Source organism: Streptomyces sp. NPDC046712, from assembly GCF_040645695.1.
Lineage (GTDB): Bacteria > Actinomycetota > Actinomycetes > Streptomycetales > Streptomycetaceae > Streptomyces.
The window spans coordinates 56,124-167,470 of record NZ_JBEYYW010000018.1 but is presented as its reverse complement, the minus strand read 5'-3'; the positions used below and the strand labels follow the sequence as shown (position 1 = coordinate 167,470).

Annotated in this window: 102 protein-coding genes, 7 pseudogenes and 1 riboswitch (2 of these 110 cut by a window edge); of the genes and pseudogenes, 49 read left to right on the top strand and 60 right to left on the bottom strand. The window is 71.2% G+C overall.

The features are described 5' to 3' along the window. Positions 1-804 carry the 3' portion of an 8-amino-7-oxononanoate synthase gene (locus tag ABZ939_RS23705; RefSeq protein ID WP_361858531.1) on the top strand. It extends 363 nt beyond the left edge of the window, so only the last 804 of its 1,167 coding nucleotides appear in the window; its start codon lies off the left edge, out of view; its stop codon occupies positions 802-804. A 158-nt stretch (positions 805-962) separates the two neighbouring features. Then, positions 963-1,391, top strand: a complete 429-nt coding sequence (locus ABZ939_RS23700; RefSeq protein ID WP_361858529.1) for an ATP-binding protein — start codon at positions 963-965, stop codon at positions 1,389-1,391. 2 nt (positions 1,392-1,393) lie between these two features. On the opposite strand, the gene ABZ939_RS23695 is transcribed toward ABZ939_RS23700, so the two are convergent. Then, on the bottom strand, positions 1,394-2,302 hold the full coding sequence (locus ABZ939_RS23695; RefSeq protein ID WP_361858526.1) for a LysR family transcriptional regulator: 909 nt from the start codon (positions 2,300-2,302) through the stop codon (positions 1,394-1,396). Positions 2,303-2,374: 72 nt separating this feature from the next. Here ABZ939_RS23695 and ABZ939_RS23690 point away from each other — a divergent pair, with 72 nt between their 5' ends. Beyond that, positions 2,375-3,004, top strand: coding sequence for a LysE family translocator (locus ABZ939_RS23690; protein ID WP_361858523.1), 630 nt, complete (start codon positions 2,375-2,377; stop codon positions 3,002-3,004). Between the two features lie 72 nt (positions 3,005-3,076). Here the strand turns inward: ABZ939_RS23690 and ABZ939_RS23685 are convergent, their stop codons facing one another. The 3 genes from ABZ939_RS23685 to ABZ939_RS23675 all read right to left on the bottom strand — a co-directional run bounded on the left by ABZ939_RS23685 (position 3,077) and on the right by ABZ939_RS23675 (position 5,002). Further along, complete coding sequence (locus tag ABZ939_RS23685; RefSeq protein ID WP_361858520.1) at positions 3,077-3,550, bottom strand: C40 family peptidase; 474 nt, start codon at positions 3,548-3,550, stop codon at positions 3,077-3,079. Positions 3,551-3,553: 3 nt separating this feature from the next. Then, positions 3,554-3,751: riboswitch (cyclic di-AMP (ydaO/yuaA leader) on the bottom strand. 314 nt (positions 3,752-4,065) lie between these two features. Beyond that, a complete protein-coding gene (locus tag ABZ939_RS23680; RefSeq protein ID WP_361858517.1) occupies positions 4,066-4,371 on the bottom strand; it encodes a hypothetical protein in 306 nt (101 codons plus the stop codon). A 7-nt stretch (positions 4,372-4,378) separates the two neighbouring features. Further along, complete coding sequence (locus tag ABZ939_RS23675) at positions 4,379-5,002, bottom strand: ATP-dependent Clp protease proteolytic subunit (RefSeq protein ID WP_361858514.1); 624 nt, start codon at positions 5,000-5,002, stop codon at positions 4,379-4,381. Positions 5,003-5,060: 58 nt separating this feature from the next. Here ABZ939_RS23675 and ABZ939_RS23670 point away from each other — a divergent pair, with 58 nt between their 5' ends. The 9 genes and pseudogenes from ABZ939_RS23670 to ABZ939_RS23630 all read left to right on the top strand — a co-directional run bounded on the left by ABZ939_RS23670 (position 5,061) and on the right by ABZ939_RS23630 (position 12,159). After that, on the top strand, positions 5,061-5,345 hold the full coding sequence (locus ABZ939_RS23670; RefSeq protein ID WP_361858511.1) for a type II toxin-antitoxin system Phd/YefM family antitoxin: 285 nt from the start codon (positions 5,061-5,063) through the stop codon (positions 5,343-5,345). Positions 5,346-5,484: 139 nt separating this feature from the next. Next, a pseudogene (locus tag ABZ939_RS23665) lies at positions 5,485-5,739 on the top strand (TetR/AcrR family transcriptional regulator); the annotation flags it as partial. Between the two features lie 137 nt (positions 5,740-5,876). Beyond that, the gene (locus tag ABZ939_RS23660; RefSeq protein WP_361858508.1) at positions 5,877-6,179 is read left to right on the top strand and encodes an urease subunit gamma; all 303 of its coding nucleotides are present in this window, start codon (positions 5,877-5,879) and stop codon (positions 6,177-6,179) included. A 16-nt stretch (positions 6,180-6,195) separates the two neighbouring features. Continuing rightward, the gene (locus ABZ939_RS23655) at positions 6,196-6,540 is read left to right on the top strand and encodes an urease subunit beta (protein ID WP_361858505.1); all 345 of its coding nucleotides are present in this window, start codon (positions 6,196-6,198) and stop codon (positions 6,538-6,540) included. After that, complete coding sequence (locus tag ABZ939_RS23650) at positions 6,533-8,254, top strand: urease subunit alpha (protein WP_361858502.1); 1,722 nt, start codon at positions 6,533-6,535, stop codon at positions 8,252-8,254. The genes ABZ939_RS23655 and ABZ939_RS23650 overlap by 8 nt, the downstream gene beginning before the upstream one ends. 10 nt (positions 8,255-8,264) lie before the next feature. After that, positions 8,265-8,930 (top strand): urease accessory UreF family protein, encoded by a 666-nt coding sequence (locus tag ABZ939_RS23645; protein ID WP_361858499.1) that lies wholly within the window; start codon positions 8,265-8,267, stop codon positions 8,928-8,930. A gap of 41 nt (positions 8,931-8,971) precedes the next feature. Next, positions 8,972-9,661 (top strand): urease accessory protein UreG, encoded by a 690-nt coding sequence (ureG, locus tag ABZ939_RS23640; RefSeq protein WP_361858497.1) that lies wholly within the window; start codon positions 8,972-8,974, stop codon positions 9,659-9,661. Further along, the gene (locus tag ABZ939_RS23635; protein WP_361858578.1) at positions 9,658-10,422 is read left to right on the top strand and encodes an urease accessory protein UreD; all 765 of its coding nucleotides are present in this window, start codon (positions 9,658-9,660) and stop codon (positions 10,420-10,422) included. Before ureG ends, ABZ939_RS23635 begins: the two co-directional genes overlap by 4 nt. A gap of 159 nt (positions 10,423-10,581) precedes the next feature. Next, positions 10,582-12,159: an alpha/beta hydrolase gene (locus tag ABZ939_RS23630; protein ID WP_361858494.1), complete on the top strand. Its 1,578-nt coding sequence runs from the start codon at positions 10,582-10,584 to the stop codon at positions 12,157-12,159. Positions 12,160-12,208: 49 nt separating this feature from the next. Here ABZ939_RS23630 and ABZ939_RS23625 read toward each other — a convergent pair. Together ABZ939_RS23625 and ABZ939_RS23620 are read right to left on the bottom strand one after the other, a co-directional pair. Continuing rightward, a pseudogene (locus ABZ939_RS23625) lies at positions 12,209-12,421 on the bottom strand (NAD(P)-dependent oxidoreductase); the annotation flags it as partial. A 125-nt stretch (positions 12,422-12,546) separates the two neighbouring features. Next, a complete protein-coding gene (locus tag ABZ939_RS23620) occupies positions 12,547-13,278 on the bottom strand; it encodes a lysophospholipid acyltransferase family protein (protein WP_361858491.1) in 732 nt (243 codons plus the stop codon). Between the two features lie 84 nt (positions 13,279-13,362). On the opposite strand from ABZ939_RS23620, the gene ABZ939_RS23615 reads away from it, so the two are divergent. Both ABZ939_RS23615 and ABZ939_RS23610 read left to right on the top strand, forming a co-directional pair. Then, positions 13,363-14,376, top strand: a complete 1,014-nt coding sequence (locus tag ABZ939_RS23615; protein ID WP_361858488.1) for a DUF3048 domain-containing protein — start codon at positions 13,363-13,365, stop codon at positions 14,374-14,376. 91 nt (positions 14,377-14,467) lie between these two features. Next, positions 14,468-14,818: a PRC-barrel domain containing protein gene (locus ABZ939_RS23610; RefSeq protein WP_361858485.1), complete on the top strand. Its 351-nt coding sequence runs from the start codon at positions 14,468-14,470 to the stop codon at positions 14,816-14,818. Between the two features lie 67 nt (positions 14,819-14,885). On the opposite strand, the gene ABZ939_RS23605 is transcribed toward ABZ939_RS23610, so the two are convergent. From ABZ939_RS23605 to ABZ939_RS23585, 5 genes are all read right to left on the bottom strand, one after another. Further along, positions 14,886-15,095: a hypothetical protein gene (locus ABZ939_RS23605; protein WP_361858587.1), complete on the bottom strand. Its 210-nt coding sequence runs from the start codon at positions 15,093-15,095 to the stop codon at positions 14,886-14,888. A gap of 104 nt (positions 15,096-15,199) precedes the next feature. After that, complete coding sequence (locus ABZ939_RS23600) at positions 15,200-16,150, bottom strand: cytochrome c oxidase assembly protein (protein WP_361858483.1); 951 nt, start codon at positions 16,148-16,150, stop codon at positions 15,200-15,202. 104 nt (positions 16,151-16,254) lie between these two features. After that, positions 16,255-17,280, bottom strand: a complete 1,026-nt coding sequence (locus ABZ939_RS23595; RefSeq protein ID WP_361858480.1) for a 6-phosphofructokinase — start codon at positions 17,278-17,280, stop codon at positions 16,255-16,257. 188 nt (positions 17,281-17,468) lie between these two features. Next, complete coding sequence (locus ABZ939_RS23590) at positions 17,469-18,197, bottom strand: glutamine amidotransferase (protein ID WP_361858478.1); 729 nt, start codon at positions 18,195-18,197, stop codon at positions 17,469-17,471. A 20-nt stretch (positions 18,198-18,217) separates the two neighbouring features. After that, complete coding sequence (locus tag ABZ939_RS23585; protein WP_361858475.1) at positions 18,218-19,465, bottom strand: MurT ligase domain-containing protein; 1,248 nt, start codon at positions 19,463-19,465, stop codon at positions 18,218-18,220. 126 nt (positions 19,466-19,591) lie between these two features. Between ABZ939_RS23585 and def the strand changes: the two genes are divergently transcribed. Next, positions 19,592-20,152 (top strand): peptide deformylase, encoded by a 561-nt coding sequence (gene def / locus ABZ939_RS23580; RefSeq protein ID WP_361858472.1) that lies wholly within the window; start codon positions 19,592-19,594, stop codon positions 20,150-20,152. A 34-nt stretch (positions 20,153-20,186) separates the two neighbouring features. On the opposite strand, the gene ABZ939_RS23575 is transcribed toward def, so the two are convergent. Next, the gene (locus ABZ939_RS23575) at positions 20,187-20,834 is read right to left on the bottom strand and encodes a TetR family transcriptional regulator (protein WP_361858469.1); all 648 of its coding nucleotides are present in this window, start codon (positions 20,832-20,834) and stop codon (positions 20,187-20,189) included. Between the two features lie 163 nt (positions 20,835-20,997). On the opposite strand from ABZ939_RS23575, the gene ABZ939_RS23570 reads away from it, so the two are divergent. Next, on the top strand, positions 20,998-22,224 hold the full coding sequence (locus ABZ939_RS23570; protein WP_361858466.1) for an acyl-CoA dehydrogenase family protein: 1,227 nt from the start codon (positions 20,998-21,000) through the stop codon (positions 22,222-22,224). 21 nt (positions 22,225-22,245) lie between these two features. Here the strand turns inward: ABZ939_RS23570 and ABZ939_RS23565 are convergent, their stop codons facing one another. Beyond that, positions 22,246-22,626, bottom strand: coding sequence for a DUF4232 domain-containing protein (locus tag ABZ939_RS23565; RefSeq protein ID WP_361858462.1), 381 nt, complete (start codon positions 22,624-22,626; stop codon positions 22,246-22,248). On the opposite strand from ABZ939_RS23565, the gene ABZ939_RS23560 reads away from it, so the two are divergent. Continuing rightward, positions 22,616-22,894, top strand: coding sequence for a hypothetical protein (locus ABZ939_RS23560; protein WP_361858459.1), 279 nt, complete (start codon positions 22,616-22,618; stop codon positions 22,892-22,894). The two genes, ABZ939_RS23565 and ABZ939_RS23560, sit on opposite strands and share 11 nt — an antisense overlap. Positions 22,895-23,003: 109 nt before the next feature. On the opposite strand, the gene ABZ939_RS23555 is transcribed toward ABZ939_RS23560, so the two are convergent. Then, on the bottom strand, positions 23,004-23,471 hold the full coding sequence (locus ABZ939_RS23555) for a VOC family protein (protein ID WP_361858456.1): 468 nt from the start codon (positions 23,469-23,471) through the stop codon (positions 23,004-23,006). 136 nt (positions 23,472-23,607) lie between these two features. On the opposite strand from ABZ939_RS23555, the gene ABZ939_RS23550 reads away from it, so the two are divergent. Next, a complete protein-coding gene (locus tag ABZ939_RS23550) occupies positions 23,608-24,981 on the top strand; it encodes a cytochrome P450 (protein ID WP_361858453.1) in 1,374 nt (457 codons plus the stop codon). A 34-nt stretch (positions 24,982-25,015) separates the two neighbouring features. Here ABZ939_RS23550 and ABZ939_RS23545 read toward each other — a convergent pair whose 3' ends face one another. Then, complete coding sequence (locus ABZ939_RS23545) at positions 25,016-25,783, bottom strand: putative protein N(5)-glutamine methyltransferase (RefSeq protein WP_361858450.1); 768 nt, start codon at positions 25,781-25,783, stop codon at positions 25,016-25,018. Further along, positions 25,776-26,258, bottom strand: a complete 483-nt coding sequence (locus ABZ939_RS23540; protein WP_361858447.1) for a glutathione peroxidase — start codon at positions 26,256-26,258, stop codon at positions 25,776-25,778. The genes ABZ939_RS23545 and ABZ939_RS23540 overlap by 8 nt, the downstream gene beginning before the upstream one ends. 37 nt (positions 26,259-26,295) lie before the next feature. On the opposite strand from ABZ939_RS23540, the gene ABZ939_RS23535 reads away from it, so the two are divergent. Beyond that, entirely contained in the window at positions 26,296-26,508 is a 213-nt protein-coding gene (locus ABZ939_RS23535; RefSeq protein WP_361858444.1) for a DUF6011 domain-containing protein, read from the top strand. On the opposite strand, the gene ABZ939_RS23530 is transcribed toward ABZ939_RS23535, so the two are convergent. Both ABZ939_RS23530 and ABZ939_RS23525 read right to left on the bottom strand, forming a co-directional pair. After that, entirely contained in the window at positions 26,505-27,368 is an 864-nt protein-coding gene (locus tag ABZ939_RS23530; protein ID WP_361858441.1) for an acyl-CoA thioesterase II, read from the bottom strand. The genes ABZ939_RS23535 and ABZ939_RS23530 overlap by 4 nt on opposite strands. Positions 27,369-27,381: 13 nt before the next feature. After that, the gene (locus ABZ939_RS23525; RefSeq protein ID WP_361858438.1) at positions 27,382-29,955 is read right to left on the bottom strand and encodes a DUF3516 domain-containing protein; all 2,574 of its coding nucleotides are present in this window, start codon (positions 29,953-29,955) and stop codon (positions 27,382-27,384) included. A gap of 71 nt (positions 29,956-30,026) precedes the next feature. Between ABZ939_RS23525 and ABZ939_RS23520 the strand changes: the two genes are divergently transcribed. Next, positions 30,027-30,818, top strand: coding sequence for a metal-dependent hydrolase (locus tag ABZ939_RS23520; protein WP_361858435.1), 792 nt, complete (start codon positions 30,027-30,029; stop codon positions 30,816-30,818). A 144-nt stretch (positions 30,819-30,962) separates the two neighbouring features. Here ABZ939_RS23520 and ABZ939_RS23515 read toward each other — a convergent pair whose 3' ends face one another. Both ABZ939_RS23515 and ABZ939_RS23510 read right to left on the bottom strand, forming a co-directional pair. Then, on the bottom strand, positions 30,963-32,744 hold the full coding sequence (locus ABZ939_RS23515; RefSeq protein ID WP_361858432.1) for an ABC transporter ATP-binding protein: 1,782 nt from the start codon (positions 32,742-32,744) through the stop codon (positions 30,963-30,965). Further along, positions 32,741-34,567: an ABC transporter ATP-binding protein gene (locus ABZ939_RS23510; protein WP_361858429.1), complete on the bottom strand. Its 1,827-nt coding sequence runs from the start codon at positions 34,565-34,567 to the stop codon at positions 32,741-32,743. Before ABZ939_RS23510 ends, ABZ939_RS23515 begins: the two co-directional genes overlap by 4 nt. A gap of 167 nt (positions 34,568-34,734) precedes the next feature. Here ABZ939_RS23510 and ABZ939_RS23505 point away from each other — a divergent pair, with 167 nt between their 5' ends. Continuing rightward, positions 34,735-36,339: a peptide-N4-asparagine amidase gene (locus tag ABZ939_RS23505; RefSeq protein WP_361858426.1), complete on the top strand. Its 1,605-nt coding sequence runs from the start codon at positions 34,735-34,737 to the stop codon at positions 36,337-36,339. Between the two features lie 50 nt (positions 36,340-36,389). Here the strand turns inward: ABZ939_RS23505 and ABZ939_RS23500 are convergent, their stop codons facing one another. The 3 genes from ABZ939_RS23500 to ABZ939_RS23490 all read right to left on the bottom strand — a co-directional run bounded on the left by ABZ939_RS23500 (position 36,390) and on the right by ABZ939_RS23490 (position 41,471). Continuing rightward, positions 36,390-37,823, bottom strand: a complete 1,434-nt coding sequence (locus ABZ939_RS23500; RefSeq protein WP_361858423.1) for a Gfo/Idh/MocA family oxidoreductase — start codon at positions 37,821-37,823, stop codon at positions 36,390-36,392. Positions 37,824-38,066: 243 nt separating this feature from the next. After that, a complete protein-coding gene (locus tag ABZ939_RS23495) occupies positions 38,067-40,991 on the bottom strand; it encodes an FAD-binding and (Fe-S)-binding domain-containing protein (RefSeq protein ID WP_361858420.1) in 2,925 nt (974 codons plus the stop codon). Between the two features lie 36 nt (positions 40,992-41,027). Further along, complete coding sequence (locus ABZ939_RS23490; RefSeq protein ID WP_361858417.1) at positions 41,028-41,471, bottom strand: MarR family transcriptional regulator; 444 nt, start codon at positions 41,469-41,471, stop codon at positions 41,028-41,030. 95 nt (positions 41,472-41,566) lie between these two features. On the opposite strand from ABZ939_RS23490, the gene ABZ939_RS23485 reads away from it, so the two are divergent. Both ABZ939_RS23485 and mltG read left to right on the top strand, forming a co-directional pair. After that, positions 41,567-43,402, top strand: a complete 1,836-nt coding sequence (locus ABZ939_RS23485; protein WP_361858414.1) for an ABC transporter ATP-binding protein — start codon at positions 41,567-41,569, stop codon at positions 43,400-43,402. Between the two features lie 307 nt (positions 43,403-43,709). Beyond that, the gene (gene mltG, locus ABZ939_RS23480; protein WP_361858411.1) at positions 43,710-44,576 is read left to right on the top strand and encodes an endolytic transglycosylase MltG; all 867 of its coding nucleotides are present in this window, start codon (positions 43,710-43,712) and stop codon (positions 44,574-44,576) included. A 139-nt stretch (positions 44,577-44,715) separates the two neighbouring features. On the opposite strand, the gene ABZ939_RS23475 is transcribed toward mltG, so the two are convergent. The 5 genes from ABZ939_RS23475 to ABZ939_RS23455 all read right to left on the bottom strand — a co-directional run bounded on the left by ABZ939_RS23475 (position 44,716) and on the right by ABZ939_RS23455 (position 49,721). Then, positions 44,716-45,825 carry an NAD(P)-binding domain-containing protein gene (locus ABZ939_RS23475; RefSeq protein ID WP_361858408.1) on the bottom strand — a complete coding sequence of 370 codons (1,110 nt, stop codon included), beginning with the start codon at positions 45,823-45,825 and terminating at the stop codon, positions 44,716-44,718. A gap of 70 nt (positions 45,826-45,895) precedes the next feature. Then, the gene (locus ABZ939_RS23470) at positions 45,896-47,110 is read right to left on the bottom strand and encodes an LLM class flavin-dependent oxidoreductase (RefSeq protein WP_361858405.1); all 1,215 of its coding nucleotides are present in this window, start codon (positions 47,108-47,110) and stop codon (positions 45,896-45,898) included. Then, entirely contained in the window at positions 47,110-48,132 is a 1,023-nt protein-coding gene (locus tag ABZ939_RS23465) for an ABC transporter substrate-binding protein (RefSeq protein WP_361858402.1), read from the bottom strand. The genes ABZ939_RS23470 and ABZ939_RS23465 overlap by 1 nt, the downstream gene beginning before the upstream one ends. An 18-nt stretch (positions 48,133-48,150) precedes the next feature. Continuing rightward, complete coding sequence (locus tag ABZ939_RS23460; protein ID WP_361858399.1) at positions 48,151-48,885, bottom strand: ABC transporter ATP-binding protein; 735 nt, start codon at positions 48,883-48,885, stop codon at positions 48,151-48,153. Further along, positions 48,858-49,721, bottom strand: coding sequence for an ABC transporter permease (locus tag ABZ939_RS23455; protein ID WP_361858396.1), 864 nt, complete (start codon positions 49,719-49,721; stop codon positions 48,858-48,860). Before ABZ939_RS23455 ends, ABZ939_RS23460 begins: the two co-directional genes overlap by 28 nt. A gap of 281 nt (positions 49,722-50,002) precedes the next feature. Here ABZ939_RS23455 and ABZ939_RS23450 point away from each other — a divergent pair, with 281 nt between their 5' ends. Further along, positions 50,003-50,419 (top strand): YjbQ family protein, encoded by a 417-nt coding sequence (locus ABZ939_RS23450; RefSeq protein ID WP_361858393.1) that lies wholly within the window; start codon positions 50,003-50,005, stop codon positions 50,417-50,419. Between the two features lie 42 nt (positions 50,420-50,461). On the opposite strand, the gene ABZ939_RS23445 is transcribed toward ABZ939_RS23450, so the two are convergent. The 3 genes from ABZ939_RS23445 to ABZ939_RS23435 all read right to left on the bottom strand — a co-directional run bounded on the left by ABZ939_RS23445 (position 50,462) and on the right by ABZ939_RS23435 (position 52,544). After that, the gene (locus tag ABZ939_RS23445) at positions 50,462-50,854 is read right to left on the bottom strand and encodes a hypothetical protein (RefSeq protein ID WP_361858391.1); all 393 of its coding nucleotides are present in this window, start codon (positions 50,852-50,854) and stop codon (positions 50,462-50,464) included. Positions 50,855-51,015: 161 nt separating this feature from the next. Then, the gene (locus ABZ939_RS23440) at positions 51,016-51,909 is read right to left on the bottom strand and encodes a PaaX family transcriptional regulator C-terminal domain-containing protein (RefSeq protein ID WP_361858389.1); all 894 of its coding nucleotides are present in this window, start codon (positions 51,907-51,909) and stop codon (positions 51,016-51,018) included. Continuing rightward, positions 51,906-52,544 carry a GNAT family N-acetyltransferase gene (locus ABZ939_RS23435; protein WP_361858575.1) on the bottom strand — a complete coding sequence of 213 codons (639 nt, stop codon included), beginning with the start codon at positions 52,542-52,544 and terminating at the stop codon, positions 51,906-51,908. Before ABZ939_RS23435 ends, ABZ939_RS23440 begins: the two co-directional genes overlap by 4 nt. Before the next feature lie 187 nt (positions 52,545-52,731). Between ABZ939_RS23435 and ABZ939_RS23430 the strand changes: the two genes are divergently transcribed. From ABZ939_RS23430 to ABZ939_RS23415, 4 genes are all read left to right on the top strand, one after another. Further along, positions 52,732-53,724, top strand: a complete 993-nt coding sequence (locus ABZ939_RS23430; protein ID WP_361858387.1) for a CocE/NonD family hydrolase — start codon at positions 52,732-52,734, stop codon at positions 53,722-53,724. Positions 53,725-54,175: 451 nt separating this feature from the next. Further along, positions 54,176-54,637, top strand: a complete 462-nt coding sequence (locus ABZ939_RS23425; protein WP_361858384.1) for a DUF6325 family protein — start codon at positions 54,176-54,178, stop codon at positions 54,635-54,637. 56 nt (positions 54,638-54,693) lie between these two features. Further along, positions 54,694-54,987 carry an SHOCT domain-containing protein gene (locus ABZ939_RS23420; RefSeq protein WP_361858381.1) on the top strand — a complete coding sequence of 98 codons (294 nt, stop codon included), beginning with the start codon at positions 54,694-54,696 and terminating at the stop codon, positions 54,985-54,987. Positions 54,988-55,176: 189 nt separating this feature from the next. After that, entirely contained in the window at positions 55,177-55,515 is a 339-nt protein-coding gene (locus ABZ939_RS23415) for a hypothetical protein (protein ID WP_361858572.1), read from the top strand. Positions 55,516-55,567: 52 nt separating this feature from the next. On the opposite strand, the gene ABZ939_RS23410 is transcribed toward ABZ939_RS23415, so the two are convergent. Both ABZ939_RS23410 and ABZ939_RS23405 read right to left on the bottom strand, forming a co-directional pair. Next, a complete protein-coding gene (locus ABZ939_RS23410; RefSeq protein WP_361858378.1) occupies positions 55,568-56,854 on the bottom strand; it encodes a chloride channel protein in 1,287 nt (428 codons plus the stop codon). 258 nt (positions 56,855-57,112) lie between these two features. After that, positions 57,113-57,769, bottom strand: a complete 657-nt coding sequence (locus ABZ939_RS23405) for a GAP family protein (protein ID WP_361858375.1) — start codon at positions 57,767-57,769, stop codon at positions 57,113-57,115. A gap of 229 nt (positions 57,770-57,998) precedes the next feature. Between ABZ939_RS23405 and ABZ939_RS23400 the strand changes: the two genes are divergently transcribed. Then, positions 57,999-58,937, top strand: a complete 939-nt coding sequence (locus ABZ939_RS23400; protein WP_361858372.1) for a YhjD/YihY/BrkB family envelope integrity protein — start codon at positions 57,999-58,001, stop codon at positions 58,935-58,937. Between the two features lie 131 nt (positions 58,938-59,068). On the opposite strand, the gene ABZ939_RS23395 is transcribed toward ABZ939_RS23400, so the two are convergent. Then, a complete protein-coding gene (locus tag ABZ939_RS23395; RefSeq protein ID WP_361858369.1) occupies positions 59,069-62,113 on the bottom strand; it encodes a hypothetical protein in 3,045 nt (1,014 codons plus the stop codon). Positions 62,114-62,128: 15 nt separating this feature from the next. Next, positions 62,129-64,099, bottom strand: coding sequence for a M28 family peptidase (locus ABZ939_RS23390; RefSeq protein ID WP_361858366.1), 1,971 nt, complete (start codon positions 64,097-64,099; stop codon positions 62,129-62,131). Between the two features lie 375 nt (positions 64,100-64,474). Here ABZ939_RS23390 and ABZ939_RS23385 point away from each other — a divergent pair, with 375 nt between their 5' ends. From ABZ939_RS23385 to frdD, 6 genes are all read left to right on the top strand, one after another. After that, entirely contained in the window at positions 64,475-65,032 is a 558-nt protein-coding gene (locus ABZ939_RS23385; RefSeq protein WP_361858363.1) for a histidine phosphatase family protein, read from the top strand. 174 nt (positions 65,033-65,206) lie between these two features. After that, complete coding sequence (locus ABZ939_RS23380; protein ID WP_361858361.1) at positions 65,207-65,440, top strand: hypothetical protein; 234 nt, start codon at positions 65,207-65,209, stop codon at positions 65,438-65,440. A gap of 56 nt (positions 65,441-65,496) precedes the next feature. Then, the gene (gene frdA, locus ABZ939_RS23375) at positions 65,497-67,260 is read left to right on the top strand and encodes a fumarate reductase (quinol) flavoprotein subunit (protein ID WP_361858358.1); all 1,764 of its coding nucleotides are present in this window, start codon (positions 65,497-65,499) and stop codon (positions 67,258-67,260) included. Then, entirely contained in the window at positions 67,257-68,000 is a 744-nt protein-coding gene (gene sdhB, locus ABZ939_RS23370; RefSeq protein ID WP_361858355.1) for a succinate dehydrogenase iron-sulfur subunit, read from the top strand. The genes frdA and sdhB overlap by 4 nt, the downstream gene beginning before the upstream one ends. After that, entirely contained in the window at positions 67,997-68,398 is a 402-nt protein-coding gene (locus ABZ939_RS23365; protein ID WP_361858352.1) for a hypothetical protein, read from the top strand. The genes sdhB and ABZ939_RS23365 overlap by 4 nt, the downstream gene beginning before the upstream one ends. A gap of 4 nt (positions 68,399-68,402) precedes the next feature. Continuing rightward, a complete protein-coding gene (frdD, locus tag ABZ939_RS23360) occupies positions 68,403-68,753 on the top strand; it encodes a fumarate reductase subunit FrdD (RefSeq protein ID WP_361858350.1) in 351 nt (116 codons plus the stop codon). A gap of 61 nt (positions 68,754-68,814) precedes the next feature. Here frdD and ABZ939_RS23355 read toward each other — a convergent pair whose 3' ends face one another. Further along, a complete protein-coding gene (locus ABZ939_RS23355; protein WP_361858347.1) occupies positions 68,815-69,201 on the bottom strand; it encodes a VOC family protein in 387 nt (128 codons plus the stop codon). Positions 69,202-69,446: 245 nt separating this feature from the next. On the opposite strand from ABZ939_RS23355, the gene polX reads away from it, so the two are divergent. The 4 genes from polX to ABZ939_RS23335 all read left to right on the top strand — a co-directional run bounded on the left by polX (position 69,447) and on the right by ABZ939_RS23335 (position 75,193). Next, positions 69,447-71,189 (top strand): DNA polymerase/3'-5' exonuclease PolX, encoded by a 1,743-nt coding sequence (gene polX, locus ABZ939_RS23350; RefSeq protein ID WP_361858344.1) that lies wholly within the window; start codon positions 69,447-69,449, stop codon positions 71,187-71,189. 303 nt (positions 71,190-71,492) lie between these two features. Then, on the top strand, positions 71,493-73,391 hold the full coding sequence (locus ABZ939_RS23345; RefSeq protein WP_361858341.1) for an FHA domain-containing protein: 1,899 nt from the start codon (positions 71,493-71,495) through the stop codon (positions 73,389-73,391). A 126-nt stretch (positions 73,392-73,517) separates the two neighbouring features. After that, on the top strand, positions 73,518-74,405 hold the full coding sequence (locus ABZ939_RS23340) for a hypothetical protein (protein ID WP_361858339.1): 888 nt from the start codon (positions 73,518-73,520) through the stop codon (positions 74,403-74,405). A 59-nt stretch (positions 74,406-74,464) separates the two neighbouring features. Further along, positions 74,465-75,193: a hypothetical protein gene (locus ABZ939_RS23335; protein ID WP_361858337.1), complete on the top strand. Its 729-nt coding sequence runs from the start codon at positions 74,465-74,467 to the stop codon at positions 75,191-75,193. A gap of 58 nt (positions 75,194-75,251) precedes the next feature. Here ABZ939_RS23335 and ABZ939_RS23330 read toward each other — a convergent pair whose 3' ends face one another. From ABZ939_RS23330 to ABZ939_RS23320, 3 genes are all read right to left on the bottom strand, one after another. Continuing rightward, positions 75,252-76,814, bottom strand: a complete 1,563-nt coding sequence (locus ABZ939_RS23330; protein WP_361858334.1) for a mucoidy inhibitor MuiA family protein — start codon at positions 76,812-76,814, stop codon at positions 75,252-75,254. A 6-nt stretch (positions 76,815-76,820) separates the two neighbouring features. Continuing rightward, complete coding sequence (locus ABZ939_RS23325; RefSeq protein WP_361858331.1) at positions 76,821-78,914, bottom strand: DUF4139 domain-containing protein; 2,094 nt, start codon at positions 78,912-78,914, stop codon at positions 76,821-76,823. Positions 78,915-79,003: 89 nt separating this feature from the next. Then, positions 79,004-80,203 (bottom strand): cysteine desulfurase-like protein, encoded by a 1,200-nt coding sequence (locus ABZ939_RS23320; protein WP_361858328.1) that lies wholly within the window; start codon positions 80,201-80,203, stop codon positions 79,004-79,006. Between the two features lie 109 nt (positions 80,204-80,312). On the opposite strand from ABZ939_RS23320, the gene ABZ939_RS23315 reads away from it, so the two are divergent. Beyond that, positions 80,313-81,239 carry a LysR family transcriptional regulator gene (locus ABZ939_RS23315; protein ID WP_361858325.1) on the top strand — a complete coding sequence of 309 codons (927 nt, stop codon included), beginning with the start codon at positions 80,313-80,315 and terminating at the stop codon, positions 81,237-81,239. Here ABZ939_RS23315 and ABZ939_RS23310 read toward each other — a convergent pair. After that, complete coding sequence (locus ABZ939_RS23310; RefSeq protein ID WP_361858569.1) at positions 81,230-82,369, bottom strand: PLP-dependent aminotransferase family protein; 1,140 nt, start codon at positions 82,367-82,369, stop codon at positions 81,230-81,232. The genes ABZ939_RS23315 and ABZ939_RS23310 overlap by 10 nt on opposite strands. Positions 82,370-82,499: 130 nt before the next feature. On the opposite strand from ABZ939_RS23310, the gene ABZ939_RS23305 reads away from it, so the two are divergent. Next, a complete protein-coding gene (locus tag ABZ939_RS23305; RefSeq protein WP_361858584.1) occupies positions 82,500-82,637 on the top strand; it encodes a hypothetical protein in 138 nt (45 codons plus the stop codon). Between the two features lie 53 nt (positions 82,638-82,690). Here ABZ939_RS23305 and ABZ939_RS23300 read toward each other — a convergent pair. After that, a pseudogene (locus ABZ939_RS23300) lies at positions 82,691-82,759 on the bottom strand (hypothetical protein); the annotation flags it as partial. Between the two features lie 230 nt (positions 82,760-82,989). On the opposite strand from ABZ939_RS23300, the gene ABZ939_RS23295 reads away from it, so the two are divergent. Further along, positions 82,990-84,156: a monodechloroaminopyrrolnitrin synthase PrnB family protein gene (locus ABZ939_RS23295; protein ID WP_361858322.1), complete on the top strand. Its 1,167-nt coding sequence runs from the start codon at positions 82,990-82,992 to the stop codon at positions 84,154-84,156. Positions 84,157-84,183: 27 nt separating this feature from the next. Here ABZ939_RS23295 and ABZ939_RS23290 read toward each other — a convergent pair whose 3' ends face one another. The 5 genes and pseudogenes from ABZ939_RS23290 to ABZ939_RS23270 all read right to left on the bottom strand — a co-directional run bounded on the left by ABZ939_RS23290 (position 84,184) and on the right by ABZ939_RS23270 (position 88,660). Continuing rightward, positions 84,184-84,825, bottom strand: coding sequence for an LUD domain-containing protein (locus ABZ939_RS23290; protein ID WP_361858319.1), 642 nt, complete (start codon positions 84,823-84,825; stop codon positions 84,184-84,186). Further along, positions 84,822-86,225: pseudogene (locus tag ABZ939_RS23285) on the bottom strand (LutB/LldF family L-lactate oxidation iron-sulfur protein). Before ABZ939_RS23285 ends, ABZ939_RS23290 begins: the two are co-directional and overlap by 4 nt. 68 nt (positions 86,226-86,293) lie before the next feature. After that, complete coding sequence (locus tag ABZ939_RS23280) at positions 86,294-87,049, bottom strand: (Fe-S)-binding protein (protein ID WP_361858316.1); 756 nt, start codon at positions 87,047-87,049, stop codon at positions 86,294-86,296. Then, positions 87,049-88,310 (bottom strand): annotated as a pseudogene (locus tag ABZ939_RS23275) (rhamnulokinase family protein). The gene ABZ939_RS23280 and the pseudogene ABZ939_RS23275 overlap by 1 nt, the downstream one beginning before the upstream one ends. Before the next feature lie 143 nt (positions 88,311-88,453). Then, on the bottom strand, positions 88,454-88,660 hold the full coding sequence (locus tag ABZ939_RS23270) for a hypothetical protein (RefSeq protein ID WP_361858581.1): 207 nt from the start codon (positions 88,658-88,660) through the stop codon (positions 88,454-88,456). Here ABZ939_RS23270 and ABZ939_RS23265 point away from each other — a divergent pair. Next, positions 88,602-88,934, top strand: a pseudogene (locus tag ABZ939_RS23265) (substrate-binding domain-containing protein); the annotation flags it as partial. The gene ABZ939_RS23270 and the pseudogene ABZ939_RS23265 sit on opposite strands and share 59 nt — an antisense overlap. Before the next feature lie 67 nt (positions 88,935-89,001). Here the strand turns inward: ABZ939_RS23265 and ABZ939_RS23260 are convergent. Together ABZ939_RS23260 and ABZ939_RS23255 are read right to left on the bottom strand one after the other, a co-directional pair. Continuing rightward, the gene (locus ABZ939_RS23260) at positions 89,002-89,394 is read right to left on the bottom strand and encodes a nuclear transport factor 2 family protein (protein WP_361858313.1); all 393 of its coding nucleotides are present in this window, start codon (positions 89,392-89,394) and stop codon (positions 89,002-89,004) included. Positions 89,395-89,740: 346 nt separating this feature from the next. Beyond that, complete coding sequence (locus tag ABZ939_RS23255) at positions 89,741-90,559, bottom strand: SDR family oxidoreductase (protein ID WP_361858310.1); 819 nt, start codon at positions 90,557-90,559, stop codon at positions 89,741-89,743. A gap of 240 nt (positions 90,560-90,799) precedes the next feature. Between ABZ939_RS23255 and ABZ939_RS23250 the strand changes: the two genes are divergently transcribed. Next, on the top strand, positions 90,800-91,726 hold the full coding sequence (locus ABZ939_RS23250; RefSeq protein ID WP_361858306.1) for a MurR/RpiR family transcriptional regulator: 927 nt from the start codon (positions 90,800-90,802) through the stop codon (positions 91,724-91,726). A gap of 280 nt (positions 91,727-92,006) precedes the next feature. Here ABZ939_RS23250 and ABZ939_RS23245 read toward each other — a convergent pair whose 3' ends face one another. From ABZ939_RS23245 to ABZ939_RS23220, 6 genes are all read right to left on the bottom strand, one after another. After that, positions 92,007-93,578 carry a pectate lyase gene (locus ABZ939_RS23245; protein ID WP_361858303.1) on the bottom strand — a complete coding sequence of 524 codons (1,572 nt, stop codon included), beginning with the start codon at positions 93,576-93,578 and terminating at the stop codon, positions 92,007-92,009. A 288-nt stretch (positions 93,579-93,866) separates the two neighbouring features. After that, complete coding sequence (locus ABZ939_RS23240; RefSeq protein ID WP_361858566.1) at positions 93,867-94,658, bottom strand: ATP-binding cassette domain-containing protein; 792 nt, start codon at positions 94,656-94,658, stop codon at positions 93,867-93,869. Positions 94,659-94,714: 56 nt separating this feature from the next. Next, positions 94,715-95,704 carry an ABC transporter ATP-binding protein gene (locus ABZ939_RS23235; RefSeq protein ID WP_361858300.1) on the bottom strand — a complete coding sequence of 330 codons (990 nt, stop codon included), beginning with the start codon at positions 95,702-95,704 and terminating at the stop codon, positions 94,715-94,717. Then, the gene (locus ABZ939_RS23230) at positions 95,701-96,579 is read right to left on the bottom strand and encodes an ABC transporter permease (protein ID WP_361858297.1); all 879 of its coding nucleotides are present in this window, start codon (positions 96,577-96,579) and stop codon (positions 95,701-95,703) included. Before ABZ939_RS23230 ends, ABZ939_RS23235 begins: the two co-directional genes overlap by 4 nt. Continuing rightward, positions 96,576-97,529, bottom strand: coding sequence for an ABC transporter permease (locus ABZ939_RS23225; RefSeq protein WP_361858294.1), 954 nt, complete (start codon positions 97,527-97,529; stop codon positions 96,576-96,578). Before ABZ939_RS23225 ends, ABZ939_RS23230 begins: the two co-directional genes overlap by 4 nt. After that, complete coding sequence (locus tag ABZ939_RS23220) at positions 97,526-99,160, bottom strand: ABC transporter substrate-binding protein (RefSeq protein WP_361858291.1); 1,635 nt, start codon at positions 99,158-99,160, stop codon at positions 97,526-97,528. The genes ABZ939_RS23225 and ABZ939_RS23220 overlap by 4 nt, the downstream gene beginning before the upstream one ends. Positions 99,161-99,290: 130 nt before the next feature. Here ABZ939_RS23220 and ABZ939_RS23215 point away from each other — a divergent pair, with 130 nt between their 5' ends. After that, positions 99,291-100,376, top strand: coding sequence for a LacI family DNA-binding transcriptional regulator (locus ABZ939_RS23215; RefSeq protein ID WP_361858288.1), 1,086 nt, complete (start codon positions 99,291-99,293; stop codon positions 100,374-100,376). A gap of 2 nt (positions 100,377-100,378) precedes the next feature. Here the strand turns inward: ABZ939_RS23215 and ABZ939_RS23210 are convergent, their stop codons facing one another. Further along, positions 100,379-102,013, bottom strand: a complete 1,635-nt coding sequence (locus ABZ939_RS23210; protein ID WP_361858285.1) for an amidohydrolase — start codon at positions 102,011-102,013, stop codon at positions 100,379-100,381. Positions 102,014-102,110: 97 nt separating this feature from the next. On the opposite strand from ABZ939_RS23210, the gene ABZ939_RS23205 reads away from it, so the two are divergent. Beyond that, positions 102,111-102,818 (top strand): helix-turn-helix domain-containing protein, encoded by a 708-nt coding sequence (locus ABZ939_RS23205; RefSeq protein ID WP_361858282.1) that lies wholly within the window; start codon positions 102,111-102,113, stop codon positions 102,816-102,818. A gap of 217 nt (positions 102,819-103,035) precedes the next feature. Next, on the top strand, positions 103,036-103,821 hold the full coding sequence (locus ABZ939_RS23200; protein ID WP_361858279.1) for a class E sortase: 786 nt from the start codon (positions 103,036-103,038) through the stop codon (positions 103,819-103,821). Between the two features lie 87 nt (positions 103,822-103,908). Here the strand turns inward: ABZ939_RS23200 and ABZ939_RS23195 are convergent, their stop codons facing one another. After that, positions 103,909-106,080, bottom strand: a complete 2,172-nt coding sequence (locus ABZ939_RS23195) for a hypothetical protein (protein WP_361858276.1) — start codon at positions 106,078-106,080, stop codon at positions 103,909-103,911. A gap of 86 nt (positions 106,081-106,166) precedes the next feature. Beyond that, a pseudogene (locus ABZ939_RS23190) lies at positions 106,167-107,002 on the bottom strand (LysR family transcriptional regulator). A gap of 68 nt (positions 107,003-107,070) precedes the next feature. Between ABZ939_RS23190 and ABZ939_RS23185 the strand changes: the two are divergent. After that, a complete protein-coding gene (locus tag ABZ939_RS23185; RefSeq protein ID WP_361858273.1) occupies positions 107,071-107,976 on the top strand; it encodes an EamA family transporter in 906 nt (301 codons plus the stop codon). A gap of 18 nt (positions 107,977-107,994) precedes the next feature. On the opposite strand, the gene ABZ939_RS23180 is transcribed toward ABZ939_RS23185, so the two are convergent. Further along, the gene (locus tag ABZ939_RS23180; protein ID WP_361858270.1) at positions 107,995-108,618 is read right to left on the bottom strand and encodes a dihydrofolate reductase family protein; all 624 of its coding nucleotides are present in this window, start codon (positions 108,616-108,618) and stop codon (positions 107,995-107,997) included. Positions 108,619-108,853: 235 nt separating this feature from the next. Here ABZ939_RS23180 and ABZ939_RS23175 point away from each other — a divergent pair, with 235 nt between their 5' ends. Further along, positions 108,854-110,299, top strand: a complete 1,446-nt coding sequence (locus ABZ939_RS23175) for a glyceraldehyde-3-phosphate dehydrogenase (RefSeq protein WP_361858267.1) — start codon at positions 108,854-108,856, stop codon at positions 110,297-110,299. Between the two features lie 122 nt (positions 110,300-110,421). On the opposite strand, the gene ABZ939_RS23170 is transcribed toward ABZ939_RS23175, so the two are convergent. After that, the gene (locus tag ABZ939_RS23170) at positions 110,422-111,114 is read right to left on the bottom strand and encodes a response regulator transcription factor (protein WP_361858264.1); all 693 of its coding nucleotides are present in this window, start codon (positions 111,112-111,114) and stop codon (positions 110,422-110,424) included. Next, positions 111,111-111,347, bottom strand: the 3' end of a protein-coding gene (locus ABZ939_RS23165; protein WP_361858261.1) for a histidine kinase. Its footprint extends 819 nt past the window's final position; only the last 237 of its 1,056 coding nucleotides appear in the window; the start codon falls outside the window, past its right edge; the stop codon is at positions 111,111-111,113. The genes ABZ939_RS23170 and ABZ939_RS23165 overlap by 4 nt, the downstream gene beginning before the upstream one ends.

Genomic DNA, 111,347 nt, shown 5'->3' with positions numbered 1-111,347 from the left:
GACTCGCTGATCGTCTCGGACGCCGGCAACCACGCCTCGATCGTCGACGGCTGCCGGCTCTCGCGCGCCGAGACGGCAGTGGTGCCGCACAGCGACCCCGAGGCGGTACGCAAGACCCTGCGGGCCCACGAGGGCCGCCGGGCCCTCGTCGTCTCCGACTCCGTCTTCTCCGTGGACGGCGACAAGGCGCCGCTGACCGAGCTCGCCGGGGCCTGCCGGGCCCATGGTGCCGCGCTCGTCGTGGACGACGCCCACGGCCTGGGCGTACTCGGCGACGGCGGCCGGGGCGCCCTGCACGCCGCGGGTCTCGCGGGCGAGGAGGACGTCGTCGCCACCCTCACCCTCTCCAAGTCGCTGGGCAGCCAGGGCGGCGCCGTCCTCGGGCCCGCCCGGGTCGTCGAGCACCTGGTCAACGCGGCCCGGACGTTCATCTTCGACACCGGACTCGCCCCGGCCGCCGCGGGCGCCGCCCTCGCGAGCCTGCGGATGATCCACGGTGAGCCCGGCCTCGCCGAGCGCGCGCGTACCGTCGCCACCACGCTGCACCGGATGCTCACCGAGGCCGGACTGACCGCCGTACGCCCGGACGCGGCCGTCGTCTCGGTGCGCGCCCCTTCGCCCGAGGCCGCGCTGCGGTGGGCGGCCGACTGCCGCGAACAGGGCCTCGCGGTGGGCTGCTTCCGGCCCCCGTCCGTCCCGGACGGCATCTCTCGACTGCGGCTGACGGCCCGCGCGGATCTGACGCAGGCGCAGATCGACCGGGCGGTGGAGACGATCGTGCGCACTGCACCATCGGCCCCCTGATCGCGACCCAAATGCGGTCTCTGATAGCAGAGTTCACCGCTTCGGGCGACACATATGCACATATCTTGGTGGATGGCCGCACAGGGCGGCACGATCGGTGGCACTCTGACGCGAAGCGCAATCCGGGCCGGGCCCGGTGGGAAAGGGACAGCGTCGCCATGGCAGACCACCAGGAAGCAACCGTCACTCTGCCGAGCGATCCCGCCTCGGTGTCCGCCGCCCGGAGATATGTCGCCGACGTCCTGACCGGCTGGGGGCTCGCGGAGGCCGGCGACACCGCCGACACGGTCCGGCTGATCGTCTCGGAACTGGCCACCAACGCCGTCCAGCACACCTTCGGGCAGTCGCCCACCTTCACGGTCGACGTCCGCCTGGAGCGCGAGGAGCAGCTGCACATCGGGGTCACCGACAGCCACCCCCGCTGGCCCAAGCGGCTGCCGGCGGCGGTCCAGCAGGACAACGGCCGGGGGATGGTCATCATCCGCTTCCTGACGGCGGAGGCGGGCGGCCGGCTCTCGGTCACCCCGACCGACGAGGGCGGCAAGACGGTCTGGATCAACCTCCCCTGGACGTCCTCCCCGAACTAGGGTCACGCGCCCCGGGCGAACCCGCCGCGCAGCAGCGCCCGCAGCGACCGCGCCGCCGGACCCGACTCCTCGCCGCGGTGCGCCACCGAGATCGTCCGGCGGAACGACGTCGGATCCAACGTCCGTACGCCCAGTGGGGACGACGCCATCGCCGCGACCATCTCCGGCACCACCGCCACCCCGAGTCCCGCGCTGACCAGCGCGCACACCAGCGCGTAGCCCGGCGTCCGGCAGACGACCGACGGAGTCGCGCCGACCCGGGCGAGAGCACCCTCCACACCCCGCCTCGGCGGATGGTCCGGCGCGCTGCTGATCAACGGCTGACCGGCGAGCTCCGCGATCGGCAGCCGGCCCGAGCTCTCCGCCAGGACATGACCCGGGGCCGTGACCAGGACCAACTCCTCGACCAGCAGGGGCTCCAGCAGGACCCCCGGCGGCAGCGGGGCGGGCTCGGCGGGCTCGTAGGTGTGGGTGAGCGCCAGATCGACCTCACCCTCCGCCACCGCGACCACCCCGCCCGGCGGCTCGTACTCGGCGACCGTCAGCTCCACGTCCGGATGGGCCCGCCGGAACGCACTCAGGACCGGCGGCAGCAGATGGATGCCCACGGTGGTGAAGGTGCCCACCCGGAGCTGCCCGCCGGAGAGCCCGCTGAGCTGCGCGAGCTCATGACGCGCCCGCTCCATCTCGTCCAGGACCCGGCGCGCACGGGTGACGAGCAGTTCACCCGCGGGCGTCAGCCGCGCGCCCCGGTGATGGCGGACGAGCAGAGCGGCGCCCGCCTCCCGCTCCAATTTGGCGAGCTGCTGCGAGAGCGCGGGCGGGGTGTATCCGAGCCGGGCGGCGGCCCGAGTGATCGAGCCGTCCTCGGCGACCGCCACCAGAGCCGCGAGCCGCACCAGATCCTGCATAAAGCATTCCTTTGGGCAGACCCACGAGATTGCCAGTACACACTAAAGGCTCGCGGCGGGCACGCTGGGGTCATGGACGGACAGCTGATCGCCTTCATCGGGGTCGCGGCGGGCATGGTGGCCATGCCGGGCGCGGACTTCACCGTCGTCGTACGCAGTGCTCTGGCCTCCCGGCGGGCCGGGGTGGCCTCCGCCGTCGGTGTGGCGGGCGGGCTCCTGGTGCACACCGCCCTCGCGGTGGCGGGGCTCGCGGCGGTACTGATCGCCGTACCCGTGCTCTACCGGGTGCTGCAGATCGCCGGCGGCGCGTACGTGCTCTTCCTCGGCGTGCAGGCGCTGCGCGGCGCGCTGCGGGCGACGGGGGAGCCGTCGGCCGACACCGCCGGTGAGGCGAACCTGTCCCGCGCGTTGCGTCAGGGGTTCCTGGCCAATGTGCTCAACCCGAAGGCACCGGTGCTGTTCCTGACTCTGCTGCCGCAGTTCGTGCCGGACGGCGTCGCGGTCGTACCGCGCACGCTGCTCCTCGCGTCGATCGTGGTGCTGCTGGCCCTGCTGTGGTTCCCCCTGGTGGCGGTCCTGGTGGACCGGCTCGGCCACTGGCTGCGGCGTCCGCGGACGGCCAGGACCGTACAGGGGGTGACGGGCGGCGCGCTCGCCGCCCTGGGGCTGACCCTGCTGTCGGCTCCCCTCGCGGGGAACTGAGGCCGGTGTCGAGGGTGCGGCGGCGCCACCGCACCCCCCCGTGACGGCACTCGTCAGCGGGTCAGGCCGTCGTCACACCCGGCCGTAGTAGACCCTCGACGACCAGATCTTGTCGAGCTTCACCCAGGAACCCTGCTTGGGCGAGTGCCAGATCTTGTTGTTCCCGGCGTAGATGCCCACGTGGTAGACCCTTCCACCCGAGTGGAAGAAGACCAGGTCCCCCTGCTTCCGGCTGGACGCGGAGATGTGCCGGGTCTTGTTGTACTGCTGCTGCGCGGTACGGGGCAGCGACTTGCCCGCCTTCTTGTACGAGTAGAGCGTGAGCCCCGAGCAGTCGAACCGGGTCGGTCCGGTCGCTCCGTACTTGTAGGGCGATCCCTTCTTCGAGGCCGCGATGCTCAGCGCCTTGCCGGCGTGCGAGGTCGCGGCCTGGGCCTCCGAGGTGGCGCCGGGTGCCAGCATCGTGCCGCCGACGGCGGCGAGGGTGAGAGCCGAGACGGCTCCGGCCCGGGACAGCAGGGACGGGACATGAATCTGCGCAGTCATGCGCAACCCTTCGTCAGCCGCCTGTGAAGGATGACCTGTCGGGTTCGGACTGGCGAAGTTGCCCGGCCGCGGCTGCGGCTTCACCCCGAGGAACGGCCCCACTGCTCGGTCGTCCCGTACTGCCTGGGTCCTCCACTCCTGCCGATCCACTCCTGTCGACCAGACATCCGGGACAGCGGCAGGACTCGGCGTCCGCCCGGACCGCCCCGCCGCGGTGGCGGGGGCTTGTCGTCGTGAGGGATCTTGACTCACATCCGGGGCGAAATCCGAGTTGAAACGACGTTATGTGAGGCTGCTCACGACTGATCCATTCGGGTGGACAGACATGTTTCGTGATCTTCTGAGGTTTGGCCGACGAGCCTTGTACCAGGGGAGAAACGCCCGATTCCGCCAGATGCGTACACCTGCTGCGCAACCCACCCCGCACATATGTCGATTCGTCGACTACGCCGAACGAGGGAGGATTTCTATGGCCGCGATGCCCCGAGTGGACCTCGACACGACACGCGGATATGTCAACTCGCTCGTGTCCCAGGCACGGTGACCCGCTCCGCGCGGCGCTCTCCGTCCAACACCCGCAGCGCGCGGGCCAATGTCTCCGTGTGCACCTCGGTCTCGCCGCGTACATGCATGACCGTCAGGGCATCGCGGAGGGCGGTCGCCCGCCCCACCAGGGCCTGTGCCGCTCGCAGCGCCCCATAAGTATGCAAGGTTCTGGATGGATTGATTCGTCCAAGAAGGTCGACGACTTCGAGATAGGCGTCGACGAACTCACCCTCGGCGCGCGTCAGGGCGGGCAGCGGCGGCAGCTCGGGAACCATCTCCGGCTCACCTCGCTCCGGCGCCGCCGGACGCCCCACGGTTCTGGATCACGTGATCCACCAGGCCGTACGCCGTGGCGGCCGACGCGTCGAGAATCGTGACGCGGTCGATGTCGGCGTCGATCCGCTCACGGCTCCGGCCGGTGTGGGTGACCAGCATCCCGGCCATCATCGCGCGCAGCCGGAGCAATTCCCGTGCCTGGATGTCGAGATCGCTGGGCTGCCCCTGCAACGGCTCGTCCATCGTGGGCTGCTGGAGCACGACCCGGGCGCCGGGCAGCGCGAGCCGCTTCCCGGGCGCGCCGGCCGCGAGCAGCACGGCGGCCGTGGAGACCGCCTGGCCGAGGCAGGTGGTCTCCACGGCGCAGGTGACGACCTGCATCGTGTCGTAGATCGCGGACATGGCGCTGAGCGAACCGCCGGGGGAGTTGATGTAGAGCGAGATGTCCCGGTCCGGGTCGGCGTACTCCAGATGCAGCAGCTGGGCGATGACGTCGTTGGCCGAGGTCTCGTCGATCGGCGTGCCGAGGAAGACGATCCGCTCCTCCAGGAGCTTGGAGTACGGATCGAGGGTTCGGCTCCCGAAGCTGGTGCGCTCGGTGAACTCGGGAAGGACGTAGCGGGCATCCATGGACTGCCTCCGGCTTCTCGAAAAATGTACAGGACGTACATTCCGTAAGATGAGGAGCATGGCCTATGAGATTCCGGTGACGCAAGCACGCGCAGAGCTCGCCGACCTGATCAACCGCGTGGTGTACGGCAATGAGCGGGTCGTGGTGACCCGGCACGGCAAGCCGCTCGTGGCGCTGGTCTCCGCCGCTGACCTGGAGAAACTCGAAGCGGTTCAGGAAACCGTCGAGGATCCGGTGGTCAGCTCCGTCTCCTCCGTGCGCACCCTGGCGTCCGCTCCGGGTGAACAGGGCCGCTTCGGCATCGCGGCCCGCCATCGCGACCCGGGTGCCCCTGGCGCATGAGAGAGCCGCGTGCCCCCGTCCGCTACAGCGGGGGCACTCGGCCGTACGTGCAGGGCGTCAGCCCACGGGCGCCGTTCGGGGCCCCGCGGGGTGACGACCACCGCGCCGTATACGACCCGGTCCACGATCGCCGTACGAGCGGAACGATCAGCTCTTCCAGACCCTCTCCGCGGGCTACGACGGCATGCGCGAGGCCTGGGGCAAGCTCGTCGAGGCCTATCGCGCGAGCGGGCTCATGGCGGCGGACGTCCCCGCCGACCGGGTCGCGCGCACGCTCATCGCCACCGCGCAGGGCTTCATCGCCCAGCAGGCGCTCCTCGGTGACGTGACCGTCGACATCCTGGAGGACGGCCTGCGCGGGCTCATGTCCATGGAGACACAAAGCCAGAGTTAACGCGCCGGAAAAACTTCCGCCCTAACGTGCAATGTCTGGCCCAGCAGCCGTCGCCGCAGCTCAACAGTGTGTTGAAGATCGGTAAGGTCCGCTGCTGCCCGGGAGAACCGCCCGGTGGACGACTGTGAGGTGGAAGCGTGCAACTGACCCCGCACGAGCAGGAACGCCTGCTCATTCATGTCGCGGCGGACGTGGCCGACAAGCGCAGAGCACGCGGAGTGAAGCTCAACCACCCCGAAGCCGTCGCCCTGATCACCTCCCACATCCTGGAGGGTGCCCGGGACGGCCGCACGGTCGCCGAACTCATGGCTTCCGGGCGCAAGGTGCTCAGCCGCGAGGACGTCATGGCCGGTATCCCGGAGATGATCCACGACGTCCAGGTCGAGGCGACCTTCCCCGACGGCACCAAGCTCGTCACCGTCCACGACCCGATCGTGTGACGGGGGAACGCCACCGATGATTCCCGGAGAAGTCCTTTTCGGTGAAGGTCCCGTCGCCCTCAACGAGGGACGGCCCGTCACGCGTATCACCGTGCTCAATGCCGCCGACCGGCCCGTCCAGGTCGGCTCCCACTACCACTTCGCCGAGGCCAACCCCGGCCTCGACTTCGACCGTGCCGCCGCGCGCGGCCGGCGCCTCCACATCGCGGCCGGCACCGCAGTGCGCTTCGAGCCCGGCATCCCCGTCGAGGTCGAACTGGTCCCGCTGGCGGGTCGTCGGGTCGTCCCCGGCCTGCGCGGCGAGACCGCGGGACCGCTCGACACGCACCACGCCGACGCCGAGGGAGCCGACCGTGCCTGAGCTGCACCGCGCCGTCTACGCCGACCTGTTCGGCCCCACCACCGGCGACCGCATCCGGCTCGCCGACACCGACCTGCTCGTCGAGATCGAGGAGGACCGCTCCGGCGGACCCGGCCGAGCGGGCGACGAGGCCGTCTTCGGTGGCGGCAAGGTCATCCGCGAATCGATGGGCCAGGCCCGTACGACCCGGGCCGAAGGCGCACCCGACACCGTCATCACCGGCGCCGTCGTCATCGACCACTGGGGTGTGGTCAAGGCCGACATCGGCATCCGCGACGGCCGGATCACCGGCATCGGCAAGGCCGGGAACCCCGACACGATGGACGGCGTCCACCCGGACCTGGTCATCGGGCCCGAGACCGAAGTGATCGTGGGCAACGGCCGGATCGTCACCGCGGGCGGCATCGACACCCATATCCACTTCATCTCGCCGACCATCATCGACGAGGCCCTCGCCTCCGGCATCACCACCCTCGTCGGTGGCGGCACCGGCCCGGCCGAGGGCACCAAGGCCACCACCATCACGCCCGGCCCCTGGCACCTCGCCCGGATGTTCGCGGCGCTGGAGAACTCCCCGGTCAACATCGGACTGCTCGGCAAGGGCAACACGATGTCGCGCGACGCCATGTACTCCCAACTGCGGGGCGGCGCACTCGGGTTCAAGATCCACGAGGACTGGGGGGCGACCCCCGCCGTCATCGACGCCTGCCTGAACGTCTGCGACGAGACCGGCGCCCAACTCGCCATCCACACCGACACCCTGAACGAGGCGGGATTCGTCGGCGACACCCTCGCCGCCATCGCCGGACGCACCATCCACGCGTACCACACCGAAGGCGCGGGCGGCGGGCACGCGCCGGACATCATCACCGTCGTGTCCGAGCCGCACGTCCTGCCCAGCTCCACCAACCCGACCCGGCCGCACACCGTCAACACCATCGAGGAACACCTCGACATGCTGATGGTCTGCCACCACCTGAACCCGGCGGTGCCCGAGGACCTGGCCTTCGCCGAATCCCGGATCCGGCCCTCGACCATCGCCGCCGAGGACCATCTGCACGACCTCGGCGCCATCTCGATCATCTCCTCCGACTCGCAGGCGATGGGCCGGATCGGCGAAGTGATCATGCGGACCTGGCAGACCGCCCACGTGATGAAGAAGCACCGCGGCGCCCTCCCCGGGGACGGCCGTGCCGACAACCGTCGCGCCCGTCGCTATGTCGCCAAATACACGATCAACCCGGCGGTGGCTCAGGGACTCGACCACGAGATCGGCTCGGTCGAGACCGGCAAGCTCGCCGACCTCGTCCTGTGGGAACCCGCGTTCTTCGGGGTGAAGCCCCTGGTCGTCCTCAAGGGCGGCCAGATCGCCTACGCCCAGATGGGCGACGCCAACGCCTCCATCCCCACACCCCAGCCCATCCTCCCCCGCCCGATGTTCGGGGCGCTCGGCAAGGCCCCCGCGGTCAACTCCCTCAACTTCGTCTCCCAGGCGGCGATCGAGGACGATCTCCCCGAACGCCTCGGCCTGGACAAGAAGTTCGTCGCCATCAAGAACACCCGCCGGATCACCAAGGCGGACATGCGGGAGAACGACGCCCTGCCCCGGGTCGAGGTCGACGCCGACACCTTCACGGTGACGATCGACGGCGAACCGGTCGAGCCGGCGCCCGCCGCCGAACTGCCCATGGCCCAGCGCTACTTCCTCTTCTGATGGGCCTGACATGAGCAGTCGCGCCGCCCTCCTCGTGCTCGCCGACGGGCGCTTCCCCGCCGGCGGGCACGCCCACTCCGGCGGCGCCGAGGCCGCCGTCAAGGCCGGCCGCATCACGGACGCGGCGAGCCTCGCCACGTTCTGCCGCGGCCGGCTGCACACCAGCGGTCTCACCGCGGCGGCCCTCGCCGCCGCGGCCGCGCTCGGCCTCGACCCGTACGCCCTCGACGCCGCCGCCGACGCCCGCACCCCCTCACCGGCCCTGCGCACCACCGCCCGCAAGCTCGGCCGGCAGATGATGCGGGCGGCCCGGGCCACCTGGCCCAGCCCCGAACTCGACGCGCTGGCCGCCGCGTTCCCGCGCGGCGCCCACCAGCCCGTCGTCCTCGGTATCGCCGCCCGGGCCGCCGGGCTCGACCCCGAGGACGCCGCGCACTGCGTCGCGTACGAGACGGTCAGCGGTCCGGCCACCGCGGCCGTACGCCTCCTCGGCCTGGACCCCTTCCAGGCCACCGCCGTCCTCGCCCGCCTCGCCCCCGCCATGGACCGGGTCGCCGAGGAAGCCGCAGCCGCCGCCCGGCAAGGCGTCGACGCCCTGCCCGCCGCCTCCGCGCCCCTCCTCGACATCACCGCAGAACAGCACGCGGCCTGGCCCGTCCGCCTCTTCGCCTCGTGAGCGCCCCGGGCATTCGCCCGGAACATCCCCCCAGGAGAGCCATGCACCTCGACCACTCCCACGACCACACCGGCGCCGTCTCCGCCGACGCCCACCGCCCCGACGGAACCCGGCGCGCGCTGCGGATCGGACTCGGCGGACCCGTCGGCTCCGGCAAGACCGCCACCGTCGCCGCGCTCTGCCGGGCCTTGCGTGACCAGCTCTCGATCGCCGTCGTCACCAACGACATCTACACCCGCGAGGACGCCGAGTTCCTGCTCCGCAACGCCGTCCTGCCCCCCGAGCGGATCCAGGCCGTCGAGACCGGCGCCTGCCCGCACACCGCGATCCGCGACGACATCTCCGCCAACCTCGAAGCCGTCGAGGAGCTGGAGGACACCGTGGGCCCGCTCGACCTCATCCTGGTCGAGTCCGGCGGCGACAACCTGACCGCCACCTTCTCCAAGGGCCTGGTCGACGCCCAGATCTTCGTCATCGACGTCGCCGGCGGCGACGACATCCCCCGCAAGGGCGGCCCCGGTGTCACCACCGCCGACCTGCTCGTCGTCAACAAGACCGACCTCGCCCCCTACGTCGGCTCCGACCTGGACCGCATGGCCAGGGACGCGAAGGAGCAGCGAGGCGACCTGCCCGTCGCCTTCACCTCGCTCACCGGCCGACACGGTGTCGCCCCCGTGGCCGACTGGGTCCGCGAGCGGCTCGCCGCGTGGAACGCGACCGCCACCGCATGAGCCTGCGCGCCACCGCACGGATCGCCGCCGACGCCGACGGCGGACTGCCGCTCCTGGAGAGCGACGGCCCCCTCGCGCTCCGCCGCACCCGCACCACCGGCCCGTACACCCGTGTCACCGTCGTCGGCGCGATGAGCGCCCCGCTCGGCGGTGACCGGCTCGCCATCGAGACGGAGGTACGGGACGGGGCGCGGCTCCTGGTCGACTCGGCCGCCGCGACGGTGGCGCTCCCCGGCCGCGCCGCCGAGCCCGCCGCGTACGACATCGGGCTCACCGTCGGCGACGGCGCCGTGCTGCGCTGGCTCCCCGAACAGCTCGTCTCCGCGCGCGGCTCCGACCTGCGGATGCGGACCACCGTCGAACTCGCCCCCACCGCACGGCTCGTGCTCCGCGAGGAACAGATCCTCGGCCGCCACGGCGAGGAGACCGGCACGCTCGTCACCCGCCTCACCGTCCGCCGCGCCGGACGGCCCCTGCTCGACCAGGAGCTGGCGTACGGACCCGGCGCCCCCGGCGGGTGGAACGGCGGCGCGGTCCTCGCCGGCCACCGCGCGATCGGCCAACTCCTCGTCGTCGACCCCGAGTTCGAGGAGAAGCCGATGGCGCCCCGGACGCTCGCCGGAAACGCCGTGCTCGCCCCGCTCGCCGGCCCCGGTGCCCTCGTCACCGTCGTCGCCGCCGACGCCCTCCAGCTGCGCCGCACCCTCGACGAAGCGTTGAGCATCCTCGACGACGCGCTGAGCATCCCCGCGCCGTCCTGAGTTCACCGCTCAGCGGTACACCGGTCTCCGGTTATTGGTTCGGCAAAGAAACACCTGTACGCCCTTTTGCCATGAGCCTGTCGAACGAAAGGATCCCCCGGACAGACCGACATCACGGCGCGGCCACGGGGGCGGCGCCGACAGAGGGGGAGGGACCACGTGAGACGCACAGCAGTGCTCGGCTCGGCCGGCACTCTGATAGCGGGCACGCTCATGGCGGGTGCGCTGGCGGCGCCGACCGCCACCGCCGACAGCCGCCACCGTCCGGACGCGGAGGCGCGCGGCGTCGCCCTGGCGGCCGAGCGGGCGGCGAAGCAGGGCATCGACTGGAAGGACTGCCCGGCCGACTGGGGCCTCGAGAAGCCCATCACCTGCGGCTGGGTCACCGTCCCGGTCGACTACAGCAAGCCCGACGGCAAGCAGATCAAGATAGCCGTCGACCGCATCGGCGCCACCGGCACGCCCGCCGAGCGTCAGGGCGCGCTGCTCTACAACCCCGGCGGCCCCGGCGGTTCCGGCCTGCGCTTCCCGCGCCGGGTCACCACCCAGAACAAGATCTGGGCGAACACCGCCAAGGCGTACGACTTCGTGGGCTTCGACCCGCGCGGCGTCGGCCACTCGGCGCCCATCTCCTGCGTCGACCCGACCGAGTTCGTCAAGGGCCCCAAGCTCGACCCGGTCCCCGACAGCGAGGCCGACAAGCGCGCGCAGCGCAAGCTCGCCGCCGAGTACGCCGCGGGGTGCGCGGAGAAGAGCGGCGACATCCTGCCGTACATCAACACCCTCAACACCGCGCGCGACCTCGACGTCATCAGGGCCGCGCTCGGCGAGAAGAAGCTCAACTTCGTCGGTGTCTCCTACGGCACCTACCTCGGCGCCGTCTACGGCACGCTCTTCCCGACGCACGTCCGCCGCATGGTGCTCGACAGCGTCGTGAACCCGTCGACGCGCAAGATCTGGTACGAGGTCAACCTCGACCAGGACATCGCCTTCGAGGGCCGGCTCAAGGACTGGATGACCTGGGTCGCCCAGCACGACGCCACCTTCCACCTCGGCGACACCTACGCCGAGGTCCGGCAGCAGTGGGAGACCCTGCGCGCCGCCGCCAAGAAGAACCCCCTCGGCGGCAAGGTCGGCCCGGCCGAACTCATCGGCTTCTTCCAGAACGCGCCCTACTACGACTCCATGTGGGTGCCGGTCGCCGAGGCATGGAGCGCGTACGCCGCCGGTGACCCGCAGCCGCTGATCGACTCGGCGGCGGCCGACCTCACCGACACGGCCGGCAACGCCGCGTCCGAGAACGGCAACGCGGTCTACACCGCCGTCGAGTGCGCCGACGCCCCCTGGCCGACCAGCTGGAGGAAGTGGGACCGCGACAACAGCCGGCTCCACGAGCAGTACCCGTTCATGACCTGGTCCAACGCCTGGATGAACCTGCCCTGCGCCACCTGGTCCACCCCGCGTCAGCGCCCGACCGAGGTGCGGACCGGCAAGGGTCTGGCGCCGGTGCTCATCACCCAGGCCGAGCGCGACGCGGCCACCCCGTACGCCGGAGCGGTCGAGCTGCACAAGCGGTTCAAGGGCTCGCGCCTGATCACGGAGAAGGACGCCGGCTCGCACGGCATCACCAACCTCACCAACCCGTGCCTGAACACGCGGGTGGAGGCCTACCTGCTGTCGGGCAAGCTCGACAGCAAGGACGTGACGTGCACGCCGCACGCCACGCCCCAGCCGTAGGCACCGGATGAGGGGGGAGGGGCGGGCCGCCCGGCGGCCCGCCCCTCCCTCATGTACGGGAGGCGAGCCAGGCGTCCTCGGCCGCGTAGTCGAAGAAGTCCACCTGGTACTTCGCCAGACCCGGGAAAGCCTCCCGCCACTCCCGGCCCGCCAGCCGCCCGCTCAGCCACTTCACCGTCGGCGCCAGCGAATCCGCGTACGACACCACCGGCCGGTACCCCAACTCCCGCTCCGCCGCCGTCATCCCGTAGACGATCGGATGGCCAGGCAGCCCGCCCCACCTGTCCTGTCGCTCCGAGTACGAGTGCGTTTCCCTTGGCCATGCGCGCGACGCTACGGCGAGGCGGATCGCCGTCCCAGGTTCTTTCGCCGAGCGCGGATCCGCCGTCAGCGTCCGCGGCGCGGGAACTTTCGCGGAGCCCTGGCGTTCTGCGCCTTCGCCTGCTCCTCCGCGGCCTTCACCTTGGCCGCGTAGTCGTCGACGTACTCCTGTCCGGACAGCGCGAGGATCTCGTACATGATCTCGTCCGTCACCGCGCGGACCGCGGCCTTCTCGCCCTCCATGCCGGCGTATCGCGAGAAGTCCAGGGGTGCCCCGAACCGGATGGTGACCCGCCTGACCTTCGGCACGACCTGACCGGGCGGCTGGATCTCGAAGGTCCCCACCATCGCGCAGGGGATCACCGGCACCCCGGCCGTGATCGCCATGACCGCGACGCCGACCTTGCCCTTGTAGAGCCGCCCGTCGTGCGAGCGGGTGCCCTCCGGATAGATCCCGAGCAGTTCGCCCTTCGACAGCACCCCGAGCCCCTCGCGGATCGCCGTCTGCCCGGCCTCCTTGCCGGAACGGTCGACCGGGATCTGCCCGGCGCTGCGGAAGAACGCCGCGGTCAGCCGGCCCTTGAGCCCGGGTCCGGTGAAGTACTCCTGCTTGGCGAGGAAGGTGATCCGCCGCTTGAGTACGACGGGCATCAAGAAGTGGTCGGAGAACGACAGATGATTGCCGGCGACGATCGCCGCGCCCTCCTCCGGGATGTTTTCGAGACCCTCGATGCGAGGCCGGAAGAGCAGCCTCAGCAACGGCCCGAGCAGAACGTACTTCAGCAGGTGGTAGAACACCGGCGGCCCCCGTTTCGTAGAGCGACGCTTATTTGTAACCACTTGCGCGACCGTGGTCCACACTGGAGACGGAGAGTGGACCTGATGGCTGCCGCACGCCCACGAATACCGCCCGGCGCAGCCGTCACCGCGCTGCTGTGCGCGGTGATGACCGCCGGGTTGTACGGATGTGCCGACTCCGGCACCCCCGAGCCGACCCCGACACCCGCGCCCACCACGCCGACCACCCCCCTCCCCGACCAGGCGAAGCGGTCGCCCTTCACGGGGCTGCCGGCCGGACCCGCCCCCGTGCTCGCCGTCAAGATCGACAACGTGCCTCCGGCGCGCCCGCACACCGGCCTCGACGCGGCCGACCTGGTCTACGTCGAGCAGGTGGAGGGCGGCCAGACCCGGCTGCTCGCCGTCTACTCCTCCGACCTTCCCGACCGGATCGGACCCGTGCGCAGCGCCCGCGAGTCCGACATCGAGCTGCTGCGCCAGTTCGGCCGGCCGGCGCTCGCGTACTCCGGCTCGCACTCGGGCCTGAAACCGCTGCTGAAGGCAGCGCCGCTGTACGCGGTGCCCCCGGAGGACGCCCCCGGCGCCTATCTGCGCGAACGCGCCCGGCCCGCTCCGCACAATCTGTACCTGCTGCCCGAGCGCGCGCTCGCCGCCGCACCGAAGGCCGACGACGCCAAGGACATCGGCTTCCGCTTCGGAGCGGCCCCCGCGGGCGGCACGGCGGTCAACGAACGCACCGTACGCTTCCCGGCCGCCCGCTACACGTTCACCTGGAACGCCGCCGAGAAGAGCTGGCGGGTCGCGATGGACGGCCGGGCGGCCGTGACCACCGACCGCGGCCCGGTGAAGGCCACCACCGTCGTGGTGCAGTACGTGACGATCAGGCCCTCGAAGTTCTCCGACTTCCTCGGCAGCGTCTCCCCGTACACCGAGACGGTCGGCAGCGGAAACGCCCTCGTCCTGCGCGACGGCAAGGCCCACGACGCCCGCTGGAGCCGCCCGGCCGCCGAGGACGGCACCGCCTTCACCACCCCGGCCGGCGCGCCCCTGAACTTCGCACCGGGCCACACCTGGATCGTCCTCGCCCCGCGCGGATAGCCCCCGCGCGGCCGGCCGCGGCGGACGGCTCCCGCGGATAGCCCCCGCGCCGGCGGGTACCCGCCGGGTACGACCAGGGAGGAGGCCCGCCATGGGCGCGGACATCTGGGGCTACCCGGAGACCTCGGGCCATGTGCCCGGAGCCCGGCTCATCGGATACGGCGTCGAGGCCACCGACGGTTCGATCGGCAAGATCGACAAGCACACCGAGGACGTCGGCCGGTCCTATCTCGTCGTGGACACCGGACCGTGGATCCTCGGCAAGCGCGTGCTGCTGCCCGCCGGTCTGGTCTCCCGTATCGACCCCGAGAACGAGACCGTCCATGTCTCCTGCACGAAGGACGAGGTCAAGGACTCACCGAACTTCGACAGCGGGCAGTACGAGGAGGACGGCGAACTGATCAAGCTGATCGAGTACTACTACAGCAACCGGCACATGTGAGCCCACGGACAGGCCCTGGTGCTCAGGGGTGAAGGGCCGAGAACTCAGTGGTCGAGGGCCCGGCCTGTCAGGGTTGAGGGCCAGGCCTGCTCGGTCCGCGCCTGCGGGCGCGTGCGGGGGCGCTGCTGTCCGCAGCCGCCATGCCGATGGTGACCACGCCGAGCACCACCCAGCCGAACCAGAGCCAGCCGCTGCTGCCGAGCGCCACCGTGTACGCCGTCGTCAGCACCAGGGCAGCGACGGTGATCGCGCACATCGCCTTCGTGGGACCGGACATCTGTCCGCCTCCTCCCGACGGGGCCGTCACGCTCATCGTGACCCCTGAGGCGGGCGCAGCGCTACTCCCGCGTCACTTCCGCCTCCCGCCCGGTGTCGCGAGGGCTACTGCCCGCGGGTCTGGAGCGAGGCGAGATACGCGTTGTACGCCTCCAGCTCCTTGTCCCCGTCGCGGTCGGCGGCCCGGTCCTTGCGGACGGCCTGCCGCTGCTCGGAGTGGTACCACTGGTACACCAGCGCGATCAGGACGAGCACCGACGGGATCTCGCTGAACGCCCAGGCGATGCCGCCCGCCGCGTTCTGGTCGGTGAGCGCGTCGATCCCCAGCGAGGCCGGCGGATTCTCGTACGCCTTGATCATCGGCTCGGTCGCCATCATCAGCGCGATGCCGAAGAAGGCGTGGAACGGCATGCCCGCGAAGAGCTCCAGCATCCGCATCACATAGCCGGGGCGGTGCGGTCCCGGGTCGACGCCCATGATCGGCCAGAAGAAGACCAGGCCGACGGCGAGGAAGTGCACCATCATCGCGATGTGCCCGACCTTCGACCCCATCAGGGTGTCGAAGAGCGGGGTGAAGTAGAAGCCGTACAGGCTCGCGATGAAGAGCGGGATCGTGAAGGCGGGATGCGTGATGATCCGCATGTAGCGGCTGTGCAGCAGGGCGAGCAGCCACTCGCGCGGCCCCTTGCTGCCCCGGGCCGCGACCGGCAGAGCGCGCAGCGCCAGCGTCACCGGCGCGCCGAGCAGGAGCAGGATCGGCGAGAGCATCGAGATGACCATGTGCTGCACCATGTGCACGCTGAACATGACCATGCCGTAGTCGTTGAGCTTGGTGCACATCATCAGCGCGACGGTCAGCACGCCCGTGGTGAAGAAGACCGTCCGGCTGACCGGCCAGGCGTCACCGCGCCCGCGCAGCCGCGCCACGCCCCATCCGTACAGCGCGAGCCCCACGACGCAGCCGATGAGGAAGAACAGGTCCGGCGAGAACTCCAGCCCCCGTCCCAGCGTGAACGGCGGCAGATCCATGGTCATGCCGTGCCCGCTGTGATCCATCTGTGTACTCCTGGAGCCCGATTCGCGCTTGTTGTCCGCACCAGACTAGAACCGCCCCCGTTCGCGGATGCGACCGGGGGCGGTTCATGGCGTCGGTGCGGCGGTCAGAGCACGCACTCGGCCTCGGCGTACCGCTCGGCCGGAACCGTCTTGAGGGTCTCCACCGCCTGGGCCAGCGGGACCATCGTGATCTCCGTGCCGCGCAGCGCGGTCAGCATCCCGAACTCGCCGCGGTGCGCCGCCTCCACCGCGTGCCAGCCGAAGCGGGTGGCGAGGACACGGTCGTACGCGGTCGGCGTGCCGCCGCGCTGGACGTGACCGAGTATCACCGGGCGGGCCTCCTTGCCGAGGCGTCGCTCCAGCTCCACCGACAGCTGGTTGGCGACCCCGGTGAAGCGCTCGTGGCCGTACTGGTCCTTGGCGCCGACCTCGAAGCTCATCGAGCCCTCGCGCGGCTTGGCGCCCTCGGCGACCACCACGATCGCGAAGCGCTTGCCGGCCTCGAAGCGCTCGCCGACCCGCGCGGTCAGCTCGTCGATGTCGAAGGGACGCTCGGGCACGACGATCGCGTGCGCGCCGGCGGCCATGCCGGAGTGAAGGGCGATCCAGCCGGTGTGCCGACCCATGACCTCGACGATGAGCACGCGCTGGTGGGACTCGGCGGTGGTCTTCAGCCGGTCCAGGGCCTCGGTCGCCACGCCGACGGCGGTGTCGAAGCCGAAGGTGACGTCGGTCGAGGAGATGTCGTTGTCGATGGTCTTCGGCACGCCGACGATCGGCAGCCCGGCCTGCGAGAGCAGGTTGGCGGCCTTCAGGGTGCCCTCGCCGCCGATCGGGATGATCGCGTCGAGGCCGAGCTCGGCGACATGGCCCTTGGCGCGCTCGACGCCGTCGACCAGGTGCGCGGGCTGGACCCGGGAGGAGCCGAGGATGGTGCCGCCACGGGCCAGGATGCCGCCCACCGCGTCGAGGTCGAGCTTGCGGTAGTCGGCCTCGAGGAGGCCCTTCCAGCCGTCGTGGAAGCCGATGACCTCGTCACCGTGGTCGACGACGGCGCGGTGCACGACGGAACGGATGACGGCGTTCAGACCGGGGCAGTCGCCGCCGGAGGTGAGCACACCAATGCGCATAGCCCAAATACCTTTGCAACGTGGGCCGACTCCCGGACCACGTCGTCCGGTTGGATCCCCGCCACCCTATCGGTGCTGGGAGGCGGGGCCGAACCCGATGTCCGCAGAGTGGACACCGTATTGACTTACGAATCCAATGCGCGCACGCCTGCTCAGACGTGCACGCCCTCGGGCTCCGTGGGACTCCGTCAGGCGGGCTGCGTCGCGGCGGCGATGCGCTCGGCGCGCAGCGCCTCGTACCACCGGTCGTCGGTCGGCGGCAGCGCGTTCACGTCGAGGGCCAGCTTGAGGAGCAGGTCCGCGATCTGCGGGTTGCGGGCCATGACCGGGCCGTGCATGTACGTGCCGAAGACGGTGTCGTTGTACGCGCCCTCGGTGCCGTCGCCGGTGCCGTTGCCCTTGCCCAGGACCGTGCGGGCGAACGGGCGGGCCGTCGGGCCGAGATGGGTGATGCCCTGGTGGTTCTCGAACCCGGTGAGCTGGGGGAGACCGAGGCGCGGGTCGATGTCCGCGAGGACGTCGCCGACGCACCGCTCGCCCTCGCCGCGGGTGGAGATCACATCGATCAGACCGAGGCCGGGCTCGCGCTCGCCGAGGTCGTTGATGAACTCGTGGCCCAGGATCTGGTAGCCGGCGCAGACCGAGAAGATGATCGCGCCGTTCGAGGCGGCGCGGGACAGCCCGCCGTCGCGGCGCAGCCGCTCGGCCGCGAGCCGCTGCGGCCGGTCCTCGCCGCCGCCGATCAGGTAGATGTCGCCGGAGGTCGGCACCGGCTGGTCGCTGCGGACGTCGACGCGCTGGACGTCCAGACCGCGCTGGCGGGCGCGGCGCTCGACGACGAGGGCGTTGCCCTGGTCGCCGTAGGTGCTGAGCAGGTCCGGGTAGACCCAGACCAGGCGCAGGCTGCTCTCACTCATGCTGCAAAGTCCTCTACGGGTCAGTTGCCGACGCGGCGGCGGACGTCCTGGAAGGCGGTGTAGTTGGCGATCAGCTCGATCTGTCCGGGCGGGGCCAGCTGGACCGCCTCGTCGATCGTCTCGCACACGCGGAAGTCCACGCCCGCGACCTCGAGCCGGACCGCCAGGTCCAGCTTGCGGTCGCCGATCACCATGATCGGGTGGCCGGCGAGCCGCCCGTAGTCCACGTCCCACAGCCAGGAGGTGTCCGTGCCGTCGGCGCCGCGCGCGTTGACGGAGAGGATCACCGGGGCCGGCGGCTGATCGATGAGGGAAAACGTTTCGAGCCAGCCCGCCGGGTTCTTGGCGAGCAGCAGTCGCAGCTCGCGGCCCTGGAAGGAGACCACGTCATAGCGGCCGGCCACGGCCTGCACCTGGTACATGCGCTCCAGGGCGACCTGCGGCGGGACACCGAAGACGGCGGCGACGGCGGCGGAGGTCGCGGCGTTGGCCTTGTTGGCGCGGCCGGGCAGCTGGAGGTGGATCGGCCAGGCCGAACCGTGCGGGTCGAGCACGTGGTCGCCGTTGAGTGCCCAACTCGGCGCCGGGCGGCGGAAACCGCACTCGCCGCAGAACCAGTCGTCGCCCGGACGCTGCATCACACCACCGCACGCGGGGCAGGACCAGGCGTCGTCCTTCCATTCCTGGCCGGCGGCGACCCACACCACGTTGGGGGAGGAGGAGGCGGCCCACACGATCAGCGGGTCGTCTGCGTTGGCGATGACCACGGCCTTCGACCCGTTCAGACCCTCGCGCCACTTCTCGGCGAGCATCCGGGTCTCGGCGGCGCGGTCCAGCTGGTCGCGGGAGAGGTTGAGCAGCGCGATCGCCTTGGGCGTGGTGTCCCGGGCGACTCCGGCGAGGTACTTCTCGTCGACCTCGATCACGCCGTACTTGGCGTCCGAGCCGCCGGCGAGGGCCGAGGTGATGCCCGCGGGCATGTTGGCGCCCAGCGCGTTGGAGACGACGGGGCCGCTGGCCCGCAGGGCCTCTGCGATCAGCCGCGTCGTGGTGGTCTTGCCGTTGGTCGCGGACACCAGGACGACGTCCAGATGCTGCGCGAGCCGACCCAGCAGGTCCGGGTCGAGCTTCAGCGCCACCTTGCCGCCGATCACCGATCCGCTGCCGCGTCCCGCCGCGCGCGACACCGCCGCCGCGGCCTTGCCCGCCGTCACGGCCAGTTTGGCGCGCGGCGACAGCGGCTCTGGATTACCGGGGTGTCCTGACATCGTTCTTGTTCCTCCTTGCGTCGGTCCGGGCTCAGCCTATCGAGATCCGGCCAGGGACCCGAACCGCGGCACCACCGGGACCCTTGCCGAAACTCCGAGGTCACAGCGGACCGTACCCTTACGCCCATGCGAAACCGGCCGATCCCCGGCAGTTCCGGCCACGTCCGAGCCATGACCTTGCTCGGCGACCCGGTGCTGCACGCCCCCTGTGAACCCGTCAGCGACTTCGGCCCGGAGCTCGCCCGGCTGATCGAGGACATGTTCGCCACGATGTACGCCGCGAACGGCGTGGGCCTCGCGGCGAACCAGGTGGGGGTGGGTCTGCGGGTCTTCGTCTACGACTGTCCGGACGACGAGGACGTGCGCCACCTCGGGCACCTGGTGAACCCCCGCCTGGTGGAGGTGGACGGGGACGTGATCCGGGGCGCCGAGGGCTGCCTGTCCCTGCCGGGCCTGGAAGCGCCGACGCCCCGCTTCGACCGCGCGGTGGTCGAGGGCGTCCTCCTGGACGGCACCCCGGCCCGCGTGGAGGGGACGGGCTTCTTCGCCCGCTGCCTCCAGCACGAGACGGACCACTTGAAGGGCGGCGTCTACGCGGACCATGTGACGGGGTGGCGCAAGTCACGCCTGATGCGGGCGATCAGGAAGGAGCCGTGGGGGACGGGCGCGGACGCGCTGCGCCGCTGACCGCCTCGCCCTCGTTCGCGCCGCGGGCCCGGTGTCAGAACCCCGGAGCCCCGGCGCGGTCCTCCGCCTCGGCCAGCCGCCCCCACAGCAGATCCGCCAGCGCCCGAACCAACTCGCTCCGCGAGCAGGGGCGCTCGCCGAGCCACCAGTCGCCCGCCGCGTGCATCATGCCCACGATGCCGTGGCCCCAGATCCGTGCCTGCGCCTCGCCCCCGGGGCCGAGGTCGATGCGCTCGGCGATGACCTGGCCGAGCTCCTCGCCCATCCGCCGCAGCACCGGCGCCGAGTGGCGGCCCACGTCGAAGCTCTGCTCGGCCTGGTGCGACTCCTCCGCCGGGTGCATCAGGAAGCGGTAGACCTGCGGCAGCGCCTCGATCGAGGCGAGATACGTGTCGAGCGTCGATTCGACCCGCCGGCGCCGGTCGGCCGGCGCGTCGAGTGCCGCCCGCAGCGCGCCGAGAAGCGCGTCGGTGTGCCGGGTCGCGAGGGCCCGGTACAGCCCGCCCTTGTCGCCGAAGTGGCGGTAGAGGATCGGCTTGGTGATCCCCGCCTCCGCGGCGATCGCGTTCATCGAGGCCTGGGGCCCGTCCCGGAGCACCACGCGGTCCGCCGCCTCCAACAGTTCGCGGCGCCGCTGATCGGCCGGCGACTGCTGGTCGGTGGTCCGGTGTGTGGTCTCCATAGCGTGTCTCCCCGCCCGTGCGAATTCCGTGAGGCTGTCGCAACGTAACACCAGTCCGGCACTCGGTGCCGCGCGGTCCTCGGCGCTCCATCGCTGGTTGACAGCGGCTACCAGCGAGTAACAGACTGCTGTTACCGCAAGTAACGCACGCTGGGAGGGAACGATGGCCGAGTTCACGCTCGAACTCAACGACGACCAGAAGCAGGTCCGTGACTGGCTGCACGGCTTCGCCGAGGACGTGATGCGCCCCGCCGCCGCCGAGTGGGACGAGCGTGAGGAGACTCCCTGGCCGATCATCCAGGAAGCCGCCAAGATCGGCATCTACTCCCTCGATTTCTACGCCCAGCAGTTCTTCGACCCGACCGGCCTCGGCATCCCCATGGCGATGGAGGAGCTGTTCTGGGGCGACGCGGGCATCGCCCTCTCCATCGTAGGCACCGGCCTCGCCGCCGTCGGCGTCCTCGCCAACGGTACCGAGGAGCAGATCGGCACCTGGATCCCGCAGATGTACGGCGACGTGAACGACGTCAAGGTCGCCGCCTTCTGCTCCTCCGAGCCCGACGCCGGCTCCGACGTCGCCTCGATGCGCACCCGGGCCGTCTACGACGAGGCCAAGGACGAGTGGATCCTCAACGGCACCAAGACCTGGGCGACCAACGGCGGCATCGCCAACGTCCATGTCGTCGTCGCGGTCGTCGACCCCGAGATCGGCTCCAAGGGCCACGCCTCCTTCATCGTGCCGCCGAACACCCCCGGTCTCTCCCAGGGGCAGAAGTTCCAGAAGCACGGCATCCGCGCCTCGCACACCGCCGAGGTCGTCCTGGAGAACGTGCGTGTCCCCGGCCACTGCCTCCTCGGCGGCAAGGAGAAGCTCGACGAGCGCCTCGCCCGGGCGCGCGAGAAGGCCAGGAGCGGCGGGGACCGGGTGAAGAACGCCGCGATGGCCACCTTCGAGGCCTCCCGCCCCGCCGTCGGCGCCATGGCGGTCGGTACCGCCCGCGCCGCGTACGAGGTCGCCCTCGACTACGCGAAGACCCGCGAGCAGTTCGGCCGCCCGATCATCGACAACCAGGGCATCGCCTTCCAGCTCGCCGACATGCGCACCCAGATCGACGCCGCCCGGCTCCTCGTCTGGCGCGCCTCCTGGATGGCGACCACCGGCAAGCCGTTCACCTCGGCCGAGGGCTCGATGTCCAAGCTGTACGCGAGCGAGGTCGCCAAGAAGGTCACCGGCCAGGCCATCCAGATCCTCGGCGGCAACGGCTTCACCCGGGAGTACCCGGTGGAGCGCATGCACCGCGACGCGGCGATCTACACCATCTTCGAGGGCACGAGCGAGATCCAGCGCCTGGTCATCGCCCGCACCCTCTCGGGGATGCCGATCCGCTAGCGCCCGTCCGGCGGACACCCCCTAGAGACTGAGGGCGTCCTCGGCGTTGGACACCCATGCGGTGACCGAGTTGCGGGACGACACGTACAAGCCGGGGGTCGACGCCCTCAGCGGCACCTGCTCCAGGTCGGACGCGGTGTTCATGGTCATCGCGATCGAGTCGACGGTCCGGCCCGAGCCGTCGTTCGTGCCGCCCATGAGCCCCGCGTACGCCGACTCACCCGGCGCCAGCCTGATGTCGGTGCCGGGGTGCGTCTCCGTACGCTCCGTCGCCGCGCCGTCCAGGTCGCCGAAGGTCACGATCGGGTAGTCCAGCACCTTGCACGGCTTGCCGCTCTTGTTGGTGATCTTCAGCAGATAGCTGCTCGTGGTCCGCTCCGCGAGGGTCGCTGTGAACCGCACGTCGAACGTGCTGCACGGGAAGACCGCGAAGTCGGGATCGGCCGAGCCCTCGCCGGGGGTGCCCGACGGACCGGACGGCTTCGACGGGGCCGCCGACTTCGACGGGGCCGGCTTCGAGGGCGACGTGGCCGACGGCGTGGCCGACGGGGTGACCGGCTTCGACGGAGCCGCCGGGGGCGGGACCTCCTCGGGCCCACAGGCCGTCAGAGCCAGTGCCGAGACGGCGGCGAGGACGACGGCGGCTCTGCGGACGCCGTGGCGGACGTGATAGGTCATCGGTTCCCCCGAGTGAGAAGCGCGCGTGCGCGGACAGGGCACCAGCGTCTCGCCGTACCTTCACGATTCGGTGACCGGGCTTTCCCGAATCCACCACGAATTCACACCACGCAGAACTCGTTCCCCTCCGGGTCCTGGAGCACCACCGCGTAGTAGTCCATCCCGTCCGGCTCGTCCATCGTGTACAGGATCGACGCGCCCAGCGCCGTCAGCCGTGCGACCTCGCCGTCCACCCGCTCGCGCCGCAGCGCCAGCGGCACCTCCCGGCCGCCGCCGATCTTCAGATCCAGATGGACCCGGTTCTTGACCGTCTTCGGCTCCGGGACCTGCTGGAACCAGACCCGCGGCCCGATCCCCCTCGGGTCCACGATGGACTCGGGCAGCTCCCCGACCCCCTCGGGCAGCTCCTCCTCCGGGACGCCGATCGACGCCCAGTACGCCCGCCAGGTCGCATGGCCCTCCGGTGGCGGCTGCGGTACGTACCGCAAGGCCTCCGCCCAGAAGCGGACGAGCCGCTGGGGGTCGGCACAGTCGATGGTGAGCTGCAGGGTCATCTCGAGAGGCTCCATGGCACGAGCCTCCCAGGCGCCACCGACAATCGAGCCAACACGCCGGATTCGGCGCGGTGTTCGCCCATGGCTACCGGTGGGTCACTCGGTGGGAGACAATCGGCGGGCCGGTGACGATCAAGGGGGCAACGCACACATGGCAACGACCAACGCGATTCCGGGCCCGGCGGGGCTGCCGCTGCTCGGCTCGATGTTCGACCTCAAGAACGACTCGCTCGGCACCTTCCTGAACGCCCAGCGCGCACACGGCGACGTCGTCCGGATCACCGCCGGACCGCCCGGAGTGCGCGCGACCGTGTACGGGGTCTTCTCCGCCGAAGGGGCCCAGCAGGTCCTCGCCACGGAGTCCGCCAACTTCCGCAAGGACAACGCCTTCTACCAGGAGGTGCGCGAGTCCTTCGGCAACGGTCTGCTGACCAGCCAGGACGAGGACTACCTGCGCCAGCGCAGGCTCGTCCAGCCGCTCTTCACCCGCCGCCGCGTCGACAGCTACGCCGAGGCCATCGCCGCCGAGGTGGCGACCGTCACCGCGGAGTGGCGCACCGCGGAGGACTCCACCGTCGACGTCATCGACGAGATGACCCGACTCGCCCTGCGCGCCGTCGCCCGCATCCTCTTCGGCACGGACGTCGACGCGGCCGTCGAGATCGTCGAGCGCGCCTTCCCGGTCATGGGCGACTACGTCCTGCGCCGCGGCTTCTCGCCCCTCAACATCCCCCGCGACTGGCCCACCCCCGGCAACCGCCGAGCCGCCGCCGCGCACGAGGAGCTCTACGCCGTCTGCGACCGGATCATCGCCCAGCGGCAGGCGGCAGGACCGAACGCCGGAGACGGCGGCGGACAGGACCTGCTGTCCCTGCTCGCCGAGGCCGAGAGCGCCGAGGACGGCAGCTTCGACGCCTCCGAACTGCGCGAACAGGTCCTCGTCTTCCTGCTCGCCGGACACGAGACGACGGCCACCTCCCTCGGCTTCGCCCTGCACCTGCTCGCCCTCCACCCGGAGCAGCGCAAGCGGGCCCACGAGGAGGTCGACCGCGTCCTGGCCGGCCGTACCCCCGGCGCGGCCGACTTCGACTCCCTGCCCTACGTCACCCAGGTGCTGAAGGAGGCCATGCGGCTCTTCCCGGCCGCACCCGCCATCGGCCGCCGCGCGGTCGCCGCCACCGAGATCGGCGGCCACACCATCCCCGCCGGCGCCGATGTGATCGTCGCCCCCTGGGTCACCCACCGGCACCCCGCGTACTGGGAGGACCCCGAGCGCTTCGACCCCGAGCGCTTCACTCCCGAGGCCGAGGCGAGCCGCCCCCGCTACGCCTGGTTCCCCTTCGGCGGCGGTCCGCGCGCCTGCATCGGGCAGCACTTCTCGATGCTGGAGTCCGTGATCGCGCTGGCGATGATCCTTCAGGAGTACGACCTGGAGGCGATCGACACGGAGGTGCCGGTCGACGCCGCGATCACCCTCCAGGCGGCCGGCCGGGCGCGCTGCCGGGTCCGGCCCCGCACCGCCTAGTCCGGCGCGGGGCCGGCGACCGGCCCCGCGCACGTCATGGACGGGTCGAGACGACGACCGTCGCGTACAGCTCGTCCGAGGTGACCAACCGCGGCGTCAGGCCGCACCGGGAGACCGTCTCGACGGCCCGGGCGGCCTGCCGCTCGCTCGTCTCGACCAGCAGATGCCCGCCCGGCGCCAGCCAGTCGGCAGCCTCGGCCGCCACCCTGCGCAGCACGTCGAGGCCGTCCGAGCCGCCGTCGAGCGCGACCAGCGGTTCGTGCTCGCGCGCCTCGGGGGGCAGCAGGCCGACCTCCTCGGTCGGTACGTACGGCACATTGGCGACCAGTACCTCGATCCGGCCGCGCAGTGCGTCCGGCAGCGCGGCGAACAGGTCGCCCTCGAAGACGCGGCCGCCGCGCGGCTCGATGTTGCGCCGCGCGCAGCGCACGGCGGCGGGCTCGATGTCCGAGGCGTACACCTCGGCGCCCTCCACGGCGGACAGCAGCACCGCCCCCGCCGCGCCGGAGCCGCAGCACAGATCGACGCAGACGGCCCCGGGCCCCGCCAGGCTCACGGCCTGCTCGACGAGGAACTCCGTCCGCCGCCGGGGCACGAACACCCCGCTGTCGACCTCGATCCGCAGGCCCGCGAAGGCGGCCCACCCCACCACGTGCTCCAGAGGGAGCCCGGCGGCCCGCCGCTCGACCATCGCGTCGAGCTCGGCGGGACCGGCCGCGGCGGCGAGGAGCATCTCCGCCTCCTCCTCGGCGAAGACACAGCCGGCCGCGCGCAGCCGGGTGACGACCGTCGTGTCAGACAAGCTGCGCCTCGATGGCCGCGACGACCTCCGGGGCCTCGGGCTCGGTACGCGGACGGAAGCGGGTGACCTGCCCGTCCTTGCCGATCAGGAACTTCTCGAAGTTCCACTGGACGTCCCCGGACTCGCCCTCGGCGTCCGCGACCTTCGTCAGCTCCGCGTAGAGCGGGTGACGGGCCTCGCCGTTCACATCCGTCTTCTCCAGGAGCGGGAACGTCACGCCGTACGTCGCCGAGCAGAAGGTCTGGATCTCCTCCGCGTCGCCCGGCTCCTGGCCCAGGAACTGGTTGCAGGGCACGCCGAGCACGGTGAAGCCCTTCTCCCCGTACTCCTTCTGCAGCCGCTCGAGGCCCGCGTACTGCGGCGTCAGACCGCACTTCGAGGCGACGTTGACGACCAGGACGGCCTGGTCGCGGTAGTCGGCCAGCGAGATCGGGTCGCCGGACAGCGTGCGCAGGGGGATGTCGTACAAACTCATGGAGAGCTCCTCGTCGAGACTAGGGTGTGATCACAACATGAGTGATGAACCACTGGCAATCGACATCGATTCCGCCCCGGAGGCCACGCGGCGGCGCGTGCGGTGCCGGCTGTGCGGCCGGCTCCTGACCGGCGTGGAGTCCCGCCGCACCGGCCTCGGCCCCTCCTGCGACGCCAAGCTCCACCCGCCGGGCCCGGACATCCGCACCCGCCGCCACGAGGTCGACCAGGACACCCTCCCGGGAACCTAGAGCTTCCGGAACAGGCCCTCCTGCACGACGGAGACCAAGAGCCGTCCCTCGCGGTCGTAGATCCGGCCGCGGGCCAGGCCGCGGCCGCCCGTCGCGATCGGCGACTCCTGGTCGTACAGGAACCACTCGTCCGCCCGGAAGGGACGGTGGAACCACATCGCGTGGTCCAGCGAGGCCATGTCGAAGCCCCGCGGCCCCCACAGCGGCTCCACCGGGATCCGTACCGCGTCCAGCAGCGTCATGTCGGACGCGTACGTCAGCGCGCAGGTGTGCACCAGCGGGTCGTCCCCGAGCGGGCCCACCGCCCGCATCCACACCGCGCTGCGCGGGTCCGCGCCCTTGACCTCGTCCTTCGTCCAGCGCAGCCGGTCCACGTAGCGGATGTCGAACGGCTGGCGCCGGGCCATCCGTTCCAGGGCCTCCGGCAGCACGCCCAGATGGTCGCGGATCTCGTCCGCGAGCCTCGGCAGGGTCTCCGGGTCCGTCATGTGCCGCGGCGGAAGCTGGTGCTCGAACCCGGACTCCTCCGGCAGGTGGAAGGAGGCGGTCAGATTGAAGATCGTGCGCCCCTGCTGGATCGCTGTGACCCGGCGGGTGGTGAACGAACGCCCGTCCCGCACCCGCTCCACCTGGTACACGATCGGCACCCCGGGCCGTCCCGGCCGCAGGAAGTAGGAGTGCAGCGAGTGCACCGGTCGGCCGCCCTCCGTGGTGCGACCCGCCGCCACCAGCGCCTGGCCGGCGACCTGCCCGCCGAAGACCCGTTGCAGCGACTCCTGCGGGCTCTGGCCACGGAAGATGTTGACCTCGATCTGCTCCAGATCGAGCAGGTCGACGAGCCTCTCGGCGGGATTGGTCACCTCTGCGCTCCTTCTACAGCTGTCCGACGGACGTCACGCGGACGACCGCCCGGCCCTCCTCGTCGGAGGCCGCGAGATCCACCTCCGCGCTGATGCCCCAGTCATGGTCGCCGTTCGGGTCGGCGAAGGTCTGCCGGACGCGCCACAGGCCGTGCGCCGCGTCCTCCTCGATCGACAGGAGCTTCGGCCCGCGGGCGTCCGGCCCCGTCCCGAGGTCCTCGTACTCGTCCCAGTACGCGTCCATCGCCTCGCCCCAGGCGTCCGCGTCCCAGCCGGACTCGGCGTCCATCTCGCCGAGCGCGTCCACGTTGTCGAGGGCCGCCAGCTCCACCCGGCGGAACATCGCGTTGCGCACCAGGACCCGGAAGGCGCGCGCGTTCGCGGTGACCGGCTTGACCTGGTCGGCCTTCTCCTGCGCCTCCTCGGCCGTCTCGACCTCGGGGTTCGCCAGCTGCTCCCACTCGTCGAGCAGCGAGGAGTCCACCTGGCGCACCATCTCGCCCAGCCAGGCGATCAGGTCCTCCAGGTCCTCGGTCTTCAGATCGTCCGGGATCGTGTGGTCCAGCGCCTTGTACGCGCTCGCCAGATAACGCAGCACGATGCCCTCGGTCCGCGCCAGCTCGTACCAGGACGTGAACTCGGTGAAGGACAGTGCCCGTTCGTACATGTCGCGGATGACGGACTTCGGCGAGACCGGGTGGTCGCCCACCCACGGGTGGGACTTCCGGTACACGTCGTACGCGTGCCAGAGCAGCTCTCCCAGCGGCTTCGGGTACGAGATCTCCTGGAGCCGCTCCATGCGCTCCTCGTACTCGACGCCGTCCGCCTTCATCTGGCCGACCGCCTCGCCGCGCGCCTTGTTCTGCATGGCGGCCAGGATCTGGCGTGGGTCGTCCAGGGTCGACTCGACGACCGAGACCATGTCCAGGGCGTAGGACGGGGACTCCGGGTCGAGGAGGTCGAACGCGGCGAGCGCGAACGTCGACAGCGGCTGGTTGAGCGCGAAGTCCTGCTGGAGGTCGACGGTGAGCCGGATCGTGCGGCCCTCGGCGTCCGGCTTGTCGAGCTGCTCCACCACACCGCCGTCGAGCAGCGAACGGTAGATCGCGATGGCCCGGCGGATGTGCCGCAACTGTGCCTTGCGCGGCTCGTGGTTGTCCTCGAGCAGCTTGCGCATCGCCTCGAACGCGTTGCCCGGGCGGGCGATCACCGAGAGCAGCATGATGTTGGTGACCTTGAAGCGGGAGGTCAGCGGCTCCGGCTCGGCGGCGATCAGCTTCTCGAAGGTGGTGTCGCTCCAGGCGACGAAGCCCTCCGGAGCCTTCTTGCGCACCACCTTGCGGCGCTTCTTCGGGTCGTCGCCGGCCTTGGCGAGCGCCTTCTCGTTCTCGATGACGTGCTCGGGTGCCTGCGCGACCACGAAACCGGCGGTGTCGAAGCCCGCCCGGCCGGCCCGGCCCGCGATCTGGTGGAACTCCCGCGCCCGCAGCGTGCGCACCCGGTTGCCGTCGTACTTCGTCAGCGCCGTGAACAGCACCGTACGGATGGGGACGTTGACGCCCACGCCGAGCGTGTCCGTCCCGCAGATCACCTTCAGCAGACCGGCCTGCGCCAGCTTCTCCACGAGCCGCCGGTACTTCGGCAGCATGCCCGCGTGGTGCACGCCGATGCCGTGGCGGACGTAACGCGAGAGGTTCTGGCCGAACTTGGTGGTGAAGCGGAAGTTGCCGATCAGCTCGGCGATCTGGTCCTTCTCCTCCCGCGAGCACATGTTGATGCTCATCAGCGACTGCGCCCGCTCGACGGCCTGCGCCTGGGTGAAGTGGACGATGTAGACCGGGGCCTGCTTGGTCTCCAGGAGCTCCGTCAGCGTGTCCGTGATGGGCGTGAGCCGGTACTCGTACGAGAGGGGCACCGGCCGCGTCGCCGAGCGGACCACCGAGGTCGGCCGGCCCGTGCGCCGGGTGAGGTCCTTCTCGAACATCGACACGTCGCCGAGCGTCGCCGACATGAGCACGAACTGCGCCTGGGGGAGTTCCAGGAGCGGGATCTGCCAGGCCCAGCCCCGGTCCTGCTCCGCGTAGAAGTGGAACTCGTCCATCACGACCTGGCCGATGTCGGCGTACTTGCCGTCCCGCAGCGCGATCGAGGCCAGCACCTCCGCCGTACAGCAGATGACGGGCGCGTCGGCGTTCACGGACGCGTCGCCGGTCAGCATGCCGACGTTCTCGGTGCCGAAGATCTTGCACAGGTCGAAGAACTTCTCCGACACCAGCGCCTTGATCGGCGCGGTGTAGAAGGTCACCTGGTCATTCGCGAGGGCCGTGAAGTGCGCGGCCGCCGCGACCAGCGACTTTCCCGAGCCGGTGGGTGTCGACAAGATCACGTTCGCGCCGGAGACCACCTCGATCAGCGCCTCCTCCTGGGCCGGGTAGAGCGTGATGCCCCGGCCCTCCGCCCATGAGGAGAAAGCCTCGAAGAGGGCGTCGGGGTCGGCGTTCGGCGGGAGCTGATCGATAAGGGTCACGCCCCCATCTTGCCTGGATTCCGCCCGGAGGAGGGAACCGGCCGTCGGCACGAAGATCACGGACGATACGCTGCCTTGTCGATCGGTCGTCAACTGGACGCCGGCGGGGGACGAATGGGGCGGGAACGATCATGATGGGACCGGCGCACTCGCTGTCCGGAGCGGCGGCCTGGCTGGGCGTCGGAGCGGCGGCGGCAGCCGCGGGCCACCCGATGCCGTGGCCGGTGGTCGTGGTCGGAGCCCTCATCTGCGCGGGCGCCGCGCTCGCCCCGGACCTGGATCACAAGTCCGCGACCATCTCGCGCGCCTTCGGCCCGGTCTCCCGCGGCCTGTGTGAGATCGTCGACAAGCTCTCGTACGCCGTCTACAAGGCCACCCGCTCCACCGCCGACCCCCGACGGTCGGGCGGCCACCGCACGCTCACCCACACCTGGCTCTGGGCGGTACTCATCGGCGTCGGAGCCTCCGTCCTCGCCATCACCGGCGGCCGCTGGGCGGTTCTCGGCATCCTCTTCGTCCACCTCGTGCTCGCGGTGGAAGGCCTGCTGTGGCGGGCCGCCCGGATGTCCAGCGACATCCTGGTCTGGCTGCTCGGCGCCACCAGCGCCTGGATCCTCGCGGGCGTCCTCGACCAGCCCGGCAACGGCGCGGACTGGCTCTTCACCGCCCCCGGGCAGGAATACCTCTGGCTGGGCCTGCCCATCGTCCTCGGCGCCCTCGTCCACGACATCGGCGACGCCCTGACCGTCTCCGGCTGCCCGATCCTGTGGCCCATCCCGGTGGGGCGCAAGCGGTGGTACCCGGTCGGACCGCCGAAGGGGATGCGCTTCCGCGCCGGCAGCTGGGTCGAGCTGAAGGTCCTCATGCCGGCCTTCATGCTCCTCGGCGGCGTGGGCGGCGCCTCGGCGCTCGGCTACCTGTAGCCGCCGGCCGCCACGGACGACGAAGGGCCGCCCCCACCAGGGGGCGGCCCTTCTCGCGTACGTCGGCCGCGGCACGACCGCGTACGCCGGCGCCGCGACCTCATATGTCCGCCGAGCACGTCGGCCGAGCCGCGACCTCCTGCGTCAGCCGTGCCAGGACCGCCAGAGCGCCGCGTACGCTCCGTCCGCCGCCACCAGCTCGTCGTGGCTGCCCAGCTCGCTGATCCGGCCGTCCTCGACCACCGCGATCACATCCGCGTCGTGCGCGGTGTGCAGTCGGTGGGCGATCGCGACGACCGTACGGCCGTCCAGGACCCGGGCCAGCGAGCGCTCCAGATGGCGCGCCGCCCGCGGGTCCAGGAGCGAGGTCGCCTCGTCGAGGACCAGCGTGTGCGGATCGGCGAGGACCAGCCGGGCCAGCGCGATCTGCTGGGCCTGCGCCGGGGTGAGCGTGAATCCGCCGGAGCCCACCTCGGTGTCCAGGCCCTCGTCCAGCGCCCTCGCCCAGCCGTCCGCGTCGACCGCGCCGAGGGCCGCCCACAGCTCCCCGTCCTCGGCGCCCGTGCGGGCGAGGCGGAGGTTGTCGCGGAGCGAGCCGACGAAGACGTGGTGCTCCTGGTTGACCAGGGCCACGTGCTCGCGGACCCGCTCGGCCGGCATCTTCGCCAGCTCGGCGGCGCCGAGCGTGACCGACCCGGTCCGCGGGGCGTAGATGCCCGCGAGGAGCCGGCCCAGCGTCGACTTGCCCGCGCCGGACGGGCCGACCAGCGCGAGCCGGGTGCCCGGGGCGACGTCCATCGACACCCGGTGCAGCACGTCGACACCCTCCCGGTAGCCGAACCGCACCTCGTCCGCGCGGACCGTCCGGCCCTCGGGCCGTACCTCCCCGTCACCGGCGTCCGGCTCGATGTCCCGGACCCCGACCAGCCGGGCCAGCGACACCTGGGCGACCTGCAGCTCGTCGTACCAGCGCAGGATGATCCCGATCGGCTCCACCAGCATCTGGGCGAGCAGCGCGCCCGTGGTCAGCTGCCCGACGTCGAGCCAGCCCTGCAGCACGAAGACACCGCCGAGCATCAGCACGCCCGCAAGCACGGTGGTGTGCGTGAGGTTCACGACCGGGAAGAGCACCGAGCGCAGACCCAATGTGTACCGTTCCCACGCGGTCCACTCCCGGATGCGCCGGTCGGAGAGGGCGACGCGGCGCGCGCCGAGGCGGTGCGCCTCGACCGTGCGGCCCGCGTCGACCGTCTCGGCGAGCGCCGAGGCGACCGCCGCGTACCCGGCGGCCTCCGAGCGGTAGGCCGACGGCGCCCGCTTGAAGTACCAGCGGCAGCCCACGATCAGCAGCGGCGCGGCCACCACGAGCGCCAGGGCCAGGGGCGGCGCGGTCACCGTGAGGCCCCCGATCAGCAGACCGGCCCAGACCACCCCGATCGCCAGCTGGGGCACGGCTTCCCGCATGGCGTTGGCCAGCCGGTCGATGTCGGTGGTGATCCGGGACAGCAGGTCGCCGGTCCCTGCCCGTTCCAGTACGCCCGGCGGCAGCCCGACCGACCGCACGAGGAAGTCCTCGCGCAGATCGGCCAGCATCTCCTCACCGAGCATCGCGCCGCGCAGCCGCACCATCCGCACGAAGAGGGTCTGGATCACCAGTGCCAGCGCGAACAGGCCGATGGTGCGCTCCAGTTGGAGCTCGCGCGCTCCCTCGGAGAGACGCTCGACGAGCGAGCCGAGGAGGTACGGACCGGCCATCGAGGCGGTCACGGCGACCGCGTTGACACCGACGAGCAGCGCGAACGCCCTGCGATGGCGGCTGAGGAGCTCGCGTACGTAGGCGCGTACGGTCGCGACCGTGCCGACGGGCAGGGTCGTCGCCGACTGCGGGGCCGCCGGGTCGTACGCCGGTGGCGCCAGGCCGATCATGCCGACTCTCCTTCCAGCTCTGCTTCCAACTTCTCTTCCAGCTCTTCGTCCGGCTGTTTCGCCGACTGCTCCCGCATCGCCTGTTCCTCGTCGGTCTCCCGGGTGACGACGGCCCGGTAGCGCGGCTCGGTGCGCAACAGCTCGCGGTGCGTGCCGACGGCCACCACCTCGTCGTCGTGGATCAGCACCACCCGGTCGGCCCGGTCGAGCAGCAGCGGCGAGGACGCAAGCACCACCGTCGTGCGGCCCTCGCGCAGCTCCCGTACCCCGGCCGCGACCCGCGCCTCGGTGTGCGAGTCGACCGCCGAGGTCGGCTCGTCGAGCACCAGCACCTGCGGGTCGGTGACCAGGGAACGGGCCAGCGCCAGACGCTGCCGCTGCCCGCCCGACAGGGACCGGCCCCGCTCGGTGATCCGGGTCCGCATCGGATCGCCTCCGGTGTCCACGGAGGCCTGGGCCAGCGCGTCCAGGACGTCCCCGCACCGGGCGGCCGCCAGGGCGGCCTCGGCGCTCACGGCACCGGAGGACGGCACGTCGAGCAGCTCGCGCAGTGTGCCGGAGAGCAGCACCGGATCCTTGTCCTGGACCAGGACGGCGGCGCGGGCCGCGGCCAGCTCCAGCTCGTCGAGCGGAACGCCGCCGAGCAGCACGGAGGTGTGCCCCTCGGTCGGCTCCGCCGGATGGCCGCCGAGCCGGTCCGCGAGCCGCCCGGCCGCGTCCGGGTCGCCACAGACCACCGCGGTGAAGTGGCCCGCGGGAGCCAGCAGCCCGGTCGCCGGGTCGTACAGGTCGCCGCTCGCCGCGCGGTCCTCGCCGGAGACCGTGTCCGTGCGGGACAGCGCGAGGACACGGGCCGCGCGCTTGGCGGACGGCCGGGAGAAGGAGTACGCCATGGCGATCTCCTCGAAGTGGCGCAGCGGGTGCAGCATCAGCGCCACCGCGCCGTAGGCGGTGACCAGTTCACCGACCGCGATACGGCCGTCGAGCGCGAGCCGCGCGCCGTAGGCGAGCACGCCCACCAGGAGCAGTCCGGGGAGCAGGACCTGGACGGCCGCGATGAGCGCCCACATCCGCGCACTGTGCACGGCGGCGCGGCGGACCTCCTGGGAGGCCGCGCGATAGCGGCCGAGGAACAGCTCCTCGCCGCCGATACCGCGCAGGACCCGGAGCCCGGCGACGGTGTCCGAGGCGAGCTCGGTGGCCTTGCCGGCCTTCTCGCGCTGGATGTCGGCCCGGCGGGTGGCCCGGGGGAGCAGGGGCAGCACGGCCAGGGCGAGCACCGGCATGCCGACCGCGACCACCAGACCGAGAGTCGGCTGGTAGACCACCAGACCGACGCAGACCAGGACCATCGTCAGCGCGGCCGCCGCGAAGCGCGACAGCGCCTCGACGAACCAGCCGATCTTCTCGACGTCTCCGGTGGAGACGGCCACGACCTCGCCCGCGGCGACCCGCCGGGTGAGGACCGCGCCCAGCTCCGCGGTCTTTCGCGACAGCAGCTGCTGGACGCGGGCGGCAGCGGTGATCCAGTTGGTGACGGCGGTGCGGTGCAACATCATGTCGCCGACCGCGATGGCCGCTCCGAGCAGGGCGAGCAGCCCGCCCGCGAGGGCCAGCCGGCCGCCTGAGCGGTCGACGACGGCCTGCACGGCCAGGCCGACGGCGACCGAGAGACCGGCGATGCCGAGCTGCAGGAGCAGGCCCCACAGCAGCGACTTCACCTGCCCGCCGAGTTGGTTGCGGCCGAGCCAGACGAGGAACCGAGTGCCCGAGCGGACATCGGGGACCCCTGGATCGGCGTACGGTAGATCGCGAATCTGCATGGCTTCCCAGGGTCTTCCGGTGCTTCGTCAGATGGCTCAAACCGTGCAAGGTTCGCGTTCCGCACCCCCCGGCGGCAATCGATTTATTCGCATCGGGGAACAGAACGCGCCAAGGTCCACCGAGGCCCTCTGGACGCCTCGAAGGCCCCGCGCTTCACTCCCGTCCCATGAGACATCACAAGGTCATGAGCATGATCGGCGGCCTCGTCCTGGCCGCCGGAGCGCTGCTCACCGCCCACCCCGCGGCCGCGCAGGCTCCGTACGAGACACCCCCTCCCGAGTTCACCAGCGACTGGCACGACCCGGTCACCGCCGCGCCGCCCGTCGCCAGGCCGGACACGCCCTCCTGCGAAGTGACGCTCGCCGAGGCCCAGTTCCGCGACTTCACGCCGTACAGGGGGAGTTACGCGCCTCCGAAGGAGTGCGGGACCCGCTGGAACAAGGTCGTGCTCCGCCTCGAAGGGAACGTGAAGGGGCGTCAGTACGACCGGCTCGGGTACCTCACGGTGGGCGGTGTGGAGATCTTCCGCACCTCCACACCGCAGCCCTCGCCGGACGGCATCGCCTGGTCGGTGGAGAAGGACGTCACCCGCTACCGCGACACCCTCAGCCGGCCGCAACCGGTCGAGATGCTCATCGGCAATGTCGTGAACGAGACGTACACCGGCGTCTTCGACGTCCGGGTCACGCTCACCTTCTACACGGCCCGGGGGCAGGTGAAGCCGGCCGCCGACACCCCCGACCGGGTGCTGCCGCTCGACTCCACGAGCCTGACCACCCCGCGCAACACGGAACGCGTCCTCGCCGAGGTGTACGCGACGGGCTCCGGCGGAGGCTGCGAGGAGTACTGGTACCTGACCGTGCCCGACGCCGCCCCGTACTCCTGCAAGGCGACCGACGGGCCGTACCGCGAGGTGCAGGTCTCCGTCGACGGCCGCCTCGCGGGCATCGCCGCGCCGTTCCCGACCGTCTGGACCGGTGGGTGGTCCAACCCGTTCCTCTGGTACGTCACCCCCGGCCCGCGCGCCTTCGACATCCGGCCGATCGTCTACGACCTGACCCCCTTCGCGGGCATCCTCAACGACGGCCGTGCGCACCGGGTCGAGGTGTCGGTCGTGGGCGTCCCCGCAGGGCAGACCGGCTGGAGCACGCCCACCAACATCCTGCTCTGGCAGGACGAGGGCCGCGCCGTGGTCACCGGAGCCCTGGACCGTCACGAGGAGACCGCCCCGCGCAGCTCCTCGGTGTACACGGCGGGTGCGGAGCACCGGCTGGACACAGATGGCGGACACGCGCTCACCGTCGCCGGCCATCTGAACACCTCGCACGGCCGCGTCGACACCACGGTCACCCGGACTCTCGGGCACACCTCCGTGCACCGCTGGGCCGAGAGTGAGAACCCGGACGCGCTCACCGCGCGGTGGACCGACGACGAGACCGTGACGGCCGGGCGCACGAGCACCCGCACCCATCGCACGTACACCATGGACGGCGAGACCACCGTCGGAGCGGGCGACCGTCTGCGGACCGTGCTGTCGCTCGGCGACCGCGCCGACTCCGTCGTCGTACGCGACGGAGAGCGGGCGGCCTTCTCGTACCTCGACGACACCTACCGCGGCGACGCCACCTACACCACCGGTGTGCCCCGCGATCAGCGGCACGCGGTCGGGACGACGTCACAGCGCTACCGGCTGTACGGCTCGGAGGGCTGCTACGACCGCACTCTGAGGACGGCGCAGGGCACGGTCACGGAGGACCGCCTGCGCTGCTGAGCGGATGCGGGGCCCGGCAGGTACGAGCCGGGCCCCGCATCCGCCGTCCCCTAGGCCGGCTTCACCGAGTCCACGCCGGACCGGGCCTTCTTCCACTCCCCGCGGGTGAAGTCCGGGATCGCCAGCGGTGCGCCCTTGGCCTTGATCGAGGCGTGGCTGAGCGGCACGGGCGCCGTCCAGGTCGCCGCGTCGTAGACGTCGAAGTCGGGCACCAGGCCGAGCTGCATGCACTGCATCAGCCGGTAGATCATGATGTAGTCCATGCCGCCGTGCCCGCCCGGCGGATTGGCGTGTTCCTTCCAGAGCCAGTGGTCGAACTCCGTGGCGTACGCAGCGAAGTCGCCCCACTGGTGACCCTTGTGGTCCGGCTCCACATAGATCCGGGCCGGGTAGTCCTCGAACACCCCGCGTGTGCCGCCGAGGCTGTTGATCCGGCTGTACGGGTGCGGTGTCGAGACATCGTGCTCCAGCCGGATCACGCGGCCCTTCGCCGTCTGCACCAGGCTGATCGTACGGTCGCTCCCGATGTACGACTCCTTCCAGCTCGGGTCGCCCGACGGCATGTTCGCGGCCCGGTACTCGGCGAGACCGAGCGCCGGCGTCCCGAAGCTGCTGATGCTCACCGCCCGGTCGCCGCGGTTGACGTCCATGTAGTTGGCGACCGGGCCGAAACCGTGGTTCGGGTAGAGATCGCCCCGCAGCCGGGTGTGCCAGAGCCGGCGCCAGGGGCCCTCGTAGTACGTGGGCGAGAACATCAGCTCGCGCAGATCGTGGTTGTACGCCCCGGCGCCGTGCAGCAGATCCCCGAACTTCCCCGCATGCGCCATCCGCAGGACCCGCATCTCGTTGCGGCCGTAACAGCAGTTCTCGAGCTGCATGCAGTGGCGTCGGGTCTGCTCGGAGAGGTCGACCAGCTCCCACAGATCCTCGAGCGTCATGGCGACCGGACACTCCACGCCGACGTGCTTGCCGTTCAGCATCGCCGACCGCGCCATCGCGAAGTGGAGTTCCCAGGGCGTCGCCACATAGACGAAGTCCAGGTCGGAGCGCTTGCAGAGGTTCTCGTAGTCGTCCTCGCCGTGGGTGTACACGGCGGGGGAGGGCTGTCCGGCGGCGACCACCTTGGCGGCGGCGCGTTCCGTCTGCTCCTTGACCGGGTCGCAGAGCGCGACCACCCGCACCCAGGGGAGGGCGAGGAACAGGTCGATCATGCTGCCGCCCCGGTTGCCGAGGCCGACGATTCCGACACGGACGGTGGAGCGACCCTCGAAGGGGACACCGGCCATGGTGGCGCCCCTGCGGGGGCGCGTCCCGGCGGTCTCGGTGGCAGCGGCGGCCGCGACGGCCTCCCCGGACACGGCGGTCTGGGCGGCTTCGGCGGGCCCGGCGCCCAGGGCGCCGAGGCCGATGCCCGCTCCCGCGACCCCGGCCGTGGTCCGCAGGACGGAGCGACGGCTCGGCGGCTGCGGTGCGTTGTCGTTCATGGAACCTCCAGTAGCTGTGGGCACGGCTGGCTCATGAATCCCGCTCAGGACCCTGGCCGTTGAGACTGGTGGTGCGCAAGGGCGCGGATTGGACTCTTGCGACGGGTGGTTGGACTCTTCGCTTCCGGTTCCGCCTCGGGACCGGCGGCGCGCGGGACAGGGCCGCAGGCGCACGGGGACGGGCCACAAGTGCACGGGGACGGGCCACAAGCGCACCGAAGGGAACCGGCACCACGCGGGGCGTCACGGACGCGTCGCGTGCTCCAGGGCCAGCAGCACATGCCGATAGCTCCGGCCGGTCGCCCGGTCCATGCCGATCTCGCACATCCGGTTCGCCGACAGATGCACGTCGAAGGGGCGCCCCGTCACCTCGGCCGCCTCACGCGCGGTGGCCGACGCCGTCAGCTCCGGATGGAGCATTCCCCGGTCGCCCGCGAAGGCGCAGCAGCCCGCGTCCTCGGGGACCACGACCTCCTCGGCGCACGCCCGGGCCAGCGTCGTGAGCTGCTCCTCGTCCCCCAGATGCCGCATCGAGCACGTCGGATGCACCACCGCCGAGCCCACCGCGCGCCGCACGTCGAGCCGCGGCAGCAGCTCGTCGGCCGCCCACACCAAGGAGTCCAGGACGGTCAGCTCGGCGTGCAACTCACGGTTGTCGGCCGTGAGATACGGCACCACCTCGTGGGCGATCCCCAGCGTGCAGGAAGAGGCGTCGACGACGAGCGGCAGACGCCCGCCCGCCGTCCAGCCCCAGGCCGCCTCCACGATCCGGTTGGCCATCACCTCGTTGCCGCGCTCGTACCCCTTGGAGTGCCAGATCGTCGCGCAGCACGTCCCGGCCACGTCGTCCGGAATCCACACCGGCTTGCCCGCCCGTGCGGAGAGGGCGACCACCGCCTCGGGCAGCGACGGGCCGCGCAGGCCCTCGGGCCCGCCGAAGATGCGGTTCACGCAGGCCGGGTAGTAGACGGCGACGGCCGCCGGGCGGTGGGTGCGGGGGAGGCGGCGGGCCGCCGCGCCCGGGATCTCCGGCAGCCACTCCGGTACGCGATCGGGCCGCACCACCTTGCGTGCCAGGCTCGTGACCGATTCCAGGAGCCGGTCCCCGATCCGGTCCGCCGCGGCGACCGCGAGCCGGGCCGAGGCCTCCACGGCGCGGAAGTTCCTGGCCGCGAGCGCCGCGGCGGCCTCCTCGCGCGGCGTGTGCCGCTGATGGCGGAAGCCCCTCATCAACGCCCCCGTGTCGATACCGACGGGGCAGGCCAGCTTGCAGGTGGAGTCGCCGGCGCAGGTGTCCACGGCGTCGTAGCCGTACGCCGCCAACAGACCCGCCTCCACCGGGGAGCCGTCGCTCTGCCGCATCATCTCCCGGCGCAGCGCGATGCGTTGACGTGGAGTGGTCGTCAGGTCGCTGCTGGGGCAGGTCGGTTCGCAGAAGCCGCACTCGATGCACGGATCGGCGACCGCCTCCACCGTCGGAATCGTCTTGAGGCCGCGGAGATGGGCCTGCGGGTCCCGGTCGAGGACGATCCGCGGCGCGAGCACCCCTTCGGGATCGATGAGCTCCTTGGTCCGCCACATCAGCTCGGTCGCCCGCGGCCCCCACTCCAGCTCCAGGAAGGGCGCGATGTTGCGCCCGGTGGCGTGCTCGGCCTTGAGCGAGCCGTCGAACCGCTCCACGGTCACCTTGCAGAACTCGTCCATGAACGCGGCGTACCGCTCCACGTCGGCGGGGTCGGCGGCGTCGAACGCGAGCAGGAAGTGCAGGTTGCCGTGGGCCGCGTGACCGGCCACGGCCGCTTCGAAGCCGTGCCGGGACTGCAGCTCCAGGAGGTCCGCACAGGCCTCGGCGAGCCGGGCCGGCGGTACGGCGAAGTCCTCGGTGATCAGCGTCGTACCCGAGGGGCGCGAGCCGCCCACCGCGGTCACGAACGCCCTGCGGGCCTTCCAGTACCCGGCGATCGTCCCCGGATCGCGGGTGAAGGCATTGCTCACCGAGGCGACCGGCGCGATCAGCTCCAGTTCGTCGAGTACGGCGGCGGCCGCCCGCTCGTACGCCTCCTGCGCCGCCGTGTCCGGCGCGCGGAACTCCACGAGGAGCGCCGCCGTCCCCTTCGGCAGCTCCGCCCAGTCCGCCGGCACCCCGGCGACCTTGACCGAGGCGCGCAACGTGTTGCCGTCCATCAGCTCGACCGCGATCGCCCCGGCGTCGTTGAAGCGCGGCACCGCGGCGGCCGCGGCCGGCAGCGAGGGGAAGAACAGCAGCGCGCTGGAGACCAGCCGGTCCAGGGGCAGGGTGTCGAAGACGACCTCGGAGATGAAGCCGAACGTGCCCTCCGAGCCGACCATGAGTCCCCGCAGGATCTGCACGGGCGTGGCACCGTCCAGGAAGGCGTCCAGGCGATAGCCGTTGGTGTTCTTGATGGCGTACTTGGCGCGGATACGGGCCACCAGCTCCGCGTCGCCCTCGATCTCGGCCTTGAGTGCCATCAGCCCTTCGCACAGGCGCGGTTCGGCGCGCGCGAGCTCCTCGTCGGCGGCCGGGTCGCCGGTGTCGACGACGGTGCCGCTCGGCAGGACGACGGTGAGGGAGGCGACGGTCCGGTACGCGTTCCGGGTCGTCCCCGCGGTCATGCCGGAGGCGTTGTTGGCGACCACCCCGCCGATCGTGCAGGCGACGGCGCTCGCCGGGTCGGGCCCGAGGACCCGGCCGTGCCGGGCGAGGGCGGCGTTGGCCCGGACGACCGTGGTGCCGGGGTGGATCCGGGCGCGGGCACCGTCGTCGAGCACCTCGACGCCCACCCAGTGCCGGCGCACGTCGACCAGGATGTCCTCCCCCTGCGCCTGCCCGTTGAGACTGGTCCCGGCCGCCCGGAACACCACCCCGCGGCCCTTCCCGCGCGCGTAGGAGAGGACGGTGGAGACGTCGTCGATGTCCTCCGCCACCACCACGACCTGTGGGACGAACCGGTAGGGGCTGGCGTCGGAGGCGTACCGCACCAGGTCGGAGATCTTCGAGAGGACCTTCTCCGGACCGAGGAGCGCGGTCAGCTCCTCCCGCAGATGACGTGGCGTGCCGCGGGACTGGAGGTCGGGGACCCGGTCGGGGGCGGGAATCCGCTTGGTACCCGGACGCAGGGCCCGCGGGTTCGGCTCCAGCAGTGGCATGTCACGGCTCCCTCGGCGCTCCTGGCGCCCCCTCGGTCAGCAGCGACGCTCCGGCACGTGGTCGACCAGAGCGGACAGCAGACCTTCGAGCACCTCGCGCTGATCGACGGTCAATGGAGCAAGGATGTCCTCTGCGGCCGCCCGACGGGCGCTTCGCAACGCGCGCAGCGTGGCGCGTCCCGAGTCGGTGAGCTCGATCCGGACCACCCGGCGGTTCGTCGGATCGGCGACGCGGCGCACCCGGCCCGCGGCCTCCAGACCGTCCACGAGGCTGGTCACGGCCCGGGGGACGACCTCCAGCCGCTCGGCGAGATCCGCCATGCGGGGCGGACCGTCGTAGTGCGCGACGGTGCGCAGCAGCCGGGACTGCGCGGGGGTGATGCCGACCGGCTCCAGGTACTGCTTCTGGCTGCGCTGCAGGCGCCGGGTGAGGCGCAGGAGCTGCTCGGCGAGGAGGCCGTCGGCATCGGGGGAGTTCATGGGGAGACAATATCAGGACCTGGTTCATTGTGAGTATAGGTAACAATGAGCTATGCTCTGATCGATTTGGCTGTTCTCACCCCTCGTAGGAGCCCATGCGTCCCCATGAAGAGTCCGACTGGACACCTCCACCGCGCGATCCCGCGCAGCCGAAGGAGCCCGCGCAGATGCGGCGCATCCTGCGGCTCTTCCGTCCCTACCGCGGCCGTCTCGCCGTCGTCGGCGTGCTCGTCGGCGCGTCGTCCCTGGTGTCGGTGGCCTCGCCGTTCCTGCTCAAGGAGATCCTCGACACCGCCATTCCGCAGGGCCGCACCGGGCTGCTCAGCCTGCTCGCCCTCGGCATGATCGTCACGGCCGTGATGACGAGCGTCTTCGGCGTGCTCCAGACCCTCATCTCCACCACGGTCGGCCAGCGGGTGATGCACGACCTGCGCACCGCGGTCTACGCCCAGCTGCAGCGGATGCCGCTCGCATTCTTCACGCGCACGCGCACGGGCGAGGTCCAGTCCCGGATCGCCAACGACATCGGCGGGATGCAGGCGACGGTCACCTCGACCGCCACCTCCCTCGTCTCCAACCTCACCGCGGTCGTCGCCACCGTCGTCGCCATGCTCGCCCTCGACTGGCGGCTCACCCTCGTCTCGCTGGTCCTCCTCCCGGTCTTCGTCTGGATCAGCCGCCGTGTCGGCCGCGAGCGCAAGAAGATCACCACGCAGCGCCAGAAGCAGATGGCTGCCATGGCCGCGACTGTCACCGAATCCCTCTCCGTCAGCGGCATCCTGCTCGGCCGGACCATGGGCCGGGCCGATTCGCTCACCACCTCCTTCGCCCAGGAGTCCGAGCGCCTCGTCGACCTCGAAGTGCGCTCCTCCATGGCCGGACGGTGGCGGATGTCCACCATCGGCATCGTCATGGCGGCCATGCCCGCGCTGATCTACTGGGCCGCGGGTCTCGCCCTCCAGGCGGGCGGTCCCGCGATATCGCTCGGCACCCTGGTCGCCTTCGTCTCGCTCCAGCAGGGCCTGTTCCGGCCCGCCGTGAGCCTGCTCTCCACGGGCGTCCAGATCCAGACGTCCCTCGCCCTCTTCCAGCGGATCTTCGAGTACCTCGACCTCCCCGTCGACATCACCGAGTCCGCGGACCCCGTCCGGCTGGAGAAGATCAGCGGCGAGGTGGCGTTCGAGAACGTCGACTTCCACTACGACCGCGAGGCACCCGGCCGGGCGACGCTCGACTCCATCGACCTGACGGTCCCGGCCGGCGGCAGCCTCGCCGTCGTCGGGCCCACCGGCTCCGGCAAGTCCACGCTCAGCTATCTGGTGCCTCGGCTCTACGACGTGACCGCCGGACGGGTGCTGCTCGACGGCGTCGACGTCCGCGACCTGGACTTCGACACCCTCGCCCGGGCCGTCGGCGTCGTCTCCCAGGAGACGTACCTCTTCCACGCCTCCGTCGGCGACAACCTGCGCTTCGCCAAGCCCGACGCCACGGACGAGGAGATCGAGGCCGCGGCCCGCGCCGCCCAGATCCACGACCACATCGCCTCGCTCCCCGAGGGCTACGACACCCTCGTCGGCGAGCGCGGCTACCGCTTCTCCGGCGGCGAGAAGCAGCGCCTCGCGATCGCCCGCACCATCCTGCGCGACCCGCCCGTCCTCATCCTCGACGAGGCGACCAGCGCACTGGACACCCGTACGGAGCACGCCGTGCAGCAGGCCATCGACGCGCTCTCCGCCGGCCGCACCACCATCACCATCGCCCACCGGCTCTCCACCGTGAGGGATGCCGACCAGATCGTGGTCCTCGAAGCCGGCCGGATCGCCGAACGCGGCACGCACGAGGAGCTCCTCGCACGGGACGGCCGGTACGCGGCCCTGGTGCGCCGCGACGAACACACGAACGCGGGAGCGGTTGTTCCCCAGAACGTGTGATCGTTCCGGTATTCGTTGCCCAGCCCCCTTGTGACGGCTGATGATTACGGTGCGCAAGCGACGGGCTGCAGACCGCGACCGCGCACTGTCCCACAGATGCACCCTGCACAAGGAGAAAGCACCACCATGAACGTGATCACCAACCTGCTCGCCGGCGTCTTCCACTTCCTGGGCTGGCTCGTCTGACCCAGGTCCGTCCGGTACGCGCAGTGCACGGCGCCGTCGGTCCCCCGTCCCAGGGGGCCGGCGGCGCCGCCGCATGTGCGGGCTCCGCGGTTTCGCGGTCGGGCCGGGTTAGCGTGCGGCCATGACGCACCGGTCCTGGCAGCCCGAACGCCGTCGCCGCCGCACCCGGCTCACCCGCCGGGGAAAACTCGCGCTGGCCCTCGGCGTGGCCCTCGCCGTGGCGGCGGCGATCACCATCCCGCTGCTGCTGCTCGACGAGGACAAGCCCAAACCCGTCCCCGAGAAGCTGAAGACCCTGGTCATCCCGGAGGGCTGGCGGGCCGGCCAGGTGTACGCGGCCGTCGACCGCTCCCTCGGCCTCCCCGAAGGCACCACCCGCACAGCCGCGACCGCCCCGGCCACCGCCCTGAAACTGCCCACGGCCGCAGGGGGCAACCCCGAGGGCTACCTCTTCCCGGCGACGTACCCCGTGCCGCCCTCGAGCACCCCCCAGAGCCTGCTGCGCTACATGGTGGACACCGCGGGAAAGCGCTTCGACGCCGATCGCATCGGCGCGGGCGCCCAGCGCCACGGCCTGAGCGTGCACCAGACGGTGATCATCGCCAGCATCGTGCAGGCCGAGGCCGACACCGCCGAGGACATGGGCAAGGTCGCCCGGGTCGTCCACAACCGCCTCGCCCGGGGCATGGCCCTCCAGATGGACTCGACGCTCAACTACGCGCTCAACCGTTCCACCGTGGACACCACCCACGAGGACACCAGGATCGACAGCCCGTACAACACCTACGAACGCACGGGGCTGCCGCCCACCCCGATCGGGAACCCGGGCGAGCAGGCGATGACGGCGTCGATCGAACCGGCGAAGGGCGACTGGCTGTACTTCGTGACCGTACGGCCGGGGGACACCCGCTTCACCGCCGACTACGCCGAACACCAGGCGAACGTGGCCGAGTTCAACGCGAACCGGCGCGAGGCGCGAGCGGAGTGAGGTGAGCGTCCAGCCGGCCGGACGCTGAGGGAGGGCTGAGGACGCCGACCAGCTCGGGCGGCCTCCCGGGCTCTGGCCGCCTCCCGACCCGGGCCGCCTGCCGGCTCACGACGTCGGCCGGCTCAGGACGCACGCCGGCTCAGCTGCTCGCCACCGGCTCCGGCTCCCGCGTCGTTTCCGGCTCCCGTTCCAGAAGGCGGCGGATGTCGGTGACGGCCGCGCGCCCGGCCCGGTTGGCGCCGATCGTGGAGGCCGAAGGGCCGTACCCGACCAGATGGACGCGTTCGTCGCGTACGGCGCGCGTCCCCTCCACCTGGATGCCGCCGCCCGGCTCGCGAAGCCTGAGCGGGGCCAGGTGGTCGATCGCGGCACGGAAGCCGGTCGCCCAGAGGATCACGTCCGCGTCCACGGTCCGGCCGTCGGCCCAGGCCACCCCGGTCGGGGTGATGCGGTCGAACATGGGGTTGCGGTCGAGGACGCCCCGCTCCCGCGCGCTCCTGATCGCGTCGCTGAGCGGGAGACCGGTGACGGAGACGACACTCTGCGGCGGCAGTCCCCGCCGTACGCGCTCCTCGACCATGGCGACGGCCGCCCGGCCCTCCATCTCGCCGAACGGGCCCTCGCGGTAGACGGGCTCGCGCCTGGTCACCCAGGTCGTCTCCGCCGCGACCTCGGCGATCTCCATCAGATGCTGGGTTCCGGAGGCACCACCGCCGACCACGATCACCCGCTGACCCGCGAACTCCTCGGGGCCGGGGTAGTTCGCGGTGTGCAGCTGGCGGCCGCGGAACGTCTCCTGGCCCTGGTAGCGGGGCCAGAACGGACGGTCCCACGTACCGGTCGCGTTGATCAGCGCCCGGGTCGCGTACGTCCCCTCCGAGGTCTCGACGAGCAGTCGCCCACCCTCGCCTTCACGGACGGCGCTCACCTCCACAGGCCGGTGGACGCGCAGGTCGAAGCGCTGCTCGTACGCGGTGAAGTACGCGCCGATCACCTCGGAGGAGGGCCGGTGGTCGTCGGCGCCGGTCAGCTCCATCCCGGGCAGGGCGTGCATCCCGTGGACCTTGCCGTAGGTCAGGGAGGGCCAGCGGAACTGCCAGGCGCCGCCGGGGCGCGGGGCGTGGTCGAGGACGACGAAGTCCCGGTCCGGCTCCAGGCCGGTACGGCGCAGGTGGTAGGCGGCGGAGAGCCCCGCCTGGCCGGCACCGATGACGACGACGTCCACATCTCGTACCCCGAAATCGTTCACGATTCCACTAACCAGGGTGGGGTCCGAGATCTTCCCGGCCCCCACCTCACACCCTCACACGGGTCGGCGGCTACCGTCCGCCGCCCGCGACCAGGAGCGGGGCCCCGCCGGGCGCGGAGGCCGGACGTCCGTTCGCCGCCGGCACGCCGAGCAGCGGCGAGGCGGGAATCCTCGGCAGCAGCCCGCGCGCCGCGAGCTCCGGTGTGACTCCTTCCCCGAACCAGTACGCCTCCTCCAGATGCGGGTACCCGGACAGCACGAAGTGCTCCACGCCCAGATCGTGGTACTCCTCGATCCGGTCGGCGACCGCCGCGTGGCTGCCCACCAGCGCGGTGCCGGCCCCGCCCCGTACGAGCCCCACGCCCGCCCACAGGTTCGGCGCGATCTCCAGCTTGTCGCGCTCCAGCGAACCGCCGCCGTGCAGCGCCAGCATCCGCTGCTGACCGACCGACTCGCTCCTGCCGAGCGTGGCCTGGGCCGCGGCGATCGTCGCCGGATCCAGATCGGCGAGCAGCCGGTCCGCGGCGGCCCATGCCTCGCGCGAGGAGTCCCGCGAGATCGTGTGCAGCCGGATGCCGAACCGCACCTCACGCCCGCGCTCCTCGGCGAGCCGCCGGATCCAGTCGATCTTCTCCTTGACCTGCCACGGCGGCTCGCCCCACGTCAGATACACATCCGCGTGCTCGGCCGCGACCGGCCCGGCCGCCGCCGACGAACCGCCGAAGAAGATCTCCGGCAGCGGGTCCGGCGGCAGCGCGGTGAGCCCGCCCTCCACCTGGTAGTGCGTGCCGTCGAAGTCGTACGGCTGCCCGCTCCACACGCCCCGGACCACCTTCAGGAACTCGGCCGTCCGCTCGTAGCGCCGGTCGTGGTCCAGATGGTCGCCGAAGCGGCGCTGCTCCACCGAATCGCCGCCGGTCACCACGTTGAGCAGCAACCGCCCACGGGTGATCCGCTGGTACGTGGCCGCCATCTGCGCCGCGAGGACGGGCGAGATCACCCCGGGGCGGAACGCCACGAGGAACTTCAGCCGCTCGGTGTGCTGGGCGAGCGCCACCGTCGTCAGCCAGGCGTCCTCGCACCAGGTGCCGGTGGGCGTCAGCACGGCCTCGAAGCCCAACTGCTCGGCCGCCTTGGCGATCTGTGTCAGGTACTCGATGTCGGGAGCGCGTACCCCCGTCACGGTCCCGGACCGGGTGATGCCGCCGTCGGTGTAGGCGTGCCGGTCGACGAGCGTGCGGCCGTCACCGCCGGTCGGCAGGAACCAGTGCAGATGGACGGTCATCAGGAGGAGCCCTTTCCGTAGCTGCGCGCCGGGGTGGTGGACGGCGGCAGGTTCTTGTTGAACCGGGTGTCGACGTAGTCGGCGAAGCTGAACGTCCGCGGGATCAGCTTCAGTTCGGCGAAGGTGTCGGCGATCCGCTGCTCGGACGCGATCGCCTCCTTGTCGATCGCGACCGGGACCCGTGTGCCGTTGCTGCGCTTCACCGCGGCGAGCGCGACCTCGTACGGCAGTCCGGTCTCCTTCGCCCAGACCTTCGCCCAGGCGTCGGGGTGCTTGTAGACCCAGTCCTGCGCGCGGCGCAGCCGCTCGATGTAGTCGCCGATCGCCGCCGCCTTCTCCTTGTCGGCGAGCGCGGTGGGCGCGGCGACCTGGAAACCGAGACCGTTGACCACGCCCCGGCCGTCGGTGAGCACACGGGCCTTTCCGCCGGCGAGGACCTGCGAGGTGTACGGATCCCAGACCGCCCAGGCGTCGACCTTCCCGCTGGTGAACGCGGCCAGCGCGTCGGCGGGCTGGAGCAGGCTGACCTTGATGTCGGCGAGCGAGAGTCCGGCGCGCTTCAGCGAGGCGATCAACTGGAAGTGGGCGGAGCTTCCCTGGGCGACGGCGACGGTCCGGCCCTTCAGGTCCTCGGGCTTGCGCAGCGGGGAGTCCTTGGCGACGAGGATCGCCTCGCCGGCCGGGTCGCCGTGCGTCGCCGCGACCACGGTGATCTTCGAGTCGGCGCCGGCGGCGAAGACGGGCGGTGTGTTGCCGACGGCACCGATGTCGACGGCCTTGGCATTCACGGCCTCGAGGAGCGGTGGGCCCGACGTGAAGGTCGACCACTTGATGCGGTACGACAGGTCGTCGAGCTCACCCGCGGCGCGCAGGACGGCCTCCGCGCCGCCCTTCTGGTCGCCGACGTTCAGAACGAGCGAGCCCTTGCCGTCGGCCTCGTCGGCCACGGAGGTCGAGGAGCAGGCGGAGGCGAGCAACGCCAGGGGAAGCAGGAGGACGGCGGGCAGGAGAGAACGCTTCATGGGGTCGGGGTCTCCGTGTCAGGCGGCGTGGTGGACGGCGGGAAGGCCTTCTTCGACGCCGAGTTCGGCGAGAAGGCGGGAGCGCAGCGCGGCGAAGCCGGGGTCACCGGGGGAGCGGGGACGGTCGAGATCGACGGCGGTGTCGTACGCGATGACTCCGTCGCGCATCACCAGCGCCCGGTCGGCGAGCAGCAGTGCCTCGTCGACGTCGTGCGTGACGAGCAGCACCGCGCAGCCGCGTCGCTGCCACAACTCGGCGACCAGGCGTTGCGCCTTGATCCGGGTGAGTGCGTCGAGCGCCCCGAACGGTTCGTCGAGCAGCAGAAGGTCGGGTTCCCGTACGAGTGCACGGGCGAGCGACGCCCGCTGGGCCTCGCCTCCGGAGAGCGTCTTGGGCCACGCCCCGGACCGGTGACCGAGTCCGACCTCCTCCAGCGCGCGCTCGGCGACGGCCCGTTCGGGCCTGCCCGGCAGCCCGAGGAGGACATTGCGCCACACCCGCTTCCAGGGCACGAGACGGGGTGCCTGGAAGGCGACGGCCCGGCGCCTGGGGACGAGGACGGTACCGGAGATGTCCCGGTCGAGCCCGGCCAGGACCCGCAGTAGGGTCGACTTGCCGCAACCGCTGTGCCCGAGGAGCGCGGTGAACTCCCCGGCTCGGAGGGTCAGATCGAGGTGATCGATGACCGGGCGCCCGTCGAAGGAACGGGACAGGCCCTGGATGGTCACTGCCCGGTGAAGGTCGGTCGCCATTGCAGCAGCAGCCTTTCGAGAGTGCGGACGACGGCGTCGGCGAGCAGGCCGAGGAAGGCATAGACGACGAGGCAGACGACGATGACGTCGGTACGGAAGAACTCCCGCGCCTGGTTCATGAGGAAGCCGATGCCGGCGTCGGCGTTGATGGACTCGCCGAAGACGAGCGCGAGCCAGGCGGTCGCGAGCGAGTACCGCAGTCCGGTCATCGCGCCCGGCAGGGCCCCGGGCAGCACCACATGCCGCACGAGCCCCCAGCGGCCGAGCCCCAACGACTCGCCCGCCTCCACGAGTTGTGCGTCGACGCCACGGATCCCGGCGTACACGTTCAGGTACAGATGGAAGGCGACACCCAGCGCGATCAGCGCCACCTTCGGCGCCTCGCCGATCCCCAGCCAGATGATGAACAACGGAATGAGTCCCACCCAGGGAACGGTCCGCAGCATCTGCACGGTCGCGTCGACGAGATCCTCGCCGAGCCGCGAGAGCCCGGACACCAGCGCGAGCGACACGCCGATCGCACCGCCCAACAACAGGCCGACGGCGACGCGTTGGAGCGACACCCCCATGGCGTTCGGCAGCGTGCCGTCGGCGACGAGCTCCCCGCCCGCGCGGGCGATCGTCCCGGGCGAGGCGAGCACGTCGGCGGGCAGCACACCGGCGGAACTGAGTACCTGCCAGACGACGAGCAGAAGCACCGGCCCGACGGCCCGGCGCAGCCAGCGGGGCACGGAGGGCCGCCGGGAACCGACTCCGGAGGCTGGAGTAATCTCCTCAAGCTCTGAAACAGGGGATATGTCCGGCAAGGATTCGGGCGGGGCGTGGTCGACCGTCATGAAGGGGCTCCGGGAGAGGGGAGAAGGTACGCCTCAGCGACCGTGGGCGCGCCGAGGGCACGCGAACACGGGTGTCAGCGCATGAAGATCAGGGTGTGAGAGGGCGTCAGCAGCCGCGAGGACACGCGGCGGAGGCCACCCGCAGCAGGTCGATGTGACCGCGCGTGGTGAGCAGGGCTGTACGCAACATGGCGTGAACGTAGCGACTCGTTCCGGTGCCGGTCAACGGTGTCTCGGAGCGTGGACGCGCAATCCCGCGGTACGAACGGCAGGATGCCCCCATGGCATTCACCACCACGGTCCTCACCCTCACCACCGGCACCACCGAGACGGTCACCGACCTGACCTCGGCCTGCACCGACTTCCTCGGCCGAGCGGCCCAGGGCGGTGACGGCCTCCTCAACCTCTTCGTCCCCCATGCCACGGCGGGTCTGGCGATCCTGGAGACGGGCGCGGGCAGCGACACCGACCTCCTGTCCGCCCTCCACCACCTCCTCCCGGCCGACGACCGCTGGCAACACCGCCACGGCTCCCCGGGCCACGGCCGCGACCACGTTCTCCCAGCCCTGGTCCCGCCGCACGCGACGGTGCCGGTGATCGGGGGTCGACTGGAACTGGGCACCTGGCAGTCGATCTGCCTGGTGGACACGAACAGGGACAACCCGGAGCGTCAGGTGCGGCTGTCGTTCCTCGGGTAGCGGTCAGATGTGCGGGCGGGTGCCGCGTCTGGGGCGGCTCCTTCAGACGCGCGCTCGTCGCCGAGCGGCCTGGTCGCTCGCGAGGAGCGCCTCCTTGATGAGGCGGACACCCCGGGCCAGGCGGCTCAGCTGCTCCAGTTCGACGGCGTACAGCCTGATCGTGTTCTCGATCGTGGGGTCGGACACGCCCAGTGTGGGCAGCTCCGCACGGCAGGTCTGCATCGCCACCCGCACCGCACGGATCTCGTGCTCGACCTGCAGCTGGGCGTGCCGGGCCAGGAGAACGGGATGGCGCGTGAGGGTGGTGTAGCCGCCGTACCGGGCCGGCAGGAGGTCCCGCAGCCAGCGGACAGCTGTGCTTTCCCAATCGCGGTGGCCGGGGGCCGTGACCGAGTACGGCCAGTCGGTGCTGACCGGAGGACGGTGATGGGACATCGTTGTCGCCTTAGGGAGGAGCCTGTGCGGAGGGGTGCGGCCGGCTCCAGGTAGTAAATATATATACCGTCGAGTATGCAAGAGCATGAAAAAATTCATGTGACTCGGGGTGCGGACCGGGGTCCGATGTCCTGCCGCCGGGTCCACAGGAATGGCTTCAGTCAGGTGTCCAGCGCGTCGGCGTACAGCGCGAACAGGCGCAGTCCGGGGGTGCCGGCGGTCGTCCGGGTCTCGCGGAGGCGTCTCCAACAGTCGGCTGTCAGGCGGCGGGCGTGGCTGCCCGGCCAAGGGGCGGGCAGGAGTTCGGGCGGCAGCAGGGGGTCGGGGGTCATCGCCGCGGTGAAGTGGGCGGCGAGTTCGATGGCTGTGGTGAGCTGCTCGGCGTCCGACGGCTTGGGTCCTCGGGTGAGCCGAGTGAGGAGGGATTCGGCGAAGGCCGCGAGCCGTTGGTGTCGGGCGGCGATCTCGTCCAGTGGCCACAGAGCGGCCGCCAGGGCTTGGGGGTCGGTGGTGTTTCCGATCCGCAGGTCGGTGGTGGTGAGGCAGGTGAGGGTGTCGAGGACGCCAAGGTGGTGGGCCTGGGTTTCGACGAGTTCTGTGACGGAGTTGGCGGTGACGTACAGGCCGCTCTGGATGGGTGCGGCGCCGAGGTGGAGGAGGTTCTCGCGCAGGGTGTCGCGGGCGGCGCGACGGGATTCGGGGATGGCGAAGCCGAACAGGTGCCATGTGCCGTCCCACGGGGCGAGTCCAGCGTCCTGCCGGTAGGCGTGGCGGACGTAGGCGGCGTCTGGTGCCAGGGCTCCGGTGACATCCGCGACGGCGCGGAGGGTGGCTTTGCGTCCGCGGCCTTCCTGGGTGAATCGGCCCTCGTCGGCGAGGCGTTTGACGCACAGCCGTACCTGCTGGTCGGACATGCCCAGGAGGCCGGCGACGGTGTAGAGCTCGCTTGCGTCGACGGTGCCGTCCTCGCGGACGAGGGCGTGCACGAGTAGCCGGGTGGGGATTTCCGGCACGTCGGTCCCGCCGTCGGCGTGGTCGGTGGCGCTGCTGTTCATCGTGCCTCCTTGGCGCCCTGCGCGTCTGCTTCGGTGACCTGGCGGTGCATGGTCGTGACGGCGCCGAAGCCCATCAAGCCGCGCAGGTAGGGGGTCTGCTCGGTGCGGACGGCGGTGAAGCCGTGCCGTTCGTACAGTGCCTTGGCGCGGGGGTTGACGTCGATGACGTCCAGCCGGATCCGCCGGCAGCCGTGGTCGGCGGCGAGCGCCGCGATTTCCCGCAGGAGGAGGCTGCCGATGCCGGTTCCGCGGTGCGCCGCCTCCACGGCGATGCCGTCCATGAGCAGTTCACCCTCGCCGGGTGCCCGCTCGAACAGGGCGAGGACCGCCAGCCGTGGCAGGCCGCGGAACAGGCCGTAGGTCGACAGCACGTCCTTCACGCCGCCGCCGGTGAGCGCGCGGCCACCGAGCCGGTAGCCGGCCACGCCGACCACCCGGCCCCCTGTGAGCGCGGTGACACCCCGGTCGTGTTGCAAGTGGGCCGCGATGAACGCACGCCCCACGTCGGGTGGGTTGAGCGCCGGGGCGAGCTTGCGGCCGAATGCCTCCCAGTACAGCGCCGCCACCTGCTCCTCGCTGCCGTGGGGCACACCCCGTCGCACGGCTGGTCCCCCGCTTCCCGCCGTGTGGGCCATTCCCGCTGTCGTTTCCACGCCGCCCCTTCCGTCTGTCGAATCACCTTGCACGATCGAGTGTAATACGCTCACTCTCGATACGAGCGTTTTTGCCGCGATCGATTTGGGGGCCACAGGTATGTTCGCGAAGGGTCGTGCACCGGGGCGGCGCAGATGGCGGTGGGCGGTGGGGGCACTGGCCGGAGTGATGCTGGTGACTGCCGGACTCGCTTGGGTGGTGGTGTGGCAGAACACCTACGCGCTGCGCGAGGAGAAGGTGTCGCTGCGGCACGACGGAAAGCTGCTCGAGGGGGTGCTGGCCCGGCCCGAGGTGGGTGGCGGGCCGTTCGGCCTGGTCGTCTTCGTCCACGGCGACGGGCCGGTCGACGCGACGCACGAAACGTTCTACCGGCCGCTGTGGGAGTCCTTCGCCCGGGCCGGGTATGCCTCGTTGTCGTTGAGCAAGCCCGGGGTCGGCGGCTCCGAGGGCGACTGGCTGGAGCAGAGCATGGCGGACCGGGCGGAGGAAACCCTGGCCGCAGTGGCCTGGGCCCGTGGCCGCCCGGACATCGACGGCCGTCGCATCGGCCTGTGGGGAGCGAGCCAGGCGGGCTGGGTCCTGCCCAAGGTCGCCGCAGAGGACCGGCATCTGCAGTTCGTCGTCGCCGTCTCCCCGGCCGTCAACTGGCTGCAGCAGGGGCGCTACAACCTTCTCGCCGAACTGCGCCGGGACGGCGCCGGCGCCGAGGAGCGGGACGCGGCGCTGCGCAGGCGGGAGACCACCCTGGGCCTGCTGGAACGCGGGGCGTCCTTTGCCGAATACCGCGCCGCGGTCGGCGACGTGGGCGGTATGACGGCGGCGCGGTGGTCGTTCATCGCCAGGAACTACCGGTCGGATGCGACCGCGGACCTGCGCGCCATGCGCGGTACGCCGGTCCTGCTGGTGCTGGCCGGCCATGACGTCAACGTCGACGTCGCCGACACGGAAGCCGTCTACCGCAGGACCCTTCCGGCGGCGTCCCTGACGGTGGTGCACTATCCCGACGCCGCCCATTCCCTGGTGGACCACGAGGTGGAGAGCTCGCGGTGGCGCCTGACGCTGACCGCGGTCCTCGCACCGAGGAAGCTGTACACCGCCGGGTTCCTGGCCGATCAAGCACGGATGCTTCAGCAACTGGGTTCCGGAAAGGGGGCGGCATGACCAGTGCCATCGGAGCCACTATCAGTGGTGGCAGCCAAGTTGGCCGTCCCAGGAAGCTCAGCCGCACTGACGCTCCGGGTTGTTCTTGTTCGTGTCCACCAACCTCCGCTGAAACAACCCCGAGCGTATGGCGAGGGACAGGATCCGGCCCCGCCGGTCCGGGGACGGTTCTCCAGTTGCAGGTGGTCTCGGGGACGCGGGCGGTTGGCGCAGGCGCAAGCCGCGCCATGCGGCTGATCGAGGGTCTCGGGTACGACGGACGAGGGCGGCGACGCCCCCCCGGAACACTTTGAGGTCCTGAGCGGATCCCCTTTCTCGTGAACGTGCGAAGCGCTCGGGTGAATGCTGCAATGGAGGCAATGCTGCGTCCGGGCGTTCGGTCACGTCCGTCGAGAAGCGACGCAGGTGGGGGGGTGTGGTCAGGTTCCTCCCAGCTGTGCGTGGAGCAGACATGAGCGAAGATTTCGAGGACATGGGGCCGATCGACTATCTGGTCATCGAGTTCCCCGGCAACCGGATGACGGGCGAGGGCTTTCCTCTGCTCCTCGACCTGGTCGACAGAGGCATCGTCCGCATTCTCGATCTTCTGTTCGTTCGGAAGGACGCCGACGGCAGCGTCGTCGCTCTGGAACTGAGGGATCTGGATGCTGACGGCGACGTCGACCTGTCCGTGTTCGAGGGGTCCTCGTCCGGACTGCTCGGTCAGGACGACCTCGACGAGGCGGGGATGGCACTCGAGCCGGGCAATTCGGCCGGGATCCTGATCTACGAGAACCTCTGGGCCGCTCCCCTCGCGCGTGCCCTGCGGCGTGGCGGCGCGCAACTCGTGGCCGGCGGGCGCATCCCTGTGCAGGCGCTCCTTGCCTCGCTCGAAGCCGCGGAGGCGGCGGAGGGCGGCAGATCCGCCGCTTGACGCCCCCGTCCGACTGAGGAAGCCGATCCACTAGAAAGCGGCCAAGGAGGACCGACATGCCAGGACTTCTTCGAGGGGTGGCGCGCACCGCGGTGGTCGCCGGGACGGCGACCGCGGTCTCCAACAGGGTCTCGCGGCGCCAGGCGGGCCGTTGGGCCGAGCAGGACGCGGTGCAGGCCGAACGGTACGCACCGGCGCCGGCACAAGCACCGGCACCCGCGCCTGCCGCACCGGGCGACGACATGAACAGCAAGATCGCTCAGCTCAAGGAGCTCGGACAGCTGAAGGAACAGGGCGTGCTGACCGAGGAGGAGTTCGCGGCCCAGAAGAGCAGGATCCTCGCCCTCTGACCGCTTGCCGCGGTCGATGCGCACATCGAGAAGGTGGGTTGTCGCTCGGGGTGTTCGGTAGGTCGGGTAGAGCCGAAGGAGAGTCTCATGTCCAGTAACGTCCGAGGCGCCGAGGGAGGCGACACCCGGCACGACCCCGCACACGGCGGCACAGCCGTCGGGGGATGGGTGGTGTTCGCCGCGGTGCTGATGATTTTCGTCGGCTTCATGACCCTCTTCCAAGGCATCGCAGCCATTGCCAAGGACGACGTGTTCGTCAGCACGCGCAACTACGTCTACCAGTTCAGCCTGACCGGTTGGGGCTGGGTCCACCTGATCCTGGGCATCGTCATGGTGCTCGCGGGTTTCGCCCTGTTCAAGGGAGCCTTGTGGGCGCGCATGATCGGTGTCGCGCTGGCAGGTCTCGGCATGATCGCGAACTTCATGTGGCTGCCGTACTACCCGTTCTGGGCCCTTCTGCTGATCGCGATCGACGTCATCGTCATCTGGGCGCTGTGCGCGGCACCACGCGTCTCGCACGGACACTGACCGCACCGCGGGCTGCACGAGTTGCGGGGGTCGGCTGATCGCGACCCCCGCTTCAACGCGCTCGACCGTCCCGCCGGTCGCTGAACGCGGGGATGTGCGGACCCTGCGGCAGAAGCTGGGTGACGACGAACGACACGGCAACGGCCAGCACCACGAGCGCCACTGTTTCCACGTTGCCCAGCAGGAGTACGACCAGGATGACGCTGCTCACCGGCAGCCGCAGGGCCGCGGTCAGCGAGGCCGCCATCCCCACCGCCATCGCCGGCACCAGCCCCAGGCCGGGCAGCGGGGCCAACAGGACACCGGCCGCCCCACCCAGGAACAGAGCGGGGAAGACCGGGCCACCGCGCAAGCTGCCCAGACACAGCGCGTACGCCAGCCCTTTGAAGGCCAGCACCGCGATGAGGGCGCCCACCGACCAGGCGTGCGGGTCCTTCGCCAGGTCGGACAGAGTGGCCTCGCCGGAAAGGGCCGCATCGGCCGGCGAACGACCGGTGGTGACGGCGAAAAGGGTGACGCAGACCGCCGCGCCCAACGCGCACAGAACGGTGTTCCGCACCGGCCGGTTCGCCACGAAACCGGCGGCGAACCGGCCGCCCACGAAGGTCCAGTGGACGAAGAACGCGAGGGCCGGCGCCAGCAGCAGCACCCACAGCACGTCCCCCCAGTCGAGAGGCGGCGGCGTGGGCAGGCCGATGTCCAGGGTTCCCGTCTCCAAGCCCGTCCAGTGGACGAACCCGGTGAAGATCAGGCCTCCCACCCCGCTGGCCAGCAGGGCCGGCAGCATCACCGCGAACAGCTGCGGCCCGCCCACCCCGGCCACCTCCATCAGCAGCACGGCGCCCACCAACGGATTGCCGAAGAGCGCGGAGATGGCCGCCGCCGCCCCGGCCGCAGCGAGCAGTGCCGTGCTCGCTTCGGTCTGCGGCGCCCGGTTCAGGCCCGCGAAGAACAGCGCCAACCCGCCGCCGAGGGCGATCAGCGGTGCCTCCGGGCCCAGCACGACGCCGAGCGGCAGACCGACCAGCGCAGCGATCACGACACCGGGCAGCGCCTCCTTCGTGACCCCGCCCGAGTGCAGCCCGCCCGCCGGAATGTGCCCGCCCCGGCCGGGAAGGCGTGCGACCACCAGACCGACGACGAGGCCGGCCACCGGCAGCAGCGCGAGCCCCCACCACCAGGGGGCCTGCTTCCACCCCAGGTCCTTGGGCCAGTCCGTCCAGAGCAGCTGCTCCAGCTGGTGGAGCGCCACGAGGAACCAGAATGCGATGAGCGCCACCGGAATCCCGATGAGCCCGCAGAACACCAGTGCCCTGCGGTACTCCGGTCGGCGCAGCATGGCCCGCAGCAGGTCGGCTTCCTGAGGCTGACTTCCCGGCGCAGCCGCGGAGCGGCCCTGCGATGCGGTTCCGGCTATGGGGTCCTCCTTGGCTCGGCGCCACGCCGGGCGGCCGGGTCGGCCGGACGTGGGGTGGCGGTATCGATGGATATGCGGGCGTACATACCATGTGGACGACACTGTTAAGCCTGCTGCCGTCGGCGACCGGTTCGCCGGTCGAACCCATCGCCGCTCCCGCGAGACCCCGCTGGGACGGGGTCAGGACGTCAGTTGGTAGATGCTCCTGCCCACCAGGAACAACCCCGCCGCCAAGGCGACGACCACGAGGGCCTGGTCCGTGTGCGTCTGGAGCCACGTGCGCAGTTTCCCGAGGCGCGCGCGGGCCGAGTCGGGTGCGAACGTCGCGTAGAGCTCCATCGCCAGCAGACTGCTCGTGGCGAGGACGCAGTACGCGAACAGAGCCACGTAGGAGGAGGTGTGGGACAGGTCGGCGCCCACCACCGTCGCCGCGCCGGCCGCCACGAGCCCCCACGGCTGGAGCATCGGAGCCAGTGCCGCCGCGGTCCATACGGAGATCCGGTCGAGCCGTGCCATCATCCCGACGGAGGACCTGTGCCGGTGGCCGGTTCGCTTGCGGGCCTTGTGCCGGTGCCAGCCGTACACGACCAGCCCCACGCCGATGGCGAGCTTGACGGCGGACGAGGCGGTGGACGGAGGGGACTTGGGGGCCGGAGGCTTGCCACCCGTGGCAACCAGCACGATGGCCAGGACGGCCACGAAGCAGGCGAGCCAGGAGAGGATGAAGGCCAGGCCCTTCCAGGTACCGCCCGGCGCCGAGAGCACCAGGACGAACGCGGTCACCGACAGCGGGAACACCGCGATTCCCAACCCGATGACCACCAGGTCAAGCACCATGGCAGCCCCCGCACAGCCCTGAGGGCACGGCCGCCGGGCCGCTCTCGCTCATGGCCTCATCCTCACCGCCCCACCGAAACGCCACAAATCCTCGAAGGCGGGGCCCGTCGGACCTGACGGCCCCGCAGCCCGCCTGTCCTGCCACCTTGTGCGTGCATGGTTCACCCGTACGGTCCTTGCCGCACTCGCGCCGCGAGCCGGGCGGTCGCACGGGCGGCACCCTGGCAGCATGCAGCCAGCGACAGGGGCCGGACGGCGCCGCGCCGACCGCAGGTCGCGCCGGGACCGGCGGCGCGAGCGGCGCCGGAAGTCCGGCGCCTCGCTGTGGTCCCGGGTGACAAGGCTGCGGACCCGGCTCGAGGCACGGTTTCCGCTGATCACGCATCTCATGTCGCACCTGATCTCGGTGAACGTACTCGACTCGGCGACGAGGTTGGCCGCCCAGACGTTCCTCACGGCGGTCCCTCTGCTGTTCGTGGTCGCGTCCATCGCCCCGCAGGGGCTGCGCGAGCAGTTCGTCAGCTCCGTGCACGCTCTCTTCGGTCTGACCGGGGGTGCGGAGTCCGAACTGAACAAGGCCCTCCTGGGCACCGGTGACCCCTCCGACGAGCTGCGGCAGACCACCGGTGCCGTCAGCGGGTTGATGGTGCTGATCTCGGCCACCGCGTGCAGCCGTGCCATGCAACGGCTGTGCGAGCGCGCCTGGAGCCTGCGGGGCGCGAGCGCGCGGGTGGCCGCCTGGCGCTGGGTCGCCTGGCTCGCGGCGTGGATGGTCATGATCGGATTGTCGGGGAGCCTGCACACCGGCTTCGGCCTCGGCCTGTGGCTGGGCCTGCCGCTGCTGTTGCTCACGGAAATCGGCATGTGGTGGTGGACGCAGCACCTGCTGCTGGCCGCGCGCGTGCCGTGGCCGGCGCTGTTGCCGGGCGCCCTGCTGACCGGAGCCGCCCTGAGCGTCCTCACCTCCACCGCGTCGCTGTACGTGCCCCGGGTCCTCAACCACAGCCTGGACAAGTACGGCTCGCTGGGCGCGGTCTTCACTCTGCTGTCCTGGCTCATCACCCTCTGCGTGGTCGTGACCCTGTGCGTCACCGCCGGTGCCGTGGTCGCTCGCGAACCCTGGGCGGCTCGCCGCCTGGGTACCCCCGAACCACCGGCCGACTCGTGATCCCTGCTCGTCGGCGCCGGCCGCGGAGGCCGCATGCTCGGCTCAGCCACGTGCCGACCACGCCCCCGAGCGGGGCACGGTCGGCACGTGGCGTCATCGATGGGTGGTCGCTTCGGTCGAACCGGCGGTCGTTACTGCGGGGAGCCGCCAGGGTCGGTCTGCGGACCGCGGGGGTCGTCCATCTCGATGTTGACCTCCCGCATCGTGATCCGTTGGACGCGGTCGCGCAGGGCATCGGACGAACCGAGCTGGGCGAGGAGGTTGTCCACGTCACCGTTCACGGCACCGTCCTCCGTGCGGTGGACCGCCGCGGCGGAAGGCGAGCCTTCCCCCGCCCCACTTGGGGCATCCGCTTCCTGGAGGCCGGCGTCCTCGATCATCGCGTCGATCGCCGGGTCGTCGGGGGAGAGCTGGACGCCCTCCTCCGTCTCGTCGGGCGCCACGGTCATGTCGGGGTCGAGTCGGTAGGTCATGCCACCGAAGGTGACGCCGTCGGCCGAGGCGGTGATGCGGATCGAGAGGGGACGGCCCACGTGCAGGACCTCGTCACGGGTGAAGTTCTGGCCGGGACTCAGGCTCACGGTGACCTGGCGCTCGGCGCCGGCCGCCAGACCGAAGGCGAACTGGGTGTCACTGTGACCGACCCGGATCCGCCAGCCTCGCTCGGCCAGGAACGGCGGAAGCTCGGTCTTGAGTGTGATGCGGGCTTCGCCGTTGAGCGGATTGCGCACCATGAAGCTGCGGTTCACGAATCCCGAGAGCAGCCCGCGAAGGCCGCCGCCGCCCGGCACCGGTGCGACGTTGCGCTGTGCGAGGTTGTTGTCGAACGGCACGAGGCGCCACTCCGCCGTGGGTCCGGCCGCGCAGGGGAAGAACGTGCCGGGGTCGATGTTGCTCAGGTCACCGGTGGCGCTGACCTCCATGAACATGCACTCGTGGCCGACCGTGGCCGGCTTCCAGTGGAAGGGGCCGACGACCGTGCTGCCGTTCGGCGGGATGCCACCGGGCACCGTGATCTGTGCCGTGACCATCGGCTTCCAGTCGCCCGGCCAGGAAAGGCCGACGCCCGGGTTGGCCGAATAGCCGCGCACCACCACGTTGTTGGCCGGCTTGGTGCCCCGGTTCCTGACGAGTACGTAGGCGTGGTTCACCCGTCCGACGACGGGTGTCTCATGCACTCCGCCGCCGCCTCCCGCGCTCGGCGTCAGCCGGTTCCAGATGTCCGTGCACTCCCAGTGCGACGGCTGGTACCCGTACTCGCCGTTGCGGCCGTCGTCGATGTAGACGTCGACGTCCGGCGGTGCGCCAGGCTTCGTCACGGGCGTCGAGGCACCGGGAGGCTGGTAGAGGCCCTGCTTCTCGAAGCTCCAGCGGACCACCTTGTGGAACGTACCGCCGCGGTAGCCCTCGAAGTTGGCGGTGCCGATGTCGGCGTTCATCAGGGCGGTCGCGAACACCTTGGGGTTCGGTGTGGGGGTCACGGGGCTGCTGGCCAGGGACCCGATCGCCTTGAAGATGAGGTACATGGTCTGGCGCGCCGCGAGTTTGCGACGGTTGACGTCCGCGGAGTCCCCGCCGAGCGACCGGTACAGACGGAAGTGCGTCGTCGACAGAATCTGCTCGCTCGAGTAGCTGCCGACGTCTTCCAGCCCGCCCCATCCCCACCCGGCGGACACCGCACGGCCGTGATTCCGGTCGGGCAGAACCCACGGGAAGGTCTGGAACCGGCGCACCGGGTCGGTTCTGAGTGAGGACTCCGGGTCCATGTACACCGCGGCCAGACTGTCACCGGCGCTGTGCGCGAAGCCGAAGTTCGGGGAATGGACGCTGTCCCAGAGGATCGTGTGGCCGAACTCGTGCAGGACGATGCGTCGGTCGGCGGCGATGCTGACCGCCGGGAACGGCGATCCGGCCAGGCCGAACACGAAGCCGCCGGAGCCGGTGCCGGCCGTGTTGCCGGGCGCCCGCGCGTTGATGTTGTCGCTGAAGCCGCAGGCGTCCACGGGCACCGGGAAGCGGGTCCCGTCGAAGTAGCTCGAGAGGTTGAAGCCCATCTCCTGCATGTGACGGAACAGCCAGTCGCAGTGGTGGTAGGCGTTCACCGCGGCGAACTCCCGTGCGGGCGCGTCGAAGAAGAAGTTGGCCGGCGGATTCGGCGCGTTGGGCGGGGCGGCGACCGGCAGAGACGTGTCCACGACCTCCACGAACGCGCCCCTGAGGTGTTGTGGGTCACCGTTGGTGAGACCCTCCAGGACCGCCGAGGAGCGGAAGGGGTTGAGGGCTGCCGCGGAGCCGGTCGCCGGTGCGGCCGGAGCGCCGGCCGTCAGAGGGTCGGTCCGGTAGATCAGGCCGGTGGCACAGGCCGTCAGCGCCCGCAGGTAGAGGACCGCTCCCGTGGTGGTTTCGACGAAGGCGCGCCAGTTGAGCAAGGAGTAATCCTCGACGGGCAGGGAGAACAGCACCTCGGTCACGCGGTAGTAGTGCTGCGGAGTGATGGCGTCGGGGACGGGTGGAAGCGGCAGCGTGGGCGGCGCCGCCGCCAGCTTCTCGGTCGGCGTGGTGCGGGTCTCCGGGTCGAGCCTCTGGTCCGGGTCGTACTGGTAGATCAGCTGCCGCGGAGTCGCGTTGACCGTCGGTGTGTCGCTGGTGCGCACGCCCAGCAGGGTGGTGAGCACTCCCGGAGTGAGGTCGCCCGGACCGTACTGCCCGCCGTGCAGCGATTCCTCCGGCAGCTCCACGTCCGTCCGGAACGAACTCTGGGACGCGGTGACCCGCATGGGTTCCGGCTGGATGCTGACGCTCACACCCGCTTCCCACACGGGAAGGTCGTCGTACTTCTGCTGGTAGGAGACGAGCGTGGTGCCCATGACCTCCTTTTCCTCCGCGAGTTCCAGGGTGCTGTGGCCGGGGGAGGGCGCTGCGGCGTTCCGTCGGTCCGTGAGGTATTCGCCGTTGCCCGGCAGCACGGCCTCGTCGATTCCGTAGACGGGCGCGACCTCCCGCAGATAACTCGCCGCGAGAATCTGTGCCGTCGCGGCCGGCGCCCCGGCGACGCCGCGCTCGGCGAGATCCCCGCCGTCGGGTGGCACCGCCACGAACGGCTGCTGGAAGTGTTCCAGTTGCCGCACCGCGCCGTTGTTCTCGTGGTGGACGTTCTCGGTGAGCTCGAATGTCATGGTGATTCCTTTTCGCTACCGGGTGGCGGTGAGCCAGGCCGCGGCGGTCGTGGCGCGGGCGAGGTCCGTCGCGTAATCCGCGTTGATCGTTCTGTCGGCGGGGAGGTGATAGTTCGGGTTGCGTTCCATGTTCGGCGCGAGGGGCCCGGGGCCGGGGAAGAGGTCCTCGGACACCAGGCACGCCGTGTACCCGTGGAGCTGGAAGCTGGTGTGGTCGCTGCGTTCCTCGCCCGGGTCGCGCCCGTTGCCGGCCCCCGGGTACATCTGGGGAGCGGGCAGGTTCGGCGAGATCTGCGAGGTCGCGGCGGCGATCAGCTTGGCGAGCTGGACCGAGCGGGCCTCCACGGTCGCGTCGGGCGTGAATCCGGCGTGCAGCTCGAAGGCCCGGGGCTGCTCGACGTCGTAGCCGATCATGTCCATCTGCAGGACGGCCACGATGTCCGTGCCGAGCTGCTTCTGGTCCCGCGCGTAGAAGAAACTACCCACGAGGCCGTGTTCCTCCGCATTGAAGAAGACGAAGCGGATCTCGCGGCGTGGGCTGTCGACTCCGGCACGCAGCGCCAGCATCGCCCTGACCGCGCACAGGACGCCGGCGACCCCGCTGCCGTCGTCGTCGGCGCCGGGGGCAGGGTCCACCTGTGAGCGGTATCCGGGCTGCCGTGCGGCCGTCGAGTCCATGTGCGCGGTCACCAGGACCACACCGTCGAGACCGGAGCCGGGGAGCGTCGCTTCCACGTTGTCGTAGGAGCGGCCCTCATGGACGAACCGGTGGGTCCGGACCGTCAGCAGGCCGGAGCCGGCGGAGGTGAGGTCGGCTACGAGGGTGCGGACCGCGGCGGCGTTGTCCGGGTGATGGATGTGACGGCTGCGGATGGTCACGGTCTCGGACGCCGGACGGGCGCCGGCGTACCGCTCCACCTCCCCGTTCACCTGTTCGGTGGTGATGTTGTCGGTGATGAGGTTCCGTTCCGTGGACGTCAGTTGTGTGTCGACCGCGTCGAACGTGTCGTGCTCGCGTGGTGCCCCGGGGGGCGCCGCCGCGGTCCGCGTGACACCGTTCGCGGCACCGTCCAGGAGCGCCGGGGTGGCCTGCAGCTTCAGGTTGTGGCCGTGCAGCGCGCCGTCGAAGTGGTAGCTCTCCACGGAACGCCCGGCGGGGATCGCGACGAACAGACCCTCCGGGGAGGAGGCGAGCACGCTGTGTGCCGAACCGTTGTCGGCGAAGCGGTCGAAGGCGTTCCCGTTCGGCGATCCGAAGCCGCTGTCGATCTGCCGGTCGTCGCGGAGCAGGTAGAGATCCGTGGTGAGCGGCTCGTTCTCCACACCCAGACGGTCGACGGGGAACCCGAGGTCGTCCAGCTTCAGCGCGGTCGCAGCATCCGCCACGGCGTACACCTCGGCCGAGTACGGGGCTTCGCGGCGCACCGAGCGGTACAGCGGAACCAGGGCCTGTTCCCTCAGCAGGGACTGCCAGTCCGATCCGTTCCCCTCCGCGCGTTTCGCTGTCGCCTCAGGGACGTGGATGCGCAGATAGTGCAGCGGCATGAGCTGGTCCAGCACGGCCGACGCGAGGCTGGGATGCGGGGCGACGAGAAAGCCCGCGAGCCGGGCGAAGGACCGCTCGGTGGCATCCTCGCCCACGAACAGCAGCCGAGGTCTCCCGTTTCCCCCGGAGTTCCGTGCCTCGGCGGCGCCCTGCTCGAAGAGGAGCGTGGAATTCTTCCGGCCGTAGAGAATCAGTTGCTGATCGAAGTGTGCCAGCAGGCCGGCCCGATTCAGCGCGGCATTGACGCGCTCCTCCGGAATGGTGCCCCGGTCGGAGAGGATTCCGAGCCGGGCGCCTTTCTCGCGGAGCTTCTCCAGTATGAGCGGGATGCCCGGATAGACCGTGAGGCTTTCGATATCTTGCTGGTCCACGGAGACTCGCACGGAGGCGAGCGTGTTTCCGATGTCCAAGAAGACGACATTTTCCAAGTTCTCAGCCATTGACGGATCCTCCTCGGCGCATGCAGGCTGCGTCGACGCGAAAAGATGAATTGGCCGATCGGCTTCGGTTCAGGACCCTGAAATCATCGACGCGATGGGGATTCGACGAGTGCGATGTTCTCCGTGCGTCTCCGTGCGCCGTTCACCTGAGCCGATTCCGATTGCTCACAGGGCGCTCACGACGCGGGCCTCTTCACATCATGGTGAGTGGGCAGTGCAGCCGCTGCAACTGGGCGGAAGATAGTTGATACCCGCTCGTTCAGCGGGGAAACGGTTGGTTTTTCAAGTAGATGATGACCCGTCAGGAACTCCGCGGCGGTGATATTTTTGAGTTGAAGCTTTTTCAGTGCTGCTGGTCCAAGGGTGAGGACGGCCGTGGCGATCGACGACATTCGATTCGGGGCGCACCGGGATCATCGGGAGACCCGGCGGCTGGTCGTCCTGCGGCACGCCAAGAGCGCGTGGCCCGAGGGTGTTCCCGACCATGACCGTCCCCTCGGACCGCGCGGCCTGCGCGACGCCCCCGCGGCCGGCCGCTGGCTGGCGGAGGCCGAGTGCCTGCCCGACCTCGTCCTGTGCTCCACCGCGCGGCGGGCCCGCTCGACATGGGAGCTGGCCGCCGCCGAAATGGACGGCACCCCGCCCACCCGCCACGACGGGCGCATCTACGCGGCCGACAGCCACCGCCTTCTCGACGTCGTACGCGAAGTGCCGGCCGATGTGTGGACCCTGCTGCTGATCGGCCACAATCCGGGCCTTCAGGACCTGATCACGCTGCTCGCCGGCGAGGCTGTCGGCGACTCACTGCAGCGCGCCGAGGCGAAGTTCCCCACCTCTGCCATCGCCGTGCTGACCCGGCATGGCACATGGTCCGGATTCGCGCCGGGCACCGCGCTCCTGACCGGCCTCGCCGTGCCACGCGGGCAGGGGTGAGCCGGCCCTGCGGGACGGCGTTCCGCCGGGTCTGCGGCGGCGATCCGCCGGCGGTACGCTCACTGTGAGCGCCGGCACCGGGCATGAGGAGCCCAACCATGCCAAAGGGTGCGCCCGCGGCTACGTACAGCGATCGGCCGGCGGCGCCGGGCGCGGCCGTCGAGGAGGTGGGCGATGGTCGGCAACACCATCGACTTCACCGAGGAACGGGCACCGTGCGGGTGCGTCGTCGACGGGCTGCGCTACCAGGAGGACGACACCGCGGGGCTGTTCATCGACAGGGTGATCTACGCATGCGGCTGCCGACAGGTCCGCCGCGAGTTCCACGACGGCAGCCTCCGCGTCAGGATCGTCCGCCACGACGGCACCGTCGTGCTGGACGAGAGCAGCGGCGAGCACGAGGCCTGACAGGCCACCCAGGAGCGCACACGCGCGCACGGCACAGCCGACAGGCAGGTGGTGACATGACCGCTTCCCATGACGTCGTGGTGATCGGCGGCGGAGGCGCCGGGCTGCGCGCGGCCATCGCCATCGCGGAGACCGATCCACGGTTGAGTGTGGCGATCATCTCCAAGGTCTACCCGATGCGGAGTCACACCGTCTCCGCCGAGGGCGGGGCCGCCGCCGTCGCCGGCAGCGACGACAGCCTCGACGAGCACGCCTACGACACCGTGTCCGGCGGGGACTGGCTGTGCGACCAGGACGCCGTCGAGGCGTTCGTCGCCGAGGCGCCCCGCGAACTTCTCCGCCTGGAACACTGGGGCTGCCCATGGAGCCGCCAGGACGACGGGCACATCGCCGTGCGGGCGTTCGGGGGCATGAAGAAGATGCGCACCTGGTTCGCCGCCGACAAGACCGGGTTCCATCTCCTGCACACGCTGTTCCAGACCGCGCTGTCGTACCGGGACATCGTGCGGTACGACGAGTGGTTCGTCAGCACCCTGCTCGTCGACGACGGGAAGGTACGCGGAGTGGTGGCGATCGAACTGGCCACCGGCCGGGTCGAGACCATCACCGCGCGCTCCGTCATCGTGTGCACCGGAGGGTGCGGACGGGTCTACCCGTTCACCACCAACGCCAACATCAAGACAGGCGACGGCATGGCCCTGGCCTACCGGGCCGGCGCACCGCTGAAGGACATGGAGTTCGTCCAGTACCACCCCACCGGTCTGCCCTTCACCGGAATCCTCATCACGGAGGCCACGCGCGCCGAGGGCGGCTGGCTCCTCAACAAGGACGGCTACCGCTATCTGCAGGACTACGACCTCGGCACGCCCGAACCGAAGCCGGTGCTGCGCAGCATGGAGCTGGGGCCGCGGGACCGGCTCTCCCAGGCGTTCGTGCACGAGCTCGACAAGGGCAGGACCACCTCCACGCCGCACGGGCCCGTCGTCCACCTGGACCTGCGCCATCTGGGGGCGGAACTCATCGACACCAAGCTGCCCTTCGTACGGGAGCTGTGCCTGAAGTACCAGAACATCGACCCGGTCCGGGAGCTGATCCCGGTGCGGCCCGTGGTCCACTACATGATGGGCGGCATCCACACCGACATCCACGGCGCCACCGGTCTCGACGGTCTGTACGCCGCCGGCGAGGTGGCCTGCGTCAGCATCAACGGCGCCAACCGGCTTGGCTCCAACTCCCTCCCGGAGCTGCTGGTCTTCGGTGCCCGCGCCGGCCGGGCCGCCGCCGAGTACGCCGTGCGCGCCGCGCGTTCCGCGGAGTCGGGACCCAGCAGCGCGATCCTCGCGCAGGCCCGGGACGAACATCGCCGGCTTGAGCGCCTGGTCGCCCACCATGCCGAGGGGCGGGATCACATCGCGGACATCCGCACCGCCATGCAGGACACCATGGAGAAGGGCGCCGGGATCTACCGGGACAGGGGCTCCCTGACCACGGCCGCCGACACGCTGCTCGATCTGCGGGCGAGGTTCGGCGGTGCCGCCGTCGACGATCACAGCAGGACGTTCAACACCGATCTGATCGCCCTGCTGGAACTGTCGTTCATGCTGGACGTGGCGGGGAGCATCGTCGACAGCGCGCTGCGCCGCGAGGAGTCCCGGGGCGCGCACCAGCGCACCGACTTCCCCACGCGGGACGACGGACGGTACCTCGCCCATTCGCTGATCCACCGTGAACCCGACGGCACCGCGCGGGTGGAGTACCTGCCGGTGACCGTCACCCGCTGGGCACCCGGGAAACGCGTGTACGGGAGGCAGGAGCCATGACGGACCGGATCACCCTCCAGGTGGCCCGCTACCGGCCGGAGCAGGAGACCGAGCCGACCTGGCAGTCGTACGAGGTGCCGCTGCGCAGGGAGTGGACCGTCCTCGACGGACTCAACCACATCAAGGACCACCTGGACGGCACGCTCTCCTACCGCTGGTCCTGCCGGATGGGCATCTGTGGCAGCTGCGGCATGACCGTGAACGGCGAGCCCCAGCTGACCTGTTCGGCCTTTCTGACCGACTCGGCTCCCGGCCCGGTACGGGTCGAACCGCTCGCCAACTTCCCCGTCATCCGTGATCTCGTCGTCGAGATCGGCGACTTCATGAACAAGCTGACCGAGGTCAAGCCCTGGATCATCCGGGACGAGCACCGGCTGATCGAGGGGGGCGAGTATCTGCAGACGCCGGACGAGATGGACGCGTACAAGCAGTACAGCATGTGCATCAACTGCATGCTCTGTTACTCGGCCTGCCCGGTGTACGCGCTCGACCCCGACTTCGTCGGCCCGGCGGCCATCGCTCTCGCGCAGCGCTACAACCTGGATACGCGGGACGAGGGAGCCGCCGACCGGCGCGACGTCCTGTCGTCGGCCGAGGGCGTCTGGGCCTGCACGCTGGTCGGCGAGTGCACCACGGCCTGCCCCAAGGGGGTCGACCCGGCAGGCGCCATCCAGCGTTACAAGCTGACGGCGGCCACGCAGTCGCTCAAGGACCTTCTGTGGCCCCGGGGCGCGCGATGAGCGGGACGCCGCGGCCGGCCCTGTACCGCAAGCCCGTCCCCACCTTCTGGTGGCTGGGGCGCCGCGCCTACCTCGTCTTCGTGCTGCGCGAACTCAGCAGCGTCTTCATCGCCTGGTTCGTCGTGTTCCTGCTGCTCATGGTCGGCGCGATCGCCGACGGCAGGGCCGAGTACGAGCGGTTCCAGGACTGGAGCGCCGACTGGTGGATGATCCTGCTCAACACGATCGCCCTGCTCTTCGTCCTGCTGCACACCCTGACGTGGTTCAACCTGGCACCGCGCGCCATGGTGGTACGACTGCGCGGCCGCCGCGTCCGGCCACGCTCGATCGTGGCACTGCACTACCTGCTGTGGGCGCTCCTGACGGCGGCCACGGCATGGCTGATCCTGAAGGGGTAGGGCGATGGGCAGGAAATCGCCGGAACCGCTGATGTGGCTGCTGTTCAGCGCGGGAGGAATGGCCGCCGCGCTGCTGGTCCCGGTCCTGCTGTTCCTGTTCGGTGTCGCCTTCCCTCTGGGCTGGCTCGGGACCCCCGATCACGAGCATCTGCTCTCGGTGCTGCGCCACCCCCTCACCAAGGCGATCCTCTTCGCGCTGTGCGTGCTCTGCTTCTTCCACTGGGCCCATCGCTTCCGCTACACGCTCTACGACGGCCTGCGGCTGAAGAGGCTGAGCAAGGCGATCATCGTCTTCTGCTACGGAGGCGCGGTGCTGGGATCGATCGCGGCCGGGTTCGTCGTGTTCCGGGTCTGACCACGCGACTCGGTGGCGGGCAACTCGCTGCCCGCTGCACGCCGCCCCCGGCCGCCACTTCTCAGCCCTGTGCGTCCTGCGGGTACCAGCGCAGTTCGACCGTGTTGCCGTCCGGGTCCTTGACGTACACCGACTGCGCGGAGCCGCGCGCACCCCACCGCGGGACGGGGCCCTCAAGGACGTCGAACGCCCCGGAATCGATGACCTCCTGCCAGTTCAGAGGGTCCACGACCAGGCATATGTGATCGACGTTGGACTCGCCACGCGGACGGGAGAACAGGTCGATCACGGTGCTCTCGTCGATCCGCACGGACGGGAACGACACCTTGCCGGCCCGCCACTCCTCGACCCGCTCCGGCGCGAGGCCGAGGAGGCCCGTGTAGAACTCGAGCGCCTTGTCGACATCGGTCACATTGAGCACCAGGTGGTCAAAGGCTTTGACTCGCACGGTGGTTCCTCGGCTTTCTCGATATGCGCCTGCTCGGCAGGACGGATTGGTCGAGGCGGGGTCCTACGGCCCGCCCGAACTTCCTACCTTGCCATGCCGGCGAGCAGGACGAGGCGCCGATGACCACCGAGGGTTCGCGTGACCGCACACGTCATCCGCGAACCGATGCCGCTCATGCCCCGACGGCGGGCGGGCAAGGCGGCTCCCGGGGTGCCGGTGCGGCGGGTGAGGGGCACCCTGGAGGCATGGCCCGAGCCAACGACCAGGTCGAGGCGCTGCTCCAGGAGTACGCCGACCTCATCGCGATCCGGGGCGAGGAAGCCTTCAAGGCCCGCGCGTACGAGAAGGCCGCGCGTGCGGTGGGGGGCTACCCGCAGGACGTCTCGACCCTGGACGTGAAGGGGTTGCTCGAGATTCCGAACGTCGGCAGGTCCGTCGCCGACAAGATCGTGGAGTACCTGCGGACCGGCCGCATGTCCGTGGTCGAGGAGGCCCGGACGTCCGTGCCGGCCGGAGTGCGCGAGCTGATCGCGATTCCGGGGCTCGGGCCCCGCAAGGCCATGGTCCTCTACGAGGAGCTGGGCGTCAGCACCGTCGACCAGCTGATCGACGCCATCCACCAGGAACGGCTGCGCGACCTGAAGGGCTTCGGGGAGCGGACCGAGGAGAACATCCTGCACGGGATCGCCGCCCTGCAGAAGGCAGGCGAGGGCCGGATCCTCGTCAGCGCCGCCATGGACATCGCCGAGCAACTGGTCGCGGAGCTGTCCGACATCCGTGGCTGCGTCCGGTGCACGTACGCGGGGTCCCTGCGCCGTATGAAGGAGACCATCGGCGACATCGACATCCTGGTGGCCGCACGCCGGTCCGCCCCGTTCATGGACGCGCTCGCCGCCCTCCCGCACACGGCCGAGGTCATCGCGCACGGCGAGAAGAAGACCTCCGTACGGACCGTCACGGGCCTCCAGGTGGACCTACGGGTCCTTCCCCCGGCCTCCTGGGGCGCGGGACTGCAGTACTTCACGGGCTCCAAGGCGCACAACATCCGCACGCGCGAACTCGCGGTGCGCCAAGGCCTCAAGCTGTCCGAGTACGGGCTGTTCGACGCCGAGAGCGGCGAGAGCATCACGTCCGAGACGGAGGAAGCGATCTACGAGCGGCTCGGACTGCCCTGGATCCCGCCGACGCTGCGCGAGGACCGCGGCGAGATCGCGGCCGGGCTGCGCGGCGAACTCCCCGAGCTCCTGACGGAGAAGGACATCCGTGGCGATCTGCACACCCACACCGACCTCACCGACGGGCTGGCCCCGCTGGAGGACATGATCGCCGCCGCTGCCGCGCGCGGATACGCCTATTACGCGGTCACCGATCATGCCCCGAACCTGTACATGCAGCGCATGACCGACGAGAAGATCCTCGCCCAGCGCGAGCGGGTACGCGCGCTCGACGGCGCGCACCGCAAGATGCGGCTGCTGCACGGCACGGAGCTCAACATCGGCCCGGACGGCTCCCTGGACTGGCCCGACGAGTTCCTCGCGGACTTCGACATCTGTGTGGCCTCGGTCCACTCCCACTTCAACCAGAGCAGGCGGGAACTCACCCGTCGGCTCATCCGGGCCTGCGAGAACCCGAACGTCGCCGTCATCGGCCATCCCACGACCCGCCGGATCGGCAAACGCCCGGGCATCGACGCCGACTTCGACGCGGTCTTCAAGGCCTGCGCGCGGGCGGGCACCGCGCTGGAGATCAACGCTCATCCCGAGCGGCTCGACCTTCGCGACGAGGACATCCTGCGCGCGAAGCGGTACGGCGTGAAGTTCGCCGTGAACTCCGACGCGCACTCCACCACGCATCTGCCGTACATGCGCTACGGGGTGGCCACGGCACAGCGCGGCTGGCTGACGACGGACGATGTCATCAACGCGTGGCCGCTGACGAGGCTGCGCCGGTTCCTGGGCAAGAAGGGTCTGCGCAAAAAGGCCGCCTGAAGCGGATGAAGCGCCTCCATCGATCCGACTCCCTCATTCGTCGTCACGCGAGGCCATTCCTTTCGCGCCTTTCACATCCGACTCAGCTGCGCGCCCCGATCGTGCCGCCGCTGTGACATCTTCACAGAATGGGCACGGCGTGATGATCAGTCGGTCCGGACGGCTTCTCAGCGGCCTCACGCCCGGATTAAGATTGCTCTGCGTGCCGGTCGACTCGCGGTCTGTGATGCAGGGGTGGTTCTTGTTCGGTGACCGGTTACGCATGTCGTCATCGGATCCGTGACTCATGGAATTGGGTGACCCATGCCTCCTCGTCTTGTAGGCCATCAAGGCTCTCTGGCAGGACAGCAGTTCCCGATCGGCGCCACACCGGTAACCCTCGGCCGCAACAACGACAACAGTGTGGTGATCACAGGCGGAAACGTCTCACGCTTTCACGCCGAGGTGCGTCGCGAGCGCCACGGATTCGTGCTGTACGACAGTGGCAGCAGTAATGGAACGCGAGTCAACGGGGAACGTGTGACCTCGCATGAACTGCAGCCCGGAGATCTCATCGAGATCGGAACCGAGACGTTCCGCTTCGAGGCGGCCGACGCGATGGAGACCATCCTCGACCTCTCCGTGCTGGGGCCGCTCGCTCCCTCCAAGGCGACCCTGGCGGAAGGGCCCGTGCTGAACGTCACGGTTTCGGGTGGCGGTCCCGTCGGCCTGAGTTTCGCTCTGCTCCTCGAACACCTCATGGGGCATCGCGTGGCCATCACCGTGTACGACGGCCGGTGGGTTCAGGACGGGGCGAAGGTCGTCTGGAAGAGCGAAGGCCAGGGCAACGTCAGGCGGCAGCAGGTCGTCACCGTGCAGAGCCGCCAGTACCTGAACCTCCCCGAAGAGGTGCAGAGGCGGCTGTTCCGCGGTGATGCGTACACCGAAATGTGGCCGGTCGGCCCCGATTCGCTCCGTGGCTACAACCCGAGGAACCTTCGCATCGCCTACATCGAGGACACCCTCCTCGAATTGGCCAACGAAAAGCCGGACCGGATCCGGCTCGTTCCCGACGCGTTCGACCCGGCCGAATATCACAAGGCCGAGACCAAGGATCATGTGCTCGCCGTGTGCGAGGGGGGCCGCTCCCGGACGCGGGAGTATTTCACCGACAGGTTCGGCAACGCCGACAAGTCCATCTACTCGCTGCACGGTCAGCATATTCAGGACGTCGTCCTGGGGCTGCGCGTCAAGTCGACTCTGACGGACCCCATGACGGTCCTGCTGACCGTCGCTCAGAACCGCTTTCTCCTCAACGCCCTTCGCGGCGAGGGGTTCCTGAACATGCGACTCACCGACGCGGAGGCCGCGGAAGTGGTCGGCATCGATCCGGTGCGGCACGTGTTCGAGGACTGCATCGCCTCACGCCCGTGCGTGATGGGGCGGGACGACCACGGCGACTTCCAGTGCTCGACGCACAGCACACTCTTCCTGCCCGCCATGGTCAGGGGCTCGGCCCTGTGGAAGCGGGTGCTGGAGGGGCTGGCGCTGTTCGGTGTCGCCGAGAAGGACCTGAGCGCCGTCACGGCCTTCCGGCTCGACATGGTGCAGCGGCCCAGGTTCACCACCCGGCTCCGCTCGGCCACGTCGACCACCCCGGGGACGTACGGGTTCCTGCTCGGCGACGCGGCCAACGCCATCCATTTCTGGCCGGGACGCGGGCTCAACAGCGGACTCGGCTCGGCCATCTCGCTGGCGCGGTCCCTCAACGGCGCATGGACCGGCAGGCCGTTCCGGGACGCCGACTTCGCACGCCACGAAGCGGCCATGTCCATGCTCCAGTACCGGCACAAGAGCCGCGCGTGGAACACGATGATCACCACCGACGAGAACGGTGTCAGCCGTGCGATCAAGGAGAAGATCGCGCAGAGCATCGAGGAGTCGGAGGGGAAGGAGCTGGACAGGAAGGCGGACATCGACGCGCTCATGGATCGGCTGCGGGGAATCCGTGACCGGTTGGCATCACGCGTTCCCGGCATGCCCGACGACTCGACTCTCCGGAACCACCTGGAAACACTCAACTCCGCCACGCTGCGCACCCTGTTGGAGAGCGGCGCGTGGGACACCCTGATCGTCGGGGGCGAAGAGGTGGACATCGACATCTTCTACCAGCAGAGCTCGCCGGCCGCGACCGCTCCCAGGGAGGCCTCCGCCGCGAAGTGATCACGGAGGCCCCCGGCCAGGCGGGTCCGTATGCGAGGAATGCCCGGCGGCGTGATCGCGGGCGCGTCACTGCTGTACAGTCCGCGCCTCCGTCGTGACCCAAGCCGTGCCGTAAGGAAGAGATCCATGCGCACCCGCCCCACTCGCCGCTCCGCCGTGCTCGTACTCCCGCTCACCTTCTCGCTGGCCGCCTGCGGGACGGCGGACGACGACGGGGCGGCGGGTCCGACCGCGGCCTCGACACCGCTCCGGCAGGAGTCCGCCGAGCCGACGGCCGCGCAGACTCCGGAGCCCGAGTCCCCCGAGGAGTTCCTCGACCTCGCCGAGAAGGCCATGCGGGGCGAGAACGCGTGGACGTTCTCCGTGCGGGGACAGGAGGGGCTGACGCTCCAGGGGCAGAAGAGCGCGGCCACCTACCGGGCCACGGTCCGACGCGGCATGAAGTCCGCGGCGCTGCACTCGCAGGGCGTGAGCACCGGCAGCAAGGGGACGAAGAAGACCGAGGAGCTCTACGTCGTCGGCGACACGGCGTATCTGAAGGAGGGCGGAGCCGCCTGGAAGTCCGTGTCCGCCGCCGACCCCGAGATGCGGAACAAGGCCGAGGACCCGGTTGCGGTCATCCAGGAGTTCCGGATGTACGCACAGGCCCGGAACGGCGATGTGAAGCTGACGGAGGCGTCCGGCACGGTCGAGCTCCGCGTCGAGAGCGGCAGGCGGCAGCTGACGGCCGTACGGGACCGGGCGTGGGCGAAGAAGGCGGAGCGCGAGTTCGCCCCCACGGCCGCACAGCTCCGCACCGCGGGCATCCCCGTACGCAACGCCGAGCTGACCCTCTCCGGCCTGGAGGAGGTGCTGGTTCTGGACGCGAAGACGTACCGGATCAAGAGCCACCGCTTCGAGTTCGGCTTCCTCGTCCCGTACAACGGCCAGAAGATCACGTTCGAGCAGGATGTGCGGGAGGAGAACACGGGGACGTACGACGGGAGGATCGAGCTGCCGGCGGGCGTGAGCTGACAGGGATCCCCCCGGCCGCTCCACTCCGCGAGGTCGGCCGTTCGAGGCAGACTGGGGGGATGGACAGATGGACCTGGTCGGACCGCGAACCCGGCCCCGCCCTGTACGGACGCCTGCGCGTCGAGGACGCGGACCTCGGGCCGGCGCACTGGCTGACCGAACGCCGCCCCGGTCACGGTGATTTCGGCACCGTGGCCGGTGTCGCCGCGCCCGGCTTCCCGGCGTACGCGCGGGTACTGCACCCCGCGGCTCTCGACGAGCACCCCGTTCGCTGGGACACCGTCGCCGCCGCCCACGGGCGACAGGTCGAGGCGCTGACGGACTGGCACGAGGTGATCGCCGTGGAGCGCTTCTACCAGAACATGGAGGAGTACGGCCGGCCCGGGGTGTGGGACGAGCACCCGGCCGAAGGCCCTACGCCCGGCGGGGTCGCGCGTGCCATGATCCCCGTCCTGGCGCGGCACACGAGCACGCCGGAGCGGTGCTGGTACGGGCTGTGGGACGGGTACGGCACCTGGGAGTGGAAGGGGGTTCCCACCTTCCCGACTCCGGGCCGCGACGAGATCCTCTTGTCCGGACCGCTGGCCGATGCCGTGTCCCCCGACCTCCTGGACGAGTTCGCCGAACTCCCCGACCTGTGGTGGCCGGAGGACCGCGCCTGGTGCGTGGGCGGCGACGTCGACCTGGTGAGCACCTACGTCTGTGGCTCCGAGGAGCTGATCGCCGACCTGCTCGCCGCGCCCGGACTGGAGGTCCACCGGGTCGCGGCGGGCGACAAGGTCGGCTGACCGGGCGATGCCGCCGGGTCCTCCTGCCCGTCCTCGCAGCGCGAGCGGCCCGCCCGGTTCAGAGTCCGGTGACCTTGGCGCTCGCCGACAGCTCGTAGACCAGGGTGACCGTGCGGCGGCCGCCCGGCGGGAGGGTGACGTCCCAGCGGGCGATGCCCTCGGCGTCGACCGCGTCGGGCGCCGGGGAGCAGGAATCCTTGTGCAGGCGGACCTCCACCGCCGAGACCTCGGAGACCGGGATCCGCTCCCGAACGGCGACCACCCGCTCGCCGTGCTCCCCGGGGGCGGAGAACCGTGACAGGTGCAGCCGGACCGTGCGGGTGACGACGGTCCGCTGGGTGATTCCGGCGGTGTCGCGGGTCTCCTCGGCATGCCGGACCACCCGGTAGTCGTCGCGGCTGCCGAAGGCCAGCTCGACGGGGGCTCCGGGGGCGGTGAAGTCCAGCGTGCCGCGTCCGATGAATCCACTGCCGCGGACCAGGTCCACTGGCCCGGCGAGCAGCGCGTGACCGGACAGGTTGTCGCAGCGCACGACCTGCGTGACCAGGGGCGACAACTCCGGCGAGCAGTCGTACTCACTGCGCGCGGCCGTGGTGAACGCGGAGAGCGGCACCCGGTGGGCGCGGCCGTCACCGGGCACCGAGACCGGCGCGGACGCTCTCAGCACCCGTGCCTCGCCGCCGTCGTCCACCCCTGGCAGACCGAGCACCGGGGCCGGGCCGAGGTCCCCGATCTCCTCCTCGCGCAGCTCGACGTCGACCGTGCGCCGCTCCGCCGCGGAGCGGTCCTTGAGCGTCAGCCGGTCCTCGGCAAGGCGTGGCGGATCGGTGGCCAGCGCCGAGCGGGCCGTCGACAGGGTCAGCCGTACGTCCGACCAGTCCTCCCCGGTGCGCTGCCAGACCATCGCGTCGGTCTCGAGCGTCAGGGAGTCCCCTTCGAGCACGGCCCGGTAGGCCGGCCGCCACAGCGCACACGGGGTGAGGTGGCTCAGGCGCAGCCCGACCGGCCCCGCGGCCGCGGCCTCCACGGTCAGCTCGACATGGCCGACCAGCTCGGCGGGCTCCTCCTCGGAGAGGTCCATGGCCCGCTGGGTCTCCCCGAGTTCGGTGGCGATGGCGGCCAGCCGGGCCTCCACGGTACGGAGTTGCTCGCCGCACGTGTCGCGCTCGCCGTCCACCCGGTCCAGTTCGCGGGCCCAGCGGGGCCGTTCGGTCTCCCCGGAGCCCGCGCCTTCGCCGATCTCCCGCAGCAGGTCGGTGGCGAGGCGACCGAGCAGGTCGAGGCGCGCATGCAGCCGGTCGCGTCGCTGCCCCAGGGCCGACCGCTCCTCTTCGAGGGCGTGTACGCGACGGCGCAGGGCGGAGTCGTCGTCGGTGGACGGTCGCGGGCCGCGCGGCGTCCAGCTGCGGACGATCCGTACGTCGAGCACGCTCGCGGGGTGATCGGCGGTCAGTTCCGCGTGGAGGGTCCGGTCGACGGCCAGCGCGCTGACCGGCCCGAGACGCAGCCGCTGGACCCCGGCCGCCAGGTCGAGCACGGCGGTGCGCTCGACGTGGGCGCGATCCTCGAGGCAGGTGACGGCGGTGACGGGGAGGGCGATCGGCTTCGGTGCCGTGGACATGGTGTGTCAGCTCCTGCGGTTGCCGCCGACCAGGGCCTTGCCGGTCGGGATGCGGATCTCGTAGCCGCCGTCGAGGGCCGCCGTGGCGCCGGCGGGCAGGTCCAGCCGCCAGACGCGGGTGCCCGGGGCATGGCGATCGGGCCCCGCGCCGTCCTCGGGCGTCGTCCAGTCGGCGCGTTCCTCGATCCTGACGTCCGGGTCGGAGGCGACCGGCACCCGCTCGCGGACTTCGACGGAGACGGGCCGCGTGAGCCGGTTGGCCAGCTCCACGTGGACGCGGTGGTCGAGCACGGTGGTGTTGTTGCGCAGGCCCGAGGTCGACTCGCGCAGGTTCGTACGCCGGGTGACCCGGATGCCCTCGGCAGGCCCGAGCCCCACCCGGCGCACACCGCCGGGGGCGAGCGTGGGCAGCGCGGCGGTCAGCAGGAAGTCGTCGTCGACGGTGACCTCCACCGGGCCGGCGAGCAGGGCCTGGTCGGTCGCGTTGGAGAGCACCAACGTCGCGTACACGGTCTGCTCCACCGAGGGCACGCAGAGGTACTCGGTGCGCAGGCCGACCGGGATCTCGCCGACGGTGACGGTGTGCCAGGTGCCGTCCGACGGAACGTCGGCGCGGGCGGCGGCATCGAAGCGGTGGTCGAAGGAGCCCGCCGACTCGCGGGGCCGTACGGCCTGTCCGGGCAGCGGCAGCGTGGCCACCGCCTCGGCGCGGCGGCGGTACTCGGCCGCCACCGGGTCGGAGGAAACGCCGGGAAACAGCCGGCCTCGGCGACCGCCCTGCTCCTCGGGGCCGCACAGGACGAGGGCGGCGTAGTCGAGCTCGGCGCCGCTCGGCTGCGGTGGACCGGCCACCGGCGCCGGAGCGGGTGGCGGCGCGGCCGCGCCGGGAGCCGCGGGAGCCGCGGGCGCCATGGCGGCGGGAGCACCCGCGAACCCGCCGCCGGCACGCGGCCTGCCGCCCGGACGCGGGCCGCTCGGCTGCGCGGGGGCGGGCATCGCGCCGCGGAAGCCCTCCGGGGGAGCGCCGTATGCGCCGCCGGGCACCGGGAGCGCCGCGGGCGGTCCGCCGTAACTCTGCGGCGGGGGAGGCGGCGGTGGCGGAACGGGACCGGGTGCGGAGCCGCCCGCGACGGCCACGGGCACGGAGCCGCCCGCCATGGGCACGGGTGCGGTCGGGGCGGGGCGGGGGCCCGCGGCGTCGTACGCGGTGAACAGGTCGGCGAGCCCCGCCGGGGGCTCGCGCCAGCCGGACGGCGCGGGGGCGGGCTGCCGGCGCCCGATCCGCATCGAGCGGAGCTTCGGCAGGTCGGTGCGGCGCCGAAGGTCGGCGGTGGCGAGGGCGATGCGTACGCCGGTCCAGTCCTCGCCGGTCCGCTGGGCGACCGAGGCGCGCAGCATCAGACGGCCGCTGCCGTCGCCCTGACGGTGAGTGAGACGGTACGTCGGCACCCAGACGGCGCCCGGCACCCCGTACTCCAGCTCCACCTCCGCGTCACCGGTGCCGTCGAGGGTCAGGACCGCGCTGACCGTGGTCTCCACGTGCGTCGACGGTGCGTGGGTGGAGGCGCGGGCGAGCCTGTCGGCGGCGATGTCGAGCTCGTGCCCGACGTCACGCAGCGCCTCCTCCAGCTCGACGAGGCGGGTGTGGAGCCCCGTCAGCCGCTCCTCGACGAAGTCGGCGAGCTCCAGCCACGCGTCGACCGGGGTACGGCGGTGCGGGTCCTCGCGCCTGCGGGCAGGCGGGACCGGGTGGAGAGCCCTGACCTCCTCGATCAGGCTCAGCTGCCGGTCCCGGCGTCCCTGCGCCGCCGCGTACGCGTCGCTCAGCCGCTCGACCTCGCGCCGCAACTCGTCGGGCGTGCCCGGGTCGAGCGGCTCGGCCTCGACCTCCACCCGGGCCTCGGTGACGCGTACCCCGGAAGCGCCGAGCACACGGGCCCGCAGCGAGCCGGGGTCCAGCGAGCGGGGCAGTCCCGTCACCCGCACCCGGCCGTCGGGCGGCACGCTGCCCCGGGCCAGGCGGTGGCAGAGCGCGCCCTGCGCGTACACCACGACCGAATCAAGGGCCGACGCCCACCGCTGTGCCGACTCCACCGTCATGTGCTCCGCCCCCCGCCGTGATCCTGCTGGGCGAAGCCTACGCGCCGGGCCGGTCGCGCGTCCGCCCGCGGGAGGGGAAAGCCGCGCCCTCAGAGAAACGCGGTGAGGCCGTCGAGGAACCTGTCGACCTCCTCGGCGGTGTTGTAGGGCGCGAGGCCCACCCGCAGGGCCGGGTCCTCCAACTTCAGTGCGGCGAAGGGCTCGTACGCGTAGAACGAACCGGCAGGGGCGACGACGTCGCGCGCGGCCAGGTGGATCTGGGCCTCGCGCGCGTCGCGGCCTTCGAGGGTCATCAGCAGGGTCGGGGTGCGGTCCTGGGCCTTCGAGTGCAGGGTGACGGCGTCGCCCAGGGCCCGCAGACCCTCCTCCAGGAGTGTGCGCAACGTGCGTTCGTGCTCGTGCAGCGAGCCCAGGGAGTGCGCGAGGCGCTCCCTGCGCGAGATCCCCGCGCCCGGATCGATCGCGGCGAGGAAGTCGACCGCGGCCGTGGCGCCCGCGAGGATCTCGTAGGGGAGCGTGCCGAACTCGAAGCGCTCGGGCACGGTGTCGGGGGAGGGCAGGAGCTTGTCCGGGCGGAGCGTTTCGAGGAGCTCGGGCGCCGCCGCGAGCACACCGCAGTGCGGTCCGAGGAACTTGTACGGCGAGCACACGAACAGATCCGCCCCCAGCGCGGGGACGTCCACGAGGTGGTGCGCCGCGTAGTGCACGCCGTCCACGTACACCAGGGCGCCGACCTCGTGGGCCAGGTCGGCGATCCGGCGCACGGGCGGCTTGGTGCCCAGCACGTTCGACGCCGCCGTGACCGCGACCAGCCGGGTCCGGGGCGAGAGGGCCCGCTCGTAGGAGTCGAGGTCGAGCTCCGTCGTCACGGGATCGATCTCGATCCGGCGGACCGTCACTCCGGCGTACTCGGCCGCCTGGATCCACGGCCGGACGTTGGAGTCGTGGTCGAGCCGGCTGACGATGATCTCGTCGCCCGCCGTCCAGCCCTTGGCCAGATGGCGTGAGAAGTCGTATGTGAGCTGCGTGGCGCTGCGCCCGTGGACGATGCCGCTCGCGGGCACGTGGAGCAGATCGGCGTAGGCGGCGCGGAACTCCGTGACCGCCCGCTCGGCGTTCAGCTCGGACGGGCTGACGGTTCCCCGGTTGGAGAGGGGACCGGTCAGCGTCGCGGCGATGGCCTCGGCGACCGGGCGGGGGGTCTGCGTGCCGCCCGGCCCGTCGAAGAAGGCGAAGCCGTGGTCCAGCGAGGGGAAGTGGCCCCGGAGGGCGGTGAGGTCGATGGCCATGGCCTCGGCTTTCTGTCGAGCGGCGTGCCCCGTGGCGCGGTGCTTAGACTCTGGCACCCGGCCCCGAAACACGTAAAGCGATGAATCGCGAAGGGAGAGTTCACGGTCCATGAAGCCCCAGCCCGATCTGAAGCTCCTGGCCACCTTCCTGGCCGTGGTGCGCCACGGCTCGATGGCCGAGGCCGCGGTGGCGCTCGGCTATGTGCCCTCGGCGGTCTCCCAGCACATCGCCGCGCTGGAACGTGACATGGGCATCGAACTCCTGGTCCGCCGTCCCGGCAGCCGGCTGATTCTCACCGCGGCCGGCCGCTCCCTGGCGCAGGCGGCGGAGACGCTCTTCGACGCGACCGCGCGATTCCAGGACGCCGCCGACGGCATCGCCAACCGGGAGATCGCCGAACTGCGCGTCGGCACCTACCCCAGCGCGATGAGCCACCTGCTCCCGAACGTCCTCTCCACGCTCAGGGCGCGCAGCCTCGGCCCCCGAATCCGCCTCATCGACGTGGAGACGCACGAGGGACTGCCGAAGGTGAAGTCGGGGGACATGGACCTGCTCATCGCCTACCGCTACCTTCCCGAGGACCCGCCGACCCCGTCCGAGGCATGGACCATCACGGCCCTGGGGCGCGAACCGCTGGTCCTCGTCACGGCCGCCGAGCCGGGCCGCCGGCGCCCGGTCGAGCTGGCCGAATGCCTGGAACGGGAGTGGATCTCGGGCCACGCCCACAACGCCGACCGGCGTCTGCTGCACCGCTGGGCCGGAGAGCTCGGGATCTCGCCCCAGGTGACGCTGGAGACCGAGGACCTGCACAGCATGCTCGCCATGATCCGGGCCGGCCTGGCGGTGGGTCTGATCCCGGCCACCCTCCTCGGCGGAGAGCCCGCGGCGTCCGGGGTCGACAGGGTGGTCCTTCCGCCCGGGGGCGCACCGCTCCACCGCGAGATCCTCGCCGTGAGCAGACCCGGTGCCCGGCCTCAGGTCATCGACGAGCTGGTCACGCTGCTGGCCGGTGCCGTGGAGAGCGTTCAGCCGTAGTCCCGGACGGCCCGCGGCACGTGCTTCCGCTCCGCACGCGCGCGTGAGGCCGACTGGACGGTTTCGGCGATACGGCGGGCGGCTTCGCGCAGTCGGTCGGGTGGGTGGGCGGCGTAGCCGAGGACGAGGCCGGGGGCGCCGGGCGTTCTGCGGTGCCAGGAGAGCGGGTGGGTGAGGACGCCGGCCCCGCGCAGGCTCTCCGAAAGGTCGGTGTCATCCACCCTTCCGGTCAGTTCCGGAAAGGTGATCAGGAGGTGGAGTCCCGCCGCGACGCCCTGGACGTGTACGGAGGGGAGGCGCGCGGTCAGGGCGGTCAGGAAGGCGTCGCGCCTGGTGCGGTAGCGGCCGCGCGTGAGCCGCATGTGCCGGTCCAGGTCGCCGTGGGAGATCAGCCGGGCGAGGACCAGTTGCGGGAGGACGGGCGAACCGAGATCGCTCGCGTGCTTGGCGGCCACCAGGGCGTCCTGCAGGGAGCGCGGTGCGATCAGCCAGCCCAGCCGCATGCCCGGGGCCAGGGTCTTGGAGATGCTGCCGGTGTGCACCACGCGCTCGGGCGCGGACGCCTGGAGCGCGGGCACCGGCGGCCGGTCGTAGCGGTGCTCGGCGTCGTAGTCGTCCTCGATGACCAGGCCGCCGTCGTTCGCCCAGGCCAGCAGTTCGCGACGGCGGTCCGGGGCCAGCACGACACCGGTGGGGAACTGGTGGGCCGGGGTGAGCAGCGCCGTACGCAGACCGCTGCGGACCAACTCCGCGACCCGCAGGCCCTGTTCGTCGACCGGCACGGGCACCGGTTCCAGGCCCCAGTGGGCCAGCGCGTCCTGGGCCCCGCGCGATCCCGGGTCCTCCACGGCGATCTCCGTGGTGCCCGCGGCCCGCAGGGTCTGGGCGACGAGGGCGAGGGACTGGGCGACACCGCCCACCACGATGATGTCCCGCGGATCAGCCCGCACCCCGCGCACGCGGGCGAGCCAACTCGCCAGCTCCTGGCGCAGCGTGTGGGAGCCGCGAGGATCACCGTAGGCGAACTCCGCTGCCGCCGCCCCGCCGAGGACGGACCGCTCGGCTCGCCACCAGGCGGAACGCGGAAAGCCGGAGAGATCCGGCAGCCCCGGGGAGAGGTCGATGTCCACCAGAGGATCGAACGGCGCGAGGGGGAGCCGCGGAACGGAAGGACGCCCCGGGGCGTCGGCCGCCCGGTCCGCCGGCAGAGGCGCACTCCCCGAGCGCGCACTCCCTGAGGACGCACTCGAGGACGCACACATGGAGGGCGCGCTCCCCGGAGACGCGCTCCCCGGAGACGCGCTCCCGGACGGCCCGCTCCCCGAAGACGCGCTCCCCGACGGCCCGCTCCCCGGGAGCGGAGGCCGCGGGGTCACGGCCATGACCGCCGTGACCTGAGTGCCGGCGCCCGTGCGCCCACTGACGAGCCCCTCCTCGGCCAAGCGCCGGTATGCCTCGACCACGACGCCCCGGGAGACCTTCACATCCTCCGCGAGCACCCGCGTCGGGGGCAGGTACACGCCCGGCGTCAGGCGGCCGTCGGCGATCGCTTCGCGCACCGAGTCCACCAGCCAGGTGGTCAGCCCTCCCAGGGGTGCGGACGTGCGCCGCAACTGGAGGAAGTCGGATCCCTGCGCGGTCTGATTGGTCCGGTTCACAAGGCTCCCAATGGTACTGGCGACCGAGCCACCCCCAGGGGTCGGATGGATCCGTACGCGCCGACGACCGACGCAGGGGGAGGGTCCGCTCGATGAACAACGCCCTGGACGACTTCGACCGATGGGTCAGGACCGATTTCGTGGAGCTCAACACACGCCTGGAAGAAGCCTATTTCGCCGCCGGGAAGCAGATCGAACGCGGCGTCGCGGAACTCGAGGCGCTCAAGGAGAGGCTCGCCCTGGAGGGCGCTGAGCTCGTCCGCCGGGCGGGGCCCGCCGATGCGGCTCCCAGGGACCTGGACGCGCGGTACGAGCTCCTGGGGTCAGTGGGCCTCTACCTCGGCGCCTGCCGACGCCACGAGGTCGAAGGTCCGCAGGCCGCGGCCTGGCCTCTCGCGAACTTCCTCGCTTCCTCGCTCGGCGTCGCTCCCCGGTTCGTCTTCGCTCATCAGGCGCTCTTCAACCAGGCGGTCGGCGACAGGTTCCGCACCTTCACCTCGCTGGAGGACGAGCGGAACTTCATCGTCTACAACGGCCTGTGCGTCCTGGCCTACCAGCGCACGGCGGCGGCGCTGCGGCGGATCGCGACGCTCGGGGTGTCCAGCCCGCTGGCCGCGTACCTGCTCCGTGAGGCACACGCGGGCCTCGGCGACGTACTGGACTTCAGCAAGACGCTGAGCAAGAACCTCGACGTCGACCGGTTCTTCCTCAACATCCGGCCGTACTTCAAGTCGTACCGCGTGGGAGTCGCGGAGTACCGGGGTGCGAACGCGGGGGACTTCGCCGCGATCAACGAGATCGACGTCCTGCTCGGCCTGTGCTCACCGAACGACCCCTTCTACCAAGCGGTGCTGGCGGAGAAGTATCCGTACATGCCGCCCGAGGACCAGTCTCTGCTGCGCGCCGCGGTCCTGGCCGAACCGCTCCTCGACGCCTTCCTCCGCGAGACGGCAACGGGATCGGTCACCCCACAACTCCGGGAGAACACCGAGCTGTTCCTCGCCGTCTGCCGTCGCCACGGAGCGGCATCCGCGTACCACCACCATCGTCTGGTGGCGCCTTTCCTCCAGGCTCCCGCGGCCCACGCCCCGCAGGAGGATCATGACGACCTGACGTCGAGCGGACCACCGCTCGACGTGGTCGTGGCACATCTGGGCCGCCTGGTCGACCTGCGGTCGGCGAAGGCCCGGGCCGATGCCTTCGGCGCACGTGCGTCGCTGGACGGACTCCGGGACGCGCTCGCGGGCGGCCGGTCATGACGCGGTCGGCTCCGGGCCGGCTCGGGGTCAGCGGACCACCAGGATCACCTCCAGGGTCCGGGGGCCGTGCACGCCCTCGACCCGGTCGAGTTCGATGTCGCTGGTGGCGGAAGGGCCGGAGATCCAGGTCAGCGGACGCATCGGGTCGAGGCGCGGCATGGCCTGCGGCACCGAGGCGACGATCTGGTCCGCGGCGCGTACGACACAGAGGTGCAGGTCGGGGACGAGGCTGAGGGCGCGGCGGCCCTGGCCGGGACCGGCGTCGAGGACGATGCTCCCGGTCTCGGCGACGGCGAGGGCGCAACCCGTCACCACGGCGTCGGTCGAATCGAGCGCGTACGGGCTCAGGGCGCCGTCGTCGGGGCGCTGTTCGGCCTCGGTGGCCGCCAGCCAGGAGACGGGCAGGCCCGGCGGAACGGCGACGCTCTTCGCGCCGTGCTCGGCGAGCAGCCGGCCGATCAGGGACGGGAGCGCGTCCTCGGTGGCCCGGTGGACGACGGCCCGGTAGTCGGCGAGGTTCTCGTGGAGAAGGTCCAGCAGCACTGCCGGGTCGTCGGGGGTGTGGCTCCCGAGGTAGTCGCGGACCACCTCGGGAGCGTCCGGGGCGTCGGCGACGGCTGCCCGGACGCGGGCGAGGATCCGGTCGCGGGACGAGGGCTGCGAGGTCATGTGCGGTTCTTCCTCCACCAGTCGCGGAACGGTTCGGCGGGCATCTCCGGCAGGTCACGGCTCTCGGTCCACTGGCGGGCACCGGGGCCGGGAAGCCGCTCGGGATGCAGCCTGCGCGTCGTGGAGGCGAGGCGTTCGGCGGCGGTGAGGGCTGCCGGGTGGTCGAGGATCCAGCCCGCGGCCTTGATGGCGGCCTTCTCCAGACGGTGCCCGGCGCCGCCCTGGTCGGCCACCTTCTCCCGCAGATGGACGAGGACCTCGGGGATGTCGATGGCGACCGGGCACACCTCGTAGCACGCCCCGCACAGCGAGGAGGCGTACGGGAGCGAGGCGTCGATCTCGCTCTGCGTGCCACGGAGTTGAGGGGTCAGGATCGCGCCGATCGGGCCGGGGTAGACCGACCCGTACGCGTGGCCGCCCGCCCTCTCGTACACCGGGCAGACGTTGAGGCAGGCCGAGCAGCGGATGCAGCGCAGGGCCTGGCGGCCGACCTCGTCGGCGAGGGCGTCGGTGCGGCCGTTGTCGAGCAGGACCAGGTGGAAGGTCCGCGGCCCGTCGCCGTCCGTCGTCCCCGTCCACATCGAGGTGTACGGATTCATCCGCTCCGCCGTCGACGAGCGGGGGAGCGTCTGGAGGAACACCTCCAGGTCCCGCCAGGTCGGCACGGTCTTCTCGATGCCGACGACCGAGATCAGGGTCTCCGGCAGCGTCAGGCACATACGACCGTTGCCCTCCGACTCGACGACCACGAGCGTGCCGGTCTCGGCGACCATGAAGTTGGCGCCCGAGATGCCGACCTTCGCCCGCAGGAACTTCTCGCGCAGATGGAGCCGGGCGGCCTCGGCCAGTTCGGCCGGGGAGTCGGTCAGACCGTCGGGGGCCGGTCGGCCTCACTCGCCCATCTCCCGGGCGAAGATCTCGCGGATCTCACCACGGTTGCGGTGGATGGCCGGGACCAGGATGTGCGAGGGGCGGTCCTGGCCGAGCTGCACGATCAGCTCGGCGAGATCGGTCTCGTACGCGCGGATGCCCTCGGCCTCCAGCGCCTCGTTGAGGCCGATCTCCTGGGTGGCCATCGACTTGACCTTGACGACCTCCGTCTCGCCCGTCTCACGGACCAGTCGGGTCACGATCCGGTTCGCCTCGGCCGCGTCCGCCGCCCAGTGCACGGTGCCGCCCGCCGCCGTGACCGACTCCTCCAACCGCACCAGATACCGGTCGAGATGACGCAGGGTGTGGTCCTTGATCTGCTTTCCGGCCTCGCGCAGCTCCGCCCAGTCGGAGACCTCCGCGACGGCCTTCGCCCGCTTGTCACGGATGGTGTGCGTGGCGTGCCGCAGATTGCCGCGCAGGGTCTCGTTCCGGACCGCCTCGTGCGCGGCCTTCGGAAAGGACGGCATCCCGACGAAGGCCCGCCTGTCACCCGGCGACCGCTCCTCATCGAGCGCTGACGCGCGCACCTTCTTGTTCATGCCATTGGCTCCTCTTCCGTGCTCGCGAGGATGTCCGCGAGGTGCAGCGCGCGCTGCGGGGCGTCCTGGCGGCGCAGCATGCCGCCGATGTGCATCAGACAGGAGTTGTCCGCACCGCACAGCACCTCGGCTCCGGTGGAGACGGCGTTGCGCACCTTGTCGGCGCCCATGGCCGCCGACACGTCGGGGTTCTTCACCGCGAACGTGCCGCCGAAGCCGCAGCACTCCTCCGCTCCGGGGAGTTCGATCAGCTCCAGGCCCTTGACCGATGCGAGCAGCCGCCGCGGGCGGTCGCCCAGGCCCAGCATCCGCAGGCCGTGACAGGACGGGTGGTACGTGACGCGGTGCGGGAAGTACGCCCCGACATCGGTCACGCCCAGGACGTCGACCAGGAACTCGGTGAGCTCGTACATTCTGGGCACCAGCGACGAGGCCGCGTCCGCGAGCGCTCCGCCGCGCCCCTCGGCCGCCGCCCGGGCGCCGATCCGCGGGTAGTTGTCGCGCACCATGGCGACGCAGGACCCGGAAGGGGTGACCACGTACTCGTAACCCTCGAAGGCTCGGGCCGTACGGCGCACCAGCGGCTCGGTCTCGCGGCGGTAGCCGGTGTTGAACTGGGGCTGTCCGCAGCAGGTCTGCGCCGCGGGGAAGTCGACCTCCACGCCGAGGCGTTCGAGGACCTTGACGGTGGCGATCGCCGTCGAGGGGTAGATCGCGTCGTTGACGCAGGTGGCGAAGAGTGCGACGCGCATCACGGGTTCCTTGGGGCAGTGTCGAGTCGGGCGGCGGCCGCCTCCCAGGCTGCCGTGTCTCCACGGGGACTGTAGTGCCGCAGACGCTGGGTGGCGGCGACGAGCCCGCGCATCGCCGGGAGATCACCCACGAGTCCGGCGGCCCTCGCCTGGACGAGGATGTTGCCGAGTGCGGTGGCCTCGGTGGGGCCGGCGACGACGGGAAGGCCGGTGGCGTCGGCGGTGAGTCCGGGTCGACGACCGCGGCGAACGGCGTGGCGCTGGCGGCGTCGGCGAGCAGCGTGGGGAGATGCGTGGGCAGACCCTGCCCGTCCCAGGTGCGCCGGCACTCCTCCAGCAGCCACATGCCCATGATGTTGCGCAGATAGCGGATGGTGCCGTCGATGCCGCGCTCGTTGGTGAAGTTGGCGGCCCGGGAGGCCTCCGTGAGCACCGGGGCGTCCAGTTCGAGACCGGCCAGCGACCAGGTGCCGCAGGAGATGTACGCGAAGTGCGGTGCGGTGGCCGGGACGGCGACGACGGCGGACGCGGTGTCGTGCGAGGCGACCGTGGTCACCGGGGTGCGGGGGTCGAGGCCGGTGGCGGCGGCGACGTGCGGCAGCAGCGTCCCGGCCCGGTCGCCCGGGGTACGCAGCGGGGGCAGCAGACCGGGGTCGATCGACAGCCGGCCGAGGATGCCCTTCGACCAGGTGCCGGTGCGGGCGTCGAAGAGACCGGTGGTGGAGGCGTTGGTCTCCTCGGCGCCGAGTGATCCGGTCAGCCAGTGGACGAGCAGATCGGGGATGAGGAGCAGGGTGCGGGCGGCGCCCCACTGGGCGCTTCCGGCGGGGGAGGTGAGCTGGAAGACGGTGTTGAAGGGCAGGTGCTGGAGGCCCGTCGTCCGGTACAGCTCCTCGGGTCCGACCCGCGCCCAGACCTGGTCGGCCGCGCCCTCGGTGCGGCTGTCGCGGTAGTGGTACGGCTGGCCGAGCAGGGCGCCGTCCGCGTCGAGCAGCCCGTAGTCCACGGCCCAGGTGTCCACCCCGATGGAGAGGACACCGCCGGAGCGGGCGGCTTCGCGCAGTCCGTCGAGGACGCCCTGGAAGAGGGCGAGGACGTCCCAGCGCAGCCCGTCGGGAAGGCGCACGGGGGTGTTGGGGAACCGGTGGGCCTCGGTGAGGTCGAGGCTGTCGGGGCCGACCCGGCCGAGGATCACGCGTCCGCTGGTGGCGCCGAGGTCGACCGCGGCGAAGGCGGAGGAGGACGCCGAGGTCGGCGGGATGGTCGTCACGTGAGGTACCTCCGCGGCGAGCGACGGGAATCGAGAAGAACGAGCAGCAGAGCAGGACAGGGAGGGGACGCGGGAGAAGCACCCGGGGCCGCCGCGCCGACACGGCGGCCCCAGGCGGCTTGCGGGGGCTTTCGTCAGCGCAGGAAGGCGGCGGCGACGCCCGCGTCCACGGGGATGTGCAGACCGGTCGTGTGGGTGAGTTCCCCGCCGGTCAGAGCGAACACGGCGTTGGCGACATGCTCGGGCAGGACCTCCCGCTTGAGAAGGGTGCGCTGGGCGTAGAACGCGGGAGCCCGGCTCCTGGGCCTGGCCGAGCGACCCATCGCGGTCTTCTGTGCCAACGACCTGCTGGCCCTCGGCGTACTGCAGTCCATGTACGCGGCCGGTGTCCGTGTTCCCGAGGACATCGCGATCGTCGGCTACGACGACATCGAGTTCGCCGCGGCGGCCACGGTCCCTCTGACCTCGGTGCGCCAGCCGGCCCTCACCATCGGGGCCAGGGCCGCCGAACTGCTGCTGCAGGAGACGGGCGAGCGCGCGGCTGTCCATCAGCACGAACACGTCATCCTGCAGCCGGAGTTGGTCGTACGTCAGTCGAGCCTCACCCCGCGCTGACGCGCGAGCCCGGTTGCCGCGTGCGGGCCGGCGTCGCCGGCGCCGATGACGATCGCGTCGTAGTCGCTCACGCCTGCGCCGCTTCGGCCGCGATGCGGTCGAACTGCGCACCCATGGCCTCGGACAGGGCCTGTGCGGCGGACAGCGGTCGGACCATGACGGTGAAGTCGTCGATGAAGCCCTGCTCGTTCAGGTGCAGGAAGTCGCAGCCGCTGATCTCCCGGTCGCCGACCTTGGCGCGGAAGACGAGGGCGTGGTCACGGCCGTCCTCACCGGTGATCTCCCGTACGTAGTGGAAGTCGGTGAACACGCGGGACACACCGCGCAGGATGGCCGCCGTGATCGCCTTGCCGGGGTAGGGCTTGAAGGCCACGGGGCTGGTGAAGACGACGTCCTCGGCGAGGAGGGCCTCGATCGCCGTGTGGTCGTTCGCCTCGACGGCCTGGCGGAATGACTTCATGGTCGCCTCCATTGCTAGTCAACAAATTGAATAGGTGGAGGCAGGCTAGTGACTCCGGGCGCGGCGCGTCCAGGGTTCACGCGGGAACGCATGGCTGTCCCGGCAGTGCGAACAGCTCGCCCTGGACCACCGGGCGGAACCGGCCACGAGCGCGGAACGGGCGGGTACGGAATCGGCGGGCGAGGTGTTCCTGCGCGTCGACGACGCACTGGCCGACCTCCACCTGATCCGGGGCGCCCATATCGGGGAACTGCTCGGCCGCCGGGTGCTCGCGAGGTGAGCCGATCGCGTACGTCGGGCGGGCGTGGGGCGAGTCCCTCGGGTGGGCACGCGCCTCAGGGGTGCGTCAGGCGCGCGGCGCCCGCGGCTCGATCCGGAAGTCGAAGGCCAGCGTGCCCGGGTCGACGGCGGTCACGCCGCCGTCGACCGTGAGGACCGCTCCGTTGACGAACGAGGAGGCGGGCGAGAGCAGCCAGGCCACGGCCTCCGCGACCTCGCGGGGCTCACCCGGACGCCCGGCCGGAAGGACACGGGTGACCTCCTCGTACGCCGCGTCGAGACCGCCCTCGCCCAGCCCCGCCTCCTCGGCGAACCGGTTCATCCGGCGGTCCGCCATGTCGGTGCGCACCCAGCTCGGGCACACGGTGTTGGCGCGCAGGCCCTCGGCCCCGTAGTCGACCGCGAGCGAGCGACAGAGCTGGAGCAGCGCCGCCTTGGAGGTGGCGTAGGCGGCATTGCCCATGCCGTTGCGCAGGGCGGACACCGAGGCGACGGCGACCACCGACCCGCGGGCGTCGAGCAGATGCGGGAGCGCGGCACGCAGCAGATGGAACGGCCCGGTGAGGTTGGTCCGCATGACCGCGTCCCAGTCCTCGAGGGTCACCCCGCCCACGCTTCCGCCGCGCCCGATGCCGGCGTTGAGGACGAGTCCGTCGAGGCGGCCGTGCGCGGCGACGGCGGCGTCGACGAGTGCGCGTACCGCGTCCGGGTCGCCGATGTCGGACGGGACGGCCAGGGCCCCGGTCTCCTCCGCGACGAACCGCAGGGGCTCGGGGCGGCGCCCGGAGATCACCACATGGTGACCGGCTTCGCTCAGCAGCCGGGCGGTCGCGGCGCCGATGCCCGTCCCGCCGCCGGTCACGAGGTACACGCGCTGGTCCGCCATGGTCGTCGAGCCTCCGTCGTCGTCTGCCGTCGCCGTGATCATATGCGCGCAAGGACGGCCCGCCGGGTCGGTGCGGCCGAGGCGGGACCGAACGGACCTGTCCGGCCATCGCGCTTGTCCGGCCGGAGAGTTCGGCCGCACCGCCCCGGCGGACCGGTCGGCGGTCGGCGTCTCGAGCCCGTGGAGGCCCGGCCCGTGTGAACTATCTTGGGCAGCAGCGAGACGAGAGGGAGGCACCCCGTGCCATCTGGGCAGCAGGCGCGCGCACAGGCAGCCGCGATCACACCGGGCAGGCGCTCCTCGGAGGCGGAGACCGCCTCTCCCGCCGAGCGGGTGCGGGCGCTGTTCGGCGGCCACCGGCTGTCCCCCGGGCAGCGGCGCATCGCCCAGTTCCTGATCGACCACCTCACCGAGGCCGCGTTCCTGTCGATCACCGAGCTCGCGGAGCGCGTGGGCGTCAGCCAGCCCTCCGTGACCCGTTTCGCCTCGTCGCTGGGATTCAGCGGGTACCCCGCGCTCCGGGAGGCCCTGCAGCCGATCGCGCTCAGCGCGGTCGCCGGCGCACCGGACGAGGGGGAGGAGCGGCTCCGTAACGAACTCCAGTCGGCCGTCGACGCCGAGATCGAGAACCTGACGTCCCTGCGGCGGGTGCTCGCCGACCCCGACCAGATCCTGGAGATCGGTCGCGAACTGGCCCGGTCCGTCCCGCTGACGGTCCTCGGACTGCGGATCTCGGTGTCCCTCGCCGAGTACTTCGCGTACGCCGCCCGGCGCATCCACCCCGATGTTCGGGTGGTGACGCGCGGTGGCAGCGTCGCCTACGACGGACTGCTCCAGGCGCGCGAGGCGGGCGGGACGTGGGTGCTGGCCTTCGCGATGCCCCGGCATGCCAAGGAGACCCTGGCCGTGGTCCGAGCCGCCCGCGGCGTCGGGCTGCGCGTCGCGCTGATCACCGACCTGGCGCTCGGGCCGCTCGTCGACGAGGCCGATGTGGTGTTCACCGCCGGTACGGGGTCACGGCTCGTGTTCGACTCGTACGCGGCGCCGGGGGTGCTGTCCGCGGCCATCCTCCAGGCCATGGCGGACGCGGATCCGGAACGTACGCAGACGCGGCTGGAGAAGTACGAGCACGCGGCGGAACAGCACGATTTCTTCCTGGACGACTGAGCCGCGGGAGTCTCTTTCACGCCATCGAGGTGCATGAAATTTTTCATGCCCTTGCGTACTCGACGGTATATATATTTACTACAGGTGCCCCCACGGGCCCGAACAGAACACCGCAGGGTCGCCCCCTCCTCCTCAGACGGCCCTCGTGTTTCGACGGTACGCGCCGCGCTTTCGCGCGGGTGCTCTGTGGCGGCTCCGGTCAACCCCTGGGCCGGAGCCGCCGCACAGAATTCCCCGGTCAGCCCCTCGGCGAGGTCAGTGGGCGCCGGGTACCGCGTCCCTACTGGGCGTAGGTCTCGTACTCGGCGATCTTCGGCGTGCCGGTCGAGCTCGTGATCTCGAAGGTGATCTTGTTAAGGGCGGTCCGGGGGAAGGTGATGACGCCGGCGCCGCTGCCGGTGGTCAGGACGGCGCCGGTGTCGGCGTTGACCACCCTCCAGGACCCGATGCTGCCCACCGAGCCCGCCGCCTCCCGGATGTTGATCGCCGAGACGGTGGTGGCGGTGCCCCACTTGATCGAGACGGAACCGGTCGCGCCGGCCGGCGACCAGTAGGTGCTCATGTCACCGTCCCGCACGTTGCCGTAGCTCGTCCCGTCCGCCTTGCCGGAGCCGTCGGAGCCGGCCCCGATGCTGAGGTTGGTTCCGCCGGGCTGGGTCGGCCCCGGGGTGGTCGGGTTCGGCGTGGGTGTGGTGGGGCTCGGCGTGGGTGTGGTGGGTGTGGGGGTGGTCGGTGCCGGTGTCTGCGGCGAGCAGTCGCCGTTCGACACCTGCAGCCCCTTGTTCGCTCCTGCCGTCCGGCTCACGACGTTCGGCACACACCCGGCTTGGTCGAGGCTGTACGGGTAAGGGATGGCGACGGTCGTGTTGGACTGCGGGTCGGGGCCGGCGGGGTTGTTCTCGGCACCGGGGCTGGACCAGGTCACGTTGTCGAAGATGTTGCCGCCGACCTGCCAGTAGCCGGCCGCGTCGGTGTAGAAGGTGCCCAGGACGTCCTTGGAGTCCTCGAAGTAGTTGTTGTCCACCTTGGCGCGAGCTCCGGCCCGGGAGTTGATGCCGGACTCGTTGAGCTTCACGTAGTGGTTGTTGTACATGTGGGCCGTGCCGCCGCGCAGCAGGGGCGCGCGGGAGTCGATGTTCTCGTACAGGTTGTGGTGGTACGTGATGAAGCTGTTCGACAGGTCGCTCTCGCTGGATCCGACGAGTCCGCCGCGGCCGGAGTTGCGCAGGACGCTGTACGACAGCGTCACGTACTGGGTGTTGTCCTTCATGTCGAAGAGGCCGTCGTACCCCTCCGATTCGCCGCCCGACGCCTCCAGGGTGGTGTGATCCACCCAGACGTTGCGGACGTTGCTCTCCATCCCGATGGCGTCACCGCCGTTGGACGTGGGCGAGCCGGACTTCTTGACGTTCCGGACGGTCACGTTCTGGATGATGATGTTGGAGGCGTCGCGGATGTGGATGCCCACCTGGTCGAAGACGGCTCCGCCGCCGACCCCGACGATCGTGACGTTGCTGATCTGCTTGAGCTCGATCACGCCGTCGGCGGTGTTGCAACTGTCACCCGACAGCTTGCTGGTGTTGCCGTGGTCGATGGTTCCCTCGACCTCGATGGTGATCGGGGTGCTGTTGGTGGCCCGCCCGCACAGGGCCGCGTGGATCGCGGTCCCGGTGGTGGCCCGCACGGTCTGCCCGCCCGCTCCGCCGGTGGTCCCACCGTTCTGGGTCGCGTATCCGGTGGCGCCACCGGTCGCCGCCGATGCCTCGGGCATCGACAGCACCGCACCGGCCGCGGCCGCCACGGCCGTTGTGGCCAAAGCCGCGCAGAGTCGTACTGCGACGGGTCGTCTCATCCTGGTCTCCTCATGCATTGCCGAATGCGGGCGGGGTCGCGGAGCGGCTCCGGTTCAGAAAGCGCTTTCTGCCCGGCGACAATAGGGTGGCGTCCATCGGATCGGCAAGGCTCCGGTCGACCCCGACATGCTCAACGTCCTTATTTCTCAAGGAAGTTGTCGTCAGCGCCGTGGGCGAGGGCCGAACCAACCGTCGTCGGGGCGGAACTCGGCGGCAGCATTCACTGCATGACCTCGGCCGCGGCGGCGGTCAGTGCATGACCTCGGCCGCGGCGGTCACTGCACGACCTACCTGGTGATCCGCGACGCCGTCCCGTCCTCCCCCGACCGTTCGAGCTCGCGGCGGCCGGCCGACGAGAGCGCCGGGTCCCAGCCGCGGCGGGGGACCGAACTGAGCAGCAGGCGTGTGTAGGGGTGGGCGGGAGCGTCCAGGACCTCGGCGGTGGGGCCCGCCTCGACCACCCGTCCCGCCCGGAGGACCATCACCTCGTCGGTGATGTGCCGGACGACGGCGAGGTCGTGGGTCACGAAGAGGAAGCCGATGCCCATCTCGCGCCGGATGGTGCCGAGGAGTTCGAGCACCTGCGCCTGGATGGACACGTCCAGCGCAGCCACGGCCTCGTCGAGGACGAGGACCCGCGGTTCGGCGGCCAGCGCGCGGGCGATCGCCACCCGCTGACGCTGACCGCCCGACAGCCTGCCCGGCAGGGCCGCCGCCTCCCGTTCGCCGAGCCCGACCTGGTCGAGGAGCGCGACGGCGCGGGCCCGCCGGGCCTCGGCCGCCATCGGGAAGTGGAGGCTGAGCACCTCCTCGACGCACCGCCCCACGGTCACGCGCGGATCGAGGGAGAGGTACGGATCCTGGAAGACCATCTGGATCTCGCGGGCGCGCGCCAGCCGCTCGGCCCGCCTGCGGGCGGGCGCCGAACGGTCGCGCCCGCCGATGCGGACCGTGCCGCCGTCGGGCCGCTCGAGGCCGACGAGCATCCGCACCGTCGTGGTCTTGCCGCTGCCGGACTCGCCGACGATGCCGAGGGAGGCACCCGGCGCCAGGGTGAACGACACGTCGTCCACCGCCATGTGGTCCCCGTACCGCTTGCGCAGTCCTTCGACGACGAGTTCCTCGTGGGTTCCGGTCACAGTGCGATCCCTTCGTCGGCACGGTGGCAGGCGGCCAGACCGTCGCCGTGGCGTGCCAGGACGGGTGACTCCACCGCGCACCGCGGCTGCGCGTGGGCGCAGCGCGCCGCGAAGGCGCACCCCGGCGGGGCCTCGGCGAGGGAGACGGGCCGGCCCGGGACGGGCCGTGGGGCGGGAGCGTCGGCCTCGATACGGGGCGTGCAGGCGAGCAGCCCCGCCGTGTACGGGTGGCGTGGACGGTCGAAGAGTTCGTCGGTGCCCCTGGTCTCGACGATCCGGCCCGCGTACATCACGTACACGCGGTCGCAGATCGCCGATGCCAGCTCCAGGTCGTGGGTGACGAAGAGCATCCCGGTGCCGCGCTCGGCCTGCAGGCGGGTGAGGATCGCGATGATCTCCGCCTGCGTCGTCACGTCGAGCGCGGTGGTCGGCTCGTCGGCGACCAACAGCTCGGGCTCTCCGGCGAGCGCCGCCGCGATGACCACGCGCTGGAGCATGCCACCGGAGAACTGGTGCGGATAGCGGCGCAGCGCGCCCCGGGGATCGCGGACGCCGACGGCGTCGAGCAGTTCCTCGGCCCGTGCGAGCGCCGCGGCGGCGGGCGTGCCGGCGCCCCGCAGCCCTTCGGTGAGGAAGTCGCCCACGCGCCGCAGGGGGTTCACCGAGGCGCGCGGGTCCTGGTAGATCATGGCGACCTGCCGGGCCCGCATCCGGGTCAGCTCGGCGCGGTCCATGGCCAGGACGTCGCGGCCGCCGACCCGTACCTCACCGGACGTCCGCGCGCCGGCGGGCAGCAGGCCGAGAACGCTGCGGCACGCGACCGACTTGCCCGAGCCGGACTCGCCGACCAGACCGACGGTCTCGCCGGCCGCGACCCGGAGGGTGACGCCGTCGAGGATGGGCCGGGCCGCCTGTCCGCCCGGCAGACGGACACCGAGTCCGTCGACCTCCAGAACGGGCATGTGTTGCTTGCTCATGGTGCTCATCGATCCCGCTTCGCGATCCGGTCGGCGAGCCCCTCGCCGACGATGCCGAACGCCACCACGGCGATGACGATGCAGGCGGACGGCGCGAGCGCCGGCAGCATCGCCCCCTGCTGGAGGGCCGACTGACCCTCGTTGATCATGGCTCCCCAGTCGGCCGTGGGCGGCTGCACACCGAAGCCGAGGAAGGACAGCGCGGCCAGGTCCATCAGTGCGTACCCGAAGTTCATCGCGGACTGCGCGAACACCGTCGGGGCGATGTTGGGCAGGAGGTGGCGCAGACAGATCGTCCAGCCCGACCAGCCCTGCACCCGGTACGACTCGATGTACGGGCGGGCCTTCTCCTGGCGGGCGATCCCGCGCACGAGCCGCCCCACGTACGGCGTGTACGCCACGGCCATGGCGATCACGGGGGCGGTCATGCCCGAGCCGAGGACGGCCACCAGCAGGATCGCGAGCAGCAGTCCGGGGATCGCGAAGGCCAGGTCCATCGACCGGGACAGCAGGGCGTCCGCCCAGCCGCCGCGCCAGGCGGCGACCGTGCCGAGCAGTGTGCCGAGCAGGGTCGAGACGCCGACCACGAGCAGCGGTCCGAGAAGTCCGGTCCGGGCGCCGTGGAGGAGCCGCGACAGGATGTCCCGGCCCGACTGGTCGGTGCCGAGCAGATGGTCGCCGTCGGTGCCCACGAGGCTCGCCGACAGGTCGAGCGCTTCGGGGTCGTACGGGGCGAGTACGGGAGCGAGCACCGCGACCAGGACGAGTGCGGCCAGGACGACGACGGAGGCCGTGAACAGCGGGCCCTGGCCGAAAACGCGCAGCGCGCGCACTCCGGGGCGGCGGCGCAGCGTGCCGGACGCGGGGGAGAGGGTGGTGGTCATCGGGACGCCTCCCCGTGGAGGGACAGCCGGGGGTCGATCAGCGGAACGAGCAGGTCGACGACGAGATTGACGACGACGAACGCGGTCACGCTGAGCAGGGTGATCGCCTGGACGACGGCGAAGTCCTTCGCCGTCACCGACTGCACGAGCAGCGAGCCGATGCCGGAGACGTTGAAGGCGGTCTCGACGATCGACGTGCTGATCAGCAGGCCGGCGAGCATGGTGCCGCCGACCGTGACGATGGGTCCGAGGGCGTTGCGCAGCACGTGCCGGCGGACCACGGCGCCGCCCGCGACGCCACGGGCGCGCGCCACCTCGACGTGCTCGCGCCCGAGTTCGTCCAGCATCGCGGATCGGGTCACCCGCGCGAGGAGGCCGGCGAAGGTGATCGCCAGGGCGAGGGCCGGCAGCGTCAGGTGGTACATCCGGTCGGTGAACCCCTCGGGCGTGCCGCCGGGCCCCGGGAGCCAGCCCAGTTGGACGGAGAAGAGCGAGACGAGCGCGATGGCGCTGACGAACGAGGGGGTCGCGGTGGCCACCCCGGTGCCGAGCAGCACCGCGCGGTCCACCGCGCCGGGCCGCAGGGCGGCCAGCACGCCCGCGGAGACGCCGAGGACGGCGACCAGCAGCGCCGCGTATCCGACGAGCACGGCCGTGCCCGGCAGGCGTGAGCCGATCAGGGTGCCGACGTCCTGGTGGAACTGAGAGGAGCGGCCGAAGTCGCCGTGCAGCACCCCGCCGAGCCACTTTGCGTACTGGACCGGAAGGGGGTCGTCCAGGTGGTACTGGGCGCGCAGCGCCGCGACCGCCTCCGGGGTCGCGGGCCGGCCGTGGAGCAGGAAGGACACCGGGTCGCCTGGTGCGAGATGCACGGTGCCGAAGACCACGACCGAGGTCACGAGCAGCACCGTCGCCAGGCCGAGGAGCCGGCCCGCCAGATAGCGCGTCATGACTGTGCGGCCCCGATCGTCGCGGCCCACGGGTAGTACAGCTGGGCGATGCCGGTCGGGGCGCCCGTGACGCGGCTGCCGAGGAAGACCGAGTACGGGGCTTCGTACAGCGGGATGATCGGGAGCTCGCGCACGGCGATCTTCTGGAGCTCGGCGGTCAGTTCCGACCGGCGGGCCGGGTCGGGCTCCGCGTTCGCCCGGTCGAAGGCGGCGTCGTACTCGGGGTTCGACCAGTTGCCGTAGTTCCCGAAGTCGCCCGTGCGCAGGTACTGGTAGAACTCCAGCGGGTCGGGCGTGTTGTCGTACCCGTTGGTGATGACCAGGTCGAGACCCTTGCGGGCGTTCGGGTCGACGAAGATGCTGCTGTACTCCTCCGGGGCGACGGCCTTCAGCCGGACGTCGAGGCCGATCTGCTTGCCGGCCGCCTGGACGGCGTTGGCCACCACGCTGATCTCCGGTGCGAGCGTGCTCGTGACGAGGGTGACCTTGCGCCCGGTGGCACCGGCCTCGGCGACCAGCTTCTTCGCGGCGGCCACGTCGTACACCGGATCGGGCAGGGCCTTGAAGTAGGCGTCGGTCCTCTCCGGTGCGAGGGCCCACGCGCCGCGTGCGGTGGGCGCCTTAGCGGGGACGCCGACGCCGCCGGCCGCGGCCTTGACGATGTTCTTCCGGTCGAGGGCCATGGAGAGGGCCTGCCGGACCTTCAGATCGCCGAGTGTGCCCTTGAAGTCGAGGACGGCGAGATCGGCCGCCGCCGTGTTGGGGCCGAAGTACACCTTCCCCTTGGGGGTGTTCCGCAGCTGCGCCAGCGAGGAGGAGGGCACCATGTACCCGCCGTCGGCCGTGCCCGACAGGAAGGCGCTGGTACGGGCGGCCGGGTCCTCGATGAAGGTGAACTTCACGGTGCCGGTCTTCGGCGCCAGGGACGAGTCCCAGTACGCCGGGTGCTTCTTGAGGGTGAGGCTGTCGCCCTGGGCCCAGCTGTCGAGCGCGTACGGGCCGGTGCAGTTCACCTTCCCCTTCGGGCCGCCGTAGTCCTTGCCCGCCTTCCTCAGGAAGGCGGCGCTCTCGACGGTGCCGGGGGAGGCGGCCAGCAGCTCGTGGAGCAGGACGTCCGGCTTGTCGAGCTTGATGGTCACCTCCAGCGGCCCGCTCCTGGTGATGGCGGCGACGTTCTTGAACGCGGAGCCCCACGGGGAGCCGGTGGCCGGGTCCATGTGGCGCGTGAGGGAGGCGACCACGTCGTCGGCGGTCATGGTGGTGCCGTCGTGGAACGTCACGCCGGAGCGCAGGGTGTACACCCAGGTCTTCGGGTCGGGGTTGGCGTACTTCACGGCGAGCCCTGGCTCGATCTTCAGGTCGGGGGTGACCCGCAGCAGCTGCTCGCACACGTTGGCGAGCACGGTGTTGGGCGGGTAGTCGTAGGCGAGCGCGTAGTCGAGCGTGTACGGCTCCGCGTAGAGCGACCAGGTGAGGGAGTCGAGCGCTCCCTTCGCCGCGGGGGAGGTCGGGGTGACGGTGTAGGCGGCGGCGCCGCCGGATCCGGTTCCGGTGGCGCCGGAACAGCCGGCGGTGGTGGCAGCGACGGCGGCGGTACAGAGGAGCAGTGCGGTGGCTCTGGACAGGCGCAAGGAGACCCACCCCTTTACGGGTGTAGTGACGGGCGCTGGGGGATGGAGCGAGTATTGATGCGGGAACGTTCCCGCACAAGGCTTTGCGGGAACGGTTTTGCCGAGGTCGCGGGGGTGGCAGCATCAGTCCATGACCGAAGCTCCCGGCAGCGGCGGGCACGCCTCGCCGACCCCCTCGCGCCCCGCTCCGCCCCGCGTGCGTCTCGTCGATGTGGCCCGCGAGGCGGGCCTCTCCAAGACGACCGTCTCGGCCGCCCTCAACGGCACGGGGCGGCTCTCCCCGGCCGTACGGGAGAAGGCCAGGGAGACGGCGCGCAGGATGGGATACCGGCCCAACGCCACCGCGCGACAACTGCGCGCGGGACGGGCCCGGTTGATCGGTTACGTGGTGGGGGAGTTCGCGGGACGGCCGTGGGCCTACCTGGAGTCGCCGTACTTCGCCCAGTTGACCAGCGCCACCGCCGCGGCGGCGCTCCGGCGCGGATACGCGCTGGTGATGCTGCCCGCGGGCTCACTGCAGAGCGAGTGGGCCGACCTGCCGTTCGAAGCGGTGATCGTCGCCGATCCGGTCGCCGACGACGCCGTCGTCGAGGACCTGCTCGCCGCCCGCATCCCCGTCTTCAGCGACGCGTCGGTCGCCGGCAGGACAGGGGCGCACTGGGTGGACGTCGACGCCGGGGCGGCGGTCCGCGAGACCCTCGACCACCTCCGGGAGCAGGGCGCGCGGCGGACCGCGATCGTCCTGCCCGACAGCACCACCCGCTTCCATCAGGGCGTCCTCTCCGCCTACCGCGACTGGTGCGCCGCGCACGGCGACACACCCAGGGTGGCCCTGGCCGCCGACGCCGGCAACGGGCCGGTCGTACGAGCCGTGGACGACGCGCTGGCCGCCGCGGAGCGACCCGACGCGCTCTTCGTGGTCGCCGAACTGAGCCCGCCGCTCGTCCTGGAGGCGGCCCGCCGCCATGGCTACGACGTGCCCCGTGACCTGCTCGTGGTGTGCGTGAGCGAGGACGCGACCGCCGCGCATTCCGACCCTCCGGTGTCGACGCTGAGCCTCCAGCCCTGGGAGATCGCCGAGGCCGGCATCGAGCTCCTCGTACGCGCCCTGGAGAAGGGCGACGAGCAGCCGTCGGGCGTCCTGGTGCCGACCCGCCTCCTGGTGCGCGAGTCCTCGCGGCACGGAGGCGGGTCGGGCGGGACCGTGTCGGTGTGACATCAGGCGGAGTGCACCTGCGTGCCGCCGACGTAGGTGCTCAGCACCCGCGCCTCGGCGATCTCCTCCGGCGGGCCGGTGAAGATGTCGCGGTCGAGCACCACCAGGTCGGCGAGCATGCCGGGGAGCAGCGTGCCGGTCTCGTCGAGTCCGTTCACATGCGCCGAGCCCGCGGTGTACGCGGCGACGGCGGTCGTGAGGTCGAGGCGCTGCTCCGGCAGGAAGACCCGCGGGTCGGTGGTGCCGGGCTCCTTCCGGTTCACGGCGACATGGATGCCCGCGATCGGGTCGGGGCTGCTGACGGGCCAGTCGCTGCCCGCCGCCAGGGTGGCCCCGGCGCGCAGCAGTGAGCCGAACGGATACTGCCAGGAGGCCCGTTCGGGCCCGAGGAAGGGAATCGTCAACTCGTCCATCTGCGGCTCGTGCGCGGCCCACAGCGGCTGGATGTTGGCGATGGCGCCGAGCCGCGCGAAGCGCTCCATGTCGTCCGGGTGCACGACCTGCAGATGGGCGAGATGGTGGCGGTTTCCGCGCCGGCCGTTGGCCTCCAGCGCGGCCTCGACGGCGTCGAGCGCCTCCCGCACCGCACGGTCCCCGAGCGCGTGGAAGTGCACCTGGAAGTCGAGGGCGTCGAGCTGGGTGACGTACGAGCGCAGCGCCACCGGATCGACGAAGCTCAGGCCCGAGTTGGCGGTGGCGCAGCCGCAGCCGTCCAGGTACGGGGCGGTCATGGCGGCCGTGAAGTTCTCCGCGACGCCGTCCTGCATGATCTTCACCGAGCCGGCCCGGAACCGCCCGTGGTTCAACTGCTCGCGCCGCGCGAGGAGTTCCTCGATCTGCTCCGCCCCCCGGTCGCGGTCCCACCACAGTGCCCCGTTGACCCGGGCGGTGAGGGTCCCCGCCCGGGCGGCGGCGAGATACGCGTCGGAGGGGTCCGGGTTGCCGCCGTACATCCCCAGCATGGCGTCCTGCCAGCCGGTGATGCCGAGCGAGTGCAGCAGCTCCTGTGCGCGCAGCAGACCGGCGAGCCGGTCGGCGGCCGTGCTCGGGGGGACGAGCCGGGAGACCAGGGCGGTGGCGCCCTCCTGCAGGGTGCCGCTCGGGGTGCCGTCCGCCTCGCGTTCGATGCGCCCGTCGGCGGGGTCGGGGGTCTCCTTGGTGAGCCCGGCGAGTTCGAGGGCGCGGGTGTTGGTCCAGGCGCCGTGATGGTCACGGTTGATGAGATAGACCGGCCGGTCGGGGACCACGGAGTCGAGGAGCTGCCGGGTGGGCAGGCCGCCCTCGAAGCTCTCCATCGACCAGCCGCCGCCGGTGATCCACGGGCGGTCCGGGTGCGCCTCGGCGAACTCCCTCACCAGGGTGAGGTAGTCCTCGACGCCGACCGTGCCGGTCAGATCGCACTCGGCCAGCTCCGTACCGCCGAACACGGCGTGGACGTGCGAGTCCTGGAAGCCGGGGAGGAGCAACTTGCCCCGCAGGTCGACGACTTCGGTGTCGGGACCGATGAGCTCGTGTACGTCGTCGTGGCCGACGGCGGTGATGCGCTCCCCGGTGACGGCCAGGCTGCTCGCCCGCGTTCGGGCGGGATCACCGGTGTGGACGGGGCCATGGGTGAAGACCAGATCGGCCTTGGTCATGGGGCGCTCCAGAGCGAGAAAAGGGAGGGGCGTGGTGAACGGCCATGCAACTGGGCGGAGCATTTACATGTCAATGGCGTTGTCATAAGGTGCGCCCATGGTCGAGCGAGTGGTCCCCGAGGGACAGCGGCGGCGCCGGCGGCCCACCAAGCAGGGCGCGGTCCTGTCGGAGCGGCTGATCATCGAGACCGCCCTGCGGCTGGTCGCGCAGCACGGCGCGGATGCCCTGTCGGTACGGCGGCTGGGTGCCGCCCTGGGTGCGGACCCCAGCTCCCTCTACCGGTACTTCCGCAACACGGACGACCTGCTGCTGGCCCTGGCGGACGAGTTCGTGGGGCGCGCGCAGGAGGGCTGGGAACCCACCGGGGACTGGCGGGCCGACCTCCGCGAGATGGGACTCCGGGTCCACGCGGTCTACCTGGCCAACCCGCAGGTGGCCCTGCTCGCGGCACACCGCACGACCGGCCGCGTCCACGAGACGGCGGCGGTGGAGAGGATCCTCGGAATCCTGCGGGGTGCGGGCTTCCCCGACGCGATGGCGGTACCCATCTACCACGCCTTCATCGACCAGGCGCTGGCGTTCGCGGCGCTGGACGCCGCCGCGCTCGCCCTGCCGGAACCGGCGCGCGAGGCCGACGAGGCGGTGTGGCTGGCCGCGTACGGCGAACTGCCGGCGGCCACGCATCCGAACATCGCCGCGACGCTGCCGCTGCTCGCCGAGGAGATGCGGTCCAGCGGCTACCCCTTCGCCCTGGAGCTGACGCTCGACGCGGCGGCGGCACGGCTGCCGGGGCGTCGGGCCTGACGTCGGTGGTGTCGCGGTGATCCGTGACCGGGTGCCGGGGCCGGTCGGTGTCCGGCGGCGAACCGTCGGCTTCGGCGTCGGCGGCGGGTCTGTTCGACGAGTCCGGGGCCGAGCAGCCGGCCGCTGATCGTCGGAGACGCACCTTTCGTCCGGGAATACGTGCTCGATTTCCGGCGTTCTGGCAGCTGACGACTGTCGAGTACCCCTCCGGAAGGCCATGCAGAGACTCCGAGGCGCCTGCTGCGCCCTTGCCGTGACCGTCACCGCCGTGCTCGTCGGCTGTTCGGCGGCGGACGGCGCGGGCGGTGCGGCCACCACGTCCGGTACGGCCGCCGCGTCCGGTGCGGCCACGACGTCAGGGACGGCCACCACGTCCGCTGCGGCCACCACGTCCGGTACGCCCCCCACGGCACCCGCGGGCTCCGCGTCCACGTCACCGGCGGTGCCCCCGGCCCCCTCGCCGCAGGCCCCCGAGCCCGACCCGAGCAAGCGGTCCCGTGCCGCGGTGATGGCCATACCGTCGATAGGCGTCGAGAAGCTGACCGTCGTGCCCTATGAAGGGACGACCGACGACCGGGCGGGCACCCGCATACAGGACCGCGGAGTGGCCGCCAGCCCCTATGGAAAGCGCGGCGGCGTCGGCCCGGGCGAGATCGGCAACTATCTGGTGACCGCCCACCGGCTGTCCGCCGGCGGCCCCCTGCGCGACCTGCCCGCGGTCGACGTGGGCGACAAGGTCTTCGTCACCTTCGGTGACACCGTCTACGAGTACAGGATCACCGATACGCGGGAGACGTCCTTCCGCTCCGCCCGCTCCCTCGCCGAGCAGCGCGCCGCGGTGCCGGGTGAGCCGGGCGAGAAGCCCACCCGAGCCATGATCACTCTCTCCACCTGCGCGACGCCGGAGGACAACGCGGCGGGCAACTTCTGGCGGGACGCCCAAAACAACCCGGAACACCGCATAGACAAGATAGGCGTCCTGACCGCGACCCGGCCGGCGTAAGTCGAGGGCGAGGAAAGCGAAGGGACTAGTTCAATGGGTTTTGAGAAGGAAGCCCCTTCATGGCCTCGCCGGCGCCCAACATAGCAGTCACTCGGGGATCAGGTCGCGCAGGTTTTCCGGCGTCACGATCCGGGAGCCGGGGTGCAGACCCTCCGGGCGCTGCAGACCGATGTACGTGACCGGACCCTCCGGGACGGTCGTCCCGTCCCACACCGTCGTGGCCGCCGTTCCGTCCGCGAACAGCCCCATGAGGTAGCGCACCGTGAGCGGGGTGCGCTCGACGACGCCGCGGAGCAGCGTCGCGACGGAGATCCGGTTTCCTTCGACCCGGTTGGCCGAGGGATGGCCCTTCAGATACAGCTGCAGCCAGATGGCGCGCCACCGGCCGTCGTCGCCGCGTACGAACGCCAAAGGCAGCGCGACCCTGCCGGGGCCGCGCAGTTCCGACTTCATCCGCACCGTACGCGCCTCGAACGGACGGCCCCCCTGTTCGGCGTCGCGCAGCATGAAGCCGAAGAACGACTCCTCGACCTCCTCGAAGCCCTCACCCGAGTAGATGTCGACCTGCGGCACGATGAACGTGCCCCGGGCGGCACCCAGGCGCAGGTTGATGAACTCCGAGGCACCGTCGGGCGCCGAGGTGATGTCGCCGGAGTGCTCGCCCTCGAGATCGGTGAGAGCGGTGTACGAAAGCCAGGACAGGGTCGAGTAGTCGGCGTCCAGCATGAGCGCGGACAGGTCGTAGTCGGTGTCGCGGTGCGCCTGCTTCCAGTACACGAAGAAGCGCAGCAGTTCGCCCTCGACCGGTGTGACGGACCCGCGGGGCAGGACGCCGAGGCCGGACCCGGCGGCCCGGCCGCTGAGCGGGAGAGCCACGTCGAGGACGTCGGGGTCGATCAACAGATGGCCGGGGGAAGGGAGTCGACGGCGGATCTCGGCGTCGAGAGCGGCGATCAGACGGTCGCGATCGGGCGGCAGCACGGCCCGACGGGTGTCGGAGGCGACCCAGGCGCGGCCGAGGCGGTTGACGAACACCCGGTGTTCGCCCGCCTTCTCGTGGCGGTTGTGGAGGTGTTCCCGTACCGCCAGCACGACGCGGCCGGAGACCTTCGGCGCGAGCTCGACGGCGGCGGTCACCACCGCGTCCCGCTCGTCCTGGCCCGACGCCGCGCGCAGCAGACGGTCCAGGGCGCGGAACAGCATGCCCGGCGCGGACCTCAGCAGCTCCGTCGCACCGATGACGTCGTTGCGGCCGAGCAGCTCCTCGACACGGCTGTCGAAGGAGCGGACCTTTCTCTCGCCCCGGGCGACGGCGAACACCTCGGCGGCGTGGGGCCACCGGGGGTACTCGTGGGGGTGGAGGCGTTCGCCGAGACGCTTCCACGCCTCGCGGTGCGCGCCGACGTCCGCGAGCTTGGCGGGGGCCGCGGCGACGACGGAGTCCAGGCCCGCGAGCAGCGCGCGGCGGATCGGGCGGGACAACGCCCGGAACCGGGTCGGCTCCTGGAGCGTGACGTCGCCGTCCGACAGCGCGCAGGCGAGCCGGAGCACATCGGTCACGGTGTCGAGAAGGAGGTCCGCCCCGGCGGACAGTCGCTCACGGTTGACGACGGCGAGGTTCTCCCGGATCGGGACCGCCTCGGGCTGGGGGCCGTCCGCGCAGTGGGCGGCGAGCGTGGCCAGGTCGCGCAGGTGGTCCTCGCCCAGCGGCGTGGTGCTGCCGGCGAGAGCCAGGTACAGGGCCGAGACCTCGACGTCCGCGTCGCCGCCCAGGTGGAGGACCGTCAGGCGGTCGCCGGCCGCGGCGGTCAGCTCGTCGTGAGCGGCGAGCATCTCGGCGTAGGTGTGCCGGTAGTTTCCGTACGACGGGAGGGTGAGCAGGTCGAGCACGCCGCTCTCGAGCTGGGCGACCGTGCGGTCGCGGGACGTCTCGTCGCTCAGCGCGTCGGCGATGCACCGCATCCAGAAGTCGAAGGTGTCGGGCACATGGGCCGGGAAGTCGCGGAAGTAGACGTTGTGCTGCACGTGGTCGCCGACCATCTCGCGGACGACGCCCAGTGTCCGTACGGCGACGGCGGTCACCGTGTCGCCGGAGAGGCCCGACAGGTGGGTGAGCAGGTCCGCCGAGAGCTTGAAGCCCACGGACATCAGCGCGGCGTCGAACTGCCGCGCGGCGACCTGACCGTCCCCCGAGGGCCCGGTGGGGGCGGGGAGACGGTGGGTGTGGCGGACGACCAGCGGTTCGAGGAGATGGGACATCCCCGCATGATCACAGAACGGCGCGACCCGCTGCACGCGTGTTTTCGCGCCGGGCCGTATGGATCATGACTGCGGCCCGCCCTCCGTCACGCCTTGCGGTACAGGGCGGTGAGCAGTTCGATCACGTCCTGCGTGGCGGGATGGCGAGGCGGACGGCGATCGGCTCGGCGTCGCGCACCGGGCGGTACACGACGCCGGGTCGGGCGTACTGACGGGCGGTGGCCTCCGCGGTCATGCCGATGCGGCGGCCGGTGGAGATCGCGGTGAGCCAGTCGTCGACGTCGTGGGTCTCCTCGGTCGCCGGACGGGAGTCCGGCGGCCACAGCTCCGGCGTCGTGGTCCCGGTCCGCCGCTCGATCAGCAGGGTGTGGTCGCTGAGGTCGGCGAGCCGGACCGACCAACGCCCGGCCAATGGATCGTCGGCGGCCATGGCGCACAGGCGCCGTTCCAGGCCCACGATGGCCGAGTCGAAGCGGCGGTCCTCCAGTGGTCTGCGCACCACGGCGAGGTCGCATGTGCCTTCCGCGAGGCCCGCGGTGGAGGAGTTGACGCGGATCAGGCGGAGTTCCGTCGACGGGTGCGCGGCTGCCCACCGGCGCTGGAACGTCGGCGTATGCCGTCCCAGGGCCGACCAGGCGTACCCGATCCGCAGGATCTGGTGCCCGGACGTGGCCTCCCGGACCAGGGCGTCCGCCTCGGCGAGCACCCGCCGGGCGTGCGCCACCACCCGCAGCCCGGTGGCCGTCGGGGTCACCGAGCGGGAGGTCCGCCGCAACAGCCGTACTCCCAGGGCCCGTTCGAGGGAGGCGAGGGTACGGGAGACGGCGGCCTGGGAGACGCCCAGCGCGAGGGCGGCGTCGGTGAACGTCCCCTCGTCGACGATCGCGACGAGACAGCGCAACTGACGCAGTTCCATATCCATGACTCAAGCGTATGGATTCTTCCGGTCATGCATTTTGCGCAAGGATCGGCGGCGCGCACGATCACGCCATGCACGCAGCCCATCGATCCACGGGAGCACCGGCGGACCGGACCGTCCCGGTGTCGCCCACCCGCACACCCCGCCGCACGTCCCCCGCCGGGGTGGCCGCCATGCTCGGCAGCGGCCTGTCCACACAGATCGGTGCCGCCGCCGGCTCCCTCGCCTTTCCCGTCCTCGGCCCGGTCGGTGTCGTCGCGGTCCGCCAGTACGTCGCCGCCCTCGTCCTGCTGGCCGTCGGCCGGCCGCGGCTGCGGAGCTTCACCTGGCGGCAGTGGCAGCCGGTGATCCTCCTGGCGGTGGTCTTCGGCACGATGAACCTGTCCCTCTACAGCGCCATCGACCGCGTCGGCCTGGGGCTGGCCGTGACCCTGGAGTTCCTCGGCCCGCTGGCCATCGCCCTGGCCGCCACCCGCCGCCGGGTGGACGCCTGCTGCGCGGTCCTCGCGGCCGCGGGTGTCGTCACGCTCATGCGCCCGCAGCCCTCGACCGACTACCTCGGCATGGGTCTCGGCCTCCTGGCCGCCGTCTGCTGGGCGTCGTACATCCTGCTCAACCGCACCGTCGGCCGGCGCCTCCCCGGCGCGCAGGGCAGCGCGGCCGCCGCGACGCTCTCCGCGCTGATGTTCCTGCCCGTCGGGATCGTCGTCGTCCTCCGCGACCCGCCGACGGCCGCGTCCCTCGGCTACGCCGTCGCCGCGGGCGTCCTGGCCTCGGCCGTCCCGTACCTGGCGGACCTGTTCACCCTGCGCCATGTACCGGCCGCGGCCTTCGGACTCTTCATGAGCGTCAACCCCGTCCTGGCGGCCCTGGTCGGCTGGATCGGGCTCGGACAGCACCTGGGCCCACTCGACGGGGCCGCCATCGGAGCCGTCGTCGTCGCCAACGTGCTCACCATCGCCACGACACGCCGCTGACCCCTGCCCCGCGGAACGTCAGTCCTCCTGGGCGGAGCGGGGCAGATGGCCCTTGGCGTCGTCGTACCCCGCCTCGGCGGCCGGGGCGGCGGGGGCGTACATCAGGTTGAGGACGCCGGTGGCGAAGGTCTCGGCCGAGAGCAGCGTCAGTGGGGTCGGCGTCTCGGCTTCGTCGAACAGCCGCAGGCCCTTGCGCACGGCGATCGGGTGCACCAGCAGGTTGAGCTCGTCCAGCAGACCGGCGGCGAGAAGTTGCCGTACCAGGGACACCGATCCGCTGATCGCGATTCGGCTCTCGCCCGGCTCGTTCTTCAGCGTCGTGACCGCGTCGAGGAGGTCGCCCTGGAGCAGCTCGGAGTTCCGCCAGGTCGGAGCGAGCGGCCGATGGGAGGCGACGATCTTCCGCGCGTCACCGAGCACCTTGGCGAAGGGGGCGTCCTCGCCGCCCGCCGCCTCGCGCTCGGGCCACGCCCCGGCGAAGCTGTCGTACGTCCGGCGCCCCAGGAGGAGCGTGTCCACCCGGCCCAGGACGCCGTCGACCGCGATGCCCATCTCGTCGTTGAAGTACGGGAAGTGCCAGGTGTGGGGATCCTCGACGACGCCGTCGAGCGAGATGAACAGCTGGGAGACGATCTTCCTCATGCCACGCTCCGGGGGGTTCCGACGATGTGCCTTCCGACGGTAGACGCCGCTACGGCCCGTAACTCGTCGTCGGCCGACGGCACGCCGGGGCGGCCCGCAGCGGGCCCGGATTCAGGGACAGAACCGGAGGAATGCTGATCAAGAGGTGTCAGATCGTTCACAGAGTGGCCCCCTTGAACGATCAAAGAGAGGGCGGGTTAGCATATGAGCGCCGCCTAGCTCGAAAGATAAACCTGTGACTGTCAATGATGACTCGTTCACCAACTGGAAGACCCGCGAGGAGATCGCGGAGTCGATGATCCCCATCATCGGGAAGCTGCACCGCGAGCGGGACGTGACGGTCCTGCTGCACAGCCGCTCCTTGGTGAACAAGTCAGTGGTGAGCATCCTCAAGACCCACCGGTTCGCCCGGCAGATCGCCGGTGAGGAACTCTCGGTCACCGAGACGATGCCCTTCCTGCAGGCGCTCGCCGCGCTCGACCTCGGTCCCTCGCAGATCGACATCGGCATGCTCGCCGCGACGTACAAGACCGACGACCACGGTCAGTCGGTGGAGGAGTTCACCGCCGCGGCCGTCGCCGGCGCCACCGGTGCCAACAAGATCGAGCGCGGCGCGGGACGCGACGTCGTCCTCTACGGCTTCGGTCGCATCGGTCGCCTCGTCGCCCGCCTCCTCATCGAGAAGGCCGGCTCGGGCAACGGCCTGCGCCTGCGTGCCATCGTGGTCCGCGGTGGCGGCGACCAGGATCTGGTCAAGCGCGCCTCGCTGCTGCGCCGCGACTCCATCCACGGCCAGTTCCAGGGCACCATCACGGTGGACGAGGCGACGAGCACGATCATCGCCAACGGCAACACCATCAAGGTGATCTACGCCAACGACCCCTCCGAGGTCGACTACACGGCGTACGGGATCAACGACGCCATCCTCATCGACAACACGGGCAAGTGGCGGGACCGCGAGGGCCTGTCGAAGCACCTGCGTCCCGGTATCGACAAGGTCGTCCTGACCGCTCCGGGCAAGGGCGACGTCCCGAACATCGTGCACGGCGTCAACCACGACACGATCAAGCCGGACGAGCAGATCCTGTCCTGCGCCTCCTGCACCACCAACGCGATCGTCCCGCCGCTGAAGGCCATGGACGACGAGTACGGCGTGCTGCGCGGTCACGTGGAGACCGTCCACTCGTTCACCAACGACCAGAACCTTCTGGACAACTACCACAAGGCCGACCGTCGCGGCCGTTCCGCGCCGCTCAACATGGTCATCACCGAGACCGGCGCCGCCTCCGCCGTCGCCAAGGCGCTGCCCGAGCTCAAGGCGCCGATCACCGGCAGCTCGATCCGCGTCCCCGTCCCGGACGTCTCGATCGCCATCCTCAGCCTGCGCCTGGGCCGCGAGACCACCCGCGACGAGGTCCTCGAGTACCTCCGTGACGTCTCGCTGCACTCGCCGCTCAAGCGCCAGATCGACTTCACCACCGCCCCCGACGCCGTCTCCATGGACTTCGTCGGATCGCGCCACGCGTCGATCGTCGACGCCGGCGCCACCAAGGTCGACGGTGACAACGCGATCCTCTACCTCTGGTACGACAACGAGTTCGGCTACTCCTGCCAGGTCATCCGCGTCGTCCAGCACGTGTCCGGGGTCGAGTACCCGACCTACCCGGTGCCCGTGGTCTGACCTCGCCGGTCCGGCACGTCCGGGTCCCGCTGAACGGGGCGGCGGTGGAGCGGGTGCGACAGATCCCGAAAGGGATCACGCACCCGCCCACCGCCGCCCCGTCGGCGTACGGAGCGAGAAGGTCAGAACTCCCGGCGCGGGGCGCCGTCGGAGCCCGGGGTGACCAGGCCCGTCTCGTACGCGGCGATCACCGCCTGCGCGCGGTCGCGGAGCCGGAGCTTCGCGAGGATGCGGGCGACATGCGTCTTGACGGTGGCCTCGCTCAGCCGGAAGCGGGCCGCCAGTTCGGCGTTGCTGTCGCCCCCGGCCAGCGCTTCGAGAACCTCCAACTCGCGCGGCGTGAGCGTGGAAAGGTCGCGGTGCAGCGACGTCGTCCGCTCCCGGGACGCGGCGAAGCGCTCCACCAGGCGGCGGGTGATGGCCGGGGCCAGCAGGGCGTCCCCCGAGCGGACCAGACGGACCGCGGCCGCCAGGTGTTCGGGAGTGACGTCCTTCAACAGGAAGCCGCTCGCGCCCGCGCTCAGCGCGGCGTAGACGTACTGGTCGAGGTCGTAGGTGGTCAGGATGACGATGCGGGGCGCCGCCGTCCCCTCGTCCCGCAGGATGCGGCGCGTGGCCTCCAGACCGTCCGTGCCCGGCATCCGGATGTCCATCAGGACCACGTCGGGTCGCGTGCGGCGGACCGCGGCGACCGCCTCGTCCCCGTCGGACGCCTCCGCGACCACATCGATGCCGTCGGCGGTCAGGATCATCCGGAAGCCGGTCCGCACCAGGGCCTGGTCGTCGACGATCACTACGCGCGGTGCCTCGGTCACGGATCCTCCACCGGAATCACCGCGCGGACCCGGTAGCCCCCGCGCGGGCGCCTGCCCGCGTGCAGCGTACCGCCGTAGACGGCGAGGCGTTCGCGCAGACCCATGAGCCCGCGCCCGCCGCCGGGGCCGGCCGGCGGGAGCGCCTCCCCGCCGGTGTCCGCCACCTCCACCCGTATCTCGCCCGGCGCGTACTCCACGATGACGGACACACTCGCCCCCGCGGCATGCTTCAC

Excerpts from the sequence above, each read along its gene's own strand:
- ABZ939_RS23700 (WP_361858529.1), top strand. The coding sequence starts at position 963 with ATGGCAGACCACCAGGAAGCAACCGTCACTCTGCCGAGCGATCCCGCC.
- ABZ939_RS23695 (WP_361858526.1), bottom strand. The coding sequence starts at position 2,302 with ATGCAGGATCTGGTGCGGCTCGCGGCTCTGGTGGCGGTCGCCGAGGAC.
- ABZ939_RS23690 (WP_361858523.1), top strand. The coding sequence starts at position 2,375 with ATGGACGGACAGCTGATCGCCTTCATCGGGGTCGCGGCGGGCATGGTG.
- ABZ939_RS23685 (WP_361858520.1), bottom strand. The coding sequence starts at position 3,550 with ATGACTGCGCAGATTCATGTCCCGTCCCTGCTGTCCCGGGCCGGAGCC.
- ABZ939_RS23680 (WP_361858517.1), bottom strand. The coding sequence starts at position 4,371 with ATGGTTCCCGAGCTGCCGCCGCTGCCCGCCCTGACGCGCGCCGAGGGT.
- ABZ939_RS23675 (WP_361858514.1), bottom strand. The coding sequence starts at position 5,002 with ATGGATGCCCGCTACGTCCTTCCCGAGTTCACCGAGCGCACCAGCTTC.
- ABZ939_RS23670 (WP_361858511.1), top strand. The coding sequence starts at position 5,061 with ATGGCCTATGAGATTCCGGTGACGCAAGCACGCGCAGAGCTCGCCGAC.
- ABZ939_RS23655 (WP_361858505.1), top strand. The coding sequence starts at position 6,196 with ATGATTCCCGGAGAAGTCCTTTTCGGTGAAGGTCCCGTCGCCCTCAAC.
- ABZ939_RS23645 (WP_361858499.1), top strand. The coding sequence starts at position 8,265 with ATGAGCAGTCGCGCCGCCCTCCTCGTGCTCGCCGACGGGCGCTTCCCC.
- ureG (WP_361858497.1), top strand. The coding sequence starts at position 8,972 with ATGCACCTCGACCACTCCCACGACCACACCGGCGCCGTCTCCGCCGAC.
- ABZ939_RS23635 (WP_361858578.1), top strand. The coding sequence starts at position 9,658 with ATGAGCCTGCGCGCCACCGCACGGATCGCCGCCGACGCCGACGGCGGA.
- ABZ939_RS23615 (WP_361858488.1), top strand. The coding sequence starts at position 13,363 with ATGGCTGCCGCACGCCCACGAATACCGCCCGGCGCAGCCGTCACCGCG.
- ABZ939_RS23610 (WP_361858485.1), top strand. The coding sequence starts at position 14,468 with ATGGGCGCGGACATCTGGGGCTACCCGGAGACCTCGGGCCATGTGCCC.
- ABZ939_RS23605 (WP_361858587.1), bottom strand. The coding sequence starts at position 15,095 with ATGTCCGGTCCCACGAAGGCGATGTGCGCGATCACCGTCGCTGCCCTG.
- ABZ939_RS23600 (WP_361858483.1), bottom strand. The coding sequence starts at position 16,150 with ATGGATCACAGCGGGCACGGCATGACCATGGATCTGCCGCCGTTCACG.
- ABZ939_RS23595 (WP_361858480.1), bottom strand. The coding sequence starts at position 17,280 with ATGCGCATTGGTGTGCTCACCTCCGGCGGCGACTGCCCCGGTCTGAAC.
- ABZ939_RS23590 (WP_361858478.1), bottom strand. The coding sequence starts at position 18,197 with ATGAGTGAGAGCAGCCTGCGCCTGGTCTGGGTCTACCCGGACCTGCTC.
- ABZ939_RS23585 (WP_361858475.1), bottom strand. The coding sequence starts at position 19,465 with ATGTCAGGACACCCCGGTAATCCAGAGCCGCTGTCGCCGCGCGCCAAA.
- def (WP_361858472.1), top strand. The coding sequence starts at position 19,592 with ATGCGAAACCGGCCGATCCCCGGCAGTTCCGGCCACGTCCGAGCCATG.
- ABZ939_RS23575 (WP_361858469.1), bottom strand. The coding sequence starts at position 20,834 with ATGGAGACCACACACCGGACCACCGACCAGCAGTCGCCGGCCGATCAG.
- ABZ939_RS23570 (WP_361858466.1), top strand. The coding sequence starts at position 20,998 with ATGGCCGAGTTCACGCTCGAACTCAACGACGACCAGAAGCAGGTCCGT.
- ABZ939_RS23555 (WP_361858456.1), bottom strand. The coding sequence starts at position 23,471 with ATGGAGCCTCTCGAGATGACCCTGCAGCTCACCATCGACTGTGCCGAC.
- ABZ939_RS23550 (WP_361858453.1), top strand. The coding sequence starts at position 23,608 with ATGGCAACGACCAACGCGATTCCGGGCCCGGCGGGGCTGCCGCTGCTC.
- ABZ939_RS23540 (WP_361858447.1), bottom strand. The coding sequence starts at position 26,258 with ATGAGTTTGTACGACATCCCCCTGCGCACGCTGTCCGGCGACCCGATC.
- ABZ939_RS23535 (WP_361858444.1), top strand. The coding sequence starts at position 26,296 with ATGAGTGATGAACCACTGGCAATCGACATCGATTCCGCCCCGGAGGCC.
- ABZ939_RS23520 (WP_361858435.1), top strand. The coding sequence starts at position 30,027 with ATGATGGGACCGGCGCACTCGCTGTCCGGAGCGGCGGCCTGGCTGGGC.
- ABZ939_RS23515 (WP_361858432.1), bottom strand. The coding sequence starts at position 32,744 with ATGATCGGCCTGGCGCCACCGGCGTACGACCCGGCGGCCCCGCAGTCG.
- ABZ939_RS23510 (WP_361858429.1), bottom strand. The coding sequence starts at position 34,567 with ATGCAGATTCGCGATCTACCGTACGCCGATCCAGGGGTCCCCGATGTC.
- ABZ939_RS23505 (WP_361858426.1), top strand. The coding sequence starts at position 34,735 with ATGAGACATCACAAGGTCATGAGCATGATCGGCGGCCTCGTCCTGGCC.
- ABZ939_RS23500 (WP_361858423.1), bottom strand. The coding sequence starts at position 37,823 with ATGAACGACAACGCACCGCAGCCGCCGAGCCGTCGCTCCGTCCTGCGG.
- ABZ939_RS23495 (WP_361858420.1), bottom strand. The coding sequence starts at position 40,991 with ATGCCACTGCTGGAGCCGAACCCGCGGGCCCTGCGTCCGGGTACCAAG.
- ABZ939_RS23490 (WP_361858417.1), bottom strand. The coding sequence starts at position 41,471 with ATGAACTCCCCCGATGCCGACGGCCTCCTCGCCGAGCAGCTCCTGCGC.
- ABZ939_RS23485 (WP_361858414.1), top strand. The coding sequence starts at position 41,567 with ATGCGTCCCCATGAAGAGTCCGACTGGACACCTCCACCGCGCGATCCC.
- mltG (WP_361858411.1), top strand. The coding sequence starts at position 43,710 with ATGACGCACCGGTCCTGGCAGCCCGAACGCCGTCGCCGCCGCACCCGG.
- ABZ939_RS23470 (WP_361858405.1), bottom strand. The coding sequence starts at position 47,110 with ATGACCGTCCATCTGCACTGGTTCCTGCCGACCGGCGGTGACGGCCGC.
- ABZ939_RS23465 (WP_361858402.1), bottom strand. The coding sequence starts at position 48,132 with ATGAAGCGTTCTCTCCTGCCCGCCGTCCTCCTGCTTCCCCTGGCGTTG.
- ABZ939_RS23460 (WP_361858399.1), bottom strand. The coding sequence starts at position 48,885 with ATGGCGACCGACCTTCACCGGGCAGTGACCATCCAGGGCCTGTCCCGT.
- ABZ939_RS23455 (WP_361858396.1), bottom strand. The coding sequence starts at position 49,721 with ATGACGGTCGACCACGCCCCGCCCGAATCCTTGCCGGACATATCCCCT.
- ABZ939_RS23450 (WP_361858393.1), top strand. The coding sequence starts at position 50,003 with ATGGCATTCACCACCACGGTCCTCACCCTCACCACCGGCACCACCGAG.
- ABZ939_RS23445 (WP_361858391.1), bottom strand. The coding sequence starts at position 50,854 with ATGTCCCATCACCGTCCTCCGGTCAGCACCGACTGGCCGTACTCGGTC.
- ABZ939_RS23440 (WP_361858389.1), bottom strand. The coding sequence starts at position 51,909 with ATGAACAGCAGCGCCACCGACCACGCCGACGGCGGGACCGACGTGCCG.
- ABZ939_RS23435 (WP_361858575.1), bottom strand. The coding sequence starts at position 52,544 with ATGGCCCACACGGCGGGAAGCGGGGGACCAGCCGTGCGACGGGGTGTG.
- ABZ939_RS23430 (WP_361858387.1), top strand. The coding sequence starts at position 52,732 with ATGCTGGTGACTGCCGGACTCGCTTGGGTGGTGGTGTGGCAGAACACC.
- ABZ939_RS23425 (WP_361858384.1), top strand. The coding sequence starts at position 54,176 with ATGAGCGAAGATTTCGAGGACATGGGGCCGATCGACTATCTGGTCATC.
- ABZ939_RS23420 (WP_361858381.1), top strand. The coding sequence starts at position 54,694 with ATGCCAGGACTTCTTCGAGGGGTGGCGCGCACCGCGGTGGTCGCCGGG.
- ABZ939_RS23415 (WP_361858572.1), top strand. The coding sequence starts at position 55,177 with ATGATTTTCGTCGGCTTCATGACCCTCTTCCAAGGCATCGCAGCCATT.
- ABZ939_RS23410 (WP_361858378.1), bottom strand. The coding sequence starts at position 56,854 with ATGCTGCGCCGACCGGAGTACCGCAGGGCACTGGTGTTCTGCGGGCTC.
- ABZ939_RS23405 (WP_361858375.1), bottom strand. The coding sequence starts at position 57,769 with ATGGTGCTTGACCTGGTGGTCATCGGGTTGGGAATCGCGGTGTTCCCG.
- ABZ939_RS23400 (WP_361858372.1), top strand. The coding sequence starts at position 57,999 with ATGCAGCCAGCGACAGGGGCCGGACGGCGCCGCGCCGACCGCAGGTCG.
- ABZ939_RS23395 (WP_361858369.1), bottom strand. The coding sequence starts at position 62,113 with ATGACATTCGAGCTCACCGAGAACGTCCACCACGAGAACAACGGCGCG.
- ABZ939_RS23390 (WP_361858366.1), bottom strand. The coding sequence starts at position 64,099 with ATGGCTGAGAACTTGGAAAATGTCGTCTTCTTGGACATCGGAAACACG.
- ABZ939_RS23380 (WP_361858361.1), top strand. The coding sequence starts at position 65,207 with ATGGTCGGCAACACCATCGACTTCACCGAGGAACGGGCACCGTGCGGG.
- frdA (WP_361858358.1), top strand. The coding sequence starts at position 65,497 with ATGACCGCTTCCCATGACGTCGTGGTGATCGGCGGCGGAGGCGCCGGG.
- sdhB (WP_361858355.1), top strand. The coding sequence starts at position 67,257 with ATGACGGACCGGATCACCCTCCAGGTGGCCCGCTACCGGCCGGAGCAG.
- ABZ939_RS23365 (WP_361858352.1), top strand. The coding sequence starts at position 67,997 with ATGAGCGGGACGCCGCGGCCGGCCCTGTACCGCAAGCCCGTCCCCACC.
- frdD (WP_361858350.1), top strand. The coding sequence starts at position 68,403 with ATGGGCAGGAAATCGCCGGAACCGCTGATGTGGCTGCTGTTCAGCGCG.
- polX (WP_361858344.1), top strand. The coding sequence starts at position 69,447 with ATGGCCCGAGCCAACGACCAGGTCGAGGCGCTGCTCCAGGAGTACGCC.
- ABZ939_RS23345 (WP_361858341.1), top strand. The coding sequence starts at position 71,493 with ATGCCTCCTCGTCTTGTAGGCCATCAAGGCTCTCTGGCAGGACAGCAG.
- ABZ939_RS23340 (WP_361858339.1), top strand. The coding sequence starts at position 73,518 with ATGCGCACCCGCCCCACTCGCCGCTCCGCCGTGCTCGTACTCCCGCTC.
- ABZ939_RS23335 (WP_361858337.1), top strand. The coding sequence starts at position 74,465 with ATGGACAGATGGACCTGGTCGGACCGCGAACCCGGCCCCGCCCTGTAC.
- ABZ939_RS23330 (WP_361858334.1), bottom strand. The coding sequence starts at position 76,814 with ATGTCCACGGCACCGAAGCCGATCGCCCTCCCCGTCACCGCCGTCACC.
- ABZ939_RS23325 (WP_361858331.1), bottom strand. The coding sequence starts at position 78,914 with ATGACGGTGGAGTCGGCACAGCGGTGGGCGTCGGCCCTTGATTCGGTC.
- ABZ939_RS23320 (WP_361858328.1), bottom strand. The coding sequence starts at position 80,203 with ATGGCCATCGACCTCACCGCCCTCCGGGGCCACTTCCCCTCGCTGGAC.
- ABZ939_RS23315 (WP_361858325.1), top strand. The coding sequence starts at position 80,313 with ATGAAGCCCCAGCCCGATCTGAAGCTCCTGGCCACCTTCCTGGCCGTG.
- ABZ939_RS23305 (WP_361858584.1), top strand. The coding sequence starts at position 82,500 with ATGGAGGGCGCGCTCCCCGGAGACGCGCTCCCCGGAGACGCGCTCCCG.
- ABZ939_RS23295 (WP_361858322.1), top strand. The coding sequence starts at position 82,990 with ATGAACAACGCCCTGGACGACTTCGACCGATGGGTCAGGACCGATTTC.
- ABZ939_RS23290 (WP_361858319.1), bottom strand. The coding sequence starts at position 84,825 with ATGACCTCGCAGCCCTCGTCCCGCGACCGGATCCTCGCCCGCGTCCGG.
- ABZ939_RS23280 (WP_361858316.1), bottom strand. The coding sequence starts at position 87,049 with ATGCGCGTCGCACTCTTCGCCACCTGCGTCAACGACGCGATCTACCCC.
- ABZ939_RS23260 (WP_361858313.1), bottom strand. The coding sequence starts at position 89,394 with ATGAAGTCATTCCGCCAGGCCGTCGAGGCGAACGACCACACGGCGATC.
- ABZ939_RS23255 (WP_361858310.1), bottom strand. The coding sequence starts at position 90,559 with ATGGCGGACCAGCGCGTGTACCTCGTGACCGGCGGCGGGACGGGCATC.
- ABZ939_RS23245 (WP_361858303.1), bottom strand. The coding sequence starts at position 93,578 with ATGAGACGACCCGTCGCAGTACGACTCTGCGCGGCTTTGGCCACAACG.
- ABZ939_RS23240 (WP_361858566.1), bottom strand. The coding sequence starts at position 94,658 with ATGGCGGTGGACGACGTGTCGTTCACCCTGGCGCCGGGTGCCTCCCTC.
- ABZ939_RS23235 (WP_361858300.1), bottom strand. The coding sequence starts at position 95,704 with ATGAGCACCATGAGCAAGCAACACATGCCCGTTCTGGAGGTCGACGGA.
- ABZ939_RS23230 (WP_361858297.1), bottom strand. The coding sequence starts at position 96,579 with ATGACCACCACCCTCTCCCCCGCGTCCGGCACGCTGCGCCGCCGCCCC.
- ABZ939_RS23225 (WP_361858294.1), bottom strand. The coding sequence starts at position 97,529 with ATGACGCGCTATCTGGCGGGCCGGCTCCTCGGCCTGGCGACGGTGCTG.
- ABZ939_RS23215 (WP_361858288.1), top strand. The coding sequence starts at position 99,291 with ATGACCGAAGCTCCCGGCAGCGGCGGGCACGCCTCGCCGACCCCCTCG.
- ABZ939_RS23210 (WP_361858285.1), bottom strand. The coding sequence starts at position 102,013 with ATGACCAAGGCCGATCTGGTCTTCACCCATGGCCCCGTCCACACCGGT.
- ABZ939_RS23205 (WP_361858282.1), top strand. The coding sequence starts at position 102,111 with ATGGTCGAGCGAGTGGTCCCCGAGGGACAGCGGCGGCGCCGGCGGCCC.
- ABZ939_RS23200 (WP_361858279.1), top strand. The coding sequence starts at position 103,036 with ATGCAGAGACTCCGAGGCGCCTGCTGCGCCCTTGCCGTGACCGTCACC.
- ABZ939_RS23195 (WP_361858276.1), bottom strand. The coding sequence starts at position 106,080 with ATGTCCCATCTCCTCGAACCGCTGGTCGTCCGCCACACCCACCGTCTC.
- ABZ939_RS23185 (WP_361858273.1), top strand. The coding sequence starts at position 107,071 with ATGCACGCAGCCCATCGATCCACGGGAGCACCGGCGGACCGGACCGTC.
- ABZ939_RS23180 (WP_361858270.1), bottom strand. The coding sequence starts at position 108,618 with ATGAGGAAGATCGTCTCCCAGCTGTTCATCTCGCTCGACGGCGTCGTC.